Annotated in this window: 86 protein-coding genes and 1 tRNA gene; 45 read left to right on the top strand and 42 right to left on the bottom strand. The window is 38.9% G+C overall.

The features are described from left to right. Positions 1 to 67: 67 nt before the first annotated feature. Positions 68 to 271, bottom strand: a complete 204-nt coding sequence (locus IBX42_RS01630) for an RNA-binding S4 domain-containing protein (protein ID WP_294927801.1) — start codon at positions 269 to 271, stop codon at positions 68 to 70. A 6-nt stretch (positions 272 to 277) separates the two neighbouring features. Further along, positions 278 to 820, bottom strand: coding sequence for a hypothetical protein (locus IBX42_RS01625; RefSeq protein ID WP_294927799.1), 543 nt, complete (start codon positions 818 to 820; stop codon positions 278 to 280). A gap of 219 nt (positions 821 to 1,039) precedes the next feature. Here IBX42_RS01625 and IBX42_RS01620 point away from each other — a divergent pair, with 219 nt between their 5' ends. Further along, positions 1,040 to 1,258 carry a cold-shock protein gene (locus IBX42_RS01620; protein ID WP_294927796.1) on the top strand — a complete coding sequence of 73 codons (219 nt, stop codon included), beginning with the start codon at positions 1,040 to 1,042 and terminating at the stop codon, positions 1,256 to 1,258. A gap of 121 nt (positions 1,259 to 1,379) precedes the next feature. On the opposite strand, the gene IBX42_RS01615 is transcribed toward IBX42_RS01620, so the two are convergent. Then, positions 1,380 to 1,796, bottom strand: coding sequence for a GNAT family N-acetyltransferase (locus IBX42_RS01615; RefSeq protein ID WP_294927793.1), 417 nt, complete (start codon positions 1,794 to 1,796; stop codon positions 1,380 to 1,382). An 83-nt stretch (positions 1,797 to 1,879) separates the two neighbouring features. Between IBX42_RS01615 and IBX42_RS01610 the strand changes: the two genes are divergently transcribed. From IBX42_RS01610 to IBX42_RS01595, 4 genes are all read left to right on the top strand, one after another. Next, entirely contained in the window at positions 1,880 to 3,376 is a 1,497-nt protein-coding gene (locus tag IBX42_RS01610) for an FAD-dependent oxidoreductase (RefSeq protein WP_294927790.1), read from the top strand. Positions 3,377 to 3,478: 102 nt separating this feature from the next. Further along, complete coding sequence (locus tag IBX42_RS01605) at positions 3,479 to 5,083, top strand: ATP-binding cassette domain-containing protein (RefSeq protein WP_294927786.1); 1,605 nt, start codon at positions 3,479 to 3,481, stop codon at positions 5,081 to 5,083. Next, complete coding sequence (locus IBX42_RS01600) at positions 5,073 to 5,909, top strand: DUF5718 family protein (RefSeq protein ID WP_294927783.1); 837 nt, start codon at positions 5,073 to 5,075, stop codon at positions 5,907 to 5,909. Before IBX42_RS01605 ends, IBX42_RS01600 begins: the two co-directional genes overlap by 11 nt. Continuing rightward, positions 5,906 to 6,250, top strand: coding sequence for a translation initiation factor (locus tag IBX42_RS01595; protein ID WP_294927780.1), 345 nt, complete (start codon positions 5,906 to 5,908; stop codon positions 6,248 to 6,250). Before IBX42_RS01600 ends, IBX42_RS01595 begins: the two co-directional genes overlap by 4 nt. Here the strand turns inward: IBX42_RS01595 and IBX42_RS01590 are convergent. Then, complete coding sequence (locus tag IBX42_RS01590) at positions 6,234 to 9,797, bottom strand: bifunctional proline dehydrogenase/L-glutamate gamma-semialdehyde dehydrogenase (protein ID WP_294927777.1); 3,564 nt, start codon at positions 9,795 to 9,797, stop codon at positions 6,234 to 6,236. The two genes, IBX42_RS01595 and IBX42_RS01590, sit on opposite strands and share 17 nt — an antisense overlap. 202 nt (positions 9,798 to 9,999) lie before the next feature. On the opposite strand from IBX42_RS01590, the gene gdhA reads away from it, so the two are divergent. Beyond that, the gene (gdhA, locus tag IBX42_RS01585) at positions 10,000 to 11,352 is read left to right on the top strand and encodes an NADP-specific glutamate dehydrogenase (RefSeq protein ID WP_294927774.1); all 1,353 of its coding nucleotides are present in this window, start codon (positions 10,000 to 10,002) and stop codon (positions 11,350 to 11,352) included. Here gdhA and IBX42_RS01580 read toward each other — a convergent pair. Further along, the gene (locus IBX42_RS01580) at positions 11,349 to 12,596 is read right to left on the bottom strand and encodes a diguanylate cyclase (RefSeq protein ID WP_294927804.1); all 1,248 of its coding nucleotides are present in this window, start codon (positions 12,594 to 12,596) and stop codon (positions 11,349 to 11,351) included. The two genes, gdhA and IBX42_RS01580, sit on opposite strands and share 4 nt — an antisense overlap. 199 nt (positions 12,597 to 12,795) lie before the next feature. On the opposite strand from IBX42_RS01580, the gene IBX42_RS01575 reads away from it, so the two are divergent. Next, positions 12,796 to 13,545, top strand: a complete 750-nt coding sequence (locus IBX42_RS01575) for a response regulator (protein WP_294927771.1) — start codon at positions 12,796 to 12,798, stop codon at positions 13,543 to 13,545. Positions 13,546 to 13,549: 4 nt separating this feature from the next. On the opposite strand, the gene IBX42_RS01570 is transcribed toward IBX42_RS01575, so the two are convergent. The 5 genes from IBX42_RS01570 to pepN all read right to left on the bottom strand — a co-directional run bounded on the left by IBX42_RS01570 (position 13,550) and on the right by pepN (position 21,427). Next, positions 13,550 to 16,210 (bottom strand): ATP-binding protein, encoded by a 2,661-nt coding sequence (locus IBX42_RS01570; RefSeq protein ID WP_294927768.1) that lies wholly within the window; start codon positions 16,208 to 16,210, stop codon positions 13,550 to 13,552. A 15-nt stretch (positions 16,211 to 16,225) separates the two neighbouring features. Next, positions 16,226 to 17,032 (bottom strand): peptide deformylase, encoded by an 807-nt coding sequence (locus IBX42_RS01565; RefSeq protein WP_294927765.1) that lies wholly within the window; start codon positions 17,030 to 17,032, stop codon positions 16,226 to 16,228. Between the two features lie 76 nt (positions 17,033 to 17,108). Continuing rightward, a complete protein-coding gene (locus IBX42_RS01560) occupies positions 17,109 to 17,273 on the bottom strand; it encodes a hypothetical protein (RefSeq protein ID WP_294927762.1) in 165 nt (54 codons plus the stop codon). 32 nt (positions 17,274 to 17,305) lie between these two features. Then, a complete protein-coding gene (locus tag IBX42_RS01555; protein WP_294927759.1) occupies positions 17,306 to 18,775 on the bottom strand; it encodes an FAD-dependent oxidoreductase in 1,470 nt (489 codons plus the stop codon). A 90-nt stretch (positions 18,776 to 18,865) separates the two neighbouring features. Next, positions 18,866 to 21,427, bottom strand: a complete 2,562-nt coding sequence (gene pepN / locus IBX42_RS01550; protein ID WP_294927756.1) for an aminopeptidase N — start codon at positions 21,425 to 21,427, stop codon at positions 18,866 to 18,868. 156 nt (positions 21,428 to 21,583) lie between these two features. Between pepN and IBX42_RS01545 the strand changes: the two genes are divergently transcribed. The 5 genes from IBX42_RS01545 to IBX42_RS01525 all read left to right on the top strand — a co-directional run bounded on the left by IBX42_RS01545 (position 21,584) and on the right by IBX42_RS01525 (position 24,212). Then, positions 21,584 to 21,892 (top strand): hypothetical protein, encoded by a 309-nt coding sequence (locus IBX42_RS01545; protein WP_294927753.1) that lies wholly within the window; start codon positions 21,584 to 21,586, stop codon positions 21,890 to 21,892. Next, positions 21,880 to 22,530 (top strand): nucleotidyl transferase AbiEii/AbiGii toxin family protein, encoded by a 651-nt coding sequence (locus tag IBX42_RS01540; RefSeq protein WP_294927750.1) that lies wholly within the window; start codon positions 21,880 to 21,882, stop codon positions 22,528 to 22,530. Before IBX42_RS01545 ends, IBX42_RS01540 begins: the two co-directional genes overlap by 13 nt. A 208-nt stretch (positions 22,531 to 22,738) precedes the next feature. After that, positions 22,739 to 23,152 (top strand): hypothetical protein, encoded by a 414-nt coding sequence (locus IBX42_RS01535; protein ID WP_294927747.1) that lies wholly within the window; start codon positions 22,739 to 22,741, stop codon positions 23,150 to 23,152. Further along, the gene (locus IBX42_RS01530; RefSeq protein ID WP_294927744.1) at positions 23,152 to 23,619 is read left to right on the top strand and encodes a hypothetical protein; all 468 of its coding nucleotides are present in this window, start codon (positions 23,152 to 23,154) and stop codon (positions 23,617 to 23,619) included. Before IBX42_RS01535 ends, IBX42_RS01530 begins: the two co-directional genes overlap by 1 nt. Positions 23,620 to 23,711: 92 nt before the next feature. Beyond that, positions 23,712 to 24,212 (top strand): outer membrane beta-barrel protein, encoded by a 501-nt coding sequence (locus IBX42_RS01525; RefSeq protein ID WP_294927741.1) that lies wholly within the window; start codon positions 23,712 to 23,714, stop codon positions 24,210 to 24,212. Positions 24,213 to 24,227: 15 nt separating this feature from the next. Here IBX42_RS01525 and IBX42_RS01520 read toward each other — a convergent pair whose 3' ends face one another. After that, positions 24,228 to 24,455, bottom strand: coding sequence for an addiction module protein (locus IBX42_RS01520; protein WP_294927738.1), 228 nt, complete (start codon positions 24,453 to 24,455; stop codon positions 24,228 to 24,230). Between the two features lie 138 nt (positions 24,456 to 24,593). Here IBX42_RS01520 and IBX42_RS01515 point away from each other — a divergent pair, with 138 nt between their 5' ends. Genes IBX42_RS01515 through exbD form a run of 6 tightly spaced genes read left to right on the top strand, consistent with a single transcriptional unit; the run spans position 24,594 to position 29,278 of the window. Then, a complete protein-coding gene (locus IBX42_RS01515; RefSeq protein WP_294927735.1) occupies positions 24,594 to 25,964 on the top strand; it encodes a phosphomannomutase/phosphoglucomutase in 1,371 nt (456 codons plus the stop codon). Next, positions 25,961 to 26,968, top strand: a complete 1,008-nt coding sequence (gene pyrC / locus IBX42_RS01510) for a dihydroorotase (RefSeq protein WP_294927731.1) — start codon at positions 25,961 to 25,963, stop codon at positions 26,966 to 26,968. The genes IBX42_RS01515 and pyrC overlap by 4 nt, the downstream gene beginning before the upstream one ends. Then, on the top strand, positions 26,961 to 27,614 hold the full coding sequence (locus IBX42_RS01505) for a response regulator transcription factor (protein WP_294927728.1): 654 nt from the start codon (positions 26,961 to 26,963) through the stop codon (positions 27,612 to 27,614). Before pyrC ends, IBX42_RS01505 begins: the two co-directional genes overlap by 8 nt. Then, entirely contained in the window at positions 27,604 to 28,434 is an 831-nt protein-coding gene (locus IBX42_RS01500; RefSeq protein WP_294927725.1) for a HAMP domain-containing sensor histidine kinase, read from the top strand. The genes IBX42_RS01505 and IBX42_RS01500 overlap by 11 nt, the downstream gene beginning before the upstream one ends. Continuing rightward, positions 28,434 to 28,880, top strand: coding sequence for a TonB-system energizer ExbB (exbB, locus tag IBX42_RS01495; RefSeq protein WP_294927722.1), 447 nt, complete (start codon positions 28,434 to 28,436; stop codon positions 28,878 to 28,880). Before IBX42_RS01500 ends, exbB begins: the two co-directional genes overlap by 1 nt. 2 nt (positions 28,881 to 28,882) lie before the next feature. Further along, a complete protein-coding gene (exbD, locus tag IBX42_RS01490) occupies positions 28,883 to 29,278 on the top strand; it encodes a TonB system transport protein ExbD (protein WP_294927719.1) in 396 nt (131 codons plus the stop codon). Here exbD and IBX42_RS01485 read toward each other — a convergent pair. Continuing rightward, positions 29,275 to 29,514 (bottom strand): hypothetical protein, encoded by a 240-nt coding sequence (locus IBX42_RS01485; RefSeq protein ID WP_294927716.1) that lies wholly within the window; start codon positions 29,512 to 29,514, stop codon positions 29,275 to 29,277. The genes exbD and IBX42_RS01485 overlap by 4 nt on opposite strands. 138 nt (positions 29,515 to 29,652) lie before the next feature. Between IBX42_RS01485 and tpx the strand changes: the two genes are divergently transcribed. After that, positions 29,653 to 30,162 carry a thiol peroxidase gene (gene tpx / locus IBX42_RS01480; RefSeq protein WP_294927713.1) on the top strand — a complete coding sequence of 170 codons (510 nt, stop codon included), beginning with the start codon at positions 29,653 to 29,655 and terminating at the stop codon, positions 30,160 to 30,162. 5 nt (positions 30,163 to 30,167) lie between these two features. On the opposite strand, the gene IBX42_RS01475 is transcribed toward tpx, so the two are convergent. After that, on the bottom strand, positions 30,168 to 30,728 hold the full coding sequence (locus IBX42_RS01475; RefSeq protein WP_294927710.1) for a hypothetical protein: 561 nt from the start codon (positions 30,726 to 30,728) through the stop codon (positions 30,168 to 30,170). Between the two features lie 152 nt (positions 30,729 to 30,880). Here IBX42_RS01475 and IBX42_RS01470 point away from each other — a divergent pair, with 152 nt between their 5' ends. From IBX42_RS01470 to IBX42_RS01445, 6 genes are all read left to right on the top strand, one after another. Then, positions 30,881 to 31,807 (top strand): ribose-phosphate pyrophosphokinase, encoded by a 927-nt coding sequence (locus IBX42_RS01470; protein WP_294927707.1) that lies wholly within the window; start codon positions 30,881 to 30,883, stop codon positions 31,805 to 31,807. Between the two features lie 97 nt (positions 31,808 to 31,904). Next, positions 31,905 to 33,695, top strand: a complete 1,791-nt coding sequence (gene lepA, locus IBX42_RS01465; RefSeq protein ID WP_294927705.1) for a translation elongation factor 4 — start codon at positions 31,905 to 31,907, stop codon at positions 33,693 to 33,695. Position 33,696: 1 nt separating this feature from the next. Beyond that, on the top strand, positions 33,697 to 34,272 hold the full coding sequence (locus IBX42_RS01460) for a phosphoribosyltransferase family protein (protein ID WP_294927703.1): 576 nt from the start codon (positions 33,697 to 33,699) through the stop codon (positions 34,270 to 34,272). A 48-nt stretch (positions 34,273 to 34,320) separates the two neighbouring features. Next, complete coding sequence (locus IBX42_RS01455; protein WP_294927700.1) at positions 34,321 to 36,201, top strand: TonB-dependent receptor plug domain-containing protein; 1,881 nt, start codon at positions 34,321 to 34,323, stop codon at positions 36,199 to 36,201. Beyond that, complete coding sequence (locus IBX42_RS01450) at positions 36,202 to 36,636, top strand: hypothetical protein (protein ID WP_294927697.1); 435 nt, start codon at positions 36,202 to 36,204, stop codon at positions 36,634 to 36,636. Then, positions 36,630 to 38,543 (top strand): EAL domain-containing protein, encoded by a 1,914-nt coding sequence (locus IBX42_RS01445; protein WP_294927694.1) that lies wholly within the window; start codon positions 36,630 to 36,632, stop codon positions 38,541 to 38,543. The genes IBX42_RS01450 and IBX42_RS01445 overlap by 7 nt, the downstream gene beginning before the upstream one ends. Here the strand turns inward: IBX42_RS01445 and IBX42_RS01440 are convergent. Continuing rightward, positions 38,540 to 40,549 (bottom strand): hypothetical protein, encoded by a 2,010-nt coding sequence (locus tag IBX42_RS01440; protein WP_294927691.1) that lies wholly within the window; start codon positions 40,547 to 40,549, stop codon positions 38,540 to 38,542. The two genes, IBX42_RS01445 and IBX42_RS01440, sit on opposite strands and share 4 nt — an antisense overlap. 181 nt (positions 40,550 to 40,730) lie before the next feature. On the opposite strand from IBX42_RS01440, the gene grpE reads away from it, so the two are divergent. After that, positions 40,731 to 41,288 carry a nucleotide exchange factor GrpE gene (gene grpE / locus IBX42_RS01435; RefSeq protein WP_294927688.1) on the top strand — a complete coding sequence of 186 codons (558 nt, stop codon included), beginning with the start codon at positions 40,731 to 40,733 and terminating at the stop codon, positions 41,286 to 41,288. 315 nt (positions 41,289 to 41,603) lie between these two features. Next, entirely contained in the window at positions 41,604 to 43,490 is a 1,887-nt protein-coding gene (gene dnaK, locus IBX42_RS01430; RefSeq protein ID WP_294927686.1) for a molecular chaperone DnaK, read from the top strand. A 21-nt stretch (positions 43,491 to 43,511) separates the two neighbouring features. On the opposite strand, the gene IBX42_RS01425 is transcribed toward dnaK, so the two are convergent. From IBX42_RS01425 to IBX42_RS01400, 6 genes are read right to left on the bottom strand one after another with little or no spacing between them, the layout of a single operon-like run. Continuing rightward, on the bottom strand, positions 43,512 to 44,873 hold the full coding sequence (locus tag IBX42_RS01425) for a diguanylate cyclase (protein WP_294927683.1): 1,362 nt from the start codon (positions 44,871 to 44,873) through the stop codon (positions 43,512 to 43,514). Between the two features lie 16 nt (positions 44,874 to 44,889). Further along, the gene (gene folP / locus IBX42_RS01420) at positions 44,890 to 46,032 is read right to left on the bottom strand and encodes a dihydropteroate synthase (protein WP_294927680.1); all 1,143 of its coding nucleotides are present in this window, start codon (positions 46,030 to 46,032) and stop codon (positions 44,890 to 44,892) included. Beyond that, complete coding sequence (locus tag IBX42_RS01415) at positions 46,022 to 46,672, bottom strand: DNA polymerase III subunit delta' (protein WP_294927677.1); 651 nt, start codon at positions 46,670 to 46,672, stop codon at positions 46,022 to 46,024. The genes folP and IBX42_RS01415 overlap by 11 nt, the downstream gene beginning before the upstream one ends. Continuing rightward, positions 46,635 to 47,183, bottom strand: a complete 549-nt coding sequence (locus IBX42_RS01410; RefSeq protein WP_294927674.1) for a HobA family DNA replication regulator — start codon at positions 47,181 to 47,183, stop codon at positions 46,635 to 46,637. The genes IBX42_RS01415 and IBX42_RS01410 overlap by 38 nt, the downstream gene beginning before the upstream one ends. A gap of 5 nt (positions 47,184 to 47,188) precedes the next feature. After that, complete coding sequence (locus IBX42_RS01405; RefSeq protein WP_294927672.1) at positions 47,189 to 48,400, bottom strand: aspartate kinase; 1,212 nt, start codon at positions 48,398 to 48,400, stop codon at positions 47,189 to 47,191. Next, positions 48,401 to 48,871, bottom strand: a complete 471-nt coding sequence (locus IBX42_RS01400) for an RNA pyrophosphohydrolase (protein ID WP_294927669.1) — start codon at positions 48,869 to 48,871, stop codon at positions 48,401 to 48,403. A 165-nt stretch (positions 48,872 to 49,036) separates the two neighbouring features. Here IBX42_RS01400 and IBX42_RS01395 point away from each other — a divergent pair, with 165 nt between their 5' ends. Further along, entirely contained in the window at positions 49,037 to 49,420 is a 384-nt protein-coding gene (locus IBX42_RS01395; RefSeq protein WP_294927666.1) for a PAS domain-containing protein, read from the top strand. A 10-nt stretch (positions 49,421 to 49,430) separates the two neighbouring features. Next, a complete protein-coding gene (locus IBX42_RS01390; RefSeq protein ID WP_294927664.1) occupies positions 49,431 to 50,549 on the top strand; it encodes a methyl-accepting chemotaxis protein in 1,119 nt (372 codons plus the stop codon). A 30-nt stretch (positions 50,550 to 50,579) separates the two neighbouring features. Here IBX42_RS01390 and IBX42_RS01385 read toward each other — a convergent pair whose 3' ends face one another. Next, positions 50,580 to 51,923 carry an EAL domain-containing protein gene (locus IBX42_RS01385; protein ID WP_294927661.1) on the bottom strand — a complete coding sequence of 448 codons (1,344 nt, stop codon included), beginning with the start codon at positions 51,921 to 51,923 and terminating at the stop codon, positions 50,580 to 50,582. Between the two features lie 134 nt (positions 51,924 to 52,057). On the opposite strand from IBX42_RS01385, the gene hemW reads away from it, so the two are divergent. From hemW to queA, 4 genes are read left to right on the top strand one after another with little or no spacing between them, the layout of a single operon-like run. Continuing rightward, complete coding sequence (gene hemW, locus IBX42_RS01380; protein ID WP_294927658.1) at positions 52,058 to 53,110, top strand: radical SAM family heme chaperone HemW; 1,053 nt, start codon at positions 52,058 to 52,060, stop codon at positions 53,108 to 53,110. A 53-nt stretch (positions 53,111 to 53,163) separates the two neighbouring features. Then, positions 53,164 to 53,583 carry a Sec-independent protein translocase protein TatB gene (tatB, locus tag IBX42_RS01375; RefSeq protein WP_294927655.1) on the top strand — a complete coding sequence of 140 codons (420 nt, stop codon included), beginning with the start codon at positions 53,164 to 53,166 and terminating at the stop codon, positions 53,581 to 53,583. Next, a complete protein-coding gene (gene tatC / locus IBX42_RS01370) occupies positions 53,576 to 54,388 on the top strand; it encodes a twin-arginine translocase subunit TatC (RefSeq protein ID WP_294927652.1) in 813 nt (270 codons plus the stop codon). The genes tatB and tatC overlap by 8 nt, the downstream gene beginning before the upstream one ends. After that, complete coding sequence (gene queA / locus IBX42_RS01365; RefSeq protein WP_294927649.1) at positions 54,381 to 55,406, top strand: tRNA preQ1(34) S-adenosylmethionine ribosyltransferase-isomerase QueA; 1,026 nt, start codon at positions 54,381 to 54,383, stop codon at positions 55,404 to 55,406. The genes tatC and queA overlap by 8 nt, the downstream gene beginning before the upstream one ends. Here the strand turns inward: queA and IBX42_RS01360 are convergent. Both IBX42_RS01360 and IBX42_RS01355 read right to left on the bottom strand, forming a co-directional pair. After that, on the bottom strand, positions 55,401 to 56,177 hold the full coding sequence (locus tag IBX42_RS01360; RefSeq protein ID WP_294927645.1) for a DNA-processing protein DprA: 777 nt from the start codon (positions 56,175 to 56,177) through the stop codon (positions 55,401 to 55,403). The genes queA and IBX42_RS01360 overlap by 6 nt on opposite strands. Before the next feature lie 2 nt (positions 56,178 to 56,179). Beyond that, a complete protein-coding gene (locus tag IBX42_RS01355) occupies positions 56,180 to 57,205 on the bottom strand; it encodes a divergent polysaccharide deacetylase family protein (RefSeq protein WP_294927642.1) in 1,026 nt (341 codons plus the stop codon). Positions 57,206 to 57,499: 294 nt separating this feature from the next. On the opposite strand from IBX42_RS01355, the gene IBX42_RS01350 reads away from it, so the two are divergent. From IBX42_RS01350 to rpsR, 4 genes are all read left to right on the top strand, one after another. Continuing rightward, positions 57,500 to 57,643 carry a hypothetical protein gene (locus IBX42_RS01350; protein ID WP_294927639.1) on the top strand — a complete coding sequence of 48 codons (144 nt, stop codon included), beginning with the start codon at positions 57,500 to 57,502 and terminating at the stop codon, positions 57,641 to 57,643. A gap of 89 nt (positions 57,644 to 57,732) precedes the next feature. Then, positions 57,733 to 58,167 carry a 30S ribosomal protein S6 gene (gene rpsF / locus IBX42_RS01345; RefSeq protein ID WP_294927636.1) on the top strand — a complete coding sequence of 145 codons (435 nt, stop codon included), beginning with the start codon at positions 57,733 to 57,735 and terminating at the stop codon, positions 58,165 to 58,167. Between the two features lie 35 nt (positions 58,168 to 58,202). Further along, positions 58,203 to 58,724, top strand: coding sequence for a single-stranded DNA-binding protein (locus tag IBX42_RS01340; protein WP_294927633.1), 522 nt, complete (start codon positions 58,203 to 58,205; stop codon positions 58,722 to 58,724). 27 nt (positions 58,725 to 58,751) lie between these two features. After that, a complete protein-coding gene (rpsR, locus tag IBX42_RS01335) occupies positions 58,752 to 59,015 on the top strand; it encodes a 30S ribosomal protein S18 (protein WP_294927630.1) in 264 nt (87 codons plus the stop codon). Positions 59,016 to 59,170: 155 nt separating this feature from the next. On the opposite strand, the gene IBX42_RS01330 is transcribed toward rpsR, so the two are convergent. Both IBX42_RS01330 and IBX42_RS01325 read right to left on the bottom strand, forming a co-directional pair. Beyond that, positions 59,171 to 59,425 carry a BrnA antitoxin family protein gene (locus tag IBX42_RS01330; protein ID WP_294927627.1) on the bottom strand — a complete coding sequence of 85 codons (255 nt, stop codon included), beginning with the start codon at positions 59,423 to 59,425 and terminating at the stop codon, positions 59,171 to 59,173. Beyond that, positions 59,403 to 59,720, bottom strand: coding sequence for a BrnT family toxin (locus IBX42_RS01325; RefSeq protein ID WP_294927624.1), 318 nt, complete (start codon positions 59,718 to 59,720; stop codon positions 59,403 to 59,405). Before IBX42_RS01325 ends, IBX42_RS01330 begins: the two co-directional genes overlap by 23 nt. A 473-nt stretch (positions 59,721 to 60,193) precedes the next feature. On the opposite strand from IBX42_RS01325, the gene IBX42_RS01320 reads away from it, so the two are divergent. Beyond that, positions 60,194 to 61,912 carry a hypothetical protein gene (locus IBX42_RS01320; protein ID WP_294927621.1) on the top strand — a complete coding sequence of 573 codons (1,719 nt, stop codon included), beginning with the start codon at positions 60,194 to 60,196 and terminating at the stop codon, positions 61,910 to 61,912. A gap of 3 nt (positions 61,913 to 61,915) precedes the next feature. On the opposite strand, the gene IBX42_RS01315 is transcribed toward IBX42_RS01320, so the two are convergent. Together IBX42_RS01315 and serB are read right to left on the bottom strand one after the other, a co-directional pair. After that, on the bottom strand, positions 61,916 to 62,239 hold the full coding sequence (locus tag IBX42_RS01315) for a hypothetical protein (RefSeq protein WP_294927618.1): 324 nt from the start codon (positions 62,237 to 62,239) through the stop codon (positions 61,916 to 61,918). Next, on the bottom strand, positions 62,233 to 62,862 hold the full coding sequence (serB, locus tag IBX42_RS01310) for a phosphoserine phosphatase SerB (RefSeq protein WP_294927615.1): 630 nt from the start codon (positions 62,860 to 62,862) through the stop codon (positions 62,233 to 62,235). Before serB ends, IBX42_RS01315 begins: the two co-directional genes overlap by 7 nt. 53 nt (positions 62,863 to 62,915) lie before the next feature. On the opposite strand from serB, the gene IBX42_RS01305 reads away from it, so the two are divergent. After that, on the top strand, positions 62,916 to 63,827 hold the full coding sequence (locus IBX42_RS01305) for a methylenetetrahydrofolate reductase (RefSeq protein WP_294927613.1): 912 nt from the start codon (positions 62,916 to 62,918) through the stop codon (positions 63,825 to 63,827). Positions 63,828 to 63,947: 120 nt separating this feature from the next. Here the strand turns inward: IBX42_RS01305 and IBX42_RS01300 are convergent, their stop codons facing one another. Further along, on the bottom strand, positions 63,948 to 66,065 hold the full coding sequence (locus IBX42_RS01300) for a GGDEF and EAL domain-containing protein (RefSeq protein ID WP_294927610.1): 2,118 nt from the start codon (positions 66,063 to 66,065) through the stop codon (positions 63,948 to 63,950). A 118-nt stretch (positions 66,066 to 66,183) separates the two neighbouring features. Here IBX42_RS01300 and serS point away from each other — a divergent pair, with 118 nt between their 5' ends. Together serS and IBX42_RS01290 are read left to right on the top strand one after the other, a co-directional pair. Continuing rightward, the gene (gene serS, locus IBX42_RS01295) at positions 66,184 to 67,431 is read left to right on the top strand and encodes a serine--tRNA ligase (RefSeq protein WP_294927608.1); all 1,248 of its coding nucleotides are present in this window, start codon (positions 66,184 to 66,186) and stop codon (positions 67,429 to 67,431) included. A gap of 50 nt (positions 67,432 to 67,481) precedes the next feature. Continuing rightward, positions 67,482 to 69,815, top strand: a complete 2,334-nt coding sequence (locus IBX42_RS01290) for a tetratricopeptide repeat protein (protein ID WP_294927605.1) — start codon at positions 67,482 to 67,484, stop codon at positions 69,813 to 69,815. 20 nt (positions 69,816 to 69,835) lie between these two features. On the opposite strand, the gene IBX42_RS01285 is transcribed toward IBX42_RS01290, so the two are convergent. The 7 genes from IBX42_RS01285 to IBX42_RS01255 form a co-directional block, all read right to left on the bottom strand. Beyond that, positions 69,836 to 70,489 carry a phosphatidylserine decarboxylase gene (locus IBX42_RS01285; protein ID WP_294927602.1) on the bottom strand — a complete coding sequence of 218 codons (654 nt, stop codon included), beginning with the start codon at positions 70,487 to 70,489 and terminating at the stop codon, positions 69,836 to 69,838. Beyond that, the gene (gene ftsH, locus IBX42_RS01280) at positions 70,479 to 72,476 is read right to left on the bottom strand and encodes an ATP-dependent zinc metalloprotease FtsH (protein ID WP_294927599.1); all 1,998 of its coding nucleotides are present in this window, start codon (positions 72,474 to 72,476) and stop codon (positions 70,479 to 70,481) included. Before ftsH ends, IBX42_RS01285 begins: the two co-directional genes overlap by 11 nt. Before the next feature lie 2 nt (positions 72,477 to 72,478). After that, positions 72,479 to 73,312, bottom strand: a complete 834-nt coding sequence (locus tag IBX42_RS01275; protein ID WP_294927596.1) for a 50S ribosomal protein L11 methyltransferase — start codon at positions 73,310 to 73,312, stop codon at positions 72,479 to 72,481. After that, the gene (locus tag IBX42_RS01270; RefSeq protein ID WP_294927593.1) at positions 73,312 to 73,686 is read right to left on the bottom strand and encodes a chemotaxis response regulator CheY; all 375 of its coding nucleotides are present in this window, start codon (positions 73,684 to 73,686) and stop codon (positions 73,312 to 73,314) included. The genes IBX42_RS01275 and IBX42_RS01270 overlap by 1 nt, the downstream gene beginning before the upstream one ends. Positions 73,687 to 73,765: 79 nt before the next feature. After that, entirely contained in the window at positions 73,766 to 74,476 is a 711-nt protein-coding gene (hisA, locus tag IBX42_RS01265; protein WP_294927590.1) for a 1-(5-phosphoribosyl)-5-[(5-phosphoribosylamino)methylideneamino]imidazole-4-carboxamide isomerase, read from the bottom strand. A gap of 103 nt (positions 74,477 to 74,579) precedes the next feature. Beyond that, positions 74,580 to 75,191 (bottom strand): imidazole glycerol phosphate synthase subunit HisH, encoded by a 612-nt coding sequence (hisH, locus tag IBX42_RS01260; RefSeq protein ID WP_294927587.1) that lies wholly within the window; start codon positions 75,189 to 75,191, stop codon positions 74,580 to 74,582. Continuing rightward, positions 75,188 to 76,093, bottom strand: coding sequence for a PDC sensor domain-containing protein (locus IBX42_RS01255; protein ID WP_294927584.1), 906 nt, complete (start codon positions 76,091 to 76,093; stop codon positions 75,188 to 75,190). Before IBX42_RS01255 ends, hisH begins: the two co-directional genes overlap by 4 nt. Positions 76,094 to 76,353: 260 nt before the next feature. Here IBX42_RS01255 and IBX42_RS01250 point away from each other — a divergent pair, with 260 nt between their 5' ends. Beyond that, the gene (locus IBX42_RS01250; RefSeq protein ID WP_294927581.1) at positions 76,354 to 77,241 is read left to right on the top strand and encodes a lipid A biosynthesis lauroyl acyltransferase; all 888 of its coding nucleotides are present in this window, start codon (positions 76,354 to 76,356) and stop codon (positions 77,239 to 77,241) included. A gap of 1 nt (position 77,242) precedes the next feature. Here IBX42_RS01250 and IBX42_RS01245 read toward each other — a convergent pair whose 3' ends face one another. From IBX42_RS01245 to panB, 3 genes are read right to left on the bottom strand one after another with little or no spacing between them, the layout of a single operon-like run. Continuing rightward, complete coding sequence (locus IBX42_RS01245) at positions 77,243 to 78,292, bottom strand: AI-2E family transporter (protein WP_294927578.1); 1,050 nt, start codon at positions 78,290 to 78,292, stop codon at positions 77,243 to 77,245. Continuing rightward, entirely contained in the window at positions 78,289 to 79,302 is a 1,014-nt protein-coding gene (gene ruvB / locus IBX42_RS01240; RefSeq protein ID WP_294927575.1) for a Holliday junction branch migration DNA helicase RuvB, read from the bottom strand. Before ruvB ends, IBX42_RS01245 begins: the two co-directional genes overlap by 4 nt. A gap of 8 nt (positions 79,303 to 79,310) precedes the next feature. Then, positions 79,311 to 80,102, bottom strand: a complete 792-nt coding sequence (panB, locus tag IBX42_RS01235; RefSeq protein WP_294927572.1) for a 3-methyl-2-oxobutanoate hydroxymethyltransferase — start codon at positions 80,100 to 80,102, stop codon at positions 79,311 to 79,313. A gap of 78 nt (positions 80,103 to 80,180) precedes the next feature. Here panB and IBX42_RS01230 point away from each other — a divergent pair, with 78 nt between their 5' ends. Then, complete coding sequence (locus IBX42_RS01230) at positions 80,181 to 80,585, top strand: Hpt domain-containing protein (RefSeq protein ID WP_294927569.1); 405 nt, start codon at positions 80,181 to 80,183, stop codon at positions 80,583 to 80,585. Beyond that, a complete protein-coding gene (trpA, locus tag IBX42_RS01225) occupies positions 80,582 to 81,322 on the top strand; it encodes a tryptophan synthase subunit alpha (RefSeq protein WP_294927566.1) in 741 nt (246 codons plus the stop codon). The genes IBX42_RS01230 and trpA overlap by 4 nt, the downstream gene beginning before the upstream one ends. Positions 81,323 to 81,496: 174 nt before the next feature. Here trpA and IBX42_RS01220 read toward each other — a convergent pair. The 3 genes from IBX42_RS01220 to IBX42_RS01210 form a co-directional block, all read right to left on the bottom strand. Next, positions 81,497 to 81,573, bottom strand: a tRNA-Arg gene (locus tag IBX42_RS01220). A gap of 64 nt (positions 81,574 to 81,637) precedes the next feature. Continuing rightward, positions 81,638 to 81,856 (bottom strand): hypothetical protein, encoded by a 219-nt coding sequence (locus IBX42_RS01215; RefSeq protein WP_294927563.1) that lies wholly within the window; start codon positions 81,854 to 81,856, stop codon positions 81,638 to 81,640. A gap of 4 nt (positions 81,857 to 81,860) precedes the next feature. Then, positions 81,861 to 82,088: a hypothetical protein gene (locus IBX42_RS01210; protein ID WP_294927560.1), complete on the bottom strand. Its 228-nt coding sequence runs from the start codon at positions 82,086 to 82,088 to the stop codon at positions 81,861 to 81,863. A 203-nt stretch (positions 82,089 to 82,291) separates the two neighbouring features. On the opposite strand from IBX42_RS01210, the gene proB reads away from it, so the two are divergent. Then, a complete protein-coding gene (proB, locus tag IBX42_RS01205) occupies positions 82,292 to 83,074 on the top strand; it encodes a glutamate 5-kinase (RefSeq protein WP_294927557.1) in 783 nt (260 codons plus the stop codon). A gap of 45 nt (positions 83,075 to 83,119) precedes the next feature. Here proB and IBX42_RS01200 read toward each other — a convergent pair whose 3' ends face one another. Continuing rightward, the gene (locus tag IBX42_RS01200; protein WP_294927554.1) at positions 83,120 to 83,428 is read right to left on the bottom strand and encodes a hypothetical protein; all 309 of its coding nucleotides are present in this window, start codon (positions 83,426 to 83,428) and stop codon (positions 83,120 to 83,122) included. Positions 83,429 to 83,681: the final 253 nt, after the last annotated feature.

Raw genomic sequence — 83,681 nt, 5'->3', positions numbered from 1 at the left:
GGCGGTTTAATTGGTCTTGTAAGTTCATTTCTACTATAACGCCAAGAGGAGAAAATCCTGCTTGGTATTATAAAACTTCTATCGTAACTTCAGCAACTTCTATAACATCCCCGCGAACAATTTTCGCTCTTTTTCTCAGCTCAACATCTCCGTTTCTTCTTACATGTCCATCGGCTATAACCATTTTAGCTTCTGCTCCGCTATCAACTAAATCCAAAACTTTTAGAAGTTTATAAAGCTCTATGTGCTCATCTTTTAAAATATATTTCATGTTTTGTCAAACTTCCTTGTCGATTATAGAAAAGCCCAAATCATACATTGCTTTGTCTACTATTTCTATAGCTTTTTCCATGGTTCTTTGTGATATTTCAGGAAGTTTCCCTCCCCACATAGCTTCTGCTTCTTTAAATCCTTGAATCATTCCTTCACGCCCTGCACGAAATCTAGCTTCATCCGTCCCTGCTCCGCCTATTACAAACTCGGCGATTCTCTGCGATGTTTTTTCTATACCGAAAAAACCATCTTCGCTTACAAGTTCTGCTGCCTCATCTTTTGAGAGTTCGGCTATCGGTTTTCCGTCATATCCGATATCTTTGAGAAAACTCTTAAACTCTTCATGCTGCTTCTTAAAACTCTCCTCCGCATTAGAGACGCCGTCTTGAATAACGGCAGAGTTAAATGCCATAGCATTCGCATTTTGTCTAATCTGCTCTCTTATCTCTAGAGCTTCATCTTTTGATAATTTCTCGCTAAAAAGCGGCTTTATAACCGAACTCTTTGCTACAGGTTCAAAAACCTGAGTACTTGAAGATACTTGCATACTCAACTCCTTCTTTTAATTTTTAATATATCGGTTTAAAGTTAACTTATATAAAATTTTAATTTTTATATAAAAAATAAAAACTTTTGATATAATGCTTTTGATGAAAGATTTGTGTGTGTGAGCTCATCTATTAGTATATTCTGCTAGACAAACGACTCCCCTATATTTTGACTCCACTTCCAAAGAAGTGAATTTTTACCAAAGAGGTACTACAACATGGCAGAATTGCTAGACGGAACCGTTAAATGGTTCAATGAAGAAAAAGGTTATGGTTTTATTCAACAAGACAATGGCGGTAAGGATGTATTCGTACACTTTCGCCAAGTAAACAGAACGGGACCTGGTCGCGTTTCTTTATCTGAGGGTCAAAAAGTAACTTATGAACTTGGCGAGGGACAAAAAGGTCCTCAAGCTGAGAACGTAACTCCTTTATAGGTTTTACTTTGCAGGCTTTTTGCCTGCAAATTTTTGTTACGCACCAAAGCTACAAAACGAAGTTTCTTTAGAAAAAACTTGTTTTTCGAGATTCATAGAGTATCTCATCTTCCAACTTAACTCAAACTCTCTTTAAGAAAACAAAACTCTTTTTGGTAAAACCGTTCTTTTCATAAAATTTATGAGCTTCTTCTCGTTGAAAACCTGATGACAACACTATATTTTCACACATTCCCATTTTTGCAAAGTCATGAAGATACTCAAGCATCATTTTGCCATAACCGCTTCCTCTATACTTCTCATCGGTAACTAAATCAAAAACAAAGAGATGTCTTTTGTGGTAGAGATTTGTCTGCACGGCAACCCCGGCGTAAGTGATAAGAACCTCTCCATCCATCACTCCAACCATTTTATACTCCATGCTTCTCATCTCATAGATTAGGTCTTCAAACTCATCGTAGTCAAGTTCCGTGCGAAGCTGTGAGAGAACATCAAAAACACTCACTAACTCTTTTAAGTCCAACTCTCTTATCTGCATATCCGTTCCAACTAAAATTAAATTATAAAGTATTATAACAAATTCGCTACAATACAGCTAAATATGAGACTGGATAGGTGGAAATGGGCGTTAAAAATTTTGAAGTTATAATAGTAGGAGCCGGAGTATCGGGAACGGCATTAGCCTATGAACTTGCAAGATACACCGATATTAAGTCTATCGGCATTATCGAAAAATACGAAGATATTGCTACACTAAACTCATGCGCAACAAGCAACTCTCAAACTATACATGTTGGGGACATTGAGACCAACTATACGCTTCAAAAGGCCGCAATAACCAAAAGAACGGCGAAGATGGTCGAAAAATACTGCTTGCAGTACAACTATCAAAACAAAATAATATTCTCACATCAAAAGATGGCACTTGGTGTCGGGAAAAAAGAGGTGGAGTTTCTGCTTCACCGTTATGAAGAGTTTTCTGAGCTTTTTCCATATCTTGAGGTTTGGGACAAAGAGAAACTAAAAGAGGTTGAACCCCGCGTTGTATTCGATGAAGATGGCAATGAGCGGCGTGAGAATATTGTCGGCATAGGAACAAAAAATCAATGGACAACGGTTGATTATCAAAAACTCTCAAGCTCATTTGTGGAGAACGCAAAAAAAGAGAAAGATGTAGAACTAGAGCTTTTTTTAAATACCAAAGTACAAAGCATCCAGAAGAGCAAAAAACGCGGTTATGTAGTCAAAACAAAAGAGAATACCTTTTATGCCGACTTTGTAGTAGTAGATGCCGGAGCACATTCGCTCTTTTTGGCACACCAAATGGGGTTTGGACTAAATCTTGGCTGTCTGCCGGTTGCCGGAAGCTTCTATATGACAAATGAGAAGATGCTTAACGGCAAAGTTTATATGATTCAAAATCCAAAACTTCCATTTGCCGCCCTTCACGGCGACCCTGATGTTTTGGCTGATGGCAATACGCGTTTCGGTCCTACCGCACTTATGCTTCCAAAACTTGAGCGCTACAAAAATGGAACATATTTGGACTTTTGGAAGACATTAAGGTTTGATAAAAATATTGCCATGGCTCTTTGGAAACTTTTAAAAGAGCGCGATATTCGCAAATATATATTTAGAAACTTCCTTTTTGAAGTCCCTTTTTTAAACAAATATCTCTTTTTAAAAGATGCAAGAAAAATTGTCCCCTCTCTTAAACTAGACGAGTTTAGATACGCCAAAGGGTTTGGCGGTGTCCGCCCTCAGGTGTTAAACAAAGATGAGCAGAGGCTTCTTCTGGGCGAGGCTTCAATCTATACCGGAGAAGGTCTTATTTTCAACATGACGCCATCGCCGGGCGCTACTTCATGCCTTGGAAATGCTGAGAGAGACTTAAAGTATATAGTCAAATATCTTGGAAAAAGTTTTGATGAAACCAAATTCAACGATGAGCTGACAGATGGAGAGTACTGCGCTCTTCCTGAGCCGATAGCGTCGCAAAAAGCAGTGGTAAATCTTATTAGAGCAGAGATTCAAAGAACGGAAGAGAAGTATTTAAAAAGTGTGCGTCAAGGTGAGCCGGATACTGATTTTTGGGATAAACCGTACAGTAAAATATAAGGGCATTTGGTATAAGGTTAAATCAGGCTTTAAACAACAATCGGCTATAATCGCGAAAAAAATAATAGGCAGATTAGATTTTGCCTAAGCGAGAGATAAACCATGGTAACTGTACAAAATTTAATAATGCGTTATGGAAATAGAGTTCTATTTCAAGACATAAATCTTAAACTAGATCGTCATAAAAGATATGGTTTAATCGGTGCAAACGGTGCTGGAAAAACAACCTTCTTAAAGATACTCAGCGGTCAGATCAATGAGTATGAAGGCGAAGTTATAATCCCAAAAACAAATAAAGTCGGAATCTTAGAGCAGAATCAATATGCTTATGAAGATTTTACTATTGCCGATGCAGTACTTTACGGAAACAAAAGACTCTATGACGCAATCAAAGAAAAAGAGGTCATATATGCAACAGGCGACTTTGAAGATGACACTGTAAACGACCGTCTTGCCGAGCTTGAGACTATCTGTGTAGAAGAAGACCCGACCTATGAGTATGATGTAAATATTGCAAAAATCTTAGAAAATGTCGGCATCCCTGCAAGCCATCACAATGAGCTTATGAGTACGCTTGACAGTGCCGATAAGTTTAAAGTTCTCTTGGCTCAGGTTTTATACCCTAGACCAGACGTGCTGTTTCTTGATGAGCCTACCAACAACCTTGATATTGAGACAATCAGCTGGCTGGAGCATGAACTTCAGCGTCATGAAGGAACAATGGTAGTCATCTCTCATGATAGGCACTTCCTAAATGCAGTCGTTACAAATATTCTAGATGTCGATTATCAAAAAATCCGCGAATTTGCAGGTAACTACGATGATTGGTATATTGCCGCAAACGTGATTGCAAAACAGCAAGAGCTTAACAATGCCAAAAAAGAGAAAGAGAAAGAGCAGCTTGAAGCTTTCGTTCGCCGTTTTAGTGCAAATGCTTCAAAAGCAAAACAGGCAACTTCACGACAAAAACAGCTTGATAAACTAGTAATTGACGACATCAAACCATCTTCACGCCGTGACCCAAGTGTTGTGTTTAAAGCAAAAAGAGTTATGGGTGATGAGGCTCTGCAAATCACAGGAGTAAACCACTCTTACGGAGACAATGAGGTTTTAAAAAACATAACTTTAAAATTTGAGCCAGGCGAAAAAGTCGCTCTTATCGGCGGAAATGGTGTAGGTAAAACAACTCTTTTAAAAATTTTTATGGAAGAGATAAAGCCTACAAGCGGGGAGATTCACTGGGGAGCAACCATAGAAAACAGCTACTTTCCTCAAGACACTGCCGACATTATCAAGGGCGATGGAACTCTATATGACTGGCTAAGAGGATTTGACCCTAAACGTGATATTTCAGAAATTAGAAACTGTTTGGGAAGAATGCTTTTTAGCGGCGAAGAGCAAGAAAAATCGGTTGTAAGCATCTCCGGCGGTGAAAAACATAGAATGATGCTAAGTAAAATGATGCTTGAGGGCGGAAACTTTTTGGTTCTGGATGAGCCTTCAAATCACCTTGACCTTGAAGCAATCGTTGCACTCGGCGAAGCACTTTACAACTTCAAAGGGAATGTTATCTGTGTATCACATGACCGTGAACTTCTTGACGCATTCGCGGGTCGTATTATAGAACTTAGAGAAGACGGAAGCTATATAGATTTCAAAGGAAGCTATGAAGAGTTTGCAAAGGCTAAGGAAAAAGGTGAAATATAAAGAGTTTTTAGGTCTTGGGATTGCGGGAAACTTTGCTCTGCACCTTGCCCAAGCCGGAGAGTTGGAAGATTTTAAAGATGTTATTACTGCCGATGAAGCAGCACCGAAAGGGATGTTTCCATTCTATCTTCCTTTACATGTAGATAGGACAAAAGAGATTTTAAACACCTACCCTCTCTCAAGCTCTACAATCAAACTGCCAAACAAAGAGCTCAACATTCAAGCAGAGCCTGAAGTCGCTCTTATCTGCAAACTTGAATACATAAACAACAAACTCTCTAAAATCATCCCTACTCACTTTGGAGCTTATAACGACTGCTCTATTCGGGTTGCGGGTGCTTCCAAAATAAGCGACAAAAAAAACTGGGGAGAAAATTCTAAAGGGTTAAGCAAAAACTTAATCAAAATAGATACCTTTAGCGAGGGAGGCATAATGGATAGCTACTCCATTTGCAGCTTTTTACAAAGAGAGGGTGAGCTTTATGCTTATGGCGAAGATGTTGAACTAAAGGGATACAGTTACTTCTATGAAAAACTCCAAGAGTGGATGGTAGAGCAGATAAATACCCAGAGAGATTTCGGTCCTCTAGAGCCGTTAAGCAAGTATATAACATCATGCAATAATCCCTCAGATGCCATAATCAGCATCGGTGCTACAAGATACACTCCCTATGGAGAGAGCACATTTTTGCAAGAGGGTAACGAGGTTTTTGTAGTGCTTTACAATCACACAAAACTCTCTTTGGAAGATATCATCAAAAGCATAAAAGATGATAATTTTGACTCCTCAAACATGAGTGTGCTCAGGCAAAAAGTCATCTTATGAGCAGAGGAAAAAAGCTTGACCTCTTTATCGGAGCCGATATAGAAGATGGCTGGGCAAAAATCGAGACTCCAAGAAAAAGTGTCATCTCAGATGAAATTTTAGAGCCGTCAAAACACTTCTTATTTTTTAAAAAAGAGAAAAGACGCGGCAAAACCGTAACCCTTGTAGGCGAATTTCACATGCTGCAAAAAGATTCAGAAACACTGTTAAAAACTCTAAAGAAAAAGCTCGGATGCGGCGGAACTTTTAAAGATGGCTGGATGGAGCTTCAAGGCGAACTAAGAGATAAACTAAGAGCCCTGCTTATAGAAGAGGGCTTTAGATTTAAGAGCGGGCATTAGCTTTATTCTCAAGCCCTCTAACTCCTAGATTCCCATATCTGTGATATGAGTTCGTAACACTCTGTTCTATAAAGTAGTGAAGCAGCTCAATTCTGCCATGACTTACAAAGGACTCGCTTGTTATATGTTTTGCCTCATCTTTTAGGGCATCATAAATATTTTTTGTTACATGTTTTGGATTTAAGAATCTGACTCTTTGAGCTTTTTTCATCGACTCTACAAGCTCATCGTCACTTTGAAGCTCCAAAACATCCTCTTTTGCCAAAATATTTCTTGAGTTATTTATAAGCCATACGAGTTCATCACTTTGTATCTTTTTAGGAAGCGAGATAAGAAGCGTTGCACCCGCAATCTTTGCGGCCGTAATGGATGCTAGAATTTCGTAAAGTCTGTCTCCGTTTTGGCATCTCAAAAGAACGCTCTCTACACCCAAATATCTTATGACATTGCTCTCGCCTCTGACATTTGCATAGTCATGCTCTTTGCTAAATTCGTCCCTATGCCACTTCACAAAATCCTTTGCAATCTCGGAAGCCTTTGCGACTTCCCCTGCAAAAACACCGTGGGATGAGAATGCATGCGTCTCTTGAAATGAAACCTCATCCGCGTCTATATTCATAAACTGCGTAACATAGTTAAATCCGCCCGCTTTTTTACCGCTTCCTATGGCAGATTTGCCCATGCCTCCAAAGGGCTGCCTTATGACAATCGCACCTGTCGTACCGCGATTAATATATAGATTCCCTGCTTTTAGTTTCTCCATCCAGATTCCCTGCTCCCTCTCATCAAGACTCTCTATTCCAGATGTAAGACCGTACCCTGTCGAGTTCACTACATCTATGGCATCTTCTAAATCATCCGCTCTCATAACGCTTAGAACAGGACCAAAAAGCTCATTCATGTGACAAAAATCGCCGCTTGAAGTCCCCCATCTGATTGAGGGCTTTAGCATGTAAGGGTTATTACTCTCGGCATAAGATGGTTGAAGAAGCCACTCTTCTCCCTCATCCAAATAACTCAAAGCTTTTTTAAGATTGCCGGATGGTTTAGAGGAGAGCGCTCCTATCTTATTTTTAAAATCCCAAACTGAACCTACCTCTAGAGAGTTTGCTGCATCAGCCAACATCTTTTTAAAATTTTCATCGTTATAGAGTTCATCTTCGAGCACAAGCAGAGATGTTGCAGAACACTTCTGCCCCGAGTTGCTAAATGCGGAAGCGACAACATTTTTAACAGCCTGATCACGATCCGCCATAGAGGTAACTATGGTAGCGTCTTTGCCGCCTGTCTCAGCACTTAGATGAATGTCTGGACGCTGTTTTATCATGCTATAGGCCGTCTGCTCTCCGCCTGTAAATATTGTAAAATCAATATCTCTGTTAGTTATAAGCTCCTCTCCCGCCAAAGCTCCGCTTGATGGAAGAAATTGAAGCGTATTTTTACTAACACCCGCACTCCAAAAACATTCACAAACCATCTGCGCGCAAAGAACAGAGTCGGATGCCGGTTTAAGTATAACCGTATTTCCTGCTGCGAGTGCCGCAGCAATACCGCCTGCTGGAATTGCTACTGGGAAGTTCCATGGGCTAACCACCAGCCCTACCCCTTTTGGAGTTACATGCAAACCCTCTAGCTCCTCTATTTTTCTCACACTGTATGGATAGAAGTTTAAAAAGTCTATTGCTTCAGAGACCTCGACATCCGTCTCGCCAAAGACTTTGCCGACTTCCGCCGCGGCAACTCCTATGAGGTCTGCTCTTCTTTTTCTAAACTCATGTGCCGCGTCCATAAGTATTTTTTGACGCTCTTTTATGCTGAGTTTTCTCCATCCGTCAATATCCTCTTTTGCTACTTTTACGGCTTCGTGCATATCCCCGGCACCGGCTTTTACGTAAGAACCTACAACGATACCATCATGATATTGAGACTTATCAATTATCTCTACAATATCATCACTCTCAATCTCTTTTGAGCCGACGACAGGTTTTGCATGATAACCGCCGCTTTTTGCGATATTTCTCCACTTATCGGCAATATCTCTCGCCCACTTTTTATTCTGCATAAGAACAAAATCCGTATCAGCTTCACTCTCATACATGTAACTGTCCAAATCAATCTCAGGCTTTATCGGCTCTATGTTTCTATCTTGAACCCTATATGGAGTAAGCCTCAAATCTTTTATCTCGTCCAAGGCGTCATCATAACTCTTCACAAGCGTCTTCCACGCCTCAGAGTCTACTTTTAGCCCGAAACTATGGCGTAAAAAATTCTGCTGTGCAGTGTTTTCATCAAATCTTCTCACAAGATATGCTATAGCATTTGTAAAGGTCTCTTTTGTCGCCGTCGGAGCGTAGAGGATGACGTTTAAGCCCTCTTTTTTAAGAACCTTATAAGCGGTCTCGCTCATGCCCTCAAGCATCTCGGCAGTGTAAAACTTCTCAACTCCTCTCTCGCGTGAGAGAAGCATTCCAAGAGCGTGGTCAAAAAGATTGTGCGAAGCAACTCCTAGATGTGCGTAAGGCGCTACGTCAGGGTCTAAAAGGTAGTCCATGATAACTTTAAAGTTGGCGTCACTTTGCGTTTTTTTTCTATATGTGACACACTCCCACTCTCTCAGACTCGCTTCTGTGAGTTCCATCTCCTGATTTGCACCCTTTACCAGACGTATCTTAATAGGTGCTCCGCCGTTACCTACTCTCTCTTTTGCCCATGATACAAGATTTTTTGCCAGCTCCAGCGTATCGGGAAGATATGCCTGAAGAACGATTCCTGCATGAAGCTCTTTAAACTTCTCTAACGAGAGTGTTTTTTTAAAGACATCAATAGTCAGGTGTATATCTTTATACTCCTCCATGTCAAGATTTACAAACTTATCGCTCTCTTTGCCATCCACATCTATAAATCTGTTCTGCATTGCAGCGGCATAAATCTTCTCTAACTTATTTGAGATCTGCCCTACGCTCCATTCATGAGCCAAAGGATTTATCTGAGAAAAAATAGTAGATATCTTTATAGAGATATAGTCGATATTTGGATTTTGAAGCGTTTTTATATATTTGTTAACTCTATAGTCAGCTTCCTCTTCGCCTAGGACTATCTCGCCGATTATATTTATATTTACCCTTGTTCCCTCTGCTTTTCTCTTTTTAATATGCTCTACAAGAGCCTTCTCTTCTCCCAGTATAACGACATTTTTAATATCGTTTCTTAAATACTTTATAAAAATTGGGATAGAGATGCTTGTCATATAGATGCCGACTTTACGAAAAGAGAGGATAAGCAGCTCTTCAAAAGCGCTAAAGAAGCTAGTACCTTTGTATTTGCTAAATATATACTCTATCTGATCTGCAACTCTGTGAGGGTTTTTAGAACGAAAACTCTGATCTAGAAGTTCAATTAAAAAAATCTTGTTCATTGGGTCTTTTAGCATTCTTAGCATCGTATCATGAAACTTCTCTTCGACGCTCTCTCTATGCTCCTGTATATAGAGCTGCCAATCTCTAGCTACCTCTTTTGCCTCTTCTAATTTCTCTTTAGATATTTTCATATTTGCATTCCTTCAAAATTTCAACAGTGCAAAAATAGTGAGCACCTCTACCAAGGCTACCAAAATATATTTTATTTGTCAATTTAAAATGATGAAAAATTAATTATTTTTTTTAATAATTTATTAAATATAGCCTTCATTATAGAAAATTTAATTTTTTTTATAGTATCATCCCTACCTATTTAAAAAAAAGGAAAGATATATGCCATACGTAAAAGACGTTTTTGAATACCTAAAGAGATCTAGCCCGTCTCAAAAAGAGTTTTATCAAGCTGCCGAAGAGGTTCTTGAATCACTCCGCCCGTTAATGGAAAAATATCCAAAATATAGAAAACACAAAATAATAGAGAGAATTGTTGAGCCTGAGAGACAGATACTTTTTCGTGTAAACTGGGTTGATGACAACGGCGAAATTCAAGTAAACAAGGGGTATAGAATAGAGTTCAACTCGGCTCTTGGACCATACAAAGGGGGTCTTAGATTTCACCCAAGCGTAAATGCAGGCGTTATTAAGTTTTTAGGATTTGAGCAGATTTTCAAAAACTCGCTTACAGGTCTTCAAATCGGAGGCGGAAAAGGGGGAAGCGATTTTAATCCAAAAGGCAAATCTGACAATGAGGTCATGAGATTTTGTCAAGCATTTATGAGCGAACTTTTCAGACACATTGGTGCAAATACAGACGTTCCTGCAGGAGATATCGGGGTTGGAGGCAGAGAAATCGGCTACATGTTCGGTATGTATAAAAAACTTGCTAACAAATACGAAGGCGTGCTTACCGGAAAATCACTCAGATGGGGCGGTTCACTTGTAAGAACGGAGGCTACAGGCTATGGAGCCGTCTATTTTGCTAAGTATATGCTTGAAGACAAAGGCGAGACTCTAGATGGTAAAAAGTGTGTAGTTTCGGGAAGTGGAAACGTCTCTATCTACACAATCGAAAAACTTTACCATCTTGGAGCTATTCCTGTTACATGCAGCGACTCAAACGGTATGATTTATGACGAAGAGGGAATCGACTTAGAGCTCTTAAAAGATTTAAAAGAGGTAAGAAGAGAGAGACTGACAGAGTATTTAAAAAGCAGACCAAATGCAAAATATACTCCGCTAGAAGAGTATCCTGAAGACTGCAACGGAGTTTATACAATTCCATGTTATGCGGCATTTCCAAGTGCTACTCAAAATGAACTCAATCTAAATGATGCGAAGAATCTTCTTGCAAACGGCTGTGTTTGTATAAGCGAGGGTGCAAATATGCCTTCAACTCCTGAAGCAGTTGATCTTTTCGTTAAATCGAAAATATCTTACGGCCCGGGTAAAGCAGCAAATGCTGGCGGTGTTGCAACAAGTCAGCTAGAGATGGCACAAAATGCATCTATGGTTAATTGGACTTTTGAAGAAGTTGATGAAAAACTTGCACAAATCATGAAAAATATCTATGTAAATGCGAGCACGACCGCTGCCGAGTTCGGCGAACCTACAAATCTAGTTTTAGGTGCGAATATTGCAGGATTCAGAAAAGTAGCCGACGCTATGATCGAGCAAGGACTAGTTTAAGCGCTCGCTCTCTGGGCAATATGCGGGGTCGTGACACTTATGTTCGTCGTTATGCTATATCCGTCTCTTCCGCTCTCTTTTGCGCGGTAGAGCATCTCATCCGCTTTGCTTATAAGCACTTCATCATCTAGTGCCTCATCAGCCACACAGCAAGCGACCCCGATTGATACTGTTAAAAACTCATTTATTTTCGAGCCTTCATGCTTAATCCCGCACCCTTTTACGGCATCACAAATATTTCTGGCAATAATTGCGCTATTCTCCTCATCCACTTCACTAAAAAGCACTCCGAACTCCTCTCCTCCGAGTCTAAATACAAAATCACTTGGACGTTTAAAGAGATCTTTAAAGACTTTCGCAACACTCCTCAGAGCTGCGTCTCCCTCTATATGCCCATATGTATCGTTATACTGTTTAAAATAGTCAATATCTAGCATCATAAAGGTAATGCTGCTGTTGTTTCTTTTTGCTCTTTTTATCTCTCTGTCATACACAAGGTTAAAGTATCTTCTGTTATGAAGTTCCGTTAAAGAGTCCGTATACGAAGCATTCTCAAGCTTTTTATTTGCAATTTTTAATTTTTTTGCAAATATCTCTAGTGAGGTCTGATCGCTTTGTATGCTCTTAAATACATAAAACGATATTACCGTCACGCCAAATATTACCAGCACTAAAATAGAGCCGACTTTCATCAAAAGTGCCTCATAAAGAGCTAGAAAGTTTTTGCGCTCATATTTTGCGACATCAACTTCATAAGTGATTAGTTTATTCACAACTTGATGTATATGAGAAATTCTATTTTCAACACTGCTAAGCGATAAATTTTTCATATCGCTCCCATTCTCAATTGATTCTACTGCACTGCTAAAATAGCTATTGGCAGCCTTTATCTCGAATGCTGCATACTCAATATAACCAAGCTCATAATCTCTCTTAAAGTGCTTCTCGTAGCTTTCCCACTCTTTCTCAATGCTCTCTATCGCGGATTTTATGCGCGATTTAACCTCATCAGGAGAGATTTGAGCATTTTTCGCTTTATATAGCGTACTTCCTAAAGTTCTATGATATGTTTGAAGAATTTTATTTAACTCCGTAACAGGAACAAGAGAGCCGAAATAGAGTGAATCAAGATTCTTTTTCATAGATTTTAAGTTTATTGTTCCCATCACGCCGACAACGACCAAGCCAACCGTAATAATTATAAAAATAAACAAAAGCTTGCCTCTGAGCTTTAGAGTCTCCATAAAATTCACTGGGTTTCCTTAAAAACATTTTTTAACTACAGCAAACGCCATTCCAAAAATAAAAGAAAATTGATATTTATACATATAAAGTGTAATGCTGTAACAATATTATCACATTTATCACATTTTTATTATGGGATTAAAAAAACTTATACTATAATTAGATTATAATTACATATATGCTTATATTGGATTAACTATGAATAAACACACTATTATGATTGTTGAAGATGATGAGATCACAGCCCTAAACCTCAAGTTGTCTCTTCAAAAGCACGGCTATGAGATAGTCGGGATGTACGATAATGCAACAGAGGCTAAAGAGAAGCTATCCTCTTACAGACCGGATGTTATTATTATAGATATCTCTCTTCAAGAGAGTAGCGACGGAATCGAACTTGCCAAAACTATTAGACAAAACTATTCCATACCATTTATCTATCTTACATCCTATGCCGACGATGATATAATAGCAGAAGCAATCAAGACGGAGCCTTATGGCTACATCGTAAAACCTTTTGACCCATCCTCTCTGCACGCAACTATACAGATGGCTATTTTCAAGTTTGAGATGGAGAACAAAAGAAGCGAAGAGGCGGTTATGCCTAAACTTGATCAAAACAGCGTAGAGAAGCTTCTTTATGCTAAAAGAGAGTCAGACAAGCCCATTATATTTTTTGCTAACGGCTACCATATGGACATATCCCAAGATGAGATATTCTACAACAATGAAAAGATAAAACTGACAAAAAAAGAGAGAGCGATTCTAAGACTTCTTGTCGCAAAACTTGGACACACCATCAGCTTTTCACAAGCAATAGATTATGTCTGGAAAGAGAATGGAGCAACGGAGAACAGCATAAGAACTCTTGTCTGGAGACTAAGAAACAAACTCCCTACCGATATAATTAAAAATGCCTCAGGAATCGGTTACTGCATAGAGAAGTAGCTAATTACTTTACTTTTATAGCCTCAAGAGCAATTTTTATCTTTTCAAAAGAGTGTTCATAGTCAAAATCTTTCTCTTTGGCTTTTGCCATCTTCTCTATTTTCTCACCCTCTTCTTGCACCGACTCAATCCTGAAGTTACCGCTTGAGCCTTTTATACTGTGGGCAATAAGCGCTATTTTTTTGTAATCTCTTGATTTTATGGCACTATGTAAATCCGGAATTTGTTTTGCCATTTTTTTCAAAAAAAGCTCCACAAGCATAATCAACTCGTCGCCGCTTAACATCAACTCCTGACTCAACTTATCATAATCAAGTCCCTCTATTGTATTTATATGCTCGACTAGCTCTAAACACTCTACCGCCTCTTCTGAAACCTGAAGATAGTTAAAAAAGACTCTCTCAAGCTCTTTTATAACAATTGGTTTTCCCAAAAAGGAGTCGAACCCGCTCTTTAGCCCTCTCTCTTTCGCCCCTTTTATAACATTTGCCGTCAAAGCAGATATGGGAGTATGTTTTAACCCTCTCTCTTTTTCATACTTTATTATATTTCCAACAGCCTCATTTCCATCCATGACAGGCATCTGCTCATCCATTAAAACAAGGTCATATTTTTTTGCTTTATAAAGGTTAACGGCCTCTAGCCCGTTTGTCGCCAGATCATAAGTAAGACCATATTTGGTAAGTAAGATTTTAATAAGCTCCTGATTTGCCTCATTATCCTCCGCTATTAAAACATGCCCTTGAAATTTCATACTCTTACTTTGCTTATGGACAGAGAATGAGTCCGGGTAAAGCAGCTCCTCAAATGTTGTTCTGATTTTTGAGCAATAAAGAGGAAAACAAGCAGATGATATGTGCGGATACTTCTCATACTTGTCACTCGGGTTGCTGGTAATGGCAACATATTTTTTGTTGGAGTTTATAATATTCTCCTTAATTTCACCCTCAATATAGTCATCTAAAAATATAGCTATATCAAACTCTCCATCCAGGTTATCCACCATCTCTATGCTCATATTGAACATATCAGAGTATTTTAAAAATGAGTCCGCCTTGTACCCTCTTATCATATCTTTTGAGTAAAAAATGGTCTTTAACCTCTTTAGCTCATCTAAATCACTAAACATTTGGCATTCATAGTCATGGATCTCAACAGGAATCTCCACCCAAAAAGTGCTCCCCTCTCCAAGTTTTGATGTGACATGCACACTTCCACCCATATGCTCTGCAAGCTGATGACAGATGGATAGTCCAAGCCCAGTTCCCTCAAGCTCCGCTGCCTCCCATCTTCCAGCCTGTGAAAATGCGGTAAAAATGCTTCTTATATCCTCTTGCGCTATACCAATACCGTTATCGTTAACACTTACTTTTAAGATATTATTTTTTTTACATACCGCCTCAACATGTATATGCCCGCCTACCTTTGTAAACTTTATAGCGTTACTTAAGAGGTTTGAGAGAATTTGTTTAATTCTTAATGAGTCTGCATATAGCTCTTTTGGTATTGTAGGATCTATAAAAGAGGTAAGCACGATATCTTTAGCATTTGCGGAAGCGACGAAAAGTTCTAGCGTGTGACTAATCTCATTGTGAATAGAGAAAATTCTGGGTTCAATTGTAAACTCGCCGCTTCTTAGTTTTGTAAAGTCCAAAATATCATTTATTATGCTTAAGAGATTCTCTCCGCTGTTTAAAATAATCTCTAGATATTTTCTATGCTGCTTTGAGAGATCCTCTTGGTCTATAAGAAGATTGACAAAACCCAAAATAGCATTTAATGGCGTTCTAATCTCATGCGACATATTTGAGAGAAAGTAATCCTTTGCATGTGAAGCTTTTTGAGCCTCAAGTCTGGCGTCTATTAGCGTTGTAACGTCATTGCCTATCGATATATACTCGATTGAATCATCATAGGGGTCTATTATCTTGGCGATTGTCACGTCTATATAAAAGTATCCTCCATCTTTTTTACTGTTCTTAATCGTACCTCTAAAGATGCCTGCATTTTCAAGCTGAAACCACATATCTTCAAAATACTCCTCGGGCATATCCTCATGCTTAGTCATGCTGTGCTTACTTCCCATAAGCTTATCAGTGCTATATCCGCTAAGTTTTACGTATTTTTCGTTGATATAGGTAATAATTCCGTTTTGGTCCATTTTGGAGATTATTGCGCTCTCATCAAGTGCTTTTTGGTACTCATTTAAGAGCTTTACATGCCTGGTTATCTCCTGCTCTTTTTCAAAAATCGTATCTGAGTAGTATTTCAATATGCTCTGAAAGTTTTTGTCAAAAATGTATGAGAGCTCATCAAAAAGCTCTTTGGAGTTAATCTTGGCGTCAAATGTAAACTCAACCATTCCTCTTTTAAAATGGCTGCAAATCTCAAAGAGTTCATCCGATCTAATATCTTTATCTTTTAGGTATAAAAGTAGTTTCTGCATAATCGGGCAGTTTCCGATTTTTACACTTCCCGCTATTACGCCCATAAAGTAGTCAAATACACCGCCGCCGTACTCTTGTAAAAATAGATTCTTATCAATATCATGAAGTTTAAGCAATTTTTGAAGGGACTCATAAGATATCCAACTTAAAAGTACGGTCTCTTTTGATTCGATTAAAATATTTTGATTTTTTACAAGATTTAGTAGTTCTTTTCCCATTCTCGTTCACTCTTCCTACATTATTAAATATGATATCAACATAATAGCAAATATCTTTATCAGCGAAATCAGTGCCGTTCCTATTATATTTCCGATTTGGCAACTTGTGCAGGATGTAAATTTTTTGCCTTCGTACTGTGCATAAAAAAAGTATATAATATTTAAAACTATGGTAGCAAAAAATAGGTATTTTTGATAACTCCACAGCTGCTCTGAGGTCTCTTTAGAGACAAATAGTGAAGCCATCAGTAAAACCAACATTACAATCATCGCAATATTAACAGCTTTAACAATGTAATCTCTATTGAATTTTGTTGGACAAGCCTCCGAGATTGCAATATCGCTTCCAAAATCAAGTTTTTTCTCAAAGAGTTTCTTCTCTTGTTTATTTAACTTGTTGAAAAAACTCGATCCAAATGTATAGTCGATTTTTCTCTGAAGTAAAATACTAAGATCTCCTTCTGCCCTTAAGGAGTGCTGGTTTGATTCCCTATCCTGATAAATAACACTTATCTTCTCATACCTTGTTACATTTGCACTCAGTCCGGGGAAATAAGCCGTTTTCTCCACCGTTGTTACCCTGCCGCCATTGCTTATAAGCCTCGGGTTTATCAGCTCTAAAAACGTCCCATCCTCTTTTTTAATAACTACAACATTATAATAACTACCGATCTGAAATGCGGCAAGACCATCTAAAGAGTTGGCTTCAATAGTATCTTTCATGTCCTCAATTAGAGAGAAGAGCTCTTCGTTAAAAGTTCTAACATCTGTCGCATATTGTACACTGGGCGGGGTTGGGTAGGTAATTATTTCTCTAATCATTAAAGTACCTTATTTGGGGTGTTAAATCAGAATAGACAGAGACTCTGCAATTTGCAGGGTCTCTGTTTTTGATGAGTTAGTGACTTTTTCTTACCACTACTAACATTTTTATATTAATAATTATAAATCTGATAAATTGCCAGATTTTGCATGTTCTTAATTTTATAGCAAATGAACCGGGTGTCATTGTTGTAAAATTTTTGCCGTATGCCTTAATGTTGTGTTCTGCTTTCTTTTCCATGATGTATCTCCTTTAATGTCTATTCTTAAATTCTATTCAGGGATCATTGTCCAGCCAGCTTTTAGCTTAGCCTTCCAAATAAATAGGTGATGAAGGATATGTTTAATCCAGTGACCTGCAAGACCAATCTCGCCAAATGTATACTCTGTATCACGACCGGTTCCCGGGTATTTTTCAAAGTCTGGAACAACAGGATAGATAGTCATCGCAGCGGCTGTTCCATCAAATAAACCTTTTCCTGCCGATGCAACACAAGCTGCACCCATGTGAGCCATAGAAGCTTCATGAAGAGGAGCACTCTCTCCCTTTAAAATTCTGTCACAAATACTGTGAGCTACCGCTTTTCCGATAATACCTGATGGCATACCCGTTCTTGGAGGAGTCGGGCTTATAGGAGTTCCGTTTGGTGAGCTCATAGGTTTGGAGATTGGGTGTGGAGGAGCAAACGCAATTCCGCAGGCAAACATATTTGCATAGGCCGGGTTTTGGTAAGTTTTTGGCCAATCGCTTGCCTTCCAGTTCTCATATGAGCCTGCAGAGTAATTAGCATCAACTTTCATAAAACCGTTTGGAGCAAAAACCGTACTTGTAATATCCGAACCATCTTTACCGTAAGCCTTAAGACCGACGCCCGCAAATGGAGGAATCAGCATTGAGAAGTCAAACTCCTCTTCGCCCATTGAGCCATCAAGCAGCTCATAGTGTACTTTTCCTTTTTCAACCTTGTTGACATGAGCGCCTATTATCCAATCAACATCTCTCTCGGTAAATAGAGACTCGGCAAAGATTTTTGAACTAACCGCAAAACCCATACTCTTCATGTGAAGTCCGCCGACTCCAAAATCGCCCAAGAAAGACTCGTTTGAGATCCACTTTACTTCAGCCATATCACGAACACCAGCTTTTTTAAGCTCATGCTCAATATTGAAAATATACTCAAAAGCAGCACCTTGGCATGTACACATACCGTGTCCCGTACCTATTAAAAACTTTTGGCGTTCGCCCTGTTTCATCTTCTGGATACATTTTTGGAACTCTTCATTTGCATGAGTAGCATGGTCTGCCGTACAAACCGAAACTGTAAACTCGCCGAGTTCGGAGCCTACTCCAAGTCCCTCGGTTGCACCGAAGTTAAGTTTTGGTCCAGTTGCATTGATTAGATAATCATACTCAACATTCTCAACTTCGCCCTCGCGTCCTGCAAGCGTATACTCGATAGTAACAAAAGGCTTATCGCTTGACTCAGAACCCTCTGGATTGATTGAAACAGCCTTTGCCTGTTTGTAGTTAATACCTGCTTTGGCATAAACCGGAGCTAGATCAAAAGTGACCTCCTCCTTGCTCATCTCACCGACACCGACCCAGATATTTGATGGAATCCAATTCCATTTTGAATTTGGTGTCACAACAACTACCTCGTGGGCAGAGCCTAACCATTTTGCGGCAAAGGTAGCAGCAGTATGACCTGAAACTCCTCCACCAAGAACAACTAATCTAGCCATTATAATAGATCCTTTTTATTGTTTTAAGTATAAAAACCTGCCACAATAGTATCTTAAAAATGTAAAGAGTTTCTTTACATTTTATTATAATTATACTTTGAGTATTTTGCTCACAATTTCATAAACATTTTTTGAAAGCGATGGCTCCGATAGCACTCTCTGTAGCTCTGCTCTCATCAATTTTTTATTTACTTTATTCATTTTTTTATATATTTTAAACGATCCTGCAAGCCCTGATGCCATCTGTTGATTTATCTTATCGATGTCTATAATCTTATCTGCAACAAATTTATAACCGTAGCCGTCTTTTGCGTGAAAGTGTTTGTAGTTTCTTGCAAAAACACCTATAAGCGAGCGGACAAGATTTGGAACCAGCTCATTATAAGCAGGGTCGTTTTGAAGCGCCATAACACGATCAAGCGTTCCATCTCTGTGCGATGCCGCCAACAGAGAGAAGTACTTGTTCATAACAAGCGTATCTCTGTTGTACTTTTTATAAAAATGCCCAAGTGCAACGGCTGAGAGCTCTGGCGAAGAGTTTTCTAAAATATCAAGGGCGGCTATTCTGTCCGTCATGGTTACAGAGTTGTTATATTGGGTATTTGCAACTGCAATAACCTCATCACCCTCTAGGGCACAGAGATGTTTTAAAGCACGGTTTTTTATGGCTCTTTTGCCAATACTAAGAGCGTCAAGCTCTTTGGAGTCCGGTGTGTGGTTTTCACTGTAAATACCCAAAAGCTTCTCTTTAAAAGTAAGAGCAAGATGCTTTTGCAGCTTCTCTTTTGCCTCGTAAATCAGCTCAAAATCGACAACCTCCTGTCTTTGCATAATCGCGCTCACACTCGGCAGCTCCATCAAAAGCGCCTTAAACGAGAGGTCAAGTTTTTTATCATCCAAAACGTGCCCGAAAGCTTTTACAAACTCCTCATCGATTGCCTCGCCTCTCATAATGCTCTCTATCGCCACAAGCCCAAAGGATTGCGCCGATTCGTATCTTACGTAGCTGTTGCTGTCATGCTTCATTAAAAAAGCGTAATTACTCTCTTTTAGCTCAACGATAATAGGTGCCGAAAAATCTCTGTTAATTGACAAAATAGGCTTTTTGTCAGTTTTGAGAACAAACTCCTCGCTCTCTTTGCTCACTATTAGCGTTTTTGCCTCTATCTCTTTGCCGCTCTCATCCAAAAGAGCCATTTTCAGAGGAAAAAAGTATGGTTTCTGCTCGCTTCCATCAACCGCCTTTGGAACCTTCTGCGTCAATGTCAAGCTATATTTGCCGTCCTCAAACTTCTCATCTACATGCAGCTTCGGCGTACCAGATTGGTGGTACCACCTTTTAAACTGTTCCAGATCAATTCCGCCTGCCTCACTCATCGCCCATAAAAAATCATCCGTTCTAACCGCTTGTCCATCAAACGCATCAAAGTAGAGATCCATTGCCTTGCGGTATTTCTGTTCTCCTAAAAGAGTGTGCAGCATACGGATAACTTCAGCGCCCTTTTCATAGACCGTAGCCGTATAAAAGTTGTTGATGGCGATGTAAGAGTCGGGCTGGATAGGATGTGCTGTCGGCGAAGAGTCTTCTACGAACTGTCTCTCTCTTAGAGCATCCACATCTTCGATGCGCTGTACCTCTTTTGAGTTTAGATCAGCCGAAAAGCACTGGTCGCGAAAGACCGTCAAACCCTCTTTTAGAGTGAGTTGAAACCAATCTCTGCATGTGATGCGGTTTCCCGTCCAGTTGTGAAAATACTCATGCGCAATAACGCTCTGAATACCCATAAAGTTGGCATCAGTAGCGCTGTCCTCGTCTGCTAAAACATAAGCTGAGTTAAAGATATTTAGACCCTTGTTCTCCATCGCCCCCATGTTAAAACTATCAACCGCAACAATGTTATAAAGCTCCAAATCATACTCACGTCCGTAAACCTCCTCATCCCACTTCATAGCATCTTTTAGCGACTTCATGGCATGTTTACACTTCGACTCGTTTCCTCTGTCGGTGTAGATATAGAGTCTTACATATTTACCGCTCTTTGTCACGAACTTATCCTGCACTACTCCCAAATCTCCCGCAACAAGTGCGAAAAGATATGAGGGTTTTGGATGCGGGTCAAACCATGTGATACCGTGTCTTCCGTCATCAAGTCTGAAGTTTGACTCTTTGTTTCCGTTGCTTAGCAAAATCGGGTAACGCTCCCTGTCTGCCACAAGAGTCGTCTTAAAAACCGCCATAACATCGGGACGGTCAAGGTATGGAGTTATGCGTCTAAATCCCTCAGGCTCGTTTTGCGTACAGAAGATATTCCCTGACTTGTAAAGCCCCTCCAGCTCGCTGTTTAGCTGCGGATAGATTTTGTTGATGATGATTAGTTTAAACTCATCGGCTACGTTTAAAACTCTCAAATGCTCATCTTCAATGACGTATCTGCTCTCGTCTAACTTTTTATCGTCCAAATATATCTCAAGAAGCTCAAGTTCAAGACTATCTAGCACTAAATCCTTTGCGCTTTTGTCCACTTTTGTAACACTCAGGAGGCTTGTAACCTGTGTATGCTCTTCAAACAGCTCAAAAACCAAATCGCATGTTTTAATGGTAAAACTGCTCGGTTTATAATCTTTTAGGTAAATAGTTTCTACTTTGCTCATGGTGAATCTTCTTTTATAAAATTTAATTTTTATAATAATAGCATAAGAGAGTTATTTGAGGCTTATAGAGTGCTCTTTGGGTTACAATGAAATTTAGCAAGGTAGTTCATCTTTGGGTAAAAATATGTTAACATCACACTATAAAAGGCGGTAAAAATGTTAGATTATCAAAGAATACTCAATGATTGTTTTTGGGATATGAGGCTTGAAGCCAAAGATATAAAAGCTATGGCAGAGGGTAATGATTTGCAAAAAAAGTCATTTTTGTTTGAAAAAATTTTGCTAAACAGCACGAAACCTTTTTCTGATTTGACCATATTTAGCCAAGATGACTTAAGACTTCTTTTAAAAAACTACAAAGTACCCCAATTTAACGGCGAGTTTGCTTTTAAACGAAAAAATATGGCGGAGGTCTATTTTTTTAACAAACCTCTTTTAATAGATGAGCTTAAATGGATAGCATAAATTTTGGTTATCAAAAACTCTATGAGCTTCAAGATAAAGTTTTAGATGTAATCTTTAGTGTTGAAAATATTTTTTACCTAACGGGCGGCACTTGCCTTAGCAGATTTTATCAAGAAAAAAGATATTCGGATGATTTAGACTTTTTTACCAACAACTCCCCAAGATACAGTTTTGCCATCAAAAAGATAAAACAAGCACTTGCGGCTAAATTTGACCTTAGCGTCGAGGTAGAGTCAAAAGATTTCACAAGATATAAAATCAACAATTTTCTGCAAGTAGATTTTGTAAATGACACAGATGCAAGATATAAAGATGTTGTTGTAACAAAAGAGGGTTATATCATAGACAATATTGAAAATATCCTAAGCAATAAACTCACGGCAGTCATAGGAAGAGACAACCCGAAAGATATTTTTGACATCTATCTGATTTGGAAATATCATAAATTTGACTGGACTCAAATAGTGGAGTCAGCTCATGAAAAAGCAGGTTTTAGCGATGAAGAGCTTATAGTGCGACTTAAAAGTTTTCCTCGCTCACTGCTTGATGAGATTATACTTGCTGATAAACACTTTTTGGATGATTTTGACAATAAGTATCCAAAACTTGTGGATGAAATTTCTGGTGTTATTTCTTAAAAATACGCCAAATTCACGCTTAAACTTCTACACGCTTACCCTACAAAATTTACACTTCCTACCTTCTGTAAATATCCACACTAAAACCGTGAAAATAAAGAAAATCTTGTTGTTTAAGCATTTATTAATAAGGGGGGGGTAAAGTCTATTTTCATTTCAAACACTAAGTTGCAATGAGCTAGTTTTAAATGCAAAAAAGGATAAAAAGATGTCTCAATATGAATCTTTTACAGAAAATCAAGTCTTTTTAGGAATGCAGTTTTATGGTACTGATGATATCTATCGAGTGCTTAAAAAATCTTGCGAGGAACAAAACTTAAAATCAGTGAGGGTAGATGAATTAGCAAATTCCAATACAATAATTGATGATATTAAGCAGTTAATAGAAGAGTCTGAATTTATTATTCTAGATTTAACATACAGCAATCCTAATGTTTATTACGAGTTAGGATACGCGGATGGTGTAGGAAACGAGGGAATTGATATCTTGCTTATAGCTAAAGATGATACAAAACTTCATTTTGATACACAACATAGAAGAGTACTGTTTTACAAAGACGCATACGATTTACAAGAAAAACTCAAAGAGGCATTGCCAAAATTTATAAATGGAGGAAGATAATGAAAAGTCTAGTTATGATAGCGTTATTTTATTTATCAGTATTTGGAAATGATTTATTCAAAAATGAACTAAGGAACCAAATGATGTCTTGTGAACTTGGTTCAGACCCCTTGTTGTGTGTAAGAGCTGCACAGATTTCTTTAAAAGAGTATCAGTCAATGCAAACAAACCCATATGATAACTATGAAAAATATCGTGCTGGAATGTACTTTAATGCAGGTGTTCAGTACAACAAAATCGAAGACACTACCAATGCGTGCAAAATATTTAAAAAAGCAGTGGAGTTTTCACCAAATTATTCTGATGCAAATTATAATTTAGGAATATGTTATTATTTTGGAGATGGTGTTGGGATAAATAAAATAAAAGCTTATGAACATTTCCGTGTTGCTGCACAGCAGGGTAATCAAAATGCTCAAAAAAATCTTGATATTATATGCAAAGAGAGTCCTTGGGCGTGTAAGTAAAATTTAGTTAGTATCTCTTTTTTCTCGTTCCCGCTTTTCAAGTGGGAACGCATACTTAATCTACATCTTTAAAATTACAAAAGAGGTTCTACATGTTAAAAAAATCAGCACTCTCAAGCCTCTTGGCTCTCTCGTTGGCGTCAAGCCTTATGGCAGAGAATTATGTCTACGTAGGTGCATCTAAAGCAGATATAATGGAGCAGTCAACAACATCTTTTAGTATCGGTTACGGTTTTAGCAAAGTCTTTAGCAACTGCGTTATGGTTGGATTTAGTGGCTCATACCATCAGGGCGATTATGAAGAGAGCAGTGCGACGGGTAGCTCTTGGTTTAACGGTCTGGGAGTTGATTTTCATTTAGGGTACAGCCCGACAAAGCCGCTTGCACTCTACGGTATAGCAGGTTATCAGGTGCAAGCTATCAGCTCAAGCACGTCAGCAGACGGTTTTGGTTATGGTGCGGGAGTCTCTTATAAATTTTTTGAACATGTAGCACTCGCACTGGAGTACAGAACATACGATATGGAAGTGCCAAGTTTGGACTATAAGTACGATTATGACACACTAGATGCGCTTATCCGTTTTGTGTGGTAGGAAAAGCCTAAGATTTCAATTTTCATAAATGGAGTTTCTTAGTCTCTTTTTTGCTTCAGATAGTGAGGAAAACTTAAACTCTCCATCTTGGATTTTTTTCTCTCTCTGAGCAAGTTCATCATAGTGCCACTGAGGTGAAAAACCATTTGCAGAAGCATTTTGGCTCAAATCTTCCCACAACTCTTCCATCATCAAAAACTTATCTGAAATACTCATTTTTTGTAAATCTAGAGCTTCAAGCATGATACAAACTCCTTTTTTTATTGGTTGTATTATAGCACAATCAAAATTTTAAAAAATCTCTTAATATTTTATAGCTCTCATGAAAGAGAAAGAGAATTATAGTAAAATTACACTCATAAAACGATAAAAGGCAAAGCATTGAGCATCTACAGAGAGTATGACATCAGAGGGATTTACGAAAAAGAGTTAAACGAGCAGAGCGTTGTGCGTATAGGTTATGCGCTTGCTTCAAAAATCAAAGGCGAGTATGTGGCTGTCGGGTATGACGCTAGAAGCCACTCTCCCGTTCTCTTTGAGTATCTTGTTCATGGACTAAATGCAGGCGGCAAAAAAGTTCTGGATATGGGGCTTGTTCCTACTCCGGTAAACTACTTTACAAACTATCAGGAGTGGGCAATAGAACATGGTAGCGTCACTCCATCTGCTTCTATTATGATCACAGGCTCTCACAACCCTAGCGAATACAACGGATTTAAGATAACTATAGACAAAGCGCCGTTCTTTGGCGAGGACATCTATGCTCTTGGTCGTGAGTGTGGGACGATGGAGTTTCCACATGTACCACAAAGAGATGTAACGGAGATAGATGCGGTTACAAGGTATGTTGACTTTCTTATCAGCGAATTTTCCCACCTCAAAGATATGCCTACGCGCATCGTCTATGACTGCGGAAACGGTGTTGCCGGAATTGTTACCGAAAGAATCTTTAACACTTTAAGACTCAAGACAAAGGGTCTCTATATTGAGCCTGACGGAACTTTTCCAAACCATCATCCCGACCCATCAGATGAACACAATCTAGAGGATGTAAAAAAGCTTCTAGAAGCCGAGGGCGACATAGCTTTTGCGTACGACGGAGATGCAGACAGAATCGCCGTGCTTACACATAAAAACAACATCAAAGGCGACATGATGGCACTTCTCTTTGCCATGAAGATGGACAGACCAACCGTCGTGGGCGAGGTAAAGTGTTCGCAAGTTATGTATGACGAGTTGGAGAAGCGCGGTGCAAAAGCTATTATGTATAAAACCGGTCACTCAAATATAAAAGTAAAGATGCAGGAGATTGGCGCAGACCTTGCATGTGAAGTGAGCGGGCATATATTTTTCAAAAACCGCTATTTCGGTTACGATGACGCCATCTATGCAACGCTTAGAATGCTGGAGCTTATCCATGACGGAGTTGATCTCGACGCTGAGCTTGCAAAACTTCCAAAGGTTTTCTCAACCGAGGAGATAAAAGTTCACACTACCGAGAGCGAGAAGTTTAAAATCATAGACAAAGTTAAAGAGCTTCTCAAAAATCCTCCCAAGTCATTTCCTGTCATCAAAAATATCATTGATGTTGATGGGGTACGCATAAACTTTGAACATGGGTGGGGGCTTGTACGTGCTAGCAACACGACTCCGGTTCTTGTTACCCGCTTTGAATCGACCTCAGAGGAAGAGGCAAAACTCTACGAAAAAGAGATGAACAATCTTATACAAAGTGCAAAGGATGCTCTATGAAAACCCACACACTTTTAATGCCCCTTGACATGCACCTCCATCTTCGCGACGGAGTCATGCTTGAAAATGTTGCGCCTCTTAGTGCCTACAGTTTCAGCGGCGCTCTAATCATGCCAAACCTTGTTCCACCCGTTACTACGCTTGAAGATGTAAAAGCTTATAAAGAGCGCATCATTGCAGCGGTTCCAAACGACTACTTTGAGCCTTACATGACGCTTTTTTATAAAAACTACGGCAAAAAATTTCTAGCCGATGCAAAAGAGCATATTACGGCGATTAAGCTCTACCCTGCGGGCATTACGACAAACTCCGAGGGCGGTGTTTCATCATTTGACATAGAGGAGATGCGCGAGACGCTTGAGGCTATGAGCATACTTGGGATTCCTCTTTGTGTACATGGCGAGACTGACGGTTTTGTGATGGATAGAGAAGCGGAGTTTATGAGTATCTACGAGCTTCTTGCGATCAACTTTCCTGATTTAAAAATCATTATGGAGCATATTACGACAAAAGAAGCGGTTGCGATGCTTGATAAACACAAAAATCTCTATGCGACCATAACCGTGCATCACCTCCTCTTAACGCTTGATGATGTTGTCGGCGGGATGATGATGCCGCATAACTTCTGCAAGCCGATTGCAAAAAGACCCGAAGATTTAGATGCGCTTTTGAGCGTTGCTCTTGAAGCGCACCCAAAGGTTATGTTCGGTTCAGATTCGGCACCTCACTCAAAAGAGAAAAAAGAGTGTTCCGGCTGTGCGGCAGGAGTTTTTAGCGCACCGATAGCGCTTCAGCTTCTGTGTGAAATATTTGAGCAGTACGATAAACTTGATAATCTTCAAGCTTTTGTGAGCGACAATGCGCAAAATATCTATGGAATTTGTCCTGAGTTTAAAGAGGTTATTTTAGAAAAGCGCCCTTTTGTTGTGCCTGAGACCTACAACGGTGTTATCCCGATGTATGCAAGCAGAGTTATAAACTGGGCGATAGAGAGCATTGAATAAAATACTGCTGCTTGAAGACGACATTCTCTTTGCAGATACTATCATAGATCTTCTGCAAGATGCCGAGTACGAGGTAACGCATGTAACAAATGGGCAGAGCGCTATTGAGATGACCTATGCTCACAAGTTTGACCTCTATCTTTTGGATGTAAACGTGCCGATAATTGACGGCATGACGCTTCTAAAAGAGCTTAGAGATTCTGATGACAAGACTCCTGCCATGTTTTTAACATCCCATAAAAACAAAGAGATACTAAAGAGAGGCTTCTTAAGCGGTGCGGATGATTACATGACCAAGCCTTTTGATGTAGATGAGATGCTTCTGCGCATAAGTGCAATTTTAAAAAGAGCAAACAGCACTGCTACAGACTCCTGCGAGCTTCTTCATCATGACACTCTTCACAGACGAATTTTATACAAAAACCAAGAGCTTGATCTCTCCAAAAAAGAGTATGAGCTTCTGCTGCTGCTTATGAAACATATAAACAACACAGTGCCAAAAGAGATGATCTTGGATGAGCTCTGGAGTAGCAGCGAAGGTGGGAGTGATGGGGCAATACGGGTATATATAACGCGCATAAAACATCTTATTTCCGAGATAAACATCGAAAACGTAAGAGGCATAGGGTACAGACTTGTTTCGTAATCTGCGTATTAGCATCTTTATCTACTATCTGCTTACCGTTACCGCGCTGATGGGCATTTTGTACTACTTCACCTCGGTTGCAGAGGTTCAAAACAGCTCTTTGCTCTTTTTAGTCCTTTTTGTACTAACCCTCTTTGCGGGGGTGATTATCTCAAAACTCTCTATTGACCCCCTCTTTGAGCATGTAACAAACCTTCAAAATCTCTCAACTGAGACACTTCATGAGCTCAACCTTCCCATAAGCACCATCAAGACAAACATACACATGCTAAAGAAAAATCTTGAGAGCGAGAAAGATTTCAAAAGAGCCGGTAGAATAGAGAGTGCCTGTGAAATGCTGCAGCAGCGCTACAACGAACTTGATTATATGATAAAGCTTCAGGGTGCGAACATTATATACGAAGAGTTTGAGCTTAGTGAGCTTGTTAAAAGCAGAGTGGAGTTTTTAGGGCGAATCTACCCTCATATGGAGTTTGAACTCCAACTCTCGCCGCACCATATAATGAATGATAAAATAGGCTTATCAAAAGTAATTGACAATCTTATAGACAATGCAGTAAAATATTCACGAGATATTCACAAAATAAGTATAAGATTGCAAAACTACTCTCTTTACATAGAAGATTACGGTTGTGGGATGGACGAAGTAGAACTTATAAAAATTTTTGACAACTACTACCAGAGCAACAAAAATATGAAAGGTTTTGGCATAGGGCTTAGCATGGTAAAGAGATTTTGCGATGCTAACGCGATTGCGCTGAACTTTAAATCCAAGCCGAATGTCGGAACGACGGTTACTTTAAAATTTAAGGAAGATTAGTGGAAGAAAATATGTTAGCGTACGCGGAAGTAGCACTTGATTACGGAGTTATGGGACTTCTTGTTCTTATGAGTGTTGTTACTCTTTGGCTCTTCATTGAGAGAATGATGTTTTATGCAACTGTAGATGTGCAAAAGTATGACCATAGAGATACTTTAGAGATGGAACTGACCGACAACATAAGCGTTATAAGCGCCATTGGCTCAAATGCTCCATATGTAGGTCTTTTGGGAACGGTTATCGGTATTATGCTAACCTTTTACACAATGGGCGATGTTGGCGCAATCGATGCAAAAAAGATTATGGTGGGACTTGCACTTGCACTAAAAGCTACGGCTATGGGGCTCGTTGTAGCAATGCCGGCAATTGTCGCTTATACTATTTTACTCCGCAAAGTCGAGAAGATACTTACAGTATATGACATCACTCAAGATAAAAAAGTCTAAATATGGCAAAGTGTAAAAAGATTAGAAAAAGGTTTGATGAGATAAACGTCATCCCTTTTATCGACATCATGCTCGTTCTTCTTGTTATGGTTTTAACGACCGCAACATTCGTCAATCAAGGCATCATCCCAATTGAGCTTCCAAGCGCAAAAGCAGCTTCAAAAGAGGATCTGAAAAAAGAGGTTACGGTTTATGTGAATGCCAAAGGCGAACTTTTTATAGAGAAAGAGAAGGTTGACTTAAAGACACTCGAGATTAGACTCTCAAAACTCTCAAAAGAGCAGACGGTGGTCTTAAGAAGCGACAAAGAGTCAAGATTTCAAGATTTTGTCAGCGTCATGGATATACTAAAACGCCTCAACCACGAACAACTCTATATCGTTACAAAAGAGAATTAATAAGCTTTATCTAAAAGCTTAAACCTCTCTGCTCTGCCCTGTTCTTCCACACTATTCTGCTCTCTTTTATAAGCTTCTTTTGTGCTGTTTTGCTCTGTGCTAAATAACTTTTGCTCGATACCATCAACATCATGAAAAAGAGTTGTCGCTATAAAAAAGAGCGTCATAATGAGGACTATACTCAGATAAAAAAGAATATAGTTTTTGATGTGACCGGTTTCAAAAGGATTTTGCATGCACTCTCTTGATGGTAAATTTTTGAAATTATAGCCAATAAAAACAGTTCCTATAAATCTGCGTAAAAAATTAGCTTATAAAAGAAAATTTATATAATTTTTATGTTAATATCATTAAAAAAAATTTAAGGAACATTAATGCAAACAACAATGTTTAAAGGGAGCAGTGTCAATTTAGAGGGAGATGCACTCGGTGTAGGGGACAAAGCACCTGTTGTAACTGCGATAGGAACTGATCTAAACAATATAGAGATAGGCGGAGCAAAAGATAGAATCCAGCTTCTTATAACCGTGCCATCCCTAGATACCGACACATGTGCGGCTGAGACAAGAAGATTTAACGAAGATGTAAACAACCTAGACATCTGTGAAACCACTGTTGTTTCAATGGATTTACCCTTTGCTTCTGAGCGTTTCTGTACGACCAGCGGCATAGAAAATCTAGCAGTTGCAAGTGATTATCTTGACAAAGAGGTAAGCAAAGCTTACGGTGTTTTAATGGTTGACAATAAGCTAAAAGGTCTAAGTGCCAGAGCTGTTTTTGTGATTGACAGAAGCGGAACTATTGTCTACAAAGAGATAGTTCCTGAGGTTACTGCAGAACCAAACTATGAAGCTGCCCTTGAAGCAATCAAGCAGGCTAGATAGAAGAGTTAAGAGCTAAATACTATTTTAGCATCTGCTATGCGCTTATAAAGAGAGATTTTCTTTTTATAGGGCATCCACTTAATCAAAAATATAGCCAAAGCCTCCCACAGTGAAACCCAAGCCGCAACGGTAAGACCCTCCGAGAGAACCGAAAAAACAATACTTTTATCCATAAACTCGCTCTCGGCCATGCCTATAGAGAGCGCTGCAAGAAAAGCTCCTATAAAAAGTAGTGTCGCCGATTTTTGAAACATCTCCTTCATTTTTGTATGCTCATGCTCCTGTAGATAAACAAAAAATCTCTTTACGATGTTTTGAAGTCTTGAGATTGATTCATCATCAATCTTTGACTCAAAATTAAATCGAATCAAAAAGTTCTCATCGCCAATCTCCCCTGCACACTCAATTATATAATCAACAAGATCTTGATTTAGATCTTTTTTTAAAAAGTGGGATTTTTTGTCAAATCTACTGTACAAATCTTCAACTTTTTGGGTGGAGATATCAATAATGATCTCTCCGCTTTGCGCCTTTTCATAACGCTCTAAAATCCCTCTGTTTTGCATACACATCCTCATCTGCTTTTAAAATTCTTTGTGCATTTATGAACTATATTGTATCACATTGGCGAACTTTTCTATCCATGGGTATTTTTCATTTTAACAACTCCTCAGCACACTTTTTGTATAATTCTCCTAAATTTTCTAAAAGGTATCCTATGCGCGGTTATAAAATTTTTACAGGTTCTGCTAGTGTCGAATTTGCAAAAGAAGTTTGTCAGATTTTAGATGTTCCATTGGCTAAAGCCGATGTGAAAAAGTTTAGTGACGGTGAGATTTCAATCCAGATTGCCGAGAGTGTTCGCGGTCGTGACGTATTTATTGTTCAATCAACGGGTGCGCCATCAAACGACAATCTTATGGAACTTCTTATCATGACAGACGCGCTTCGCCGCTCATCTGCTTCAAGTATTACGGCTGTTGTTCCATACTACGGTTACGCAAGACAAGACCGCAAAGCTGCGCCGCGCGTTCCGATAACTGCAAGATTGGTTGCAGACATGTACGAAACAGCGGGCATAGACAGAGTTGTTACAATCGATCTGCATGCAGGGCAGATTCAAGGCTTTTTCAATATCCCTGTTGATAATCTTTACGGTTCTGTTACTTTTGAGAACTACATCAGAAGCAAAAATCTTAAAAATCCTATCATCGCTTCTCCTGACATCGGCGGTGTAGCACGTGCTCGCTATTTTGCTTCAAGAATGGGGCTTGAGATGGTCATAGTCGACAAGCGCCGTGAAAAAGCAAACGAGAGTGAAGTTATGAACATCATAGGGGATGTAAGCGGCAAAGATGTTATTATGATTGATGACATGGTTGATACCGCCGGAACTATGATAAAAGCGGCAACGGCACTTAAAAACAAAGGTGCCACTTCCGTTATGGCTTGCGCTACACATGCCGTTCTTAGCGGAAGAGCGTATGAAAACATAGAAAACGGCGAGCTTGATGAGCTTATAGTTACCAACACGCTAGAGTCAAAACCGCATGACAAGATTGTTGTTTTAACCGTCGCACCTCTTTTTGCAGAGGTTATTCGCAGAGTCTATCACAACGAGAGCGTTAACTCGTTATTTGCTTAGTCCCGTAAAAGGAACCTCTCCCTTTTACTCCGCTTGCGCCGCTGAGGCGACTAAAGCTTGCCTCTTTGAGGCAGAAATTTTCGTTTAGGATATTTCATTGAAAAACATAAGAAACTTTTCTATCATTGCACACATCGACCACGGCAAAAGTACTTTAGCCGACAGAATCATTCAAGAGTGCGGCTCAGTCAGCGATAGAGAGCTTGGCGAGCAGATGATGGACACGATGGACATCGAAAAAGAGCGCGGCATTACCATAAAAGCTCAAAGCGTGCGACTTGACTATGTTAAAGACGGCGAGCACTACATCTTAAATCTTATCGACACTCCCGGACATGTCGACTTCTCTTATGAGGTCAGCAAATCTCTGGCTTCAAGCGACGGTGCTCTTCTTATCGTTGACGCTGCTCAGGGCGTGGAAGCACAGACTATTGCAAATGTTTATCTGGCAATGGAGAACAACTTAGAGCTTATTCCTGTTATAAACAAAATAGATTTACCTGCTGCAGACCCCGTAAAAGTTGCAGAAGAGATTGAGACAAGCATAGGAATAGACGCAACAGATGCTGTTTTAGTCTCAGCTAAAACAGGTGTCGGAATCCGCGCTCTTATCGATGCAATCGTAGATAGAATTCCGGCTCCCATTGGAGATCCAAAAGCTCCTACTAAAGCCATTATTTACGACTCATGGTTTGACCCCTACTTAGGCGCGCTAGGTCTTGTCCGAGTTTTCGACGGCGAGATAAAAGTAAATCAACTTGTAAAAATCATGAGTAACGGGGAAGAGCATCAGGTTCTTGATTTGATGTACCCGCATCCGCTTAAACGCAAAAAGACTCCTGTTATAAAAACCGGAGAGATTGGCATAGTCGTACTTGGCTTAAAAGAGGTACATGTTGTAAATGTCGGGGACACTATTACAGATGCAAAAAACCCTACAAAAGAGCCTGTTGTAGAGTATGAACCGGCAAAGCCTTTTGTTTTTGCGGGAATATACCCTATAGATACGGACGAATTTGAAAATTTACGCGATGCTCTTGATAAGCTAAGACTAAATGACAGTTCTCTATCTTATCAACCTGAAACATCTCTGGCTCTGGGTTTTGGTTTTCGTGTCGGATTTTTGGGCATGCTTCATATGGAGGTTGTAAAAGAGAGACTGGAGCGTGAATTCAACCTTGATTTAATCGCTTCCGCACCATCTGTTATCTATCAGGTTTATCTCAATAACGGCGAAAAAATTGATGTTCATAACCCTTCAGAGCTTCCGGAAGTCAATCGTATAGACAGAATCGAAGAACCATACATTAGAGCTACCGTTATTACTCCGAGTGAATATCTTGGAAATATTATAACTCTTCTCATAAATAAGCGTGGCACTCAAACAAAAATGACCTATCTTAACCAAGACAGGGTTATGCTTGAGTATGAAGTGCCTATGAACGAAATAGTCATGGACTTTTATGATAAGCTAAAATCAATATCTAAAGGCTACGCAAGTTTTGATTATGAGCCGATTGAGTTTAGAGTCGGCGACTTGGTAAAACTTGATATAAAAGTAGCCGGAGAGGCAGTAGATGCGCTGAGTATCGTTGTCCCCCGCAATCAGGCACTCTCACGCGGTCGTGTTTTAGTTAAAAACATGAAAGAGATTATACCTCGTCAGCTTTTTGAAGTGGCTGTTCAAGCATCTTTGGGTTCGCAGGTAATTGCCAGAGAGACTGTAAAAAGTATGGGTAAAAATGTTACCGCCAAGTGTTACGGCGGGGATATAACGCGTAAGCGAAAACTGCTTGAAAAACAAAAAGCCGGTAAAAAAAGAATGAAATCCATAGGGAAAGTTCAATTGCCGCAAGAGGCATTTATGTCTGTTTTGAAGATGGACTAAAATGCGCTGCTTGATGTGTGAAAATCTCTCATTTTTACACATCTGCAAAAAGTGTCAAAACAACTTTTTAGCCCCATCCATCTACAGAAGAAAAATCCTCGGCAACATTGAAGTTATCTCATTTTACAAATACAGCGACATAAAAGAGCTACTTCACACAAAACATACGGATGTCGGCTACTACATCTACTCCATTCTTGCAAAAAACTCCATTGCAAAATTTGCCTCTGCGTTTGAGTACCCGCATAAAGTCGTCTCAATTGGGGTTGATGACTCCGCTCGGTCTGGATATTCGCATACGGCTATTTTGAACAAAGCTCTAAAAAGCAACTCCATTGAGCCTCTTTTTGGCAAACTAAGGGCAAAGAACAGGGTTAGCTACTCCGGAAAAACAAAGGAGTTCAGGCTCCTAAATCCTAGAGACTTTGTGCTAAAAGAGTTTAAGCAAAAGAGCGTGATTTTAGTTGATGACATTATTACGACAAACTTGACTCTCACTCAGGCAGTTGCTGCTTTGCAAAAAGAAAAAATAGAAGTTCTATTTTGCCTGACACTCGCAGATGCAAGTCTAAACTAAGCATTCATTTACTATACTGATATATTATTTTTTATGGTGGTTAGGGGGATGTCGGTGTATGTTTTTGCGCTCTTTTTGCTGTTATCGTCTCTTATGTATGCGGAAGAACTCTCTCTCGAGACTCTTCTTAAAGAGTATAAAAGCGCGGAAGAGCCATTTCTTCACACAAAAAAAGAGAGTGCGGGTCATATAAGAGTTATAACCCGAGCAGAACTTGACAAAATGCAAGCATACACTCTTAACGATGTGCTAAAAACCCTTCGTTTCTTTACTATAGGGACAAGGAGAAACGGTATGACTACGCTTCTTAGAAGCGGCGAATCGCAGATGTCTTCCCTGACTACAAAAGTTTACATTAACTCTCATGAACTAAACTCGGCAACGCTTGGCAATGTTTTGGTACAGTATGGAAGAATGGGTCTCTACTTTATCGACTATATAGAGATCTACCAAGCCGGAAACTCAGTTACATTCGGAAACGAACCCGGAACTCTGCTTATAAAACTCTTTACAAAAGATCCTTCTCGCCAAAACAGTACATCCGTGCAAGCCTCCATTGACTCGCTCGGCAGTGTAACGCTTCAGGCGGTTGAAGCAAAAGTTTTTGATGAGTACTCATATCTGGCAAATATTGATTTAAGAAAAAACAACTATGAAGATTATACTATTGGCGGCAATGAACTCTCAAGAGACGGAGTAAGGGGTCAGTTGTATCTTAAATTTTCAAAAAAAGATGATTACGACATTGAATTTGGAGCTATCAATGAAAAGTATGATATTTTCAGCGGACTGGGAATGGCAACAAAAGACGGATACACTCACACGGGCGATATTTATACCCATATTACCAAATACTTTAAAAACAATCTAAAAGTAATGCTTACCGCATCTTATGAAAAATTTGAAATCTACAACGAAGACTCTATTGGTATACCGCTACCTGGGATGAGCGCTCCTTTTACACAACAGTTAGATACCGCCATAAGCACAAAAGTATATAGTGCTTCCATAGAGAAGAGGTTTATAAATGACAACAACGAACTCTTTATGGGAGCACAGCTTAAGCATCAAAAGTTCGGTATAACTGATTATATAGTAGGCGGTATAGATACTGCAATGAACTGGGGACCGAAAAAACTCGATATCTACATGCTCTATGCGGAGAATCTCTACAATATAAACGAAAACCACCTTATATCGATAAGTGCAAAGGTTGATTATTATGAAAACAGCTTAGACAAATCATCGACGGAGCAGATACTAAGAGCGGGTTATGTAGGAATTTTTGATGAGTTCACGTTTAAGCTCTTTGCGATGCAGAGCTACCTCTACCCTACATTTCTACAAACAACTTATTCACCAAACTACAGAGTCAATCCAGACCTACGGAGCGCCGAAATTCTCACGCTTTCTGCCGAACTTATTTATGTAAGAGATGGCACTACTTATGGTTTTGGACTTGGACAGAGCGAAGCGGATAACGCAATCATATTTGAAAACAACATGACAAATCCGGCAGAGAGCATCTATGTAAACAGTGATGATAAAAATAAATTCAAGTTCTTTTTTGCAAATGTAGAGCACAATTTCAATATTGATAACAGAGTAAAAGTTGAGATATACAGACAGTTTAGAGACAGCTACTACTCTCCGCGAGAGGGGGCTTCTTTGCAGCTTTTCAACACCTTAGGAGAGGTTGATATTTATAATGAGCTACTTTACAGAGCAGAATATACAACTCAAGACGGAGTTGACGTAAAAAGAGGTTATGACTACTCATTTGGAGCAATATACAGACTAAGTAAAAGGACAGAGTTAAAACTAAAGGCGGAAAATATTTTTGACAGAGCTTCAAAAACACCTATAAGCGGTGTCGATGTATCGACGATAGACAGAAGAGTTCTGTTTACGGCGGAGTATACATTTTAAATGAGAGCGCTTATACTTTTTCTCTTTTTAACAATTGCTTCATTTGCTGACCATAGAGTCGATATTCAAGCACAGATTTTGGAGAAGGTATTTTCAAATGTTTCTATTAATGAGACAATAACCATATGGACGGACGATGAAGAGCTGCTCTTAGAGTTTAAAAAAAACGGTTTTCTTTCAGTTAGCGACAATCCTGCAGTGGCGACTCTGATTGTAGTAGCGCACAAAAAAAACATACAAGATGATGAAGATTGCAAAAACAAGCCCATTTTTGTTCTTAACTATGAACTGCTAAAAGATATTCCAGAGAGCTTCGGTGCATTTTTTTGGAAAAAAGGGAGACCAAACATTGTAATAGTAGAGCCGAGAACCGAGCTTCAAAACATAAGAGTCTCCAGTGAGCTGGACGCATACAAAGAGGAGAGAGCATGGTAAAAAAGAGAGAGTTTGGAATATTTTTTCTGCTCTTTATGCTCGGTCTTTTTTTTGCCTATGTCTATACCGACATAACAAAAACCAAAGATGATATATTTAAGCGCATACAAAGCCACCAAATAGAGCAGATCTCTTACATCTTACAAAATATTGAAAAAGATATACTTGACAATTCAGATGTTAAGACCTCCGAAGATCTATTCTCTATGTTTAGCAAAGAGTATGTAAGAGCCGAGTATGAACATATCATCTCCTTAATGCTTACATCAAATGTAAAATATGCGTATATCTTATACAAAGATGAGCAGGATAAATTTAGATTTCTTCTTGATGCATCAAAAACCGACAAAGCAAATTTTAATCAAAAATTTGATGTAAGCTCTGCAGAGTATAGCACTCTTTACACGACAAAAAAACCACAGATTATTCAACTAAACGATATTGAGAACCTATACCTTACATATCTCTACCCTATAACAAATAACGGAAATGTCATAGGAGTATTCAATATTGACATTACAACAAATATCCAAAAAATTATTCTCGAATCCATCAAGCCGCTGGAGACATTTTTTGTAGTTTTAATCATCTTTATTCTTCTTCTGATGGCTATGACTGTAATGCAGATATTTCACTACTTTGTTACCAGAAAAAAAATATTTACCGACCCTCTTACAAAAACATTCAACAGAAACTATCTTGAAGAGACTGCACCGCTCTTAAATCTATCGCACTACTCCTTGGCAATGCTTGACTTGGACAAATTTAAAATCATAAACGACACCTACGGTCATAAGACAGGAGACTACATTCTCTCTCGTACAAGCAAAGTATTTAAAAACTCTATCAGGGACAGCGATATCTTAGTGAGATACGGCGGAGAGGAGTTTATACTTCTTATAAATAACCGAAGCAAAACAAAGTCAGACATAGATATATGCGAAAGAGTAAGGAAAAATATACTCAAAGAGCATTTTTTGTACGAAGGTCATGAGATCAACGTAAGCGTCTCAATCGGTCTGCATAAAAATCCATATTTAGAAAAAAACCTCCAAGAGGCGATAAAAAGAGCCGATAAAATGCTCTATATAGCCAAAAAAAGCGGTAGAAACAAAGTTATCTGTTATGATGAAAAAGAGATTAGTGAAGAGCTCTCCTCCTCTACCGACATTAGTTTCGTAAAAGAGGCTATTGATGACGACAGGGTTATCTGCTACTATCAACCTATCTACGACTACAAACACAGCAGAATATTTAAGTATGAGGCACTGGTTCGAATAATAGCAAAAGATGGCAAGATAGTTCCTCCTCTTGCCTTTTTACCTCTGATAAAAGAGACTAACATACACTACAAGCTAACCCAAAGAATTCTTCTTGTAGTCTTTGAAAACTTTAAAAAGAACAATAAGCTAGTAAGCATAAACATGAACTTTTCCGACCTCATAAATCCGGATATAGAAGAGACTATTATCAACAACCTAAAACATAACCAGCATCTTGCCTGCCGCGTTACGTTTGAAATACTTGAGAGCGATGAGATTAATGATATAGAGCTCTTTAAGCAGAAGATTAACCTTATTCACTCTCTTAAGGCAAAAGTCTCTATTGACGATTTTGGAAGCGGCTACTCAAACTTTAAAACTATTATAGATGTAGAAGCAAACTTTCTTAAAATCGATGGCTCTCTTATCAAAAACATTGATGTAAACACAAAAGATTTTAAAGTCGTAAAGAGCATCATACACTTTGCTGCGCAGAGCAATATGCAAACAATAGCAGAGTATGTCCACTCAAAAGAGGTATATGAAAAGCTGCTCCTTCTCGATATCGATTTTATGCAGGGGTACTACATCTCAGAGCCAAAAAACTATCTTGTAGAGAGTGATGAGCTTTTTAAATCTTGCTAAAAGAGTTTTTTAAAGAGTTTGTTTATCTCTTTTTCGATTTTCTTCTCGATTTCTTTGCCGGTCTGAGACTGCATAAGCTTCTCTAAATCAACACTGATTTTAGGTGCATTTACATCCCCGCTAAGTTTTGCGCTAATCTCATTTTTCTTTGCTCTTAGCGTTATATCTGTATCTATCACGTTGGTTTTTGTATTGAGCTTTGTCGCTGCTGTTTTTATTGAAGCCTCTTTTGAGCGAAGGTCTATTGAGGCTAAAATATTCTCTTTATCTATCTTCGCGTTTAGATCCCCGTTAAAATGCTCTCTATACATATCAACTTTTGTGTACTCTTTAATAAGGTCAAACGTCTGATTTTTTACAAAAACAGCATTTGTCACTTGAGCGCCAACAGTACCTCTGCTTTGCGCCAGATTGTACTCTACTTTTGCATTTAACGAAGCATCCGCTATCTGTGGATAGAGAAGTATATAGAGTAGCCCATTTGCGCTTACCGAACTCAAATCCGCACGAAGCTCATCATTATGAAGCTTTGCGCTTACCTTCCCCTTGGCAATATTTGAGTGAAATGTTACATCCAAATCTTTTGCCTTTACAATATCGCCATTTGCCACAAGAGAGCCTCTCATGTGCTGATTTGTCACAAAAAAGAGAGCATCAAGATCTGGCAGGTTTACTCTATAGTCGCTTTTTAGAGAAGCATCGTTTATAGTAAATTTTGCGCTTTTTATATCAAGGTCTGCTATATTTGAGTTTAAATCGACTTTGGTATCGGCAGTATTGCCTTTAAGCAGTGTCGTTGCCGCAAGGTTAAATGTAGTCCTAGGCATTGGAGATGTGAACTCATAGATTTTGCTCAAATATTTTGAATCAAGAAGGCCTTTTGTTATAGTGGTATCTATTTTTCCGCTAAGCGTCTCCTCTCTAGCATCGCTGATGTCCGCATCCACGGATAGAAGTCCATCCGTATAGTGCGGCTGTTTTGCCATGTAGAGAAGTTTTGCGATATCAAGATTTACTATTTTTGCTTTTAGTGATGCGGGAGCAAAATCTTTTAAAATGGCTTCAAAAACCGTGTCGGACGAAGCTAAATCGCTTATTCCCGCCACTACAAGTCTCTCTTTGGTTCCTTTGGCGTCTCCTCTTAGTTTAAGAGCACCCCTTACATCAGCCTTTGTAAGAGGTTTTAGCACCTCAAGATCTTCAATGTTTAGTGCGTATTTCAAATCAACTTTTAGAGGTTGCGGCACGACCAATCCCGATGAGTTGATTTTAAAAAGATTTGAGTGCAACTCACACTTATACTCTACATCATCGCCTTTTAGTTTTGCATCCAAATTCATAGAAAAAGAGGTTTTCGGGATACTAACGTTGAAATCGCTTAGCATGTATTTAGGGTCTATCTTGCCCTCTTTGCTAACTAAGAGCACCTCTCCATCCATTTTATGCGGCGATATATCCCTGAAGTTTATATCCAGATCTATCTCTGCAGTTGCGTAGGGATTTTGTGCCGCAATAAAGAGAAGCGAAGCAAGTTTTGCTCCCTTCATCTTTGCGATAATAGATGTCGGGTTCAATTCGCTCAGCTCTACATAGTAAGATGTATCGCTCTGCGCGACACTGCTTTTACCCTCTATCTTCATAAAAGCCATATCTCCGCGAACAGTTCCCTCTGTTGCAAAATCTCCTCTTAACTCTGTTTTAGTGAGAGATTTTAAACTTTGTAAATTTTTAAGTTCCACATCGTAAGAGATCTCAAAAGATTGTGCAAAAAGAGAGTACTCCCCTTTTACTTTAACTATATTCTCCCTGTTTAGCTCCAAAATAATCTCAATATTACTCATGCTCAGACGAAACTCATGAAGCGAGCTCTCCAGCTTTGTCTGCTCTTTGATTTTCTGCTCTATAAAAGGCTTTACCAATCCATTGCCCACTTTCGTAAAAGCCGCAACATATATAGTTGCCGCCACTGCTACTATAATAGCACCTATCCAAGCTAAAAATTTCATCTCTTCTCCCATCTACATCTATATATGTAATGATACAATATAAGCTATTTTTTTAGCAAACAATTAAGTTGATAGCTATAGACTCAACTTAATTAACTAAAATAGCTCAATCAACACTTGACATTGTTACACTCAATATGTATAATAATGCCATCTTTAAAAAAGGAGTACTTTAACAACTATGTCAAAAGAAAATAACGAAGAGCTTCAAAATGAATCTCTTGAAAATCCAGAGCTTGAAGAAGCAGCCTCTGAAGCCGAAGCGGAAGCCCAAGCAGTTGAAAACGAACTTGACCTCTTGCAGGAGGAGTTAGCTGCTCTCAAAGATAAGTACGCTCGCGTTCATGCCGACTTTGATAACATCAAAAAAAGGCTCGAGAAAGAGAAGTATACGGCGGTAGAGTACTCAAATGAGAAATTTGCCAAAGATATGATTCCTGTTATGGACGCACTGCAGATGGCACTCTCATCTACGCAGAATCTTGCCGACCCGCAGGAGCATTTAGAAAAACTTCAAGAGGGAATTGAGCTTACGTTGAAGCAGCTTACATCCTCTTTGCAAAAACATGGTGTGACTATGGTCTCTCATGATGAGCCGTTTGACCCAAATATCCACAACGCTATACAGAGCGTAGATAGCGACACAGTAGAGAGCGGTCAGATTGTTCAAACATTTCAAACCGGCTATAGATACAAAGAGAGACCATTAAGAGAAGCGATGGTAGTCGTAGCGAATTAATAATGAAACGATATTTGGAACAAAGTCCCAAATATCTACGCTAGGCGCTATGCCACTAAAGCACAAAAATGCTCTCGGCATTTTCGTCGGGTTGGGAATGTTACTTAAGTAGCAAACGAAAAAAGAGTATGGCGATATAGTTTCGCCTTATAAAACAAATTTTATAAAATAAAATATAAAAATAAAGATACGCAAGTATCTAACTTCAGTCGCCTCAGCGGCGCAAGCGGAGTAAAAGGGATGCGTTCCTTTTACGGACTAACAAATGGAGCGAATAATTTGCTTCATTTTATGAAATAAAATAAAGGAAATTAAATGAGCAAAGTTATCGGTATAGATTTAGGAACAACAAATTCATGTGTAGCAGTTTATGAGGGCGGTGAGGCGAAAATCATCCCAAACAAAGAGGGAAAAAACACAACTCCTTCAGTTGTTGCATTTACAGACAAAGGTGAGGTTTTAGTAGGAGATCCTGCAAAACGTCAAGCTATTACAAACCCAAACAAAACTATCTCTTCTATCAAGAGAATTATGGGTCTTATGATGAGCGAAGAGAACGCTAAGGCGGCTCACGACAAAGTAACGTACAACATTGTAGACAAAGACGGCATGGCGGCAGTTGATGTTGCAGGAAAGATCTACACTCCTCAAGAGATTTCGGCTAAGATTCTTAGCAAACTAAAAGAGGATGCAGAAGCTTACTTGGGTTCTACCGTAACAGACGCGGTTATCACGGTTCCTGCATACTTCAATGATGCACAGAGAAAAGCAACCAAAGATGCAGGAACTATCGCTGGACTTAATGTTTTACGTATCATCAACGAGCCGACGGCTTCTGCTCTTGCTTATGGACTAGATAGCAAAAATGATGAGAATGTACTTGTTTACGACTTGGGCGGCGGAACTTTTGACGTTACTGTTTTGGAGATTAGCGAAGGTACTTTTGAAGTTCTCTCGACTGACGGAAACGCATTTTTAGGTGGAGACGACTTTGACAACAAAATCGTTGATTATCTAAACAGTGAGTTCAAAAACACACACGGGATTGACCTTAAAAACGACAAAATGGCGTTGCAACGTCTAAAAGATGCTGCTGAAAATGCTAAAAAAGAGTTATCTAGCTCAACTGAAACAGAGATTAACCTTCCGTTTATCACTATGACAGAAGCTGGACCACAGCACCTTGTTACCAAACTTACTCGTGCGAAATTTGAGAGCATGATTGAGAATCTTGTTGAAGAGACAATCGATCACATTAAAACAGCCATGAAAGAGTCTGGTTTAGACAACAACGCTATCAAAGAGATTATCATGGTGGGTGGTTCAATCCGTGTTCCACTTGCTCAAAAAATGGTCTCTGAGTACTTCGGCGGCAAAACTCTAAACAAGAGCGTAAACCCTGATGAAGTTGTAGCAGCTGGTGCAGCAATCCAAGGCGGTGTTTTAAGAGGAGACGTTAAAGACGTTCTTCTTCTTGATGTAACTCCACTTTCACTCGGAATCGAGACTTTAGGCGGAGTTGCTACCAAGATAATCGAAAAAGGTACAACTATTCCGGTTAAAAAATCTCAAATCTTCTCAACTGCAGAAGACAACCAGCCTGCTGTTAGCATCTCGGTTGTCCAAGGTGAGAGAGAGTTTGCAAAAGATAACAAATCACTTGGTCTGTTTGAACTAGGCAATATTGCAGCGGCTCCAAGAGGAGTACCTCAAATCGAGGTTACATTTGACATTGATGCAAACGGTATTTTAACTGTTAGCTCAACAGACAAAGGTACAGGCAAATCACAGTCAATCACAATCTCTGGAAGCTCTGGACTTAGTGAAGAAGAGATTAACAAAATGGTTCAAGATGCAGAAGCTCATAAAGCTGAAGATATAAAAAGAAAAGAGTTGGTTGAGCTTAAAAACCAAGCGGATGCGTTAATTGCACAGACTGAAAAGTCTCTTGGAGAAATGGGCGATAAAATCGAAGCTGAAGAAAAAGCCAATATAGAGAGCGCTATAACTGAGCTTAAAGATACTCTAAAAGATGAAAATTCTACAAAAGAGCAAATCGAAGCAAAAGTAAAAACTCTAACAGAAGCAAGTCATAAAATGGCTGAGCAGATGTACAAAAAAGAGCAAGGCGGTGAAGCAGGTGCTGCTGATGCTAAAAAGAAAAAAGAAGAGGACGACGTAATAGACGCTGAAATAGAGTAATTTTTCTAAAGAGCTTCCGCATTAATTGTGGAAGCTCTCCTCTAAAGCAGCTCTTGAGCTCGCTTTTTCTACACAATTTCTTCCCGAAGCTTTGGCAGAGTAAAGAGCAATATCTGCTCTATTTACAACATTGTGAATATCATCATCTACTTGTACGCAAGAGACTCCGAAACTTGCCGTAACATTTGCGATATCTTCTATCTCCAACTCCTCTATAGAGCTTCTTAGTTTTTCAGCAAGCATTGCAGCATTATCAATATTTACAGCAGGAAGAAGAATAACAAACTCCTCGCCTCCCCATCTGCATACTATATCTATATTTCTTAGCTTCTCGACTAAAAGCTGAGAAATCTTAACTATTACACTGTCTCCGACATTATGACCGTGTGTGTCGTTTATGTTTTTAAAATTGTCTATATCAACCATTACTAGAGACATCTCATTTTCTCTCTCCACCATTGTACGGTGCGATGATTGAAACAGCTTTAAAAATTTATGTCTATTGTATAGATTTGTAAGCTGGTCTCTCGATGCCATCTCTTTGTATTTTATATTTTTCTTCACAAGGTCGGTATTAATATCATCGAGCTCTTTTTGATACTCTTTTGTTAAGAGTGCCCATCTTGAGTAGGTTGTGGCAATCAACTCTTTTTGAGATATGACTCCGGATATTTTTCCCTCATCATCAACAACAACTACTCTTTTATAATGTTTCTTTTTTAGAAACTCCAAAGCCTCTTTAACCGAGCAATCTTTTCCTATGGTCTCTACGGGCGAAGACATATAGCTACTGATAGGTTTATTTAAATCATCGTTTCTTTCAATAACACGAATAACATCTTTGGTAGTAAATATTCCAATAGGTTTTAAATCTTCAACGATTATCACGCTCTCAAAAGATTTTTTTGCCATATCACAAAGAAGTTGAGAAGTTTTCAGATCTTTGCTTACCCATTTAGCTCTTTTTCCCAATTTTAAAAAGTCAAGAAGGCAAAAGTTATCCATCAGAGTATCGGGGTCTATGCTGCTTACAATGTCGGTATGAGAAATAAGTCCATAAAGCTCACCCTCATCATCAACCACGCATATATACTCTACTTCACAATTTAAGTACTCAAGCGTATGCAGAACTGTTCTTTCTTTATTTACGATAGGAACCAAAGACAACTCTACGTTTTTCAAAGAGCTCTCCATATCTACGCCTCTCGACTTCATATTTAAAATATCCGTCACTCTCATAATACGAAAAACGTTGCCATCCGTGACCAATATATTTCTGTGATCATTACTAAACATCTTTTTTATAGCATCGGAAATTTTGCTATCTATCTCTATGGAGATAACAGAAGTTGTCGCTATACTTCCTACCTTTGGAAAAATCATATCTACCCCGCCCCTTTTATATCGTACTTAGTGCTTCTTGCACCTTTAGCGCCTGAACATGCTCTTTTACGTCATGTACGCGTATAATTGAAGCTCCGTTTTTTACAGCTTCTAGATGAAGTGCCAATGTTCCCGCTAGTCTGTCTTGCGGCGAAGATGCAGAGATTTTATCTATCATAGACTTTCTTGAAGCACCGATAAGCAGAGGTTTGCCAAGCGTTAAGAAGTGCCCTAAATGTTTAATAAGCAGTAGGTTGTGCTCCAAAGTTTTGCCAAATCCTATGCCGACGTCAAGTGTTATGTTTTTAACATTTAAAAACTCTGCTCTTGCTACTCTTTGCTCAAAAAAGGAGTATATATCACTTAGTATATTATCATATTTCGGCTCATGTTGCATTGTCTGCGGAGCTCCTTGCATATGCATAATAACAGCACTTGCATTATTGCTTGCGCAGATTTTGGAGATATTATCATTTGCAAGCCCAGTAATATCATTGACAATCTCAAACCCGCTCTTAAGCGCGCATGTTATAACTTCAGGCTCGTAGCTGTCGATGCTAAACTTTGTCTTATTGTAGAGTTTTGCCTTTTTGATAGCTTCAAACAGAGGTTTTAATCTTCTAAACTCCTCATCTTTATCTACGTACAGAGAGTTAGGAGCGGATGAAACCCCGCCGATGTCTATAATATCTGCCCCATCATCTATCATCTGCTCTATTGCTTCTGCCGCCGCACTGCCGTTAAATCTTGACTCTGAGTAAAAGCTGTCTTCATTTGCGTTTATAACACCCATAATCTCAACTTTAGAGGGTTTTTTAATCTTTAAAATCTCTTGGAGTTTTTTCGCCACATCTTTGAGTCCAAATGGCTGGGCGAGCTCTTTTTTACTAAGAACCTCAAGCTCTCTAGCCGTTGCTATAAGTATGCAATTAACATACGGAGTTTGTGCCATAACTGTTCCGCGCGGTACCGCTAGGTCGGCTCCAACGCTAAGAGCATCCTGTTTTAAGATATTTGCCGCACCCACATGCAAATCTCTGATGTAGACAGTATAGTGCGTTGCTTTTGCCCCCAAAATCGCTATGCCTCCGCCATCTACGCCTAACTCTTTTAAATATCTGTGCATCTGTATGCTGTTTGACAAAAGCTCAATTCGCATTTTTTTCTCCTACAAAACTCATAATTACCATTGCCAAAACACTCTGCGGTCTGGAGTTTAACTCCAAAAGCCTATAAGCTTTGTCGAAATTTTGAAGCTGCGCAGAGGTAGGCATTAGTTTTTCAACAACAACCGCCCTATGATAAAGCGCTTCAATAAGCACCTTGGCTTCGCTCTTTTTTACTCTGGCATTTGTTTTTAAAAACTCAAAAACCTCTTGGTAGCTTATACGAGAGAGGTTGAGTTCAATAAGCGCTGCTTCGCTCTTTTTCTCCCCTTTTACTATGGGCATTCTTGAGCGAACGGTTGCAAGGAGGTTTGATTTTGTTGGAGATATAATGATAAGTTCTATATTTCTTGGAGGCTCTTCTAGAAGTTTTAAAAGAGAGTTTTGCGATATGTTATTAAAGTTGTTAGCCCCTAGGACTAGGTATTTTGTCTCTGCTTCGCTGATATACGCCTCTGCAACCACAGCTTTTGCATGCTCTATCTTAAACTCATCCTCTATAAAACCGACGACTCTATTTGGTTTTAACTCCTCTTTTATTCTCTGATGCTCAGACTCTATATTTGAGGAGATTAAGATATACCCTTTTTGTGACTCATGAACCGACATCAACTTCTCCAAACATCGTTGCATTAAGAGATGCATTAAAGAGACGATAGAGCTGAAGCAGTTTTATGTCAAGTAGCTTATCGTACGATTTTAGAGTAAAAGCGTTAATATACTCTTCATCAAAAATCCAAAAGTAGCTAGTATCTTTTCTTTTTGCAAGGTCAGCTCTTTTATCGTCACCCTTGCCTATGTACCAAAAAAAGTAATCATCTTTATGTGCCAAAGATATCATATCTTCAACTACGTCAAGCATCTCTCCGCCGCTAACACTGTTGTAGTGTCTGTACATGCTATCTATGCTTACTATAGGCAAGAGAGGTCTATCCATCTGAGAACCGTTTAGACTATCAAGAATGTAGCTCTCAAGCCACCTTCTCTTCTCATCCGTTATCAGTATGATTGTTTTGCCGCTAAGTATCTGCTCTAACGCTTGAGAAGTTGTGGTCGTCCAGTCAAATCGCTGCTCTTCAAGCCAGCTAAAACAGCCCCCCTCTTCTCTTATGGCATCCAAGCTCCACTGTGCAAACTCTTGCATTTAGACTACTTGTCTAACTCATAAGCAGCGTGGAGGCTTCTAACGGCGAGTTCTGCGTACTTCTCATCTATAACCATTGAGACTTTTATCTCTGAAGTTGAAATCATATTTATATTTATATTCTCTCTTGCCATGGTTGAGAATGCCTTTGCAGCCACACCGGTGTGAGACTTCATTCCAACGCCTACTATTGAGACTTTGCAGATGTTCTCATCATAAGAAGCTTCATCCACCTCAGCATCATCTACAAATTTATCCATAACTTTTTTAGCATCACTCAAATCACCCACAGGAACTGTAAAGTCGATATTCGCCTTGCCGTCATGTCCGACGTTTTGGATAATCATATCTATGTTTACACTGTTGTTTGAGAGCTTTGTAAATATATCCGATGCTATTCCAGGTCTATCTTTTACGCCTACCAAAGAGACACGAGCCTGATTTTTATCGAGCGCAATTCCACTTACTAACGGTTTTTCCATGATACTTTCTTCCTTGGTTATTAATGTTCCCTCTTCATCAGAGAAGCTTGTTCTTGTTACTAGATTTACGTTTAATTTTTTAGCCAGTTCTACCGAGCGGTTTTGAAGAACTTTAGCGCCCAAAGAGGCAAGTTCCAGCATCTCGTCGTATGAAATCTTCTCAAGCTTTTTTGCTTTTGGCTCAATTCTAGGGTCGGTCGTAAAGATTCCGCTTACATCCGTATATATCTCACACAAATCCGCCCTTAGCGCACCCGCTATGGCAACTGCAGAGAGATCGCTTCCGCCGCGTCCGAGCGTAGTTACGTTTCCATCTTGCGATATTCCCTGAAAGCCTGCTACTACGACAATTTTTCCCTCTGCTATAGCCTCATTCATGGCTATTGGGTTTATAACCTCAATGCGCGCTTTTGTATGGATATTGTCAGTAACAATGCCCGCTTTTCTTCCAGTCATTGAGAGCGCATCAAAGCCCATCTCGCTTAGAGCGATAGCCAGCAGCGAGGCAGTGACTCTCTCGCCGGAACTCAGCAGCATATCCATCTCTGCGCGTGAGGGATTTTTTGAAAAGTGCTCCGCGTATGAGACAAGCTTATTTGTCTCCCCGCTCATCGCTGAGACGACAACAACTACGTCATTTCCGGCTTTTTTTGTTTTTGCAACCCTGTTAGCTACATTTTGGATGCGATCTAAATCGCCGACACTCGTTCCGCCAAATTTTTGAACTATTAACATCTACAATAATCCCTCTTTTTTAAAATAACCTATTACGCTCTCATACACATCTTTTTTAAAACTAGCGCTCATGTTTAGCGCCTCATCCGCAGTTACAAATTTATAGTCGCTAAATTCGGGCTCATCTGTATGAATATTTATAGTCGCGCTCTCATGGAGTTTTACCAAAAAATATTTCTGCTTTTGACCGATAAACGGTTTCATAGTTTCGGCAATTCTTGAAGGAAAATCGTAAGAAATCCACTCCGGAAACTCGGCGATTACCTCTACCTTGTCCGTACCTATCTCCTCTAGAAGCTCGCGAAAAAGGGCTTCTTGAACCTCTTCGCCTTCATCTATTCCGCCTTGAGGAAACTGCCAGACATCGAGTAGATCATTTCTCTGTGCCAAGAAAATCTCTTTTGTATGCGGATATCTGCTTGAGACGATAATCATCGCTACATTGGGACGGTATAAATCTTTTTTGTTCATTATCTCACTTGATAGTAGTATTGGCGCGATTATACAAAATATGCCATTAAAATAAACTAATTTCATATAAAAAAGTCTCTTATAAAAAAAGAATTATAAGTAGTTGCTGTGGCTTTAACTTATTTATGTTACTATTGTGACTATATTATTATATAAAGGTAGACAATGCAAGAGTATATATTAAAAAATGATGATTTTTTAGTTTCTCAAACTAATGCAAAGGGTATTATTATTTTTGCAAATGATGACTTTTGTAAAATTGCCGGCTACACCATAGATGAGCTTGTAGGCAAGCCACACAATGTTGTCCGCCATCCCGATATGCCAAAAGCCGCTTTCAAAGATCTTTGGGAGACCATAAAGAGTGACAAGATTTGGAGCGGTTATGTAAAAAACAGAACCAAAGATGGAGGTTTTTACTGGGTTTTTGCAACGGTATATCCGATGTATGATACAACCAGAAAAGAGCAGACATATCTCTCATGCAGAAGAAAGCCCTCAAAGCAAGAGATTGAAGAAGCCGAAGCGCTCTATAAAACATTAAGATAGGAATTTTAAAATGAACAACAGATTAAAAAACACAATCATCTCAATAGCTTTTCTACTCTTAATAGGTTCTCTGTTTTTAACGGACTCAAACATCATACAAGCATCTCTTGCGGTTGTTGCTTTTGTGGTCGTGATTTTACTTAATCTGCAAAAAAACGCCAATGAGACCAAAGCTCTAAATCAAAAAAGATTAGAACTTATTGAGATGATGGAGTTTAAAAGAAATAAAGTCAGAGTAGACGAAAATGCAACCGATGAAGCCGAAAAAAACTTCAATAAAATTGCTACAACATACCAGAATTCAGTACTTGAAGATACTAGAGTAGCCGGAGAGATGGTTCTTCTTACAGATAAAGTTGCAAAGGGTCACTACTCTTGCAGAATCGGTTCTGATTCAAAGACTCCTTATGTTCACGTCCTTAGAAACTCTCTTAACAATATGCTGGGCTCTTCCGAGAAAAATCTTGACAATGCAATAGCTACGCTTCAAAAGTTTTCTGAGGGCTCATTCTCTACAAGAAGCAAAATAGATGTAGAAGCTAAAATGGCAGACCTCTTAAACAACATTAACTCTCTTGGAGAATCCCTCCAAAATATGGAGCAAAAAAATCAAGAGAGTCAAAATACGATAGTTGAGTCTTCAGACAGACTAAACGAGACCATCGCAACAATTACAAACAGTACAATCAAAGAGCTAAAAGAGATGATAAACAGTGCTGTTGATAGAATTCATAACGTTGCTCACAAAGAGAACGATATGGTAGAGAATCTTCAAACACTTGTTACAAATGCAAATGAGACAAAAACTATTCTAGCAACCATCGGCGACATTGCAGAGCAGACAAATCTTCTAGCACTCAATGCAGCCATTGAAGCAGCGCGTGCGGGTGAGCATGGAAGAGGATTTGCGGTTGTTGCGGATGAAGTTCGTAAACTTGCGGAGAGAACCCAAAAAAGTCTTGCTGAGACATCTGCAACGACAAATGTTCTTATTCAATCCATCTCTGAGAGCTCTGATGCACTAAACAAAAATGCAAGTGACGTGAACGACATCTCAGGCGAAGTAAGCCGTATAAGCCACAAAATGGACGAGATTATAGATACGCTAAGCAATCTCTCTAAAAAATAGAGAGTTTTTAAGACAAAAGAGAGTCGGTATTTACGCTAATCCGTAAAATTTAGCCTCTTTTGGCTCTCCATGATAATACCCCTGAAGATAATCAACTCCAAGCTTTTTTACGCACTCAGATATCTCATGTGAGCAGACAAACTCTGCAATACTCTTTATATTTATGTTTTTTGCAAACTGTATAAGCCACTGAACCATCAATCTTGCTTTTTCATCGCTAAGCAATTTTATTATAAGTGTGCCGTCAATTTTTATAAAATCTATATTTAGCTTTATTAGATTTGTAAAGTTTGAGTAACCTGATCCAAAATCATCTATAGATATTTTGCATCCATACTCTTTGATCATTAAAATAAAATTCTCTACTACTTCATAGTCGTCTATCTCTTCTGTCTCCACAATCTCAAACGTAATTCTCTCGCCGCCGTACTTCTCGAGCCTGTTTTTTATATACTCAAGCATTGTCTGAGATTTTATATTCTCGTATGTCAAATTCATAGAAATTTCGACATACGTTTTATCATATACGTTAAAGACCTTTTGCATCATCTGTCTGGTAAAAAACTCAAAAGTTCTATCTTCGATTGCTATGCTTAAAAAATCATACGGCTGGACGACTCTGCCATCTGGAAGCTGAAGCCTTGCAAGTGCCTCATACTTCATGATGGAGCCGTCTCTTGAGTCTATTATAGGCTGAAAATATGGAACTATGTATCCGTTGTGGAGGGCATCTTTATATACCTGATATTTATCTAGGTTAGATTTTTCTAAAGTCGTACACTCTGGATTTATATTATATATCTTATACGAGAGTTTTGAAACCATCGCCTCTTGGAGTGCCACATTTGCACTGTGATGAAGATGCTCTATGCCGTAAGAGATTCCTGCAGTAAAATCGGAGATTACTCTTGAGCCGTCACAGCTTGTATATGTAAAGCTCTCTATATTATTGAAAATAGAAAATTTTAAAATCGAGAGATACTTATCAAAAAGTTTTTTACTCTTCACCAATAGTGCAAACTTCTGAAGATTTATACTATAGAGGGATGCATCGCTGTCTTTTATAAGATTTTTTAGAGTTTCTGCTTTATTTGAGATAATATCTTGAACCATCTCAAAGCCGTAGAGCTGTTTTATTGCCTCAATCTGATTTATATGGAGTATTACAAGCATAGCTTCATCCTGAAGCAGCGAAATCTCTCTCATCAAAGATGCTCTATTTGGCAGAGCCGAAATCTCATCTATTTCTATAGCTACATCTTTTTTAGCGTTTAAAATTGTCTCTATTGCAGCCACAATAGAACTTTTTTGACAATCATCGCTCTTCTCGTAAAGATCCGCTATTTGCGTTAAATAATTTTCTAGCTTTGCCATTTTTAGACACTTTCCACAGTTTAAATATAAAAAAATATGTCACTTTAACGTAGAATGCTTTAATTTATATTAATTAAAATCTACTAAGATAGAAAATATAGCTATAATTCACCCTATAAATCAGGAGATACTATTTGCTACTTTACATACACATTCCCTTTTGTGACTCAAAATGTTACTACTGTGCGTTTAACTCTTACGTTGACAAGTTCCACCTAAAAGAAGACTATATGCAGGCACTTTGTGAGCAGCTTGCATTTGAACTAAAGAGATTTCAGGTAGCGCCAAAAGAGATAGAGTCACTCTTTATAGGCGGCGGAACTCCCTCAACCGTAGCGCCAAAACACTATGAAAAACTCTTTGAGATGCTAAAACCTTATCTGGGCGAAAACATCGAGATAACAAGTGAAGCAAATCCAAACAGCGCAACCGAAGAATGGCTAAGAGGCATGCGAAAACTCGGCGTCAACAGAATCAGCTTCGGCGTGCAGAGTTTTGATGATGCAAAACTAAAACTGCTGAACCGTGCACACACTTCTACTCAGGCAAAAGAGGCTGTTTTAAATGCAAAAAAAGCAGGGTTTGAAAATATTTCTCTTGACCTCATCTACGCAACACTCGGAGACACGAAAGAGCTTTTAGAAAATGATCTAAAAACTGCCCTTTCACTTCCCATTAACCATCTAAGCGCCTATGCACTGACCATAGAAGAGGGAACTCCTTTTGAGAAAAAACCGCAGATGTCAAAAGAGAGACTAAAGCTTACCTCTTGGTTTTTCAAGAAAATCACAGACTTTGGCTTTGAGCAGTATGAGATAAGCAACTTCGGCTTATATAAAAGTGCGCACAACCTTGGGTATTGGCACTATAAAGATTACATAGGACTTGGAAGCGGAGCTGTCGGCAAACTTGGCATGCAAAGATACTACCCCACTACGGATATCGAGGAGTATATAAAAAATCCTCTGGATATAAAAACAGAGCAGCTTGAGTCTGAGGATAAAAAAACAGAGCAGATATTTTTGGGATTTCGCTCATCTGTTGGAGTCGCACAAAACATTTTGAATCAAGAGGAGCTAAAGAGAGCTGAGCTTTTAGTTCAAGAAAATAAATTAATAATAAAAGATGATACTTTTTATAACAAAGAGTACCTTTTAGCAGACGAGATTGCTCTGTTTATATCGTAGTTTAATTATTCTTTAGATAAAATCGTCACCTTATATAATTTTGAGGATTTTTTATGTTTGGTATGGGTTTTACTGAGATACTTATTATAGCCGTTATAGCCATCCTGTTTCTTGGTCCCGACAAGCTTCCAAGTGCGATGGTAGAGATAGCTAAATTTTTTAGAAATGCAAAAAACACTATAGGAAGCATGAAAGAGTCGTTTGAAGATGAGCTCAATGTAAAGAGCATGAAAGATGAAGCGTTATCGTATAAAAAAGAGCTTCAAAATGCTTCAAACCAAGTAAAAGATGCAACAAACATTAAAAAAATGGCAGCAAAACTCACAACTCTTGAAGATGACAACATTGGAGAGAGCGGTCTGTTTGACAAGCCAAAAGATGAAACTTCCTCTAAAAATGAAGAGGTAACTTTTGCCAAGAAAAAAAAGAGCCAAACAACAGATAAAATAGAAAAAGATAGCAAAGATGTTTGATGAGATAAAACCACACTTAGTAGAGCTTAGAAAAAGGCTGGCAATTTCGGTAGCCTCTTTAGTCGTAATGTTTTTTGTAATGTTTTACTTTCATGAGCCGATTTTAGGGTGGATTGTTGAACCCCTAAATGTAGCACTTATAGAAGTAGGTAAAAAATCTCTGCATGCAGCCGATGGAATGGTTACGACAAATCAAGTCGGCGGAGCATTTTTTGTAGCACTCAAAGTCTCATTTTTTGCGGCAATAGTAGGAGCACTTCCTATCATACTTAGCCAGATATGGGCTTTTGTTGCACCTGCTCTTTATGCAAATGAGAAGAAGATGGTTATCCCTTTTATCCTCGGCGGAACTATTATGTTTGCAATAGGTGTTTTGTTTGCTTACTATATTGTTACCCCTTTTGGTTTTGATTTTCTTATAACATTCGGTAGTTTTAAATTTACTCCTCTTATAAATATTGAAGATTACGTAGGCTTCTTTACAAAGATAATGTTTGGTTTTGGAATCGCTTTTGAACTTCCTGTTTTTGCCTACTTTTTAGCACTTCTTGGCATGGTTGATGACAGACAGATGAGAGAGTTTTTCAAATATGCGGTTATTCTAATCTTCATAGTTGCGGCGCTTCTAACTCCTCCTGACGTCTTAACACAAATGCTTATGGCAGGACCTCTTGTTATACTCTATGGAATTTCCATCTTGATTGTTAAAATGGTCAACCCTGCTCCGCCGCTTGAAGAAGAGGAAGATAATGAAGATATCGACCTGCTTGAAGAGATAAAAGCGATAAATAAAAACAGTGAGTAACAAAGAACTTCTAACCTCAAGCTATGACTTCTCTCTTCCAAAGGAGCTCATAGCGACCTACCCTGCAAACCCCAGAGATAGCGCAAAACTTCTTGTCTACGATAGAGCCACGAATGAGATTTCTCATGTGAGATTTTCTGATTTTGAGAGTTTTATACCAAAAGGGTGCGCTCTTGTTTTTAACGACACAAAAGTGATAAAAGCAAGGCTTTTCGGTAAAAAAGAGAGCGGCGGTAAAATAGAACTTCTTATTAACAGAGCCCTGAATGCCCATGATGTAAATGTCTACATAAGAGGCAAAGTAAAAATTGACACCGAGATTTTCTTTACCGATGATTTAGTAGCTATTGTAAAAGAGTTGCATGAAGACGGAAGCAGAGTTGTAAATTTTTACCAAAACGCAACTGCTCTTCGTTTTGAAGAGATTCTCCCGATCATAGATAAAATCGGTCACGTTCCTCTACCGCCATACATCCAAAGAAAAGATAACAAAGAGGATGAGAGCGAGTACCAGAGCGTATTTGCAAAAGAGGAAGGTGCAGTTGCAGCTCCTACCGCATCTCTACATTTTACAAAAGAGCAGCATGAGAGAGTATGTAAAAATTTTGCTCACGCCTATGTTACCCTGCATGTAGGAAGCGGAACATTTAAGCCGGTTGAGTGTGAAACCATTACAGAGCACCCTATGCACTCCGAGTATTACGCCATCTCGGACGCGGCAAAAAAACTTTTGGATTCTGATATAAAGATACTTAGCATCGGAACCACATCCACAAGAACCATAGAGTTCTATGCAAGAAAGAAGGTACAAAAAGGAGAAGCTAACCTTTTTTTACATCCAGAGAACAAACCCAAAAGAGTCAATCATATACTTACAAATTTCCACCTGCCAAAATCGACTCTGCTTATGCTCGTCGCCTCTTTTACCGGTTTGGAAAAGGCGCAGGAGCTCTACAAAACAGCCATCGAGAAGAAGTACAGATTCTACTCCTACGGCGACGCTATGCTTATTTTATAAAACTAAAATTCTTCCGTTTGTTATCGCTATTTCTCCGCTCAACTCTGCTTCAAAAATCCTCTCGGGATACCTTTGAAGAGCCTCGTCATAAGTCGGGTTATTTCTGCAAAACTCTATAAAAGCATCCTCTTTTATCTCTTGCAAATTCTTTGACGCACAAAATTTTGCTACAAATGCATCTATATCATAAATCGCCTCAGCTTTTGACTCTTCAAGAAGTCTGTTTGTCGCGCCACTCTCCCCTATGCGATGAGGCAGTACAAATATCTTCTTGCCCATCTTTAGGGCAAACTCTACACTTCTCATGGTTCCGCTCTCTGGCTCTGCCTCTGCGACAACGAGAACCTCTCCAAGAGCTACGACAAGCTCATTTCTTACCACAAAACTCCATGGCGTAGCACGAAAACCTGCCTCAAATTGGCTAAGCAGAAGTCCGTTTTTTTCTATATCGTTTAAGAGATTTTTATTTACAGCAGGATAACGCAAATCTATACCGCACGGTAGCACTGCAATTGTGTTTGCACTTCCTGCGCCCATATGTGCCGTTGCATCTATGCCCATCGCCCCTCCGCTTACAATGCAGACGTCATGTTTTGCCAAAGATGATGAGAGTTTTTGAATACATAAACGAGAGTATTTTGTAGGTTTTCTGCTTCCGACGATTGAGACTTTAACCCTTTTTAAAAGTTCAATATCTCCATCATAATAGAGTTCTTTTGGATAACTCTTCATGGCTAAGAGCTCAGGAACGCTCTCTTGAACTCTGCTCATATTTAGTAAAGCCTATCTACTAAAACCAGTTCAACTTCCCCAAGAAGTTTTTTCGATTCGCTTATAGCCATAATTGTGTTTTGGTGTGGATGTCCAATGGCAATCGCACTTCCGTGCTCTTTTGCATATGCAACCGCTTTTTTTATCTGCTCTTTTACATACTCTTTATCAAACTCATGATCTAAAAAAATGTCTCTGGATATATACTTTTTTCTATAATTCTTCATAACGGCAGGCACTTTTGTCGAACCAATGGTTCTGCTGTCTATAAAATTAATATTTTGTTTATCTAATGCATATATAAGCCTGTTGACCGCACCCTCATTCGAGGTAAACTTGCTACCGGTATGGTTGTTTATATGTTTTACATTTGGAAATAATCTTTTTATCTCAGCAATTCTTTGCGTAATTGTCTCCTGAGAATCACCTACTTTAAGAGTAAACGGCTCCTCTTTTGCAAAGTTCTTTGCCTCCATCGGCAGATGCACCATATAAAAGCTCTCTTTTGAAGCTAGCGTATGAGAATTCGGTCTATTCTTACTTGGCGGCAAAAAAGACATTGTTATAGGTAGATTCAAACTCTTTATGGCATTTACGTGAGAGCGTACACTTACATCATCAATAATAATGGCAAGTGTTGGTTTATGTACTCCTTTGAGTGCCTCTTTTTTTGGCGGTTTTGGCAGAACATCCCCGTCTACCTCGTGCGAAGCATCCTCATATTCCCCAACACTCTCCTGCTCTTTAAGTGCAGCTTTGCTATCTTTTTTAAGCACCTCTTTAAGCCTGTCGCTAATATCTGACTCTTTGGTTTTAGCAGCTGACTCTTCAAGCTTTTTTAGCATAGAGAGTTTTTTCTCCTCTTTTGCTTTGGCTTTTTGTGCTATATCTTTTTTAGCACTATCGTATCCGACGTAATAACCCGCAATAAATGAGCCCAAAAGAACTGCCGTTAGGGCAAGAATCCAAGCTACATTTCTTAAAAATTTTGACTCTTTTTTAGGACTAGCCTTTTTTCTTCTTGGCATATATTCTCCATAAAATTATTGATAAAACTATATCCTAAAAAATTAAAATAGAAGGTATACATTGCAAATTGACATATTTTGAGCTCTTTGAGTGTTTTAACTGCTTGGTTATTGTTTTTTTAAGTATATTTTCTGTATAATCACGCGTTCCTTTCTCTTTGTATCGAATTGAAATTTTCGATATATATAGGGCACCTCTAAAAACTCTAGTTACCTTCAGAGGGAATCAAAAAAGATGAGATGGTGTAAAACCTTTTTTGAAGCGTAGCCATAGCTACGGTGATAAAAAGTTTTATGCCATATCGTTTTTTTGAACCCTCCCGTAGGGCGATAGAGAGAAGCCCACACTCTGCGTTGACTCTTTTTGCCTTAGCTACGGCTAGGGCAGCAAAGAGTCGCCTTGATTGTGAATTTCTCTCTATAGCTGAAGGTGGCTAGGGTTTTTAGAGGTGCCCTAGATCCGAAAGGGAAACAAAAGCCTAGCATCATTTAGTGATGGGCAAAATACCAAAGGGAGATTATACTCTATGAGAAATTACGAAAACCTAGTAATCGTAAAACCGACATTAACAGCAGAAGAGATTCAAGCTAGCATTGCTGCTATCGAAGAAGTTATCACTTCTAACGGCGGCGAAATTGCTGCAAGAGACGCTATGGGAATGAGAAAGTTAGCATACCCAATAGGAAAAAATGAGCGTGGTTATTTCCATGTTATTTATTATTCAGTTGCTCCTTCAGCAATCAGCGAAATTGAGAGACGTTTCCGTATCAATGAAGATCTTCTTCGTTTTGTGACTATCAAATATGACACAAACCGCGAAATAGCAGCGTGGAATCATTTAGCTCAAAAAGCTAATAAAAAAGCTTTAGCGCCTGCAACAGAAGCGAAGGCAGAAGATGTTGAAGTAGCTGCAGAAGCGGTAGAAGCAGTAACAGAAGTAGCTGAAGCCTCAGCAGAGTAATTGTGGCTAACGCCTAAAAAAAACAAGGAAAACTCATGTACAACAAAGTTATTTTGGTTGGAAATCTAACTAGAGACATAGAACTTCGATACTCCCAAGGCGGAATGGCAATAGCAAATACTGCTATTGCAACGAGCCGCAAATTTACCGTTAACGGTGAAAAAAAAGAGGAAGTCTGTTTTGTAGATATTACATTCTTTGCAAGAAGCGCAGAGATTGCCAATCAGTACCTTAGAAAAGGGAGTAAAATCCTGGTAGAAGGTAGACTTAACTTTGATCAATGGGTAGATCAAAACGGACAGAAGCGCTCTAAGCACTCTGTTGTTGTAGAAACTATGCAGATGTTAGACTCCAAGGGTGATGCTCAAAACGGCGGCAATTATCCTGCACAACAGAGCCAAACAGGGCAGCAAGGCGGCTATGCTTCTCAGCAGCCCCAAAGCTACCAGCAGCCGACTAACACACAACAACAGCCCTCTTATGGACAAAATAAGCAGATGCCAAACAGCAACTCTATCCCTGAGATAGACATTGATGAAGATGAAATTCCGTTTTAGAAATAATAGATAACAAAAGGAAATACCATGGCAGAAAGAAGAAAGTATAAAAAAAGATACTGTAAGTACTGTGAAGCAAAAGTTGACTTCATGGATTATAAAGATGTAGGAGCACTTCGCTTCTCTCTTTCAGAAAGATATAAAATCATGCCACGTCGTTTAACAGGTAACTGTAAACGTCACCAAGACATGATCTCAACAGTTATTAAAAGAGCTCGTGCCGCGGCATTAGTTCCTTATACAGTAACTAGAAAAACAGTTGTAACTGCACCGTTCGAAAACCTAAAATAGGTTTAACTTAAGCCCCTAAAAAAGGGGCTTGTTTTCTAATATTACTATATAAATTCTACTCTATAATCACTCCAAACTCCCAAAATAATCTATCATATTAGACCTATCAATTATTTCAATATTAAGTTCCTTTAACTTTGCAAAAAACCGCTTGTTCAAGATATTGATAACTCTTTTTGAAGGAGCATCTTTATAAATGACTGGTAAGGAACATCTAGCGCATTTGCTCTTACTTTTATAGTCTCAAGCATATCCTCAGGAAGTCTTAGCGATATGGTTTTGGTACTTTTTTTAAGATTGCTAAAGCGTACAACCTTTGCGTTTTTGACATCAAAAAAATCAGTCACATCGTTTTTTTCCCAAAACGCCGTCTCTTCGTTCTGGTCTTTAAATTTTGGTAAAGTTTTCATATATAATTTTCTCCTTTTTGCTCATAGGTCTTGCGGATATAACCCTAATTTTATTTTTTCGTTTTGTAAAGATGACTGTAGTAAGCTCTTTTTCGTTGGTATATCCAAGCGCAGCACATCTACACTCATCATCGGATGAATGGCTTTTGTCTTCAAGTAAAACCAATGGCTCATTAAAGAAAATTTCCTCTATGATTTGCCACTTTAAACCATGCTTTGTCTCATTTTTCAAAATATTACCATCATCCCACTCAAAGCCAATCAACTCATCTAAGTCTAAACATTCAAACGCCATAGATTCCCTTTGTGTATATTGCTATTATATACATTTAAAAACAAATTGTCAAAATAAATTTTATAAAACTCTCAAAGTCTATGATTTTAAAAGTAGTCAAAAGTGGAGATTCATTCACAGGGGTGTAATTTTAAAGTAGTCAAAAGTGGAGATTCATTCACAGGGGTGTAATTTAATTTAGTACAAACAACAGATGACAGTGAAAAAATATTGGTAAGTATTGAGTCATTTGAAGCTCAATAAATATGATTAATAATTATTTTAAATAACACCCCTGTGAATGAACCTCCACTTTTCTAATGAGGGCTTCTTGTTCTTATTGTCATGTGACCGTGACAAAGATAAGGGGTCAGGTAATACCAATAACTAATCTCTCATTTTAAAATAACTTTTACCCACACAACTTTCTCACAAACAAACTCTCATATAATTTAGGAATATTTTTTGCTACTTAAAAAATAAAAAGTAGTACTATGCACTATATTCTGACTCTTCTATTGCTTACCTCTTACATATACGCAAAAACAACTGATTTTTCAATCATTATAGATGAGAAGTTCAATAATGCTTTGGTTGATGTAGCTGAGGATTATGACCGCTCTATCTCTGCGGTTGGCTTTATAAAAGAGTACAAAGATAGCTCATCAAATGATTCTGCTACATACAGTAATGCTTTTGATTATCTCTCCTCTTTATCAAATGCCCACGGTTCGCAGATGCATCTTGTAAAAGTTGATAACAGTGCAAATATCTCGCTTAGAAAATCTATGAATCTCGCAAATTTCAATGAAGCGGTAAGCCTTGTAAAGACTCCCGAGAATGGCTACTTTATCGGAGGGCACACACTAAGTGGCTCTTTAGTGCTTCTAAAACTGGACTCTCATGCGAACAAAATATTTGCATCGGAGTTTGGAACACCTAACCACGACAAACTGAGCAAGCTAGTCTCTCTTCGTGATGGCGGTGTTCTCGCGGTAGGCTCTTCAGCAGCTTCACAAAACCAGAGCTATGATGTTTTCAGCAACGGTCTTGGCTTAAATGATATATATGTTGCTAGATTCTCACAAAATGGCACAATGCTTTGGAGCAAAAGATACGGCTCTTATGACGATGACACGGGTATTGACGCGGCAGAAGCGGATGACGGTTCAATTGTTGTTTTGGGCAAAGTGAACAAAGGGAAGCAAACGGGAGCCTCTCTTATGAGAATTACCGAGCATGGCGACAAGATTTGGCTCTATGAAAAGATTGAAGAGAAGAGAATTACTCCTCATAAAATCATCAAACTAAGAGACTCTGCATTTGTTGTCTCTCTCTCTCAAAAAGACGAGATGAACAAAGAGCAGATCAGGCTTCTAAAAGTTGATCTGCAAAAAAACATCTTGCAAGATAAGACTATTTATACGACATACTCAAGTGTTTTAAAAGATATTGATGAGTACTCTGATGGCAGGCTTGCAGCTGTCGGTCATGTCCAAGATAGTTATGATACGGACGGGCTTGTAATGCTTCTTGATGCAAAGTTTTCCCTGCTGCTTCAGGAGCATTACGGCTCTGTGGATTTCGACTCTTTTCATGCACTTGATGTACTTCACGACTCTAAAATCGCAGTTGCCGGAGTTCACACAAACAAAGAGTCTCAGGAGACAAACATGTGGCTCTTAAAACTAAACCGAGACCTCACAATGTCCCAAATATCAAACAGTGTAACAAATTTTTATGCGCAACTCGCGGAACTTTTTAAAGATGAGATAAAAGCAAATTCACTGACTCTAAGAGATGATTTGTCTATCAATTTTAGCAGTGAAAGTTTGTATTTTGAGATTGGAAAACATATGTTGACGAACCCTCAAAAGAAGTTTTTAGATAGCTTTGGCAAAAAACTTTTAGCATTTTTATACAAAAACAAAGAGCATATAAAAGCACTCGAAATCAACGGTCACACATCAAGTGAATGGGGTACGAGTGATTTTTCAAGCGGTTACCTAAACAATGAGCGGTTATCCATGAACCGCTCGTTTGCAACACTTAGCCACATATTTAACAACCAAGACGAGAAAACAAAAAAGTGGCTTTCAGAAATTCTCAAAGGAAGCGGTCTTAGTTTTTCTAAAAAAATCATGCTCAATGAGGTTGAAGACAAAAAGAGATCAAGAAGAGTCACGTTTAAGATTATCCTCTTTGATAATTAGTCCTTAGATATCTTCACTATAAGCATTTGTTGCTCTAAAGTCTAAACGCACTTTGTCTTGTTTTAGTTTTTTATAGAGTTTAAATTTAGCTTTCTCTAACTCATCGTCATCATAAGCAAACTCTGTTTTTATCGCATCATCACTCATGCTGGCACTATCCATGGCAAAAAGTCTTAGCTCTTTTTTTGTAAGCTTTGCTTTAAGCACCGCGTAAAGAGCCTTGTCATCTTCTATCATATCGACTAAAGCAAGTCTGCAATATTGCGCCAACATCTCTCTAAAACTATTCTCTTTGTTGTACTGTCTCCAGACACTGTTTTCTAGCATTGTATTTTTCCTAATATTTGTGTTAAGTCTTTTGTCTCAATAACTATATTTGCTTCTTTACGTAAAATTTCTCTTGCACAAAAAGCGACTCTTGTTCCGGCATGTGCAAACATGGAGAGGTCATTTGCCCCATCCCCGCATACTAGTGTTTCATCCTCTCTTACTCCAAGTAAACCCTGCAAACGAATCAACATGTCGCCTTTTGAGTAGTTAAACATCATATCTCCGCCGACAAGACCGGTAAGTATCTGATTTTTATGGTGCAGTACGTTTGAAAAATCGGCATCATAACCTAAGATGTTTTTTGCATATCCGGTAGCACTTCTAAACCCGCCGCTAAAACAGACGACTTTCATACCCATGCTCTTGAGCTCGGCTATGGTCTCTTTTGCTCCCCTCATGTAAGGCAAATTTTGACTGATTTTTTCTACTACGCTGTACTCTAGTCCTTTTAAAAGTCCTACTCTCTGCTGAAGCGATTCAAAAAAATCAAGTTCACCGCTCATAGCAGCTTCCGTTATTTTGCCCACCTGCTCTCCAAGCCCCAACTCTTCAGCAAAAAAATCTATCGTCTCGCCGTCCATCAGCGTAGAATCAAAATCAAAAACAGCCAGTTTTAGCATATATTCTTCTCTCTTTAGTTATAATTGCGCAATTATACCATTTAGGATGCTTTTTGTTTAATGAACTTATAAATAAACTAAAAAACGATACTTATATCTCGTTAGAGACGACTCCGGGGCACTCCCCTGTTTTCTTACCTATCATTGAGACAATAGCAGAGCTTGGACTTGATAAGCTAGTAGACGGCTTTACGACTACAGACAATCCTCTTGCGAAGTTAAAATACAACTCCCTTTTTGCGGCAAAGATGCTTCAAGAGAGATTTAATAAGCCCGTAATTGCAACTATGAGTATGCGTGATAGAAATAAAATTGCTCTTCAATCGGATTTATTGGGAGCAAACGAGGTGGATGTAAGAGCCATTTTAGCGCTAACCGGTGATCCTGCATCTATCTCCGATCAGCCACACACAAAGGGTGTTTTTGAAGCGGACAGTACACTTTTGCTTGAAATTGTCTCATGTTTTAACAGCGAAATTGATTATGCGGGAAAACCCCTCTCGCATAAACCAAAGGAGATCTACCCTTTTGCCGTCGTAAACTCTTATGCAAAAAATCCTAAGACGCTCCAAAGAAAGATGCAAAAAAAGATAAAACATGGCGCGCTAGGAATCATTACGCAACCTGTTTATGACCTTCAAAATGCAAAACTGCTACTTGAGCTAAAAGAAGCGGCAAACGAAGCGTGCTGTAACGAAAACAGAAGTGCTGAGCTTATTTTGGGAATATTTCCTATTACAAAACTAAGAACTGCACAATTCTTATCTGCACATGTACCTGGTATAGATGTTCCTGACGCGTGGATTGAAGCCTTAAGAGATGCGCATGAAAAAGGAGCAGAGGAAGAGTATAGAGTTGGTTTTGAACTTAGCAAAAATCTCTTTTTAGAGCTAAAAGCACTCCATCCGAAAATTCATCTAATGACTGCAAATCAGTTTGGACTAGCTAAAAATATATTAAGCTAATGTTACGCATTAAAACGAACGCGTCCGTTTTAATGGCAGGGACAAATGTCCCTACAACCCCCTAAAGCTACGAAAAACTTTGTTTTTCGAGAATCTTAAAATCAGACACTAATCTAGCCTCTATACCGACTTGCCATCACCCTTAAAATCTTTAATAAACTCTCTAAATTTCTCTATCCTAAGTGGCTTGCTGAAGTAGTATCCCTGAATCTGGTAACAGTGCAGAGATTTCAGTGCTTCTATATGCTCTTTCGTCTCTGAGCCCTCTGCAATAACATCTTTGCCAAGAGATCTTGCCATTGCGATGATAGCCGCAACGATGGAGCGGTCATCCTCATCTTTGTCAATATCAAGCACAAAACTGCGGTCTATTTTAATCGTTTTTGCAGGTAGTTTCTTTAAGTAACTAAGGGAGGAGTAACCCGTTCCAAAATCATCAATAGAGAGTTTAAAACCCTTTTCGCTTAGCTCGTTTAAGATAGAGAGCGCCTTGTCTACATCCTTCATAATATGACTCTCTGTAATTTCAAGCTCAATATAACCCTTATCAAGTCCGATATTATCCGCGATGGCGCAAATGTCGTTTATAAAGGAGTCGTCATTTAGCTGCTTGCTTGACACATTTATTGATACAACAAGCCTCTTTCCCTCGTCATAAAGCGCTTTTGCATCGCTTATTGCTTGTCTTGCAACCCATAAGCCTATTTGAGATATCTGACCAGTCTCTTCTGATATGCCTATAAATTTGTCCGGTCTTATAAGCCCAATATCAGGGTGATTCCATCTTATAAGCGCTTCCATACCGTAAACTTTTTTTGTCCTAAGATTTACTTTTGGCTGGTACTCCAAAAAGAGCTCATTTCTGTTTATTGCGCTGCGCAAGTCATTCTCGATAAGCGAGCGTTCCGTTATCTTCTCGTTCATTGACTGCGTATAAAACTGATAGGAGTTTTTTCCTGACTCTTTTACCTGATACATCGCTGTATCGGCTGCTTTAACAAGCTCTTCATAAGTTGTTCCATCATCAGGATAGATGCTAATTCCGATGCTTGCTCCCGTATAAAACTCTCTGCCCTCTATTATTACAGGTGATCTAAATCTCTCTATTATTTTTTCTGCTACCACTGCTATGTCTAAAACAGATTCCGCATCACCGAGCGTTACCGTAAACTCATCACCGCCAAGGCGAGCCAAAGTATCCTCATCGCGAAGAGTTGCTTTGATAGATTTTGCCACCTCAATTAAAAATTTGTCCCCGGTAAAGTGCCCAAATGTGTCATTTATATTTTTAAAGTTATCCATATCTATAAAAAAGAGCGCCATTTTTTTTGAGTTTCTCTGAAGTGAGGGTATCTTATTTATAACACGCTCTTGAAACAAAACCCTGTTTGGAAGGCTTGTAAGCGCGTCAAAATAGGCGAGATTATGGATCAAACTCTCTTTTTTCTTCTTCTCGCTTATGTCGTTGACTATGGAGATATAGTTGGTTAGATTGCCCTCTTTGTCATGCAGAGCAATAATGTTTAGCTCCGCGGTATAGAGCTCACCGTTTTTTCGTCTATCTATTATCTCACCGTTCCAGTGCCCCTCTTTATTGAGCTCCCTCCACAGATTTTTATAAAAGAGCTTGTCATGCCAGCCAGAGCTAAATGTGTTTGGAGTTTTTCCCCTAATATCTTCGATGTTGTATCCGGACATTTCGCTGTATGCGCTATTTATGGTAATTATTTGCTGAGCGGCATCTGTTATTAGAACTCCGTCGTTCATCTTTTCAAAAACAGCAGAAGCCAAAACAAGCTCATTTTCGGCATATTTGCGTCTTGTTATATCATGAACCGTACCGATTGATTTCAGTGGATTTCCATCTTTGTCAAACTCATGTTCACAACTCTCTTCGACAAACCCAATCTCGCCATTTTCACGAACAATGCGATGCTCAACATAGTAACCGCGCTTCTCTTTAAGGGATGACATGTACATATTGTTTACCATGTCAATATCTTCGGGATGAACATATTTTAAAAACGCTTCATAAGTAGCCTCAAACTCTTGGGGCTCAAGACCAAAAATACGGTAAACTTCATCAGACCAATATAGAGAGTTGTTTACCAAATCAAGCTCCCAATGCCCTATATGCGCAAGAGCTTGAGCCTGCAACAGACCACTATAAAGTTTTTTACAATAAAGTTCATCATCAGATATATCTACAACTTCACTATCGCTTAAGGGTAATTGCATACAGTAGGCTCCTCGCTGCTTTTTTTAAAAAATAGTTTATTTTATCATACAATTGTCATAATGTGCTTCAATAGTTTATTTTGCTATAATCGCACCACTTATTTACCGGAAAAAGACAATGATTGATTTAAAACTACTACAAAAAGATTTTCAAGGCGTTAGCGACAAACTTGTGAGAAAAGGCGTGAGTGTTGAACTGCTTGATTCGCTTAAAAAAAAGAGTGAAGAGCTAAAAACTGCAAAAGTAGACTATGAAACACTTCAAGCGGCGCAAAATACGATGAGCAAAGAGTTTGGCATCTATAAAAAAGAGGGCAAAGACGTAAGCGAGTTAAAAGCCAGAGTCGATGCAAACAAGATTAAAATCACTGAGGCTCTTGAAGTACAGCGCATAAAGCAGGAGGAGTTGGAGTCTCTTGCCATGTCAATTCCAAATATTCCAGATGATGATGTTCCAGATGGCGAAGATGAGAACGACAACATAGAGATTAGAAAAGTTCTTACTCCAAGAGAGTTTAACTTTACTCCAAAAGAGCACTGGGAGCTGGCTGAGCAAAACGGCTGGATAGATTTTGAGAGAGGCGTAAAACTTGCAACAAGCCGTTTTAGCGTCTCTTTTGGCATGGGCGCAAAACTAGAGCGAGCGCTTATCAATTTTATGCTAAATTTCAACTCAAAAAGAGGTTTTGAAGAGGTAAGCGTGCCATCTATCGTAAACAGAGCCGCACTTGAGGGGACTGGGCAACTTCCAAAATTTGAAGACGACCTCTACAAAATAGAGGACCAAGAGCTTTTTTTAATCCCAACCGCAGAGGTTCCTGTTACAAATCTTTTTCAAGATGAGATACTATCTCCTAATCAACTGCCGATAAAACTAACGGCATATACCTCATGCTTCAGAAAAGAGGCAGGTGCCGCAGGGCGTGACACTCGCGGTATGATACGACAGCACCAGTTTCATAAAGTTGAGCTTGTAAGCATCACAAAACCTGAAGATAGTGACAAAATCTTTGATGAGATGGTTCAAACCGCATCAGATTTGCTTAGTGCATTAGAGCTTCCGCACCGTCTTGTAAATCTGTGCAGCGGTGATTTGGGGTTTGGGGCTGCAAAAACGGTGGATTTGGAAGTTTGGCTACCGGGACAAGCGACTTACAGAGAAATTAGTTCGGTATCTAACACGAGAGAGTTTCAGGCAAGACGTGCAAAAATAAGATTCAAAGATGAAAACAAAAACTCTTTTGTTCACACTCTAAACGGCTCATCGCTTGCTGTTGGAAGAACCATGGTGGCGATTATGGAAAACTTTCAAAACGAAGATGGAAGCATAACGATTCCAAAGGTTTTAGAGTCCTATATAAACTAGTATTTTGGTACTTTTTTTGCTTTAAAAAAGAAACGATAGCAAGGTAGATGATGGCTGATGGACTAGAAGAAGAGATAATAATTATTGAAGATAGTGATGCCGCTTATGAGAGTGCCGCTTCAAAATCGTCAATAATTGATGAAGAGTCATCATCTGCAACCAAAAAGAAGTTACTTCTTGTCGGCATCGGTGTTGCTCTTGTTTTAACCATTTCGCTACTCTTTTTAATCATTCAAAAACAATCAAAAAAACCTACAGACAGCTCTATGGACTACATAGATAAGAGACTCGAAAGTCCAATCTCAAAGCCTGTGGAGCCAAGCAAAATAGAGAGTATGATAGCAAAAGCCGACTATCTCTACTCAACCGGCTCAAAAACAGAGGCTCTTACTCTTTATGAAAAAATAGCTCACTACAGCGAAGCCGTCTCTGCATACAATCTGGGAGTTGCTCAACTAAAAGACGCGCAATACAAGACTGCTCTTGAAACATTTCAAAAAGCAATACAAAACAATGAAAAAAGATGCGTAAGCGCCATTAATGCGGCAGTCTGCTCCCTGCATCTACAAAACCAAGAGAGCTTTAGATACTACATTGACTTGGCTTACGCATATCTTCCTCATGAGAGACAGTCGCCGCTATACTCTTACTACTATACTCTTATAAACTACTATAACGACAACTATTTAGAGGCGTTGAGTGCACTTAAAAATCCTACATCTCTAGAGTATAAAAAAGTTCAAAACTCTCTTGCATCAAGAATTAACGCTCTTTTTGACAATGACTACGGCGCTATTGAGAGCATGGAGAGTGACAAACCGATAGTCAATGATTTTAGTCTTGGACTTCTTTATGCAAGAGTCGGAGATTTAACACTAGCAAAAAATTATCTTCAAAATGCAATAAAAAAAGGGGTAGAGCCCGTAAAGTCGCAGCTTGCACTCGGATATGTAAATTTAAAGTCGGGTCAGGTTCAAGAAGCGGCTAAAAATATAGAAAATATTACAGATATGTTTGGCGAAGAGGTTTACAAACCCTACCCTATTAAAGTTAAGCTAAAAGATTCGCTTTTCAATCCCGAAGAGGCACAAGAGAGATACAGAAACAGTGTAATTAACAGCAGGGAGATTGATTACCAAAAGATATTTTACTTCTCGCCCTATAAAACATTTAATGCAAATCAGACCATTAGCTATATACGCAAAGGAAATGCAAATATATATATTGACAATATTGACTCTGCAAAGGAGTATTTAGCAAAAGGCTCCTCATCTTCAAGTGTCAATCTTGGCATAGTAAATGCAATCAAAAAAGCACTCTCATTTAAACTCAGAGAAGCCAATGAGATGCTTCAAAAACTGGTGGAAATTCAGCCTAAACACTCTATCCTTCACTACAATCTGGCTCTGACTTATGCACAGATGGGTAATATGGCTGATGCGCACAAACACTTTTTACGCTCTTACAATCTTGATGCAAAGAATTATCTCTCGGGAATATACGCGGTTATGACATCTCAGCTTATTGATAATGAAAATGCCAAATTGCTCTCTATTATAAAGGATGCCGTTGCTCACGAAGAGTTCTCTGAAGAGATAGACTTATACAATACGCTTCTTTTTATCAGTCAGGGAAATGCTTCCTCTCTAAGTGACTGGCTCGATAAAGATTATAAACAACGACCCCTATATTTGGCACTCGATATTATTATTGCGCTTAAACAGAACAATGTAGTTGCCGCACAAAAATCTGCAAACAAGCTTGCGCTACTGCTTCCGGATGAGATAGTTCCACACATGATGTATATCGATGCTCATTTCAATAAACTAAGTCAAAAAGAGTATGCAAAAGAGGTTATGAACTACCTAAGGGTTCAAGATTTAAACTTTAACGATCTCTATTTTGGGGCATATGTTGCAAGATATCTCTATATTCAGCAAAACCTCATTACAGGCAAGCTCTATTTCTTGAGAGAGCAGCTAAAAAAGGTGCTAGAGTCTACAACCGAGCGAACTGAAGAGCTGACTAGTTCACTTGCTTTAGCATCGCTATACGACGGATTTTACGAGGAGTCTTATACTCTTTATAACAACCTCATTGACAATCTTAAAGTGCGTGATTCACAGACTCTATTTTTGGGTGCCGTTGCTTCTACCGCAGCAGAGCATCATGCAAACGCGATTGCCCTTTTAGAACTCTCTAAACTAAAGAACCCTAGTTTTTTAGAGAGCAGATATGCTCTTGGGCTTCTCTATCTTGAGGTTAAAAATAATAAAGGGGCAGTTATTCAATTCTCAAGAATATATAAAAACAACTTCAACTCTGAATATTTTAATTTTAGTATTGATACTGATAAATTGATGTTTGAGAAGAGCCGGAAGTAGAGATACTTCTGGTTATAGAGTTATTTTTTACTCTCGTTTGTAAAGTAACCGATAAGAGACTCGGATGCTTTGAGCTCGCTGCCGATGTCTATATTTAATCTAAAGTTATGCGGCAAATAGAGCTCCGTAATGCCGTTAATAACAAGACCGTATCTAGAACCCTGAAGAAGATTTTGACCCTTGTTAACGTCTATATCTATCCCCTTTATACTCTGTTTTAGTCTATGAACTAGCTTTATTTTATTTGAAGATTGTGTATCACTAAATACCAACTCTGCATTTTCATTTATATTTTTTGAGAGCGATTTAAAAGCAGATAACCTTGCGCCTCTTTGAAGGTTAAGCTCCTCCAAGGTTGAACTAAAAGGAACTCTCAGCAGAGCAACATTGAGATAATTTCCATCAATCTCTACTTTGTATGCGTAGCTCCCTTTGCCTTGTAGCTCCTCTATAGATGAGACAACTCCATCAACAGGACTTACAACGCTGTTTTGCTGATAAAGCATATTTTGTCTCTCAGGATTTCTAAAAATAAAAACAAAAAAGAGTGTTGTCAAGAATGCTAAAAACTGTAAGAAATCAATATCAACTATCGTAAAAACAATAAGCGCTGCAATTGAGTATGCCAGATAACTCCAGCCCTCTCTTGCAATCGGTAGAAGATTACTCCTCATCTAAGTTTTCCTTATCTTTTTTTGGTTTTTTAGCATCTTTTTCTTCTTGAGCCATTCTTGCATCTACTTTTAACTCTTCTTCAATATCATCAAATACTAAATTTACTTTAGATTCTATACCGTTTGCTTTTTCAAAATCAATAATTATATTTCTAACTTCTTCGCCGGTAATATTCTCTTTTTTGTAAAGAAGCTTTACTATCTCTTCGATTGCTTCTCTGTACTCTTCAAGCCTTTTCATAACAACGCTATATCTCTCTTGAAGTGATGATTTTATAAACTCATCCATGTTCTCAGCCATCTTGTCGCTGTACTCTCTTGTAGCCTGAATGCCGCCGCCGCTAAGGAATGAGTGTCTGCTCTTCTCTAGCACCATCAATCCTGCAACATCACTCATTCCGTATGTTTGAACCATAGATTTTATAATGTCGGTTGCTCTTTCGAGATCGTTTCCTGCACCTGTAGAGATCTCGCCTATAAAGACCTCTTCTGCCGCACGTCCGCCAAGAAGAACATCAACCTCTGCCCAGAGCTCATGCTTCTGCATCATAAATTTGTTCTCTTCCGGCGTATTGAGCGTGTAGCCCAGTGCCGCTAATCCGCGAGGAACAATAGACACTTTTGATACTTTTTTGGTTCCTGTCGTTGTTTCAGCCATCAACGCATGCCCGCTTTCATGATAAGCGACAATCTTTTTCTCTTTAGGGTTGATTCTGCGAGATTTTTTAGCAAGCCCCGCCAAAGCACGCTCTACTGATTCATAGAAATCTTTTTGCGTTACGCTTTTTTGACTTTTTCTTCCAGCCAAAAGCGCCGCTTCATTAACAATATTTGCCAAATCAGCTCCCGCTAAGCCTGCGGTCAAACGTGCAACCTCTTCAAGATCCACATCCTCATCCGTCTTAACGCCCCTGACATGAACCTTTAAAATCTTTATACGCCCCTCATAATCAGGCTTGTCAACCAACACCTGTCTATCAAAACGTCCCGGACGCAAAAGCGCCTGGTCAAGTATCTCAGGTCTGTTGGTTGCTGCCAAAATAATAACAGGAGTATCGGTTCCAAAACCGTCCATCTCTGCTAAAAGCTGGTTCAACGTCTGCTCACGCTCATCGTTACCGCCCATGTTTGCACCTGCTGCACGACTTTTACCTATGGCATCAATCTCGTCTATAAAGATAATGCTGGGCGCATCTTTTTTTGCCTGCTCAAAAAGGTCACGAACACGAGCTGCTCCAACACCAACGAACATCTCTATAAAGCTAGATCCGCTTACAGAAAAAAACGGCACATCTGCTTCACCCGCAACAGCTTTTGCTAAAAGAGTCTTTCCCGTACCGGGGCTTCCTACAAGCAGAACACCTTTTGGAATTTTTGCACCTATCTCGACATAGCGACCCGGATATTTCAAGAAATCTACAATCTCCTGAACCTCTTCCTTCGCCTCTTCCACTCCGGCAACGTCATCAAACTTTGTTTTAGGTTTTTCGGAGTTGATCATCTTTTTAGAGCCGCCCATTCCCAAAATGCCGCCGCCCATACTTTTTTGCATTCGTCCCGCAAAAAACATCCATATTGCTATGATTATTAGAAACGGAAAGAGCCATCCGAACATCTCTGTAAACCAGTTAGTTTCGCTAAAGCCTGTATATTCGACATTTTGCTTCTCTAACTCCTCTGTTAACTTCGTATCGCCCGGAACAATCCTTGTTGTATAGAGCGTCATATCGTCTGCTCCAAACGCCTTAATATAAGACTGCCCTATCTCAACTTTTTTTACGCTTTTTGATTCTATAAGCGACTTAAGCTCGGAGTAGCTTATCTGTTTTACTTTCTTATTACCGCCTGCCACTGCGTCTGAGCCGCTGTTTTCACCGATAAGTACCTTAAAAAGTAAAATAATTACTACCGAAAAAATCGCAAAGGTTATAAGCGGATTTTTATTAAAAAAATTATTCTCATCATTATTATCGTTCTTGTTTTTCATATCTATTTTTTACCTTTTTTTAGTATTAAAGTGACCCACTCATCTTGGTCTATTTTTTCTAAAATTTCAAAATCTTGATAGTATTTTAAAACTTTTGCTTCATATTTATTTAATATTCCAGATAGCACAAGCACTCCACCCTCTTTTAAAACACTTTTTAAGTCATTTGCTATAAAGATGAGTACGTCAGCCACGATATTTGCTACGACAACATCATAAACATCTTTTGCCTCAGAGCAGGAACCTTCCCATAGATTTTCAAACTCTACGGAGTTTAACTCTGCATTTTGCTTGCTGTTTTCTACGGATGCTATATCCGTATCGCAAGCATCTACAATAGCGCCTATTTTCATAGCCCCTATCGCTAAAATACCGCTTCCGCAGCCTACATCTAAAACTCTGTCATCTTTTTTTACATATTTTGCTATTGCTCTCAATGCTGATGCCGTTGTTGGATGATGACCCGTGCCAAATGCCAGAGCAGGGTTTATTTCTATATTTATAAGCTCTTTATGCGGCGCATCCCATGTCGGATGAATGTAGAACTTATCGATTGTAAGCGGTTTTACGCTATCTTGATAAAGTTGAACCCAATCACTGTTCTTAAGTTTTGTCTGCTCGCACTCAATATCTATATTTTCGCCAAGAGCCTTTGCTAGAGCCTCTGCAAACTGCTCTAAACCCCAGACAATAGTCTCTAGATTATCTTCGCTTCTTATAATAAAACCGTCATCTGTCTCTTCAAAACCAATCGGTAGAGTATCTGTTAAAAAATCGCAAAATAGTGCATGATGAGAGGAGACACTGACTTTTAGCTCAAAGTAGTGTTCTTGCATTACACCTCAATACCCATAACAGCGCCAAGTTTCTCTTTTAAAACCTGTGGTGTAAAAGGCTTAACAATGTAGTTGTTAACACCCGCTTTTAATGCAGTAATAACCTCTGTTTTACCGCCCTCTGTAGTTACCATGATTATTGGCAAATCCTTAAATCTAGCATCTGCGCGAACTTTTTTTACAAGTTCTAGACCGTTCATTTCAGGCATGTTCCAGTCCGTAATGAGCATGTCTACATCGGGATTAGCATCCAGTGCGCTCCAGCCTTCAACGCCGTCAGCACCCTCTAAGATATCTTTATGACCGAGTCTTGACAATGTGTTTTTTATAATACGGCGCATTGTAGAACTATCATCGACAACAAGTAATTTCAAAGGAAATCCTTTTTATGAAAATTTGCAAATTAATAGGAAATAATATCTAAATTTTGTTAATTTTGCGATAAAGAGCCGTTTAAACGAGGAGCTTAAACATTTTTGGCAAGTCCAGTGTCCCTTCATAGTAGGCCTTGCCGATAATTACGCCATCAACCAGATTTGTCGCAATTAGAGCCTCTATATCACTCTCATCTTTAACCCCGCCGCTTGCAATTGTACTCACTCCGCTTGCCTTTGCAATCTCAACACTAAACTCTACGTTTACGCCTCCAAGAGTTCCGTCTTTACTAACATCCGTGCATATTATTGCTTCGACTCCGGCATCTGCAAACTCGCGTGCCAAATCCGTTGCACGCATAGAGCTTACCTCGCCCCAGCCCTCAACTGCTACAAACCCGTCTATTGCGTCAATTCCAACCGCTATAGGGTATTTTGCAGCCATCTCTTTTACAAACTCAGGATTTTTAACTGCGATTGAGCCTAAAATAACTCTATCTATTCCGATCTCAAGCATTTTTATAATGGTTGCTTCATCGCGAATTCCGCCGCCGAGCTCAAGCTTTACACCACAGTTTTGTCTTATTTTTATAATCTGCTCTAAGTTTTTCGGCTCTCCTGCAAATGCTCCGTTTAAATCAACCAAATGCACCCACTCAGCACCCATCTCTTCAAACTTTTTCACAAGCATCCAAGGCTCATCAGAGTATATTTTTGCACTCTCCATAAGACCCTTTGTCAGTCTTACTGCTTTTCCGTCTTTTAAATCAATAGCTGGGTATAAAGTCATGTAAATAAATCCTTAAATTATAAGCCACAAGTGGCGTGAGCCCTCTGCTGAAGAGAACTTAGTGTTAACGTAGCTAGCGGAATTACTTCCGATAGCGTGTCTGTTATAGCCTTGTAAAGTTTTCTAATATTTTAAGCCCGTTTCTATGGCTCTTTTCTGGGTGTGGCTGAATTCCCATAACATTTTTGCAAGCAACCGCAGATGCAAATTCATATCCGTATACGGTCTTGCCTATGACATCCTCTTCTTTTTCACATACCGCGTGATAGGAGTGAACAAAATAGAGATAGTGCTCTTCATCCAAGCCATCAAAAAGAGGATGTTTTTTTGTAAACATCCTGTTCCAGCCCATGTGCGGAACTTTGAGCGGCTCACTAAACTTAGATGTGTCAAAGGCTACAACCCTGCCCTTTATAAGTCCCAACCCCTCATGATTTCCAAACTCTTCAGAACTATCAAAAAGAAGCTGCATACCAAGGCATATCCCAAGAATAGGCTTGCCGCTTTGAGCAAACTCCCTTATGGCATCAATCATATTTCGCTCTCTAAGATGCTCCATCGCATCAGGAAATGCACCGACTCCCGGAAGAATAAGCTTCTCATAATCTTTAAATTTTTTCGGGTTGCTCTCAACAACGCTCTTTGCGCCTATTTTGACAAATGCGTTTTGAACACTTGCCAAGTTTCCCATGTTATAGTCAACAATTCCTATCATTCATCAATCTTTAATTTTGTAAATTTTATATAAACCGCCAATGTAATTAAAAGCATAGAGACTCCTCCGACGATATACATGGCATAAATAAGCTTTTCAGGATCCGTTATTGCAAACTTAAAAACAAGCATTAACGCCTCAATAGAGAGGGCAATGATAATTGACCCCAAAAACCGAACCATCGTCTTGTGTGGACCGGAGATACTGTTCTCTTTATTTCTACCAAGTATTTCCTCTTCTATGATGGTTTTTGCCAAATCAAATATTGCAAGAGCAAGCGTAATTAAGATTGTCGCTTCAAAAACCTCCTTGATTTTAAAATGGCTCGGCGAAATCTCATAGACAAAAAAGCTCTGTATGCCTTTCAAAAAGAGCAGTATTGCAACCGCAATAAGTGCAAAAGAGAAAATTGCATATGAGTACTTAAAAAGAGAGGTAAAAAATTTATCAAACCTGCTTGACCTTGAGATTTTAATAACCTCATCTAGCGGCATATCCAAACATGCTATATACTTTAGCTCTCCATGCTCATCATAAACCGGCTGTGATGCCGTAACACACAGATTGCCCGTTATAAGCGAGGGATAGGGATCGGTTATCGTACATCTTCCCTCTTTTACCGCTCTGTAGTAGTAGGCGCGATCCGATCTGATTTTTCCAATATCTTCTTCAATCTCTCCACCCGCTACAAAAGTGGGAGAGATCTGAATTCCGCGATTATCAAGAAGATAAACGCCGTCACAATTTTGCAAATCTGCCTTTATCTTTAAAAGACGAGGCATTATGAACTCTAGGGAGAGCGAAGGGAGTCTGTTTTGAATATTTTTTGAAAAAAGATAACAAAAATAGGCCCTTGCCTTGGTGCGACCTTCAGAAAAATTTTGTATATCTGCTATAACCACTTTTCGCGCCCTTTTTACTGATGTTATTTACTGATGTTACGCACTAAAACGAACTCGTCCGTTCTAGTGGCAGGGACAGATGTCCCTACAACCCCCTAAAGCTACGAAAAACTTCGTTTTTCGAGAATTACAAGATGTTTTACGCACTTTTATGAAAAGCGCATAAGGTCAGTTATTTATAAATAGCCGCAATTATACCAAAGGCATTGTTACATTTTGATATAATCTGCCTTTAAAATTAAATTGAGGTTCTTTTAATAATGGGTTTTAAACTTTTTTTACTGCTTGAAAAACTCTTGATGTTACTGCCGAAAAAAATAAGAAAAAGTTTTTTTGTTTTGTTGGCAAATATCGCATACTTCCTCTCATCAAGATACAGAAATATCGGTTTTATCAATCTAGATTTTGTTTTTGGCGACAAACTTACGCAAGAAGAGAAGAAAAAGATTGTCAAATACAGTTTTAAAAACTTGCTGCTAAATTTTCTACATCTCATGGAAATTAGGCACATGCGCAAAGAGGATCTAGACAAAATAGTAACAATCAAAAATATAGAAGCTGTACGAAAAGCACACAGTGAGGGGCGTGGAGTTATCTACGTCACGTCTCACTACTGTGCTTGGGAGCTTGGCGGAGCCTCAATAGGAGCTTTTGCAGAGCCTATTGCTGCCGTATACAAAAAAATGAAAAACAAAGATTATCAAAGATGGACATTGGAGTCACGGGAGAGATTCTCCAACAGCTCTTTGGAAAAGTCAAATGTCGTAAGACCCCTTATAAAGCTTGTTAAAAACAGAGGCGCCAGCGGTATCTTAATCGATACGGCAATAAACAGAAGGGATGGTCTGGAGGTTGAATTTATGGGCAAACTTGTTCATCAGACATCAACCCCCGCCTATCTTGCGAGAAAATATAATGCCGCAATTATTCCGGTCGTCATGACAACGGATGATGAAGAGAACTATACCCTGAGATTTTTTGATGAGATTGAGGTACAAAAGAGCGAAGATGAGCAAGCCGACATCTTAAGGGCTACACAACTGCAAGCAGATTGGCTCACTAGGCTAATAACCAATGAGCCGAAGTTTTGGTTTTGGATACACCGAAGATTTAAGAGCAACTACCCAGAGATATACAAAAAAAGCTAACTTATTGTGTTTTTGATTCACACTCTTTTGTTCTAGCCTCAAAAAGCTTCATAATTGTGAAGAAAAATGCAGTAATTGCAGGACCCAAAATCATTCCCCAGAATCCAAAAGTTGTAAGTCCCGCAATGATGGCAAAAAAGATAATAAGCTCATTCATCTTTGCATCATCCTCTTTTAATAGCCTTAAATTAATCTCTTTTATAACCAAAGGCTTAATAAAAGTATCTGCTATTACAGATATGACAATAATAGAGTAAAGCACTATAAATATGGCATTTGAGCTATTTCCTGCAGAAAACTCATAAAGTGCGAAGGGAATCCACATAAGAGCTCCGCCTACTATAGGGACTAATGAAGCAAACCCATACATGATTCCAAACAAAAGCCCATTGTAGCCCATGAAAGATATGGCAACTCCAAATAAAATGCCCTGAAACATAGCATTTGCGATGATTGAGTAAAAGACGACACTCATGACGGATGAGAGCTCTCTTGCTAAAAGCGTTGTCTCATCAACGGACATCTGAACAACTCTCTTTAGAAAATCTACCACATATCCACCGTTATATTGTGCAAAAAAGTAAAAAACTATTACCAAAAATGAATTTTTAAGATATCCGGCACTCAAAGAGCCTATATCTCCCGTAAAAGAGATAATATAAGATGCTATAGAGTTCACGTTTATCTCTTTCATAAAACTTTCGGTATAAGGCTTTAAAAAGGAGAGATACTCAGGTGGAGATTGTAAAAACTCTTTTATGAATATTTCTATATTTTTAAAAACTATCGGGTCCATGCTGTTGAGTTTTATAGTAAGTGTTGCCAAAAAGTATCCAAGCGGCACAAAAAATAGAACTGCCAATAAGAAACTGGAGATGAGCGCGGCATAAAACTTTGACCTTAGCACTTTTTCAAAAAAATTTTGAATATTTGAGGTCGATATTGCCAGCAGTGCCGCAATAATCATTCCCATCAAAAACGGAGCATAGAGCATGTACATCCAGTAAAGCGATGTTGCAAATAGTATGGCTACAAAATATTGCGGCTTCAAAATAGACCCCCCCCTTCCTGATATGGAAATTCGATGTTTAAAATCTCATAAGTACTTCTGGTCGCTCTTCTGCCTTTGGCAGTTCTCTCCAAATAGCCGTTGGCGATAAGGTAGGGCTCTAAAACATCCTCTACAGTCCCCTCGTCTTCGCTGAGGGCTGCCGCAATCGTACTTAACCCGATTGCTCTTCCGTTTGCTCCCACAAGAAGATTTAAGAGCTTTATATCCATCTCATCAAATCCATGTGAATTTATGCCCAGCTCTTCGAGTGCATATTTTGTTCTTGAGTGTGCTATATCTTTCTCATTTGCCACATCCGCAAAATCTCTTACACGGCGGAGAAGTCTAAGCGCAATACGGGGAGTTCCACGGCTTCTTTTTGCTATCTCAACACACGCTTCATGCGCTATCTCTTTGTTTAACTTTCTAGAAGCTTGAGAGATAATTTTTGCAAGCTCATCAGCAGAGTAGAACTGCATTCTAAAGTTCATACCAAATCTGTCTCTAAGAGGACTGGAGAGCATTCCGGCTCTTGTTGTGGCACCCACAAGAGTAAAACGCGGCAGATCTATCTTTACGGTCTGCGCAGCAGGACCGCTTCCTATAATAATGTCGATGCGAAAATCTTCCATGGAGGAGTAGAGTATCTCTTCAACAGCCGGCGAGAGGCGGTGAATCTCGTCTATAAAGAGTATGTCGCCCTCTTCTAGGTTCGTGAGGATTGCCGCTAAGTCTCCGCTTTTTTCTATCATGGGAGCGGCAGTCACTTTAATATTTGCATTCATCTCGTTTGCAATAATAAGTGCTAAAGTGGTTTTACCCAGCCCAGGAGGTCCAAAAAAGAGGGTGTGGTCAAGCGCTTCACCCCTTATTTTACTCGCCTCTATAAACACGCCGAGGTTTTTTTTGATCTGCTCTTGCCCTATATACTCACTCCATGCACTTGGACGGAGTGTTATCTCGCAGCTCTCCTCGTTGTCAAATCTCTCTATCTCTACCAATCTTTCCATAATCTCTCTTAGTAGGTGTGTATGTCTTGAGGGAACTTGAGAGTTCTAACCTCATCGGAGTAGCTCCTTATAGCGCTTTTTACCAATGCCGCTCCATCCATATACTTCTTCACAAATTTAGGAGTAAACTCCTCAAAGAGACCAAGCATATCCGAAAAAACAAGAACCTGCCCATCTACATCTCTTCCGGCACCGATTCCGATAACAGGCACATTTACACTCTTTGCAACCTCTTTCGCAACATCGGCTTTTACGCCCTCTATAACCATACAAAATACGCCCGCCTTCTCTAGAGCTTTAGCATCTCTAATAAGCTGCTCCTGCTCCTCTTGGCTCTTGCCTTTTACTTTGTATCCGCCCTCTGAGCGAACGGCTTGCGGGAGTAACCCGATGTGTCCACAGACAGCTATACCGTTTGAGCAAAGATGCGCAATAATGTGCGCTTTATCTGCGCCGCCCTCTATTTTTAGGGCATCAACAGGAGTCTCTTGAAACACCTTTATGGAGTTTTTCAGAGCTTCCTCGGAGTTCGTATATGTTCCAAAAGGCATATCACAGATCAAAAAACTATTTTTAGCGCCCTGTGCGACGGCATTTGTATGGTAAATCATCTGCTCTAGAGTCGCACTTAGCGTATCGGCTCTGCCTGCAAAGCTCATATTTAGGCTATCTCCAACCAAAATTATGTCACAACTAGGCTCCAGCAATCTCGCAAAAAGCGCATCGTAAGCAGTTATCATAACCAGCTTGGATACACCTTTGCTTTTTTTGATAGAAGTTATAGTCATTTTCTTAGTCATGTAAATACTCTTTCTTTATAATAAAAGGTATTTTAACTAAATATTGCTATAATTTTGACCATATAGGAGAAATATTTTATGGGCGTAAGAAGTGATTTAGATTCCAACTTTGATTATGAAATAGTCGATGAGTTTCTGGACCACTACTCTATGATGGTTGACTTTATGGAGAGTCTGATTATCGACCTTTCCAAGCCAAATATGTATGAGAGAAGCGTAAATGAGCTTTTTCGCATCTTTCACAATATCAAGTCGGCTTCAGGCTATTTAAAAATCGCACAAATGGCAAAACTTGCAGCTTTTGTTGAAGATACGCTCGAAGTCATAAGAACCGAGCATAAGAGCGTCAATGAAGAGACTATAAACTGGCTGCTAAGCATCAGCGATATGTTTGCCATCTGGAGAGACGACCTCAAACATGACAACGAATTGAGCCATATAAAATATTCTCTACTTAAATTACCAGACTTGGAGAACAGTTGAAAAAACTAGTGGCATATATAACATCCGGCTACCCGGAAAAATCTTTCAGTATTGACTTAGCACTGGCTCTAGGGGAGAGCGGCGTAGATGCCATAGAACTCGGAGTTCCCTTCTCAGACCCAGTAGCTGATGGTCCATCCATCGAGGAAGCAAACCACAAAGCTCTTGAGCTCGGTTTTAAGTTTAAACATCTTTTAGAGATATCAGAAGTTGTAGCTCCAAAAGTCGATACACTCTGGATGGGTTACTTTAACAGCTTTTACCAACATGACTTAAAGAGTTTGATTCCGCTCGCCAAAAAGATAGGAGTAAACGGGCTAATAATCCCAGACCTTCCGTATGAAGAGACTCTCATCTACAAAGATCTTTTTGACTCAAACAGCATCTCAAACATCAGTTTTATCGCACCGACCGATACCGAAGATAGAATAGAGAAGATTGTAAAAGAGTCCAAAAAATTCATCTACATGGTAGCGTACGCAGGAATAACAGGCTCAGGCGCATCTGAAGATCTCCAGCCGATACTCTCATCAATTAAAAAACATACGCAAACACCCGTATACGTAGGGTTTGGAGTAAATGAAAAAACTGCAAAAGAGAAAGTAAAAGGTGCCGATGGCGTAATAGTAGGAAGCGCTTTTGTAAACATACTTTTAAATGATGCCCTAGCTTACAAACAAAAAATAGAGAAGTGTTGTGAACTTGCACAGATTATAAAAAATGAGATCAATAGCTAAATCTCTTTTTTATATTTCTCCATTTTGCAGTTAACATTCTATCTTTACCCGCTTATTGAATTTCATGAACGTTGCACTTTAAAATTAAATTGGCGTCGAATAGAATTATCGTTCTTAGAAGTTTGTGAATTTTGATTGAAAGTGTTTATTTTAGGGGGAGTTTTCTTTGTAGTATGGTGCGCCCGACACGATTTGAACGTGTGACCGCTGGTACCGCAAACCAGTGCTCTATCCAGCTGAGCTACGAGCGCACACCATCTCTATTAAAGAGACCGAAATTATATCACTCTTAACTTATACAATAATAAATTTGTCTTAAAATTCCAATTTTTTTGTTATTTCTTCTATTCTTTGTTCTTGTAGAAAGAGTTCATGGGTTTTACGGACATATGCCTGCATGAGAGTCTTTAGATCATTGTTGCCCTCTACGTTAAAATCTTTTCTCATCTGCTCCTGCAAGAAAACAGCGAAAGCCTCTTCAACATCAACATCAAAACGACGCCCGCCTATATTTAAACCAAGCTTTTTACTCATAATTCTAAGCCATTATACTTTCTAGTTTTTCTACTATAGCCTCTATTTCAAGCTCTTTTTGGGCATTCTGCTCTATCAATCTTGTTATCTCTTGATTTTTTATTTCACTCTCGGCTTTGAGTTTTACTAACTCTAGTCTTAGCACCTCATTCTCCTCTTTTTGAGAATTGTACCGCTGGACGATAGCTGAAACCTTGTCATTCAATTTTGCCAAAGAAGTTTGGTTTTGCATAAAAAAGTCCTATCAATCATTATATGAGCGTAATTCTATCATAATTTAATATAAGGAGAAGTCTAAAAAATTTAACTTTTACCTATCTGTGGACTTTGCTTATTTAGCTCTAAAGCTAATAAAAACTAAATCTTTAACTTGTTACAATAGGGGTCAAAAGCTCTCTTGAAAATAAAAGAGTTGCGTAATTCAAAGGAAAATACATGAAAAGAGTTGTTATCAAAGTCGGTACAGCCGTTCTGACAGAAAATAATGAAATCGCAAAAGAGCGTATGTTAAATCTCGTCACACTTATCATAATGCTCAAGAAGAAATATAGCGTCATCTTGGTAACATCAGGAGCAGTTGCAGCAGGTTACTCCATACTAAAACTTGACAAAAGAAAGCAGATTGGCAAAAAGGCTCTCGCCGCTGCAGGACAGCCTATTTTGATGAGTGCGTACAAAAGAAAATTTGATATTTATGACATTACCACGGCGCAAATTCTTCTTACAGAAGATGATTTTGACTCAAGAAAGCGCACTAAAATGTTTCAAGAGATTATAGATGCGCATCTTGAAAATGATATTTTACCAATAGTAAATGAGAACGATATTACATCCACCCCTGAACAGCTCTTTGGAGACAATGACCAACTCTCGGCAAATGTAGCTTATGCGACTAATGCCGAACTTTTAGTGATTTTAAGCGATATTGACGGATATTATGACAAAAATCCACAAGAGTTTAAAGACGCCAAACTTTATAAAATCGTAAATGAACTGCCAAAGGAGGCTCTTGCGGATACATCGACGGCAAATAATGAGTTTGCAACCGGCGGAATCGTAACAAAACTCAAAGCTGCAGATTTTTTAATAAAACGCGGAAAAAGAATGCTCTTGTGCAACGGGTTTGATTTAAGTGCTGCAAAATCTTTTCTTCTGGATGGGAAACACACGCTTGGGACTCTCTTTGAGCCAAAAGCTAAAACAGAAAATAAAAACTAAACTTTTTATCAGTAGCAAACTGCACGCTACTGATACCCTCTTTCTTTAGTCGTAATCCTCTACAAATTTGTTTCTATATGAAAACTTCTCGACAGGTTCATACTCATCATCTTCATCATCCCAAGAGTTCTCAAGTTCGCTCTCAACTATTCTCTCATACCCCATCTTGTTGAGTTCATCATCAATTTGTTCTACATCTATACCGTTTTTTTTTCCAAAATCCAAAATGTAATCGACATCTTCTCTCATCACACCATTTAACTCTAAGATAAACTCTAAATCTTTAAACGTCATATTTGCCCTCTTAACAAATATATATTCCGCGTCCCTCTGCGGATTAATCTCTTTTAGCATAAAGCCACTACTATCTACAATATATTTTATACAAAATTATACTCTCTAATGATTTTTTTTTTGCTAAAAATAACTTTAAGAGTCCCCGTTTTTTAAACTATCTTGCTATTTTACTGATGTTACGCACTAAAACGAACGCGTCCGTTTTGGTGGCAGGGACAGATGTCCCTACAACCCCCCCCCAAAGCTACAAAAAAATTTGTTTTTCGAGAACTACAAGAAGTCTTGTGATATAATCAACATAAAATATCGG

Origin of the sequence: Sulfurimonas sp., assembly GCF_014859695.1 — a bacterium.
Classification (GTDB): Bacteria; Campylobacterota; Campylobacteria; order Campylobacterales; family Sulfurimonadaceae; genus Sulfurimonas.
The sequence above is the reverse complement of the archived record's forward strand: the minus strand, read 5'-3'. Positions and strand labels throughout refer to the sequence as shown.

Bases quoted from the DNA above. Each gene is read 5' to 3' on its own strand.
- tatC (WP_294927652.1), top strand. From the start codon at position 53,576: ATGTTTGATGAGATAAAACCACACTTAGTAGAGCTTAGAAAAAGGCTG.
- IBX42_RS01530 (WP_294927744.1), top strand. From the start codon at position 23,152: ATGAAAAGTCTAGTTATGATAGCGTTATTTTATTTATCAGTATTTGGA.
- pepN (WP_294927756.1), bottom strand. From the start codon at position 21,427: ATGAGCAAAGTAGAAACTATTTACCTAAAAGATTATAAACCGAGCAGT.
- IBX42_RS01450 (WP_294927697.1), top strand. From the start codon at position 36,202: ATGAGAGCGCTTATACTTTTTCTCTTTTTAACAATTGCTTCATTTGCT.
- IBX42_RS01405 (WP_294927672.1), bottom strand. From the start codon at position 48,400: ATGTTAATAGTTCAAAAATTTGGCGGAACGAGTGTCGGCGATTTAGAT.
- IBX42_RS01525 (WP_294927741.1), top strand. From the start codon at position 23,712: ATGTTAAAAAAATCAGCACTCTCAAGCCTCTTGGCTCTCTCGTTGGCG.
- IBX42_RS01355 (WP_294927642.1), bottom strand. From the start codon at position 57,205: ATGCCAAGAAGAAAAAAGGCTAGTCCTAAAAAAGAGTCAAAATTTTTA.
- gdhA (WP_294927774.1), top strand. From the start codon at position 10,000: ATGCCATACGTAAAAGACGTTTTTGAATACCTAAAGAGATCTAGCCCG.
- IBX42_RS01630 (WP_294927801.1), bottom strand. From the start codon at position 271: ATGAAATATATTTTAAAAGATGAGCACATAGAGCTTTATAAACTTCTA.
- IBX42_RS01250 (WP_294927581.1), top strand. From the start codon at position 76,354: ATGGGTTTTAAACTTTTTTTACTGCTTGAAAAACTCTTGATGTTACTG.
- IBX42_RS01520 (WP_294927738.1), bottom strand. From the start codon at position 24,455: ATGCTTGAAGCTCTAGATTTACAAAAAATGAGTATTTCAGATAAGTTT.
- IBX42_RS01325 (WP_294927624.1), bottom strand. From the start codon at position 59,720: ATGGCGTTTGAATGTTTAGACTTAGATGAGTTGATTGGCTTTGAGTGG.
- IBX42_RS01315 (WP_294927618.1), bottom strand. From the start codon at position 62,239: ATGCTAGAAAACAGTGTCTGGAGACAGTACAACAAAGAGAATAGTTTT.
- IBX42_RS01350 (WP_294927639.1), top strand. From the start codon at position 57,500: ATGCCATATCGTTTTTTTGAACCCTCCCGTAGGGCGATAGAGAGAAGC.
- IBX42_RS01440 (WP_294927691.1), bottom strand. From the start codon at position 40,549: ATGAAATTTTTAGCTTGGATAGGTGCTATTATAGTAGCAGTGGCGGCA.
- IBX42_RS01610 (WP_294927790.1), top strand. From the start codon at position 1,880: ATGGGCGTTAAAAATTTTGAAGTTATAATAGTAGGAGCCGGAGTATCG.
- IBX42_RS01615 (WP_294927793.1), bottom strand. From the start codon at position 1,796: ATGCAGATAAGAGAGTTGGACTTAAAAGAGTTAGTGAGTGTTTTTGAT.
- serB (WP_294927615.1), bottom strand. From the start codon at position 62,862: ATGCTAAAACTGGCTGTTTTTGATTTTGATTCTACGCTGATGGACGGC.
- rpsR (WP_294927630.1), top strand. From the start codon at position 58,752: ATGGCAGAAAGAAGAAAGTATAAAAAAAGATACTGTAAGTACTGTGAA.
- IBX42_RS01200 (WP_294927554.1), bottom strand. From the start codon at position 83,428: ATGCTAAAAGAGATTAATCCGCAGAGGGACGCGGAATATATATTTGTT.
- IBX42_RS01290 (WP_294927605.1), top strand. From the start codon at position 67,482: ATGGCTGATGGACTAGAAGAAGAGATAATAATTATTGAAGATAGTGAT.
- tpx (WP_294927713.1), top strand. From the start codon at position 29,653: ATGCAAACAACAATGTTTAAAGGGAGCAGTGTCAATTTAGAGGGAGAT.
- IBX42_RS01575 (WP_294927771.1), top strand. From the start codon at position 12,796: ATGAATAAACACACTATTATGATTGTTGAAGATGATGAGATCACAGCC.
- serS (WP_294927608.1), top strand. From the start codon at position 66,184: ATGATTGATTTAAAACTACTACAAAAAGATTTTCAAGGCGTTAGCGAC.
- rpsF (WP_294927636.1), top strand. From the start codon at position 57,733: ATGAGAAATTACGAAAACCTAGTAATCGTAAAACCGACATTAACAGCA.
- IBX42_RS01395 (WP_294927666.1), top strand. From the start codon at position 49,037: ATGCAAGAGTATATATTAAAAAATGATGATTTTTTAGTTTCTCAAACT.
- ruvB (WP_294927575.1), bottom strand. From the start codon at position 79,302: ATGGAAAGATTGGTAGAGATAGAGAGATTTGACAACGAGGAGAGCTGC.
- dnaK (WP_294927686.1), top strand. From the start codon at position 41,604: ATGAGCAAAGTTATCGGTATAGATTTAGGAACAACAAATTCATGTGTA.
- IBX42_RS01540 (WP_294927750.1), top strand. From the start codon at position 21,880: ATGGATAGCATAAATTTTGGTTATCAAAAACTCTATGAGCTTCAAGAT.
- tatB (WP_294927655.1), top strand. From the start codon at position 53,164: ATGTTTGGTATGGGTTTTACTGAGATACTTATTATAGCCGTTATAGCC.
- IBX42_RS01535 (WP_294927747.1), top strand. From the start codon at position 22,739: ATGTCTCAATATGAATCTTTTACAGAAAATCAAGTCTTTTTAGGAATG.
- IBX42_RS01385 (WP_294927661.1), bottom strand. From the start codon at position 51,923: ATGGCAAAGCTAGAAAATTATTTAACGCAAATAGCGGATCTTTACGAG.
- IBX42_RS01625 (WP_294927799.1), bottom strand. From the start codon at position 820: ATGCAAGTATCTTCAAGTACTCAGGTTTTTGAACCTGTAGCAAAGAGT.
- IBX42_RS01210 (WP_294927560.1), bottom strand. From the start codon at position 82,088: ATGCAAAACCAAACTTCTTTGGCAAAATTGAATGACAAGGTTTCAGCT.
- IBX42_RS01410 (WP_294927674.1), bottom strand. From the start codon at position 47,183: ATGCAAGAGTTTGCACAGTGGAGCTTGGATGCCATAAGAGAAGAGGGG.
- IBX42_RS01560 (WP_294927762.1), bottom strand. From the start codon at position 17,273: ATGGAAAAGAAAGCAGAACACAACATTAAGGCATACGGCAAAAATTTT.
- IBX42_RS01545 (WP_294927753.1), top strand. From the start codon at position 21,584: ATGTTAGATTATCAAAGAATACTCAATGATTGTTTTTGGGATATGAGG.
- IBX42_RS01555 (WP_294927759.1), bottom strand. From the start codon at position 18,775: ATGGCTAGATTAGTTGTTCTTGGTGGAGGAGTTTCAGGTCATACTGCT.
- IBX42_RS01470 (WP_294927707.1), top strand. From the start codon at position 30,881: ATGCGCGGTTATAAAATTTTTACAGGTTCTGCTAGTGTCGAATTTGCA.
- IBX42_RS01340 (WP_294927633.1), top strand. From the start codon at position 58,203: ATGTACAACAAAGTTATTTTGGTTGGAAATCTAACTAGAGACATAGAA.
- IBX42_RS01285 (WP_294927602.1), bottom strand. From the start codon at position 70,489: ATGAGGAGTAATCTTCTACCGATTGCAAGAGAGGGCTGGAGTTATCTG.
- IBX42_RS01230 (WP_294927569.1), top strand. From the start codon at position 80,181: ATGGGCGTAAGAAGTGATTTAGATTCCAACTTTGATTATGAAATAGTC.
- exbD (WP_294927719.1), top strand. From the start codon at position 28,883: ATGGCAAAGTGTAAAAAGATTAGAAAAAGGTTTGATGAGATAAACGTC.
- folP (WP_294927680.1), bottom strand. From the start codon at position 46,032: ATGCGAATTGAGCTTTTGTCAAACAGCATACAGATGCACAGATATTTA.
- IBX42_RS01360 (WP_294927645.1), bottom strand. From the start codon at position 56,177: ATGAGCAGAGTTCAAGAGAGCGTTCCTGAGCTCTTAGCCATGAAGAGT.
- IBX42_RS01570 (WP_294927768.1), bottom strand. From the start codon at position 16,210: ATGGGAAAAGAACTACTAAATCTTGTAAAAAATCAAAATATTTTAATC.
- IBX42_RS01485 (WP_294927716.1), bottom strand. From the start codon at position 29,514: ATGCAAAATCCTTTTGAAACCGGTCACATCAAAAACTATATTCTTTTT.
- IBX42_RS01595 (WP_294927780.1), top strand. From the start codon at position 5,906: ATGAGCAGAGGAAAAAAGCTTGACCTCTTTATCGGAGCCGATATAGAA.
- ftsH (WP_294927599.1), bottom strand. From the start codon at position 72,476: ATGAAAAACAAGAACGATAATAATGATGAGAATAATTTTTTTAATAAA.
- IBX42_RS01320 (WP_294927621.1), top strand. From the start codon at position 60,194: ATGCACTATATTCTGACTCTTCTATTGCTTACCTCTTACATATACGCA.
- hisH (WP_294927587.1), bottom strand. From the start codon at position 75,191: ATGATAGGAATTGTTGACTATAACATGGGAAACTTGGCAAGTGTTCAA.
- IBX42_RS01390 (WP_294927664.1), top strand. From the start codon at position 49,431: ATGAACAACAGATTAAAAAACACAATCATCTCAATAGCTTTTCTACTC.
- pyrC (WP_294927731.1), top strand. From the start codon at position 25,961: ATGAAAACCCACACACTTTTAATGCCCCTTGACATGCACCTCCATCTT.
- panB (WP_294927572.1), bottom strand. From the start codon at position 80,102: ATGACTAAGAAAATGACTATAACTTCTATCAAAAAAAGCAAAGGTGTA.
- grpE (WP_294927688.1), top strand. From the start codon at position 40,731: ATGTCAAAAGAAAATAACGAAGAGCTTCAAAATGAATCTCTTGAAAAT.
- IBX42_RS01605 (WP_294927786.1), top strand. From the start codon at position 3,479: ATGGTAACTGTACAAAATTTAATAATGCGTTATGGAAATAGAGTTCTA.
- IBX42_RS01215 (WP_294927563.1), bottom strand. From the start codon at position 81,856: ATGAGTAAAAAGCTTGGTTTAAATATAGGCGGGCGTCGTTTTGATGTT.
- IBX42_RS01565 (WP_294927765.1), bottom strand. From the start codon at position 17,032: ATGATTAGAGAAATAATTACCTACCCAACCCCGCCCAGTGTACAATAT.
- IBX42_RS01425 (WP_294927683.1), bottom strand. From the start codon at position 44,873: ATGATTTTTCCAAAGGTAGGAAGTATAGCGACAACTTCTGTTATCTCC.
- IBX42_RS01455 (WP_294927700.1), top strand. From the start codon at position 34,321: ATGTCGGTGTATGTTTTTGCGCTCTTTTTGCTGTTATCGTCTCTTATG.
- IBX42_RS01275 (WP_294927596.1), bottom strand. From the start codon at position 73,312: ATGCAAGAACACTACTTTGAGCTAAAAGTCAGTGTCTCCTCTCATCAT.
- IBX42_RS01580 (WP_294927804.1), bottom strand. From the start codon at position 12,596: ATGGAGACTCTAAAGCTCAGAGGCAAGCTTTTGTTTATTTTTATAATT.
- IBX42_RS01400 (WP_294927669.1), bottom strand. From the start codon at position 48,871: ATGAACAAAAAAGATTTATACCGTCCCAATGTAGCGATGATTATCGTC.
- proB (WP_294927557.1), top strand. From the start codon at position 82,292: ATGAAAAGAGTTGTTATCAAAGTCGGTACAGCCGTTCTGACAGAAAAT.
- IBX42_RS01415 (WP_294927677.1), bottom strand. From the start codon at position 46,672: ATGCAACGATGTTTGGAGAAGTTGATGTCGGTTCATGAGTCACAAAAA.
- IBX42_RS01460 (WP_294927703.1), top strand. From the start codon at position 33,697: ATGCGCTGCTTGATGTGTGAAAATCTCTCATTTTTACACATCTGCAAA.
- IBX42_RS01330 (WP_294927627.1), bottom strand. From the start codon at position 59,425: ATGAAAACTTTACCAAAATTTAAAGACCAGAACGAAGAGACGGCGTTT.
- IBX42_RS01590 (WP_294927777.1), bottom strand. From the start codon at position 9,797: ATGAAAATATCTAAAGAGAAATTAGAAGAGGCAAAAGAGGTAGCTAGA.
- IBX42_RS01445 (WP_294927694.1), top strand. From the start codon at position 36,630: ATGGTAAAAAAGAGAGAGTTTGGAATATTTTTTCTGCTCTTTATGCTC.
- IBX42_RS01300 (WP_294927610.1), bottom strand. From the start codon at position 66,065: ATGCAATTACCCTTAAGCGATAGTGAAGTTGTAGATATATCTGATGAT.
- IBX42_RS01475 (WP_294927710.1), bottom strand. From the start codon at position 30,728: ATGCAAAACAGAGGGATTTTAGAGCGTTATGAAAAGGCGCAAAGCGGA.
- hisA (WP_294927590.1), bottom strand. From the start codon at position 74,476: ATGACTTTATACCCAGCTATTGATTTAAAAGACGGAAAAGCAGTAAGA.
- IBX42_RS01620 (WP_294927796.1), top strand. From the start codon at position 1,040: ATGGCAGAATTGCTAGACGGAACCGTTAAATGGTTCAATGAAGAAAAA.